The sequence below is a fragment of the Pandoraea eparura genome, assembly GCF_902459725.1.
GTDB lineage: Bacteria > Pseudomonadota > Gammaproteobacteria > Burkholderiales > Burkholderiaceae > Pandoraea > Pandoraea eparura.
Map to the genome: position 1 here is coordinate 1 of NZ_CABPSH010000002.1, position 113,245 is coordinate 113,245.

Here is a 113,245-nt window from a genome sequence, read left to right on the forward strand (position 1 = left end):
CTTTCGCTGCGTCGCCGTCGTTGCGAGAGACGGAATATTAGACACGTTCGACGAACCGCGCAAGCCCTTTGTGAAACATTTTTGAAGGCGGCGACGCGCCTTACTTATTTGCCGGCTTGCCCGGCACACCGCTCGCGGCACGCGCATCGCCAAGGAAAAATGCTTGCGTGTCGTAACGCTCGCCAGTGATCCACAGCGGCGTACGTCATCGTCACCCCTGCCCCCTATATATAGGATCTGCAAGTTGTATAGCTGCGGAAGGTCGCCGGCTAGATTTCCGATGGCTGACGATTTGCCAGGCAGATGCGACACTCGAATCGCGGTGTTGGGCGTTGGGCTTCGCGTGCTGGGTGCTGGGTGCGGGGTGCTGGGTGCTGGGGTGCTGGGGTGCTGGGGTGCTGGGGTGCTGGGGTGCTGGGGTGCTGGGGTGCTGGGGTGCTGGGGTGCTGGGGGGCTGGGGGGCTGGGGCGCTGGGTGTCGGTGCGCCGGGGATCGATGTGTCCGGAAAAGCGGTGTGGAAGTATGACGGTATGCGAACCGCACGCCGTCGATCAGGCCGGCTCGCGTCGATGCCGCCCAATACCGCCGTGGTACAGGGCAGGCGATGTCATGCCCAGCTTGTGCGCCATGATGACCAGATCCGCGAATGAGCGCGCTTCCATCTTGCGCATCGCATTGCCGCGATGGATCTTGACCGTGACTTCGCTGATCCCCAGTTCGTCCGCGATATGTTTGTTCATGCGCCCCGCCGCAACAAGCGCCATCACTTCGCGCTCACGTGGCGAAAGCCGTTGCGCGCGGTCGGCGACGGTCGTACTGACTTTCTCTCTCGCAAGACGCAGGCGATCCTGTGCTAGCGCGACGCCCACGGCATTGAGCAACACGCCCTCTGGAAACGGCCGGGTGAGAAAGTCGACCGCCCCCGCTTTCATGCCCTGGACGCTCGTCGCCACATCCGCGTCATCGGCGATGAAAACCACCGGAATCGGATCCTGAATCGCAACTAGGGCGTCCTGCAATGCCAGGCCGCTGCCGGCCACTTCGAAATCCACGTCCACCACGAGACACGCAGGCCCGGCAGCGCGCTCGCGCGCAAGGAACGACGCCCCACACGCAAAGCCTCGCGCCCGCAGACCGGCGGCCGAGAGCTGCGCGCAAAGCGCGTCTCTGTCCGCCAGATCGCTCTCGACGATATAGACGGTCGCGGTATCGCTGTCAGGAAGCCCGTTCATGCAAGTCGGCGGTGCCATGATTCAGTGCCGACGAGTATACGACAGCCTCCGGACATACCGTTGGACGCCAGAGAAAAGCACAAACGTCCACACCATTTCCCACAAGAATCGGCGGATCGCCTAGTTCAGTCATCGGATTGCGGATGGTAATACGAAGAGACGATGGTCGGCGTCACCGGGACGGCATAGGCTTCAGGATGGCCGCTCGCGATCTCATCGCGGCGCTTGTCAGCATTCGTACCGGAGCCTCTCATGTCGAATCCCAAGCTCGAAGTCCTCACCCCGCAAAACAGCCAGCTCATCTTCATCGATCATCAACCGCAGATGGCCTTCGGCGTTCAGTCGATGGATCGCCAGGCGCTCAAGAACAACGCGGTGGGGCTTGCCAAGGCCGCCAGCATCTTCAAAATTCCGACGACGATCACGACGGTGGAAACCGAATCGTTCTCGGGCTTTACCTACCCGGAACTGCTCGACGTCTTCCCGAACCAGAAGTTGCTCGAGCGCACCTCGATGAATTCGTGGGATGACCAGAAGGTGCGCGACGCCCTCGCGGCCAACGGCCGCAAGAAAGTCATCGTCTCGGGCCTGTGGACCGAAGTCTGCAACACCACCTTCGCGTTGTGCGCGATCCTCGAAGGCGGTTACGAGATTTATATGGTTGCCGACGCGTCGGGCGGCACCTCGAAAGAAGCCCACGACTATGCGATGCAGCGCATGGTGCAGGCGGGAGTCGTGCCGGTGACGTGGCAGCAGGTGCTGCTCGAATGGCAACGCGACTGGGCGCACCGCGACACGTACGATGCCGTGATGAAGCTCGTCAAGGAGCATTCCGGCGCCTACGGCATGGGTGTCGACTACGCCTATACAATGGTCCACAAAGCGGCGCAGCGCACCGCAACCCCGCACGAGGCCATCCCGGCCGTACCCGCTCGCTGACAGGAGGGACGTCATGTCCGCCCCCACGCCCGAACTGATTCTGGTCAACGGCAAGTTCGCCACGCTCGACCGCGCCAACCCGCAGGCGGATGCCGTGGCGATCACCGGCGGGAAGTTCACCGCCGTCGGCACGCGCGACGACGTGATGCGTCTTGCCAGTACCGGCACCGAGGTCATCGACCTGCGGGGCCGCCGCGTCATCCCGGGACTGATCGACAGTCACATGCACATCATCCGGGGCGGTCTGAACTACAACATGGAGCTGCGCTGGGACGGCGTTCGCTCGCTGGCCGACGCCATGCGCATGTTGAAGGCGCAGGTCGATCGCACGCCTGCGCCCCAGTGGGTTCGGGTGGTGGGCGGATTCACCGAGCATCAGTTCGCCGAGAAGCGTCTGCCGACCATCGACGAACTCAATGCCGTCGCCCCCGACACGCCCGTGTTCATCCTGCATCTGTATGACCGCGCGATCCTCAACGGCGCGGCCCTTCGCACCGTGGGCTATACGAAAGACACGCCCAACCCGCCGGGCGGGGAGATCGTGCGCGACGCGTCGGGAAATCCGACCGGGTTGCTGCTGGCCAAACCGAATGCGACCATTTTGTATGCCACACTCGCCAAGGGCCCGAAGCTGCCCCCGGACTATCAGAAGAACTCGACGCGCCACTTCATGCGCGAGGTCAACCGGCTCGGCGTAACGGGCGTGATCGACGCGGGCGGCGGCTTCCAGAACTACCCCGAGGACTACGACATCATCGAAGCGCTGCATCGCGAGGGACAGCTCACGGTGCGCCTTGCCTATAACCTGTTCACACAGAAACCCAAGGCCGAACTCGCGGATTTCAGCCAGTGGGTCAAGCAAGTCAGTCCTGGCCAGGGCGACGATCTCTATCGTCACAACGGGGCGGGCGAGATGCTCGTGTACACGGCCGCCGATTTCGAAGACTTTCGCGTCGAGCGGCCCGAGATGCCACCATCGATGGAAGGTGATCTCGAGCCGGTCGTGCGGCTGCTTGCGGAAAACCGCTGGCCGTGGCGTCTGCATGCGACCTACGACGAGACCATCTCCCGCGCGCTCGACGTCTATGAAAAGGTCGCGAAGGATGTGCCGTTCGACGGCCTGCATTGGTTCTTCGATCATGCCGAGACCATCAGCGATCGAAACATCGATCGCATCGCGGCCCTGGGCGGCGGCATTGCCGTGCAGCACCGGATGGCCTATCAAGGCGAGTACTTCGTGGAGCGCTACGGCGCGCGTGCGGCCGAAGCCACACCGCCGATCCGCCGCATGTTGGAGCGCGGCGTGAAGGTCGGGGCCGGGACGGACGCGACGCGGGTCGCCTCCTACAACCCCTGGGTCTCGCTCTACTGGCTTGTGACGGGCAAGACCGTGGGCGGGCTTCGCATGTCCGCGCCGGGCAACCTGCTCGATCGTGACGACGCGTTGCGCCTGTGGACGGAAGCCAACACGTGGTTCTCGTCCGAGGTCGGCAAGAAGGGGCAGATCAAGGTCGGGCAACTCGCCGATCTGGCGGTGCTCTCCGACGATTACTTCAGCGTGCCGGAAGACGAGATCCAGGACATCACGTCAGTCCTGACGTTGCTGGGCGGTAAGGTCGTCTATGGCGATGGCGACTTCGGTCGCTATGCGCCTGATCTGCCGCCCGCCATGCCGGATTGGTCGCCGGCAAGGCATGGCGTGGGCTACTCGCCGCGCCAGTCGCAGGTGCTTAACGTGAGCGTAAGTTGTGCATGTGCGACGTCGTGCGGTGTACACGGTCATGCGCATGCGAGGGCCTGGTCGTCACACGTGCCCGCGTCGGACGAAAGCGGCTTCTGGGGTGCACTCGGCTGCTCGTGCTGGGCGTTCTGATCGATCGGACGGTTCGGAGAATCCTCATGAAGCTTTATCTCGTCTCACTCGGCGTCGGCGTGCTCGTCGGCATCATTTACGGCGGCCTCGGCGTGCGGTCCCCTGCGCCGCCGGTCGTCGCGCTGATCGGCCTGCTCGGCATGCTGATCGGCGAGCAGGTTGTGCCGCCAGTCAAGCGTCTGCTCGCCGGCGAGCCGGTCAATCTTGTCTGGTTCCATCGCGAATGCATTCCGAAGATCACCGGCCTGCCCGGGCCAGTGGCCCAACCGACGAAGGAAGCTGCCAAGAGCGACTCGCGCAAGGCTTGATCTATCGTGAGAGAGGAATAGGTCGCCTTTTTTGGCCCGGTGGGTAGCGAACCGCGCAACGCGGACGGGGTATCGCTTCCCCCGGGCACGCCGAACGGGGTCGGCGAATTACATGCCGATTTCATACTGGCGAATCAGCTCGCGCACCCGATCCTTGTCCGCTTCGGGGATTCGATCCAGCCCGATGTATTCCCAGAACTCTTCCGCAGCGGCCATGCCCTCCTCGCCATCCGCGAGCAAGCATGCCAGCGCATCCGCTCGGCGATTCGGGGGTAGCACGTCGATACATAACATCAAGGCATCCATCACGCGCTGCTTCCGGCTGCCCTTAAAGAAACGCGCACTGATGTCGTCGACGAATCGGCCCCATGCTTCGGATTGGCTACCGGCGCTCGCCGCTTCTCCCCATTGATTCAGGAGCGTCTCGTTGCGCTTCAAAGGCTCACGGAAAAACGCGAAGTCGACGGCAGGTTCCGGATCTGGCAAGTTCTCCAGGTTACTGACGGACAAAAGCGGCAGAGGGCGTTGCGCGCTGTCATCGCGCAATCGCACCGCTGATGCCGCCATCGGGGAACGTAGACCTCCCGCCGACTGAAGTCCAACCGTCCGGAGGTCTGCACGGAAACGCTCACTCGGGCGATCCAAAGGCGGATGCTCGTTGCCGGACATCATCGGTAGCGTGCTGATCGTTGCGGCGCCTACAGGATTCATCGTCGACCTCCGTCGGTGGTTGGAGATTGCATCCTGCCATTCCCTTGGCGCCGCTCTTTGCGATACGGTCAGCGGTTTTGCAATTCCGGCGAACACGCGGTGTGCCGCTGCGCATGCGCCATCTTGCCGAGCTGTCGTTGATCCTGCCAGGCTTCCCGCACGCGAATCGCATCGTTGGCAAAGCCTGGGGATCGCCGTGTATGTCAAGACGCCAGTTCGATCCCGTGGCGCTGCATCACGGACTTCATTTTTTCCATGTCCGGTGGGCCGCCAGCGCTTACCACAGCGGCCACTTCGCGAAAATAGTCCGGCCCGATGTTGGCGGGTGAAAACACGATGAGTACGCGAGCGGGAACATCGCCGGGATTGGAGAAGTGGTGAATGCTGCCGCGCGGTGAGAATCTATGGTCGCCCACGCCCAGTACACGTACGCAGTTGTCGACGCGGTAAGTCAGCGTTCCCTCCAGGACTCGGATGGTTTCGTCAACGTCGACGTGGCGATGCGGGGGAGGAACTTTGGCGTGCGGCCCGACGACCATTTCCGCCATCGCCATGTGGCCCGACGTGTCCCGACCATCGACCAGGAACTGCATCGACAGTGAGCCAATGGTGATCAGTTCATGATGTGTCGAGTTCATCGCGAAACTCCGTAGGACCGTAGCAAAATAACTTTACTACGTGAAAAGCGGCCGTCAAGTGCCGCTTCAGTTGGAATCTCATGTGGCGGATGTTGGCTAAAACGATCAACGGTCAGTACACAATGGAACTGATTCATCGGCGCGCCCCGCGGAAGGCGGGGCATCCGTCGAACTGGAGCCCCTGGAATGGGGCGGCTGGCCTGGCACAACCATCATCGGGTGATGGAACCGCCCGGCGATATCCCGCCCGCGGAGGCCGAAGCTGACGACTACAGGCAACTCAAATGACTATGCATAACGATACACCCCATAGCCGGACTTTCTGCCCAAACGCCCCGCGGCCACCAACTCGCGCAGTAACGGACAAGCTCGGTATTTGGTGTCGCCAAAATCTTTCGCGAATACGTCCATGACCGACAGGCAGACGTCGAGCCCGACCAGGTCGGCGAGCGCAAGCGGCCCGATTGGATGATTGGCACCGAGTCGCATCCCCGCATCTATTTCCTCTGCGCTTGCAATGCCCTCTGCCAGAAGAAAGAACGCTTCGTTAATCATCGGCACCAGAATCCGGTTAACTACGAAACCAGGAGAGTTTTTGACGCAAATAGGCACTTTGCTTAGCCGAAGTGCCAGCTCTTGCACCGCGCGCCCTGTCTCAGCGCTTGTCTGAACACCATTAATGATCTCGACAAGTGGTAGCAATGGCACAGGGTTGAAGAAATGCATACCGATAAAGCGCGACGGGTTCGATATAGCTGCGCCAAGCGCCGTGATCGAGATCGACGAAGTATTCGACGCAATGATTGCGCTCGGGCGGACAACCGACACAATCTGCGCCAGGATGCGCATCTTGAGTTCGAAATTTTCGGTAGCCGCTTCGATGATGAGATCTACGTCGGCAAGTCGCCGGTAATCTGTCGATGTCTCAACCCTGGAAATTATGACCGATCGCAGTGCCGCATCAAGCGTGCCTTTGGCCACCATTCGGTCAAGGCCGGTGGTCAACGATTCGATGCCCCCTGCAAGTGCGTACTCGTTAATGTCGATCAGGACGGCATTCAGGCCGGCAGTGGCGACGATCTGTGCGATGCCGCTGCCCATCGCACCAGCACCAACGATGCCTACGGATTCAATTGTCATCGGGACTTCCATTTTCGTCGGCTTGTCGAGTTACCCCTGCTGAAGGTTCTCGAACACGGCAGCAATGCCTTGCCCGCCACCGATGCACATCGTGACCAAGGCATAGCGTCCATTGATTCGCTGCAATTCATATAGCGCCTTGACGGTAATGAGTGCGCCAGTGGCGCCAATCGGATGGCCAAGCGAGATACCTGACCCGTTTGGATTCACTTTGGCCGGATCGAGCTGCAGCGCTTGCGTCACCGCGCATGCCTGTGCGGCAAACGCTTCGTTGGCCTCAATGACATCCAGGTCCGCAATTTCCAGCCCTGCGCGCTGAAGCGCAATGCGGGTGGCGGGGACCGGGCCAATCCCCATGTACAGCGGATCAACGCCAGCGTGCGCATAAGACACCAAACGCGCCATTGCCTTTACGCCGCGCTCCTCGGCAGCCTCCCTGGACATCATGAGGACAGCCGCAGCCGCATCGTTGATGCCCGAGGCGTTGCCCGCCGTGACCGTGCCCCCATCCTTCTGGAACACCGGCCGCAGCCCGGAAAGCTCGCTCGGATCAAGCTGTCGACGCACGTGCTCGTCCGTGTCGAACGTGATCATCTGCCCTTTCACTTTGCGGATGATGGGCAGGATCTGCGTCTTGAAACGCCCCTCGTCGATAGCGCGTGCCGCGCGACGGTGCGATTCGACGGCCAGTGCATCTTGTTGCTCACGGTGGATGGTGTACTTCCGAGCAACGTTCTCTGCCGTGACTCCCATTGGAACGCCGTGAAACGGATCGTCTAATGCACCAAGCAACATATCGATCAAACGAGCGTCGCCCATACGTGCACCGAACCGTGCGTCAGGCGTGATGTAGGGGGCGCGGCTCATGTTCTCAGCCCCCCCGCCGATGGCGACGTCGGCGTCGCCGAGCAGGATCGTTTGTGCCGCCGATATGATTGCCTGCAAACCGGAACCACACAGCCGATTGACAGTCAGGGCCGGCGTGGCTGCCGCAACACCGCCATTGACTGCGGCAACGCGCGCCAAATACAGATCCTTGGGCTCGGTGGCAAGAACGTTGCCAAATACGACATGCCCGACGTCTTCCCCAGCAACCGTTGCGCGTGCCAGAACTTCTCGCACGACCAATGCTCCCAATTCGGTAGGGGCCAACTCTTTCAGGCTGCCGCCAAATTTCCCAATTGCCGTTCGTACGCCACTCACCACCACGACTTCTTTTCTCACGTCATGCTCCTCGATTTATCGGCCAAATGAGCCAGCTCGATGGCCTCACACGGCAACTCACATATTTGGATAATTCGGCCCCCCGCCGCCTTCCGGGGGCGTCCAGATAATGTTCTGCGTAGGGTCCTTGATGTCGCAGGTCTTGCAATGCACGCAATTCTGGGCGTTGATCGTCAATCGCTGCGCGCCGTCGTCGTGCTTCGTAAATTCGTACACGCCTGCGGGGCAGTAGCGGCTTTCCGGACCGCCGTAAATGCGCAGGTTGATGCCGACCGGTATGGCGGCGTCTTTCAACCGCAAGTGAGCTGGCTGGTTTTCCTCGTGATTCGTATTGGAAACGAACACGGATGAGAGCCTGTCGAACGTCAACTTGCCGTCCGGCTTCGGATACGATATCGGCTTGCATCGAGCCGCCGGTTTCAGCGTCTCGTGATCGGCGTGCTTATGGTGTAGCGTCCAAGGCATCTTGCCGCCCAGCAGCTTCTGCTCGACGCCAACCATCAGCGCTCCCAGATAGAGACCCTTGCCCATCCATTGCTTGAAATTGCGAGCTCGGCGAAGCTCTGCGTACAGCCACGATTTCCGGAAAGCCTCCGGGTATGCGAACAACTCATCCGATTGGCGACCGCCTTGCACCGCGTCGAAGGCCGCGTCGGCCGCGAGCATGCCGGTCTTGATCGCGGCATGGCTGCCCTTGATGCGTGAGGCGTTGAGGAACCCGGCATCATCGCCGATCAGCGCCCCTCCTGGAAATGTCAGCTTCGGCAATGACACCAAACCGCCCGCCGTGATGGCTCGTGCGCCGTAGGACAAGCGCTTGCCGCCTTCGAGGTATTTTCGGATCGACGGGTGTGTCTTGTAGCGTTGGAACTCGTCGAAAGGAGACAGATACGGGTTCTGATAGCCTAAACCCACCACGAACCCCACCATGACCTGGCGATTGTCCAGATGGTAGAGAAACGATCCGCCGTAGGTGTCGCTTCGCAGCGGCCATCCCGCAGTGTGGATGACGAGACCGGGTCGGTGCACTTCCGGGGCGATCTCCCACAGCTCTTTGATGCCGATGCCGTGAACCTGTGGATCGACGCCGTTACGCAACGCAAAACGATCTTGAAGCTTCCGGCCAAGATGACCGCGCGCTCCTTCGGCGAACAACGTGTACTTGGCATGCAGCGCGATGCCAAGCTGGAAGTTGGCGGTTGGTTCGCCATCCTTGCCGAGTCCCATGTCACCGGTTACCACGCCCTTGACCGCACCGTCGTCGTGATAAATGACATCGGCCGCGGGAAATCCAGGGAACAGCTCGACACCCAGCGCCTCGGCTTGCTGCCCTAGCCACCGCGCGACGCTGGCCAGACTGACGACATAGTTGCCATGATTCTTAAAATTGTCGGGCAATGCCCAGTTGGGCACAGCGTTTGCGGCACCTTCTCTCAAGAATAGGAAGCGATCCTCCGTGACCGGGACATTTAGCGGCGCGCCGCGTGCCTTCCAGTCGGGAATTAGCTCGTCAAGCGCGCGGGGATCCATCACCGCCCCCGAGAGGATGTGGGCGCCAATTTCCGCCCCCTTCTCCAGCACGCACACGCTGATCTCGCGGCCCTGCTCCAGTCCCCGCTTCTTCAACTGAATTGCGGCAGACAAGCCTGCGGGGCCACCGCCAACCACAACCACGTCGTATTGCATTGACTCGCGTGGACCAAATTTGTCAAGCAGGTGCTCAGGAGACATAGGTAGCCGCGGCCTCAAAACTGATCTTCGGACAAGGCGAGCAGCCCTTCGTTTTCCTTGGCGCAGACAATCGCGGCCTCGAGCGCCGACGCTTGCGGCAGGATATGTTCTGCGTAACATTGCGCCGTCGAAATCTTTGCGCCATAGAAGGCGGGGTCTTCGTCGAGCTTGTCGGTCGCGACGAGAAGCGCTCGCGCCATCTGCCAGCCACCGAGGACAATGCCGGCAAGCTTCAGGTAAGCGACGCCGCCCGAATACACCGCGTTCGGACTTTGCTTGGCATTCTCGAGCACGAATGCCACGGCGGCTTCCAACGAGCGAGCACCCTGTTTCAAATAGCGCTGTGTCGAGCGAAACGCTGGACCTTCCCGCTGCTCGATCTGCTCGATCGTTGCTGCAATGTCGCTGAGCACAGCACGCGCCACTGCCCCACCATCGAGCAAGGTCTTCCGGCCGATCAGGTCGTTTGCCTGAATCGCGGTCGTGCCTTCGTAGATGGGCAAAATGCGAGCGTCACGGTAAAGCTGCGCAGCACCTGTTTCTTCGATGTAGCCCATACCACCATGGACTTGTATGCCGAGGCTTGTGACATCGACGGACATCTCGGTGCTCCACCCTTTCACGATCGGCACGAAAAATTCGTAGCGAGCCTTGTGTTGGTTACGTTCAGCTTCGTCTGCGTGCGCATGTGCCATGTCCGAATGCGCTGCCGCGACATAAGCGAGCGCACGCGCGGCTTCGGTCGCCGCTCGCATCGATGCCAGCATGCGGCGCACGTCCGGGTGGTGAACGATCGCCACAGAATTGCGGGCCGAACCGTCGACCGGGCGGCTCTGCACGCGCTCTTTAGCGTAGGCGGCTGCCTGCTGATACGCGCGATCGGACACGCCGATGCCCTGGACGCCTACACCGAAGCGTGCGGCGTTCATCATGACGAACATGTACTCAAGGCCGCGATTCTCCTCACCGACCAGATGGCCAATCGCCCCGCCGTGATCGCCAAATTGCAGCACGGCCGTCGGGCTCGCCTTGATGCCCAGCTTATGCTCGATGGACACGCATTCCACATCGTTGCGCTGACCAAGCGAGCCGTCGGCAGCGACAAGGAACTTCGGCACGACGAACAGCGAGATGCCCTTGATGCCTTCCGGCGCATCCGGTGTGCGTGCAAGGACGAGATGCACGATGTTCCGGGCCATGTCGTGCTCGCCCCACGTAATAAAGATCTTCGTCCCGAACACGCGGTAATTGCCGTCGTCCTGCCGCTCTGCGCGGGTGCGCAACAGCGCAAGATCCGAGCCCGCCTGCGGCTCGGTCAGGTTCATCGTGCCGGTCCACTCGCCTGAGACAAGCTTCGGTACATAAGTTTGCTTCAGCGTGTCGGAACCGGCCGTGAGCAAGGCTTCGATCGCACCGTCGGTCAAGAGAGGACACAGCGCAAACGACAGGTTCGACGCGTTCAGCATCTCCACACAAGGCGTCGAAATCAGCTTGGGCAACCCTTGGCCGTCATAGGCAACCGGGTGTTGCAAACCCTGCCACCCCCCTTCGGCGTACTGGCGGAACGCTTCCGTAAAACCAGGAGATGCGCTCACGCTACCGTCTTTCCATGTACTTGGGTTGTGATCCCCTTGCGCATTCAATGGCGCCAGCACGTCGCTGCACAGCTTTGCCGCCTCTTCCAGCACTGCCTGCGCCGTTTCAAGATTGGCATCCTCGAACCCCGGCAACGTCGCCACGTCGTCGAGTCCGGCAAGCTCCTTCATGACGAACAGCATGTCCTTCAATGGTGCGGCGTAGCTCATCGCGCGTCCTTCCTGTGTGATCTTGACGAAATGGGCTGCCGGAGCACGGGCTTGATCCCGCGGCGACTCGACCCAGATGAGCCATCGTAATGATCTGCAGTTTGAACACCAATGCCAAAAGCCGCCCTTTCATTGACAAAACGTGCCATGTTTCAGACCAGTGGTGGCGTGCGCGGCCCTGTGTTTCGGTATGATTGCGGCGTGCTTCCCGTCCAATGCCGAAATGCCCGGTGAAAGGCGCTGGGATCGTCGAAGCCGATGTCGTAGGCAATGGCGGCAATGGCGTCCGACGAGCGCGTCAAGCGTTGAATCGCAAGATCGCGCCGCAACTCGTCCTTGATGGCCTGGAAGGTGGTACCTTCGGCCGAAAGACGGCGGCATAAGGTGCGTACGGAGAGATGCAGATCCCGCGCCACGATCGCGATATTCGGCACCATCGGCAAACATCCGTTGAGGTATTCGCGAACCCGATGGCACGCCATTGGCTCCGCCGGCGACACGAAGAGCCAGTCCTTTGGCGCATGCGCCAGGAACACTCGTAAATCCGACTTTTGCCGCCGTATCACCATGCCCAGAAAGCCGGCTTCAAAACGCATGAGCGTTCGGGAGCAATCGAATCGAACCGGCCCCGGGAACAGATAGCGATAGTCAATGGCATGCGGCGGACGCGGAAAATCGAAATCTACGCCGAGCAGCGGGATCTGTTGCCCGATCAACCACGACGCCAAGCCGTGAGCGAGCTTGAGTATCAGTTCCCGACCAAGCCAGCGCGAGGTGGAATCGTCGCGCTTGGCGACGAGTTCAATGCTGCAGACATCCCCTTCGCGCCGCGTCTTGACGCTGAACTCGTCGATGAGCAGATGCAGGAACTGGCCAAACCGATGCATCGCAATCTCCAAATTCGGTGCATCGAGCAGGCTCAAGCTGAGGTATTTCAAGGTGCCGTTGCGCAACGGCCGGCTGAAGATGCCCGGCATTTCGTCGTCCAGCGCATGGGCACGGATCCGGTACAGTGTTGCGAATTGCTCTTCCGTCAGACGGGCGCCGGGCTCGCGGAGCAATTCGTAGGAAATGCCCGCGCAGCCGGCCAGATGCGCGATCTCGCTCGAAGCAGCACCGACAAGAATGCTGTTCACAAGCGAGGCGGGAACGGTAGCCGAAAGCGGATTCAATGGCTTTGTGCCAACGCGTTGCTCAATCGTGGCATCTGGCGGATCGCCGCCCCGATTGACTTGCCGCTCGTGCGAACTCCGCTGACGATTCCAGCGAGGCTGTCATTCACGCACTTGAGTGCAACCAATCGATGACTTGTCTCGTCGCGCCCCGACGGCTCCATGTGAGAGACCAGGTCACCCGATGAAACCGTTTCCGCAAGCGGTCGGGAGATGGACCGAATCAACGCCCGGCAGACAAACCCGAAGGCGCCCACAATGCGCAGGGTTTCGATGACGTTTGTCCGCACCACGCACCGACAGGTCGCATCTGCCAGCTCGTAGTCCCGGCGTGCAGCGTCCATCTGAAGTTTGACGAACCAGTCAAGCATGAGCGTCAGTGGTTCAATCGCCGGAGACATGTCACTGGGGACGAATGCTCGCAAGCCGTCCTTGCCGTCGGCGCGCGCCAGCGCCCGTACGCCACGATTGCCAAGGCGATCCAGCAATCCTCGTGATCCCACCTTAAGCGACTTCCAAGCCGTTGGCTGAGTGAGATAGGCTGAGTTCGCCAACGTAAACGCTCTCGCCTAATTCGCACGCGTGCGTAGCCTTCCCACGTGTATGACGAATCTCGACTCTGTAGACACCACTGCCCTTCGCTAACCCGCCGAACAGGAAATCCCCGAAAGCGTCCGACACGGTCTCGGCCACTACGCGATCGCCAATGTACAACGTCGCTGTCGCACCTGCGACGCACTCGACCACCCCGCCAACCTGAGCGCTCACGCTTCCTCCGATGAAACAGGTATCCCAACGCTCCAGGCCGCTGTACCACACGCGGGGCTTCGTCCCGAAGTTGGGCTGAAGCACCCTCAGCCCTTCGCGCCGAGCCTTCATGGCCATTGACTCATCGTCGAGCTTTACCGCCTCGAACACCTCGGTGGGGCACGATTGCTGACAACGCGGGTGAGACCAACCATGATCGAGCAGGTGGGCGTCAAAGATCCAGATCTGAGGCAGTTGCAATTCGTCGTTCCAGACGATCGCCTTGTAGGGGCAAGCCTTTACAATGTCCTTTCGGCCACGCGCCTTCTCCGGATCGATGATGACGATACCGTCGGCGCGCTTGCGAATGGCATCGCCGCCCACTCGCATACAGGGCGCGTCATCGCAGTGGTTGCACATCACTGGTAGGTAGGTGGTTTGGACCATGTGCGAGTCGCCCTGCACCCGGCGCAAAATTCGGATGGGACTTTCGCCGCTGGCGGCCGCCGGCGCAGCGTAGCCGGGAAAGTCGTTGCCAACATGCTCGTCGCGGGAGGCGATGACGCAGTTCTGGCAATTTTCGCAACGTCCGACATGGACGATCAGGTTCCACTTGTTCATTCTGAAGTCCTCACGCTGCGCGACCGAGCAGGAACGCGTCGGCGCCTCGCCACTTTTCGACCTGAACCAGGCATGAATTCGGGCTCATGCTGCTAGTGCCAGCCGTTTGGGTTCGATCTGGAGTCAGCATATTCATGCAACCGCCGATCTCCACTTGCTCGCCGTCGATTTCGACAAGCCGGAATTCGGCGCTCGCCTCGTACGACTTGACCACTCCCGCACACACCAAGGGAGAAACGTCGGCCGCGCAAATAACGGCGCCGCGATCGTTATGAACTTTGACCAGGTCTCGATGGGAGATGCCTCGACTCTCGGCGTCAGTCGGACTAAGGCGCAGCAGCCAGAAGCGGTGCCCGCCAATCAGTGCGCGATGATCGTCAATGCTATTGACCGCCGAATCCTTGCCATCGCAGTGGGTATGGAAGCTGTAGCGGCTGTGGGTGGCGATCAACTGAAGCGGATAGCGCTGGGCCAGGTCCGAACGCAATCCCTCCCACGACGGGATATATCGATTGAGCGGCGGCCGCTCGGGATTGTCTGCGGTGTGTCGCTTGAGCAGTTCCGGCACGAACTCGAGCTTGCCGCTCGGCGTCTGCAGGCCAACGCCGAATTTCTCGGCGAACTGGGACGGCAACGGATGAGGCTCATGCAGATCTTTTCTACGGCCCTCAGCGAACCAACGCATGTCCACCGGATGACGCAGTTCGGGCTTCTCGGGCGGCACGACGAAATAGCCCTTGCGACAGAATTCTCGCCACGATAGGTGATCCGGCAGATCGGACGAGTCGAATACGCGCTTGACCCAGTTGAGTTCGCTACATCCCTCCGTGAATACTCCGCCCAAGCCGAGCCGCGTCAGGATCTCGGTGAAGATATCGTAGTCGGAACGAGACTCGCCCAAAGGTTCGATGCACTTGTGTTGGAGCGTCACCACTCGATGATTGACCGTGCCAAATCCATGGTGCGCATAGCCGCCGGAGTTCGACCACTCGCCAATGTCCCAGCGCTCCAACGCAGTACATGCCGGCAGGATGACGTCAGCGAATTGTGCCTCGCCCTCCATCCAAATCGACTGATTGACCACAAATTCGATGCTGGGGTGACGGTACGCCTCGGTCCAGCGTCCCGAATTTGTCACGGTGCTGAAAGCGGACCCGCCATAACGATAAATCATGTGGATCGGCGAATAACCGGGCATAGGATAGCTGAACGGCGAAAATTGCGCTTCCTGAGACATCCCGTCCCATAGATATCCGATGGCATGGCCATTGATGATGGCATCGGGCAGTTGCTGCCGCGGCACCATTTGCTTGACCGGGTTCATGGTCAAGATGTGGGGCATGCGCTGATAGTTGTTCACCGCATTGGCCGTCCACGCAAGGTCGCCCGAAATGCCGCCATCCGCATACCCCGGGAAGTAGAAATGCAGATCGTGAGGTACGCCGACCTCAAGACAGCCAAAGTTGACGCCTGGTTTGCCCCAACCCTGCATGGCCATCATCATGATCATGCACCGCGCCCATTGAGCACCGGTCGCGCCGCGGCAGGCGCCGCCAAAGCCGGCGCCCGTCATCCCGACAGCCAGGTGGACTTTCTTGTTCCCCCACCGTCGAGCCAATGCGCGAGCGTCCTTGGCAGGCACGCCCGTTTCCGCTTCCTGCCACTCCGGTGTCTTGGCGATACCATCGATTTCGCCCAACAAGTAAGCCCGCCACTCGTCAAACCCCGACGTCCGCGTAGCGACATAATCTTTGTCGTACAGGCCTTCCACGGCCCATACGTACATCACCGCAGTGGCCAACGCGGCATCCGTTTGGGGGCGGATTGGGATCCAGCGGCCGCCCAACAACTGGGCGGTGGGATTGCAATGGGGGTCGATATGGACGAACTCAAGTCCGAGATCTTTCGCCCATAAGCGGCGCGGCGTGCCCTCGAAGCCAGCATAGGCGCCATTCGTACTCTCCGGATCGCACGACCAGAAGACGATCAACTCCGCCTCCTTGAGCGCGTCCTCCACGCCGCCATAGCCGGCGGGCACGCCGATCCGCATCGCATTGCCGAAATGATGCATGGCCCCCCAATACCACCCTTCCCAGCTATCCGGATTGGCCGCAACCCGGGTAAAGCCGATCAGGTTCGCAAAGCGCGTCAACGCGCTCAGGTAGTAACCTACGTTGCCCCACTGGTGGTGAGACGACATTGGGAAGGTGATGGAACCCGGACCGTGCACGCGCTTTTGCCTGTTGATCTCCTTGGCGACGATGTCGAGCGCCTCGTCCCAACTGATGCGCACATAGCCCGACTTGCCCCGGTTCTGCGGGTTGCGTTCGCCATCCGGATCGAAATCGACCCGCTTCATCGGATGAAGAATGCGTTTGTCGGAGTAGACCAGCGATTTGAGCGTCAAGGCGTGAGGCGCCACTAATCCGCGCCGGGGCGGGCTAAAGCGGCGCCCACGTGCCTCGATTACCCAACTGGCCGCATCGGTATCGTCAAATTCGATAGGCGTCACGCGAACGATTCGCTTGTCCTTGACGTAGACGAACAGCGGCCCGCCGTTGGTGCAGGTGGTGTAGCGGCGCGTGCCGTCACGCATGGGCGTGCCCATCGGCAGGCCCACCGTCTGCATCATGGCGAGCGTTTGCATGAGCCAAACCAGCAGTTCGTCTTCACCCTCGGTCACCACCTTGAAATTCTTGGCGGCGTGGATGATCTCGCCCTGGTCCGGATCGGGGGAGAGAAATTTCAAAGCCGTGGCGACGTCCTTGAAGGCCAAGCGCACGTCGGGGCGCGAAGGTTTGCCGGAGTGCGATCGTATGCGGCCGTTCTTGAACTCGATTGTTCGACCGACGCTTTCGTCCATCAAACCGATCCAGGCAACGAGATTGCGCTCTTTGAGGCGATCACGGTAGACGGGAAAGCGACGCGCCGTCAGCGCAAGAACCTTGGGCAACGCGAAGAGAATAGTTTTAAGAGCCTGTCGTTTCATCTTTCATTCCGCGCGCATTCTTTAAAACGTATAGGCGACGTTCAAGAACGCGCTAAGCGGGTTCAGCCGCAGCGTTGATCTCGAAACGATCTGCATTCCCGCCGCGGTCTGGCCGTACAGCGTCAGATTCGTTTTCACGGGGATGTAATTGAGCGTGGCGCCTACAGACCAGTGCTTGCTGATCGAGTAGTTCGCACCGATCTCAAATACGGGGTTCCATGATGCGCTGAGCGTCGCATGCGCAGAACCGCCGGGTCCAAAGCTGTCAGTAATGAACTGGCTGTTGGTCGCCTGAACCTGGGTGAACCACGTGTAATTCACGCCCACTCCGACGAACGGACGAAATTTCGCTGCGGCGGAAAACAAGTGATACCGAAGCACCAAGGCAGGCGGCATAGGTCGAGTAGAGCCGAGGTTGTCGTACTTCTGCAGTGTCCCGTCGCCCACTAAATTCACTTTCAACGGCAAACCGAACAGCGTGGCTACGCCAATATTGTCCGTGACGTAGTACTCAGCGGTAATTCCCACCGTATCGGTTGACGTTGCATGCGCCCCGCTGCCGACAATTTCTTGATTGGCCGCCACCCCGTTAACGCTTTCCACGATCAACGGGGTAGCGTCGCCTTGCGGCGCGACGTGGAGCCAACCTACCGAAAGCGTCATATTACCGGCGGACTGAGCCATTGCATGTTGACTCAGTGCGACGGATCCCATGCACAAGGTCATGCCAAGCGTGCGGGTGAATCCCTTGCAATACGTCATGTCTCCTCTCCTCTTTTTGAATACATAAAATGGTCACGCAGTGACAATTTTTCGTATTCCTAATTTATTTTAGTTGTACGCATCCGCAGACGCTTGGTGCCGGTACGCTACCGTACGCCGTGCTGTCTAGTCTTCTCAGCCGATTAGAAAACTTGCTCGATGCGAACCAGGCGCGCCAGTGCTCATCGGCTACCGCTCGGACAGGAAGGTGCCTCCTGCACCGCGCAGGACGGTTCCGATCCACTTCCGTCCGGCGTGATCTCGTCGCTCGACTCGACCGGGAGAATGGAAAAAGCGAATGGAAACCGGCCGAGCACGGTTCTCGCTGCCGCCTCCTGAGCGAGATCGATCAGTTCGACGCGCAATACGGTGCCACGCGAGGGATCTTGAACGGCGCTCACGAATGCATCCTGTATTCCGGCGTCGGCCAGCGCCGAGCGCAGGGCGTCGACTGTCTCGCGCCGCCTCAACTCGGGCTTGAATATCTTTCCGACCCCGGTGAGCGGCATCGCCTCGATGATCCGGATACGCTTGGGAAATGCGGCCCGCTCGCCGATTTCGCTTCGCACGAATTGCGCCAGATCGCGCTCGGTCGCCATCGTGCCGGGCTTAAGCTGGACGTACGCAATTGGCAATTCGCCGGCGTGGGCGTCCGGCCGTCCGATCGCCGCGGCTATCTGCACTGCCGGATGGCGATGCAGCGGCTCTTCAATCGTCGCGGGATCGATATTGTGGCCACCTCGAATAATCAAGTCCTTCTTGCGGCCGGTGAGCCAGAAGTAGCCATCGGCGTCGCAACGCCCCAGGTCGCCCGTATTGAACCAACGCTTACCGTCACCAAGCTCGATCCATATGCCTTCGTTGTGCTTGGCCTGAGCGTATCCGGCAAAGACATTCGGGCCTGAGATGACGAGCAGACCGACCTCGTCAACGTCGCAGTCACGCAGATAGCGGCTATTCCCATCGAGTACGACAGCCTTCATTTCCTGCCCAGGAATGCGAAGTCCGATCGAGCCCACGCAGCGCTCGCCGAGCGGCGGGTTCACGCTGCTCACGCACGAGCCTTCCGTAAGGCCGTACGCTTCCAGAATTCGAATACCGGTGCGTTCCTGAAATCCGCGGAACACCTCGACAGGCATGGGGGCCGCACCGCACAGCCCGTATTCGAGCGAACTGATGTCGCGCCCGTCCACGGGAATATCGAGTAGCGCCGCATACAGCGTCGGGACGCCGCTGAAAAAATTGATGTGGTGCCGCTCGATGATTTCCCAGAAGCGCGTAATGACACCTTCGCCTCGGTAGCCTTGCGGCGTTCCGAGAACGACATGGGCGCCTTGAGAGAACGGCAGCAATCCGGTCGCCATGACGGCGTTGACATGAAACAGCGGAAGGCCGCAAAAAATGGTTTTGCCGGGCCCCATACTCTCGCCGAAAAATCGGGCGGTGCTCCAAGCGTTGGCCACTTCGTTGCCATGGCGACGCATGGCAACCTTCGGGAGCCCGGTCGTCCCCCCGGTACTGAAGAAAGACGAGAGGTCATCACGAGCAAAGCGACGGTTGCTCAGTAGCGTAGCGCCAGACTCTCGCTCGACAATGCTGGTGAAGTCGTGAAACTGGATGCCAGGGGGGATGGCCGCCCGCAGCCCTCCCTCACCGTGCAATCGGCTCACTTCGTCGTGGCTGAGCGTGCGCGCGGCGACTTTCCTTTGGCCTGGCACGCGATCGGCCAAGTTGACCAACACCAGATGCTCGAGCGTTGGCACACGGCGCAGGACTGGGTGAATCTTTTCCCACAGGTCGGTTCCGGGAAACGGCGCGAGCGTGACCAGCAGGGTGGCCCCTGCCGCATTCAGCAATTCGGCGATTGATTCACCTTCGAGCAGCGGATTCACGGCGCACGTAATGCCCGCCGCTTGCCCGCCCCAAATGACGAAATGCGTCTCCGGCAAATTCGGCAATACATACGCGATCACCGATCTCGATGTCGCCCCCAGTCGCGTGAACGCGTTCGCGGTCCGGGTGATATCACGAACCAATTCGCTGTAGGTCCAGCACTCCGCGTTGCAATGACTGTCGGCAGTCAAAAAGAACGAGAGCGCCGGCGCGGAAGGATCGATCGCAGCACCTCGGCAAATCATCTCGTAGGTGCTGACAGGCAAATCCCCGGGCAACCCTTGCGCCTCTATTGCAAGGACGTCATTTCGGTTCGAGATTCCTTGCATGGTCATGACGCTTCATCTACCACGTGATTGCGTTGCACGCCGAGGTCGATCGATCCATCCCGGCTCGAGATGCGCGACTCCACCATATCGCCTGCGCGCAAATACTCCGGCCTGGCTGCCTGGATTTCCATGAACATCTTCCATTTGGCCTCTTCCGACAGCGCCGCCGCAAGACGCTGTTTCATCGGCGACGGGACGGACAGCGCGCAGCCCGCCGGCGTCCCCGTGGAAAGCAGGTCTCCGATGTATAGGTCATGGACGCCGGAAATCTCGGTCAACGTTTCGGCGGGGCCATAGACCAGGTTGGTCGTCGAGTCTTTTTGCCGGACCGATCCGTTGACTGTAAGCGTCAACTCGAGTTCGCCGAGCTTGGCCATGTCCGACTTTTCGAATAGGCACAGATATGGTCCGATGGGCCCGAACGTGCGGTAGCTCTTGCCCTTGTAAAACTGCATCTGCGGAATCTGAATATCGCGCGCGGAATAATCATTGACGATGACGGCGCCGGCGATGTACTCGTGCAAATCCGCTTCGGTGATTAGACAGCGCGACGTGACGTTCTTCTTGAGCACCAGACCCAATTCAATTTCGTAATCGAGGAACCTCACATGTGCGGGCTTCACAACAGGCGAATCCGCGGCGACGATGCAACTCGTCGCCTTCGTGAACAGCATGTTGAACTTCTTCGCGTCCGGGTCCATCCCCGATTCGATCATATGTTGTCGATAGTTCGCGCCTTGGCAGATGAACTGCTGATTGGCCGTGACGGGCGAGAGCCATTGGACTGCCGACTCCGCGATCGTCGGTCCGTCGAGTTCACGCAGGCGTTCGACCGGATTGCCGACGATGAATTGCGCCGTCGTTGCGAATTCGCCGGGAATGGGCGTGATGGCGCCGTTTCGGATCACACCCCAACGAGCGTGGCCCTCGTGCCGAAAATGCAGAACGTGCAGTGACATGGTGTCGAGTCTCTAAGGTTCGAGAGAAGGAGGTTTCAGGCAAAGATTTTGGCGAGCGTCAGAAGCTTTCTCACCGTGAGATCCGGACTGCGTCGAAGATTACGGAACAGGGCTACCAAGCTGGAAGGCGTGAAGCGTGGCTTGGTGAAACTGCGCGGCATCGCCGGCCCCCATTGGGCCATCGCCTCTCGGCTGACCCCATGCAAGCCCGCCGGCACCTCCGAGGTAAAGAGATCGCCGTCGCAATAGTGTTCATGCTTGTCGCCCCATGGGTCCTGCCAGTAGTCGAATATCTGACTGCCCAGAATGTGACGCCCAATGCCCCACGCATGCATCCAGCCCTTCTCACGCAAGACCCGTTGCCCCATGCCGACTGCATCCGCATCGATCAATTCATACGCGCTATGGCTGTATTTCGGGACAAAGCCTTGAGCTAACGCAAGCGTGTGATGGTCTGCAGGCCGCTCGCCAAGGTCGAGCCGCATGAATGCAACGGCGGGCGAGCCGTCAGGCAGTGTCTGCACATCGCTCGGAATGAATCCGAAGTGCTGCGCATACCAAGCGCACGTTTGTTGGAAGTCAGCCAACTCGAGCACGATGTGCCCCAGCTTGATGACTTCGGGAGCCTGTGCCGGCGGACGCTGCGTCTCGTTGACTCGTACCGCCGAGTCAACGGAATTGAACTGAAGCGCGTCTCGGTGAGGTAACGGATCAGCGTCACGTCGGCCCCAAACCGCATCGACGCGAAAGCCCGAGGGGTCGGTCAACGTCACGCGGTATCCGCCACCAGGCCAATCCGACAACTCGACGCCAGAAGCACCGGGGAGCTTGGCAAATGCATCTAGGTCGGCTCTGCTGTCGATCTGCAACCCAAAACCGACGAACTGCGCCTTCTGCCCTTGGCGCACGACATAGCAGAACGGCGCAGGACCAGTGCCGCGCAGCAACAACAGCCCTTCACTGCGCAACACAGTGCGCAGGCCGAAGTCGTTGAGAAATCGCTCCGCTCGTTCCAGATCGGGGCGGTCGAAGATCAGGTAAGCCAACGCCGACGCTTTCGTCGTTGGATGGGGATGCCGCGACGGCTGTGCAGTCGTCAATTTCATGTCGCCTCCTATCGTCTCTATAGGTCGTTCGTCTGATTTATTGTTCGACCATTTTGTGACATTAAAGTCATCAATGATATTTCTGTCAATAAGCAATATCGCCCCCCCCCCAACTCTTGCGGTGAAACCGCCCCGACGGGGACTTCACTCCAGAGCGCTGGCGTGCATTTTTATGACACACCGTCACAAGTGATGTTATTATCATATATGTGTTATGTATCGCATATGCAGCTGACGTCGATGCGGGGCGGTCGACCGCTACCTCGATAGTCAGCCCCAGCAACCAGGCACGAGTCCCAAGATGTCGACGAACCCACCCGCAACGCATGAACTCCGGCGAGACAATCCACGTCCCCCCCCCTATCAGCGGCAGGCATTGCTCTGGGGGGCATTCGCAATCGGGCTCGGCGCGCTGATGTGGGTACTGCGTCCGGTACTGACGCCGTTCCTGCTCGGCGGGCTGATCGCATATATGCTTCAGCCTGGCGTTGAATGGCTCGTACGCCAGCGTGTTCCACGCTCTCTCGCGGCGATTGTCATGATGTTTTTGTTTGCATCGGTCATCGCGTCACTCGGGCTACTGGTATTCGCCGTGGTCCAAAAGGAGTTGCCGGTGCTCGCCGCGCAGATCCCGGAACTCACCGCTAAAATCAATGGCTGGCTGCAGCCGAAGCTCGACGCCTTCGGCCTCGCAGGCTCGTTCGATTTGTCGAGCCTGCGCACCCTGCTGACGAGCCGGCTCGACGGTGGCGGACAATCGGTTCAACTCGCCGCGTGGCGCTATCTGCGCACCAGCGGCAGCGCATTGGTCGCGGTGGTGGGCAACGTCGTGGTGGTACCGCTCGTGCTGTACTACCTGCTGTACGACAGGGGCATGGTGTTCGCTCGGATTGAAAGCCTCGTGCCGCGACCGTGGCTCGGCAAGACGCGCGCGCTTATGACCGAGATGGATCAGATGCTGTCGCAATACTTGCGCGGGCAACTGCTTGTCATGGTCGCGCTCGCCACGTTTTATCCGATCGCGCTGGGCCTCGCCGGCTTCGGCATCGCATTGCCCGTCGGTTTATTCACCGGGCTTGCCGTCTTCATTCCCTATGTCGGCTTCGCCACGGGACTCGGGCTCGCGCTACTCGCAGCGCTACTCCAGTTCGGCAACTGGTACGGCTTCGGCACAGTGGTTCTTATCTATGGGATTGGGCAGGTGCTCGAGACGGCGTTTCTTACGCCTCGGCTGATCGGCGAGCGAATCGGCCTGCATCCGCTTGCGGTGATTTTCGCGCTGCTGGCGTTCGGCCAATTGTTCGGTTTCTTCGGTGTGTTACTCGCGCTTCCGGTCAGCGCCATCCTGGCGACGGCACTGCGTGAGGTGCGCAGGCGATACCTTGCAAGTGCCCTATATGGGAATTTGCGGGAGGACGCGTCACCGCGCCGCTCGCCCGCAATCTGATGTCGGCCACACACCCGACTCGCCATCATGTAGGCCGGAGCCGTCACTACGGAGCGCGCGATGCAGACGGCAACGGCCGCCGCGCGACGCATTCGGCCTCGTTGCGATCCAAACCCAACGCCTGCAATACCACGACTGCGGCGCGCTCGGCAAACCGCTCTTCCTCGGGATCCCGTTCGGGATGCCGTTCTCCCCCAGAACGGCCGTTGGGGACAAGACTCAGTTCGGCAGCGATCGCCGCAAGCACGATGCCGCTCACCGACACGTGGCACATGAAGGGATCGGCCACGGCAAAGCGCCCAGCGGCGATTCCTGCCTCGCTATCGCGCTTCAGCCGCCGGCCCAGACCATCCTCTAGCGCCCGCTCGGAAAAGCCCTCTTTAATTACGAAGTTCCCCCACATCGGGTCAGAATGCGCGCGTATCAAGGTATGCCGCACGCTCACGGCCACCACCTCCGCGGGATCCGACAGGCCGCTCACCAGCGCATCGAGCTGCTCGCCAAACGCCTCGAATACCCAGTCGAAAAGCGCCGCATGAAGGGCGTCCTTGGACTCGAAGTGGTTGTAAAACGAACCGAATCCGACATCGGCCGATTCCGTGATTTCGTTGATGGCCACGTGCTCGACGCCCTTCGCCGCCACGAGAGCGAGCGCTGCCTCGAGCAGGCGGGTCCGCGTCTCTCGCTTGCGCCGCGTACCACGAGATTCGCGGGGTTTGCCCTGCCCCGAGCTTGTCACGGCTGTCACCTCGGCAGCCTGCACGCCAACCGCTGCTGCGGCCCCTTTCCGGGGCCGACGCGACGCGGCGTGCCCGCTTTTCATCGCCTTCGCTGTTCCCTTTTCATCTTCCATTACTTCGAATGATTTCGTCATAATTGACAATTCTATCATTTTAAACTTTAATATCACCAGCGATCAATTCTCGTTGGTGATAACCCTAGCGGATAAATAGCCCCCCCCCCCCTTTCCTCTTGCTAACCCCTTGCTTTGAAAACATCGTGAAACTCCCCGGTCTAGAAACGCGGTCGTCCTCGCACCCGTCTTCCACTGCTTTTCCCCGTCGGGCAGGGCTTTGCCTCGCCGTGTGCGGCGCGGTCTTGCTAGCGGCTTGCCACACGCGCGAACCCGCCGCACCCGACATGAAGCCCGTCGTCGCCCTTGCTGTGCACGCCGACGGTGCGCCCGACGTCACCTCGTTGCCAGCCCAAGTCGAAGCGCGCTACTCGACGGCGCTTTCGTTCCGCGTCGGCGGCAAAATCGCCGAGCGTCGCGTACATTTGGGCGATACGGTAAAAGCCGGGCAAGTGCTCGCGCTGCTCGACCCCACCGATCTGCGCAACAACGCAGCGAATGCACGCGCTCAGCTCGACGCGGCGGAGCACCAATTCGCCTATCAGAAGCAGCAGCTCGCGCGGGATCAGGCACAGGCACAGGCCAACCTGATCGCGCCGGCGCAACTTGAGCAAACGCAAAACGCCTACGCAACGGCGCTCGCGCAGCGCGATTCGGCGTTGGCGCAGATGGCGCTGGCCAAAGACCACCTGCGCTACACCGCTTTGATCGCGGACCACGACGGCGTGATCAAGTCCGAGGATGCCGATACCGGTCAGAACGTCGAGCAAGGGCAGGCCGTCTATCACCTCGATTGGAGCGGGGACGTCGATGTCGCAAGCGACGCCCCCGAGAGCGCACTGAATTCGCTTGCCGTTGGCCAAACCGCGGAGGTGACGCTGATGGCATTGCCCGGCAAGACATTCGAAGCGCGCGTGCGCGAGGTAGCGCCGAGTGCCGACCCGCAAAGCCGCACCTGGCGCGTCAAGCTGACGCTCATTGCGCCGACCCCCGAGATCCGACTCGGCATGACGGCTCAGGTGCAATTCAATATCGCCCGCGCGAACGCCAGCATTTCCCCCTTCGAGCTGCCCGCAACGGCGCTCTTTCATGATGGCGACAAGCCCGCCGTCTGGGTCGTTCAACCGGGCACCAACAAGCTCGCGCTGCGCCCCGTCACCGTTACACGTTTCGGCGAGCGCACGGTTGAAATCAGCGCGGGCCTGCACGACGGCGAGCACGTCGTCGTGCAGGGCGTCCATACCGTAAGCGCCGGCGAGCATGTGAAAGTCGTTGCCCCGCTGCACCCTGAGGATTTCGCATCATGAGCATGGACGACCACGACAAGGTGGGCGACGCCGCGCGTGCCGCGGCCCCCCAGGCTGACGCAGACGCCAAGGGCGGTTTCAATCTTTCCGAATGGGCACTGCGTCATCAGCAGCTCGTGATCTACTTGATCGGGCTGATGACGCTGTTCGGCGTCATCGGCTTTACCCATCTTTCGCAATCTGAAGATCCGCCATTCACGTTCCGAACGATGGTCATTCAAACGTACTGGCCGGGCGCGAGCGCACGCGAGGTGCAGGAACAGGTCACAGATCGCATCGCGCGGCAGTTGCAGGCTGCCCCATACGTCGACAACATCAAGAGCTATTCGCGCCCAGGCGAGTCGATGATCTTCTTTGCGATGAAGGACTCCGCACCCGTCAAGGAGGTGCCGGAAACCTGGTATCAGGTGCGCAAGAAGGTGAGTGACATCCGGGCAACGCTGCCGCAAGGAATCGTCGGCCCGTTTTTCAACGACGAATTCGGCGATGTCTATACAAACATCTATGCGCTCGAAGGCGACGGCTTTTCCCCCGCACAACTGCATGACTATGCAGACCAAATGCGAACGGTGCTCCTACGCGTACCCGGCGTCGCGAAGGTCGACTACTTCGGCGACCCCGACCAGCACATCTTCATCGAGATTTCCAACGCCAAGCTAACGAAGCTCGCGATCACACCCGCGGAATTGGCACACGCCATCGATGCGCAGAATGCTGTGGCGCCGGTCGGCACGTTCACCACTCCCGACGACCGGGTATTCGTTCGTACGAGCGGTGCGTATAAGGATGTGCATGCCATCGAAGACATGTTGATTTCTGTCAATCGCCGCACGTTCCGCCTTGGCGACATCGCGAAAATCCGCCGCGGCTATGATGACCCGCCCGTCACACAGATGCGGACGAATGGTCACACGGTGCTCGGGATTGGCGTCACGATGCAAACGGGCGGCGATGTGATCCGGCTAGGCAAGGCGCTCGACAGCAAGCGGTCCGAACTGCAAGCGCGCCTGCCAGCGGGACTCAAACTCGTCCAGATCTCGAGTATGCCGGACACCGTGAGGCATTCGGTCGACGACTTCGTCGAAGCCGTGGCAGAGGCTGTCGCGATCGTGCTGGTGGTCAGCCTGGTCTCGCTCGGCCTGCGCACAGGCATGGTCGTCGTGATATCGATCCCGATCGTGCTCGCCGTGACCTCGCTGTGCATGTATTTGTTCGGCATCGGCCTGAACAAGGTGTCGCTCGGCACGCTCGTGCTCGCTCTGGGACTACTCGTGGACGACGCGATCATTGCCGTCGAAATGATGGCCGTAAAGCTCGAGCAAGGTTTCAGCCGTATGCGCTCGGCTGCATTCGCCTATAAGAGCACGGCGTTTCCGATGCTCACGGGTACGCTCGTTACGGTATCAGGCTTTCTCCCCATCGCGCTCGCCAAGTCGAGCACCGGCGAGTACACACGCTCCATCTTCGAGGTGTCGGCCATTGCACTCATCGTTTCGTGGTTTGCCGCCGTCGTGCTCGTGCCATTGCTCGGTTACCACTTGCTCCCCGAACGCAAAGCCGGCGAGCACGGTGGTCATGGCCACGACGATGATATCTACAACACGGGCTTCTACCGCCGTATGGCGGGTTGGGTGTCCTGGTGTATCGAGCATCGCTGGCAAGTGCTGGGCGTGACAGCGATCGCATTCGCCGTCGCAATGGTGGCCTTCACACGCGTGCCCAAGCAGTTCTTCCCGAACTCCGAGCGCCCAGAATTGTTGGTCGATATGCGGTTGCCCGAAGGCGCATCGTTCGCGGCGACGCTGCGTGAGGCGCAACGACTCGAACTACTGCTCCGCGGCCGTCCCGAGATCGATCGGGTCGTCGACTTCGTCGGCACCGGAGCGCCCCGATTCTACCTGCCGCTCGATCAGCAGTTGAAGCAGCCTAACTTCGCGCAATTCGTAATAACGGCCAAGAACGTGGAAGAACGCGAGAAGCTCTCGAAATGGCTCGACGCCACGCTAGAGAAGCAATTACCCGGCGTGCGCACACGGGTAGCGCGGCTTGAGAACGGCCCTCCCGTCGGCTATCCGATCCAATTTCGCGTGAGCGGCGACAACATCGCCACCGTGCGTGATGTGGCGCAGAAGGTTGCCGACAAGGTACGTGCTGACGCGCGCACGCGTAATGTGCAGTTTGATTGGGACGAACCGGGGGAACGCTCGCTTACGTTCGAGATCGACCAGAACAGAGCTCGCCAACTGGGCGTAACCTCGCAAGACGTATCGAACTTCCTCGCGATGACGCTCTCCGGCTACACGGTTACACAGTTCCGTGAACGCGACAAGCTGATCGACGTTGATCTGCGGGCACCGAAGAACGAGCGCGTCGACCCGGCGCACCTCACAAGTCTGGCGATTCCGACGCCTAACGGCCCTGTACCGCTCGGCACGCTCGGCCAAGTGCGCACCGCGCTCGAGTACGGCGTGATCTGGGAACGTGATCGGCAGCCAACCATCACGGTACAGGCCGACGTTCGAGGCAACGCACAAGGTATCGACGTCACGCACGACATCGACCGGCAACTGAATGAGCTTCGGGCGCAACTGCCGATTGGATATCGCATTGTGGTTGGTGGCTCTGTCGAGGAAAGCGCGAAGGGTCAGACATCGATCAATGCAGAAATGCCGATCCTCATTATCGCGGTCCTAACGCTGCTCATGATTCAACTGCAGAGCATTTCGCGCACGCTTATCGTCGTGATGACCGCGCCGCTCGGCTTGATCGGCGTGGTCGCCGCGCTGCTTCTGCTCGGCGAGCCGTTCGGGTTCGTCGCCATGCTAGGCGTGATCGCGATGTTTGGGATCATCATGCGCAACTCCGTGATCCTCGTCGACCAGATCGAGCAAGACATCGCCTCCGGCCAACCGCGCTTCGATGCGATCGTAGGCGCGACCGTGAGGCGCTTCCGGCCAATCATGCTTACCGCCGCCGCCGCAGTGCTGGCCTTGATTCCGCTCCTTCGTTCCGGGTTCTTCGGGCCGATGGCCACCGCGCTCATGGGCGGCATCACGATTGCCACTTTGCTCACGCTGTTCTTCCTGCCGGCCCTTTATGCGACTTCCTTCCGTGTTCGCCGAGACGAGCGCGGACCGCAACAGAGCGTCGTCGAGCATGCGGAGATTTGAATATGCAACTTGCCATTAAGACACCCGTAATCGCCGTGTTAGCGGCACTGACAGCGAGCGCCTGCTCGCTAGGCCCGAGCGGCATGCCACCTGCGATGCCGTCGCCCGCGCATTATGGCGCGCTACCGCAACCGGACCAGACTGTAGCGGCGGGAGGCACGGCGCAGCATTTCGTCGTCGGTGCGCCGCCCGTCCCACAATGGTGGAGGCTGTACCGCTCGGAAGCGCTCGATGCACTCGTCGAAGAAGGGTTGCGCAACAACCCGACGCTCGCTGCCACGCAAAGATCGCTGAACTCCGCACAGGAGGATCTACGGGCTCAGATCGGCGCCTCCACCTTGCCGTCGATCGATGCGGGCGGCCAGGTCGAGCGTACGCGTTCGCCGGTTGCTCCCGGCGTTGGTCCCAGCATCCAACGCTACAACGTCTTCGTCGGTCAGTTGCAAGCGCAGTACAATTTCGATCTGTTCGGCGCTGTACGCGACGGGAACAAGGCCAGCGCGGCGCGCGTCGACGTGCAGGCGTATGAGGTCGAGGCGGCGCACCGCGCCCTCGTCGCGAACATCGTCGGCACCACCATCAATGCCGCAGCGCTCGATCGTCAGATCGCGCTCACCGAACGTCTAGTGACAGCCGCCGCCGATACAGCGCGCGACGATGGGCAGCGTCAAATGCTCGGCGCCGTCTCTCATTCGAAAGTGCTCGCATCCGCGCGGCAGGCCGCCGCGCTTGCCGCTACCCTTCCGCCGCTGCGACAGCAGCGCGCGAGTACCGTTCACGCGCTCGCCGTGCTCTTGGGCAGAACGCCTGACGCTGCGCCCGCTGTTCCGGATTTGGAGAGTCTTTCGTTGCCCGAGCGCCTACCCGTCGCCGTACCCGCGCAGTTGCTTCGCTCGCGTCCAGATATTCAGGCCGCCGAAGCCGCTGTGCGAGCGACCGCATTTGACGTCGGTCAGGCGACAGCACAGCTTTTCCCGAATCTATCGTTGACGGCCTCGATGGGCCGTGCGGGATTCAGTTGGCCTGCTCTGCTTTCCGGCGCCGGCGGCATATGGGCGATCGGGGCGAGCCTTTCGCAACCGATCTTCCATGGTGGCGCCTTGCTGGCGCATCGACGTGCGACAAAGGAGGCTTATGAAGCAGCCTTACTTCACTACAAATCGACGGTCCTCTCCGCTTTCGAGAACGTTGCCGATTCGCTCGCAGCGCTCCAGAACGATGCACAGATGCTCGCATCGACCGACAGCGAGGCTAGCTCGGCGCATGAGCTATTCGATGAAACAACGTCGCGTTATCGGCTTGGGTCATTGCCGATATCGGCGGTTCAATCCAGCGAGCAGCAGTTTCTGACCGCACAGCTCGATGCGGTTCGCGCGCAGAGCAAGCGGCTCTGCGATACCGCCGCACTTTTCCAAGCGATGGGTGAATTGCCGCCCGAGCCGGCGACGTCGGCATCGCGCCGTTGAATCGCGCTTGCTCCATCCATTTTCGATCTGGCGCGGCGGCACGCGAGCCGCCCGCGCCTCGATCTTTCGTTCATGTTTGTCGACTCCCTTCTGTATGAAACATCGCGATCTGATTGCCTGTCACGAATGCGACGTGCTCTTTCGCAAGCCGCCGCGTCTGCGCGGTTTGGTTGCACACTGCTCGTCTTGCGGCGCAAACATCAAAGGCGTCCGTCACGCCGGTCTGACGCTCGAGCGGGTTTGCGCGGTGACAGTCGCCTCGCTCGTCACGTACTTGATCGCGCTAGCGTTCCCTGTTCTGGCGCTTGAAACCAATGGCATCACGTCGCACGCCACACTGTTCGAGGCCGTGCAAGCGCTGTGGCAAGACCACATGCACATCGTTGCAGCGATGGTCTTTTGCACCACGATCTTGTTCCCGTTGCTCGAACTCGTCGCGCTACTCTATCTATTGTTGCCTCTGCGTGCGGGCCGTGTGCCGCGCGCCTTCGACGCGGTTCTCCGCCTCGTACAGTTCGTGCGCCCGTGGGGCATGACCGAGGTTTTCATGCTTGGTGTGCTGATCACGATCATGAAGATGGTGAGCCTCGCGCGAGTCATTCCCGAAACGTCGCTGTTTGCGTTCGGAGCGTTGACGCTAATGTTTTGCGTTATCGCCGCTTGCGATCCGCGCATGCTATGGGAGCTTCGCGACGAAGTCATGAATCGAGGCGGCGCCGAGCCGACCGTTCATCCCGCAACGGCCAACGTCAGCGTCATCCACACCGGATTCGTTGCCTGTCATTGCTGCGGGCTTGTTCACTCGCGCAGTGCTCACGCGTCCGACGCGCGCTGCGCACGATGCCGCTCGCCGCTGCATGAACTCCGCCCCGAAAGCATTACACGGACTTTCGGGCTGCTACTCGCCGCTGCTCTGCTCTATATCCCCGCCAATCTATTGCCGATCATGCATACCTCGTCGCTTGGTCGCACTGAGGACGACACGATCCTCGGCGGCATCGCCTACTTCTGGCGGTCGGGAGATTGGCCGCTCGCGGTCATCGTGTTCGTCGCCAGCGTCATGGTGCCGATGCTCAAGCTCGCCATTCTCACGCTGCAAACCGTGACCGCCCATCGCGGTTCCGATTGGCGGCCGCTCGAGCGGGCCAAGCTCTACCGCATGGTGGAGCGCATCGGGCGCTGGTCGATGCTCGACATATTCGTTGTTTCACTCACCGTGGCACTCGTGCGTTTTGGATCGCTCGCGCAGATCACAGCGGGCCCTGGGGCTTTGGCCTTCGGTTCGGTCGTGGTGCTGACCATGCTTGCCTCGAACGCATTCGATCCGCGCCTGATCTGGAAAAACGTCCGCTGCCGGCCGGCGCGCGCTCCCGCATGATCGTGATTTCCACGTGTCCATCGGCTTCGACAACCCTTCACTCGATGTCTTCCAGCGATGCAAATCCCTGACTTGCCGCATCCGGAGATCAAGCCTCGCAGCCGCTGGCTTCCTTCTCTGGTATGGCTGATTCCCATGCTCTCGGCGCTGATCGGTATCGCGCTTCTCGTAAAATCCATTACCGATGAAGGGCCGACAGTGACTGTTACCTTCAACAACGCCGAAGGGCTAGAGGCGGGCAAGACGAAGGTCAAGTACAAGGACGTCGAGATCGGCACCGTGCGCACTATCGCGCTATCGGACGATCTTCGGCATGTTCGCGTCAGGATCCAACTCGGCAAGGAAGCCGAAAAGTTCGCTACCGAGGGATCGCGATTCTGGGTGGTGCGCCCGCGTATCGGTGCGAGCGGCATATCGGGCCTTGGCACGTTACTGTCCGGCGCGTATATCGGCGCCGATGTTGGCCGTTCAACCCAGCACCAAACAATCTTCAACGGTCTCGAGAACCCACCGATCGTGACCGCCGATCAGCAGGGACATCAATACACGTTGCGAGGCGAATCGCTGGGCTCGCTCGATATCGGTGCGCCCATTTTCTACCGTAGGGTCCAAGTCGGGCAGGTTGCCGGTTTCTCGCTCGACCCCAATGGGTCGGGTGTCATCGTCAACGTGTTCGTCAACGCGCCGTACGACAAGTACGTGGGGACCAACACGCGGTGGTGGCACGCGAGCGGCGTGGATCTGCGTCTCGACTCCGGCGGGCTTAAGCTCAATACCCAATCGCTTGCCACCGTGATCATGGGCGGGCTGGCCTTCGAATCTCCGCCCGGATCTAACGTGGGTCCACGAGCGCCCGAGGGGGCGACGTTCAGGCTTGCGTCCGACGAAACGGACGCTATGCGGGAGCCGGACGGGACCCCGCTTTATGTCGTCATGCATTTCAACCAGTCGCTGCGCGGACTATCGGTCGGCGCACCGGTTGACCTGCGTGGCATCACGCTCGGGCAAGTCACCAAGATCGGTCTCGAATACGACGAGAAGGCCATGAATTTCAGCATGGAAGTGACCATGGCGCTCTATCCCGACAGGCTCAGCCGCCGTTCGAACACTGTGCTGCCCGCCCCGAATACACAGGGCGCAAACGACCTACTGCGGCACCTCGTCATGCGCGGACTGCGCGGCCAGTTGCGAACCGGAAACCTGCTGACAGGTCAGCTTTACGTGGCGCTGGACATGTTCCCACAGGCGCCACGCGCGACAGTCGATCTACGCAACACGCCGATCAAGCTGCCCACTGTGCCGAACACGCTCGACGAACTGCAAGTGCAGATTGCCGAGATCGCCAAGAAGCTCAATCAAGTTCCATTCGACAGAATCGGGGCGAATCTGAACGGCACGCTCGAAAGCGCTAATCGCCTCTTTGGCCAGCTAAACACGGAAGTCGTTCCGCAAGCACGATCCACGCTGGCATCCGCCCAGAAGACGTTCGACGCGGCACAAGCGACCCTAGGTCAAGATTCGCCGATGCAAGCGGACGTTCACGGAGCGATGCAGGAATTGACTCGCACGTTGCAGTCCCTGAACGCGCTCTCGGACTATTTGGAACGCCATCCCGAGGCACTCTTATTTGGTAAGAAAGGGGATCGTCAGTGATGTTTAACCTAGAGCATCGGCGCATTGCCGTCATTCGATCGGTCGCGGCGGCGAGTGCGCTCGCGCTATCCGCCTGCGCTTCGTCACCGTCGAGTCGGTTTTATACGTTGGCGCCGAGTGTGAGGGCCGCATCCGCCTCGAGCCTTACCGGCCCCACTGGCTTGATCGACGTTCAGTCGGTCAGCGTGCCGGCCGAAGTCGAGCGCAATCAACTCGTCTTGAGGGTTAGCGATACCCAGGTTCAAGTGCTTGAACACGAACGCTGGGCATCGCCGCTGAGCGACGAAATACGCACAGCGCTATCGATTGCAGTCACGCAACAGTTGGGCGACTTCGATCTTCACCCGCCAAAGTGGAAACGCGGTGCGCCCGCCTATCGCATTGCCGTCGATGTGCAGCGATTCGAGTCGCGGCTGGGGGCGCGGGTAGTGGTCGATGCGATCTGGAGCATTCGCTCGCCGGAAGACCCCGGTGAAAAGCTGACATGTCGCAGCACGGTCGTCGAGCCTGTGTCCGCCGGCTACGATGCCCTGGCGGACGGTCATCGCCGCGCACTGACGGCCATCGCGGTGCAATTGGTGGCGACCGTTCGTGCCCTCGACTCTCGCGCGACTACGTCATCGATGGCAACGACAAACCATGCATTGACTCCAGCGCCAACAGTACATTGCCCGCCAGCTGCGGCCAACGTCGCCATGCATGGGCTACCGAGCGTCGAGTCGAACGCAGCGCGACCGGGGTTCGCGGAATGAACAAATACCGCTTACCTGCCTGCCATGCCGATCATCCGCTGAACGGCTCGCCATTACGGCTTTCGGTCGGCTTCGACAACCGGCTCCACGATCGGCAAGGGACGCGCCGCGACCTTTTCCGCCTCCGCCCGTTTGAGGCCCAACGTTTGCAGCAAAGCGGTGGCCACGCGCTCGGCGAGGTGCTCAGCGCTAAAACCCAGCGCCTTAAGCGCATCGGCACTCAGCGCCCCGGGAGTGTCGACGCCCACTTCAGCTGTCACCGCGGCGAGCACAGTGCCACCCACGGACAAGAACGCGACGAACGGATCGGCGACGGTGAAACGCTTTGCCACGACGCCTATTTGCACATCGCGCAACAACCGTTTGCCCAAGCCATGGTCGAGCATGCGCGACGAAAAGCCTTCCCTGACCAAGAACTGTCCCCACAGAGGCTCGCGATGCGCGCGTATCAACGTATAGCGCACGGAGACGGCGACCACTTCGGCGGGGTCCGAGAGACCGACCGTGAGACGGTCGAGCCAGTCGGCAAATTCCTCGAACACGGACTCGACCAGGGTGGCGTAGATCGCCTCTTTGGACTCGAAGTGGTTGTAAAACGACCCGAAGCCCACGTCGGCCGCCTCGGTAATTTCGTTGATGGCCACCCCCTCCATACCCTTTTCGGCCATGAGTTTGAGCGCTGCCTCGAGCAAGCGAGCCCGTGTCTCTCTCTTGCGGCGGGCGCCGCGCGGCTCGCGCGCTTCGGCAGACGCCTCGGGGACAGCGCTCGCTTGCGCGGCAGCACGCTTTTGTGTAGGACGATTCGAAGTCTTCGGCATGTCGATTCCGGATTAGATCAGATGCGCAGTATAGATTCGAACGTCGTGACTGACAAAATAATCACTCACAATCCATCCGTCATTTTTCACGGTGGGCCTATCGGCGGTTTGCTCGGATCCAGTCACCACGGATTTGGATTTCCCATGGGCTGCTTGCGGTCGGAAGGTGTCTCTATCCGATGAAACGCAAACGGCTGACCCACGAGGAGCGCAGGCTTCAAACACGCGAGCGACTGCTCGAAGCTGCGCTTGCGCTGTTCCTTGAGCGAGGATTTTTTTCCACAAGCCTGGAAGACATCACCAATGCTGCCGGCTATACGCGCGGCGCGTTCTATTCCAACTTTTGTGACAAGTCAGACTTGCTGATCGAGTCGTTACGCCGGCAACAGGGCAACCTGACTCACCGCTTGCGTCGCACAATTTCCGAACTCAATGAATATCTGCGAAGCAACGATTGCTTTCTCCTCTGGATGGAGGCGACTCTTCTCGCTCGGCGAAACCCGGCGTTTGGCGACCGGCTCGATCCAATCCTGAACGACGAAGAATCCGCGAGTCCCCGGGGGATCGCGCAAAAAGAGTTGTGACGCCGGCTCGCAAGCACGAGCTGGCTCACTTTTTGATCCAGGCTTATCGAGTGAGCATCCGGCGAGCGAGCGCCGCGCTGCAATTGCGTCAGGCCACGTACTTCTATCAACCCCACCCACGTGATGATCGTGCCGAGCGTCAACGCATCTAGGAAATTGTCGAAGCCCGGATACGTTATGGCTTGGAGCGCATCCATGCCCTGCCGCGGCGCGAAGGCTGGCTGATCAACCACAAGACGACGTACCGGATCTACGGCGAGGAAAGGCTGAATCTACGGCGCAAGCGGCCTCGTCGGCAAGTTGCCGCGGTACACCGGACGGAGCGGCCGTACATCCCTACCATCAGCGCGTGCGTTGAAAAGCGCGTGCAACACCTCCCAGCCAGTTCCGCTTTCAATGGGAGAGGCAGCTCACCATAGTAGAGACGAGATCTCGGCAATATGCGCAGGTTTTCATCGCACTTAAAGCACCTTGGAGGTCCAGAGGAAGGTCCGAGCATTATCTACGAGGTCAGTGGCATGGCGCTGCCTCTACGGCCCTGCCCCGTCTTTCGGTATGAGTGCGGCGTGCTTCCGGTCCAATGACGAAACGCCCGGTGAAAGGCGCTCGGATCGTCGAAACCGACGTCGTAGGCGATGGCGGCAATGGCATCTTCCGATCGCGTCAACCGTTGGATCGCAAGATCGCGGCGTAAGTCGTCCTTGACTGACTGGAAGGTGGAGCCTTCGGCGGAAAGACGGCGGCATAGTGTGCGCACGGAGATATGCAGATCCTGCGCTGTGATCTCGATAGTCGGCACCCTCGGCAAACATCCGCTGAGATATTGGCGAACCCTATGGCACATCAGTTGCTCCGCAAACGACTCGAAGAGCCAGTCCTTCGGAGCATGTGCCAGGAACGTCCGTAAGTCGGACTTTTGCCGCCTGATGACCATGTCCAGGTACTTGGCGTCGAAACGCATAAGCGTCTGCGAGCAATTGAACTGAACCGGCCCCGGAAACAGGTAAAGGTAGTCGCCGGCATGGGATGGGCGCGGGAAATCGAGTTCAACCCCGAGCAATGGGATTCTTTGACCAATCAACCATGATGCCAGGCCGTGTGCGAGCTTGAGTATCAGCTCCCGCCCAAGCGGGCGCGAAACGGGGGCGTTGCGCTTGGCGACGAGTAGAACGTCGCAAACGTTTCCGTCGCGCCGTGCCTTGACACTGAACTCGTCGATGAGCAGGTGCAGGAACTGGCCGAACCGATGCATCGCGATCTCCAGGCGCGGCGCATCCAGAAGGCACAACCCGAGGTATTTCAGCGAGCCATTACGCAATGGTCGGCTGAAGATGCACGGCATTTCATCTTCAAGAGAATGGGCTCGCAGCCGGTAGAGTGTTGCGAATTGCTCTTCCGTCAGACGGGCGCCAGGCTCGCGGAGCAGTTCGTGGGAAATGCCCGCGCAGCCTGCCAGATGCTCGACCTCGCTTGGGGCAGCACCGGCAAGGAGACTGTTGACCAGCGAGACGGGGACAGTAGCCGAAAGCGGATTCAATGGCTTTGCGCCAATACGCCGCGCAGGCGTGGAATCTCGTGGTTGCCGCGAAATGGCGTAGCGATTTTCCTGGGCCGAAGCGGGGAAGTCCCATCGCCCAGCCTAAACACCGCCACGGCCGAGATGAGCGTTGTCGCCTGCTGTTCAAGCGACTGAGCGGCTGCCGCCCCCTCTTCGACAAGCGCGGCGTTTTGTTGGGTCACATTGTCCATCTGCGCAATGGCCTGCCCGACCTGCTCGATTCCCCTGCGCTGCTCGTCGGAAGCCGCTGCGATCTCGCCCATAATGTTCTTGACTCTGGAGACGGCCTGATCGATTTCGTGCATGGTACGCCCGGCTTGATTCGCGAGTGTCATACCAGCTGCGACGCGCGCCACCGACGCGTTGATCAACGCCTTGATCTCCTTCGATGCAGTCGTCGTCCGTTGCGCCAGTACCCGGACCTCTCCCGCGACGACAGCAAAGCCGCGCCCGTGCTCGCCAGCTCGCGCGGCTTCCACCGCAGCATTGAGTGCCAGAATGTTCGTTTGAAACGCGATGCTTTCGATCAGGCCAATAATGTCGACGATTCTGGATGCGCTTTCGCTGATCTCGCCCATGGTGTCCACGACGCGGGCCACGGACGCATTTCCGCGATTGGCGATCTCCGCTGCGTTGGCCGCCAGCACGCTCGCCTTGCTGGCGTTTTCAGCGTTATGCTGCACCGTGCCGGTCAACTCGTCCATGGTCGCTGCCGTCTGTTCGAGGGACGCCGCCTGTTGTTCGGTGCGTGAAGACAAGTCGATGTTGCCCGCGGCGATCTGACGCGTCGCCGTACCGACTGACTCACCGCTCGAACGAACGCCGCTGACGATTCCAACAAGGCTGTCGTTCATGCGCTTGAGTGCAACCAACAAGTGACTTGTCTCGTCGCTCCCCGACGGATCGATGTGAGAAGTCAGGTCACCCGCCGAAACCGTTTCCGCAATGCGTACCGCTTCCGCAAGCGGCCGGGAAATGGAGCGAATCAGTGCCCAGCAGACAAACCCGAAAGTGCCGACAATGAGGATGGTTCCGATGACGTTTGTCCACACCACGCGCCGATAGGTCGCATCGGCCTGCTCATACGCCCGGCGCGCAGCGTCCATCTGATGCTTGACCAACAGGTCAAGCATGCGCGTCAGCGGTGCTACCGCCGGAGACATTTCACTGGCGATGAATCCTCGCAGTCCGTCCTTGTCGTCGGCGCGCAACAGCGCCCGTAGACGGATCACCGCCGCGTCGCTCCGATCCCTGAGCGGAGCAGCGTCGTTGACAAGCCGCTTTTCATCCGCAGTCAGTTGGGTCGCCGCGTAATTCGTCCACGCTTTCCCTATCTTCGCTCGCGCGTCATCGATTACCTTGACGGCGTCGGTCGCAGGCATGCGGCCATCCCTTACCTTTCGCGCCGCACCCGCAATGTCCTGCGAATATCCATCCGATACCGCCTTCAGCTCGCCAAGCGACAAGACGCGGTCGTTGTAAATGGACGCGAGCGACGTATTGGCGTTGTGAAGTCGAAGCACGCTCTGGCTGGCGACGAGCAAAAACAAGGCAAGCAATGCAGTCACCAACAGAACCAGACGGGTCTTGATGCTGAAGTTGTTCATCCGGGAAGCGAGGAGTAATTGACTTGTCGGCTGGGGCTCGCGTGCGTCCGGCAAATGCGAGCCCCCACGGCGCGATTAGAAGGAGTGGCGCATACCCAGCATGACCGCCGTTGTCGACATGGCAGGCGCGACCGGCTGACCGTAAGTGATCGTGGTGGTCATCGTGCCTTTGTTGTTCACGTACCCGTACTGTCCATAGACCATGGTCGTCTTGGAAAGGTGGTATTCCGCCCCCGCAGCGAACTCGGTCGAATGGTTGGTCGAGTTGTTTTTGTCCCTCAGGTAATAAACGGCGCTGGTTAGCTGCAACGCTGGCGTTATCCGATAGCCCAGGCCGGCCGAATACATGTCGATATTGACGACACCGGAATTCGATGGGTTCCTGCCGTTGCTGTACGAAGCCGATGCCGAAAGGCCGTTGCTGAACGTGTATTTCGCGCCCAGATAGATAAAGCGGTTGTTGTCGACGCCGGTTGCGGACGCACCGGGCATCGGATTCGTATCGTGCCCGTTGTAATAAACGGCCGACACGGCAAGTCCGTAGTTCGAGTACTTGAGCACGGCCGACTCGCGCGTACCGCCCTGAAAGCTGCCCGGCGAACCGCCAGGCGCATATTCGAGTACGGCGGAGACACCGCCGAACCTTGGTGTTTCATAAACGATCGCGCTACTGTCGTATAGCGCGCCGATCGGCGCGTTGGTGTTGGTGCCTGGCCAACCCGCGGCTTGGTTCATACCTAACCACGCGGTCAAAATACTGCCGAAGTATTGTGCCGAGCGAACGTCCGTTGCCGCCATGGCCCAGGCCATTGGCACAATTTGACGCCCGGCCGTCACACTGCCGAAGGGCCCCGAAATTCCGACGTTGGCCTGCTGATTGAAGATCGCCGTGCCGCCGGTTGTGTCTGCAAGGCCCAACTTTCCGCTGGTGGTATCGAACGTGCCCTGCAGCTTGAAATTGACGTGATAACCGCCACCAATGTCTTCCGTGCCCCTGATGCCCCAATTGCTGGCGTAGATGCCACCATCCTTGGCGCGATACACCTTGCCGAGGTTGGCTGACGCGGGGTTGAACGTCGCCGCGGAGGTACTTTGATACAACATCCCGGTATCGACGTTTCCGTACAGCGTGACTGACGATTGTGCGTAAGCCACATGCCCCGTTGCGGCCAGCGCGGCCACCGCGATCCACTTCAACTTCATGTCTCCTCCAATTTCTCTTTTTGTAGAACTTCAAGTTGCCAATCCAACACACGCCGACGGCATGCTCGCCACCGGCCGATTCACTACCTCAGCAGGTAATCCTGAAATGCCTCTCGCAGGCGGTTCTTCAATACCTTGCCGGTGGCACCGATCGGCAGCGCGTCAATAAACACAACAGCGTCCGGCGTCCACCACTTCGCAATTCTTCCTCGCAGGAATGTCAACACTTCGTCGGCCGTCAGCGACTCACCCGGTCGCTTTACCACGAGGAGAAGCGGTCGTTCGTCCCACTTCGGATGCCTGGCGGCAATGCATGCGGCGCACTCGATCGCGGGGTGCGAAGTGGCGATGTTTTCGATTTCTATCGAACTGATCCATTCGCCGCCCGACTTGATCACGTCCTTGCTGCGGTCGGTGATCTGCATGAAGCCGTCAGTGTCAATCGTTGCAACATCGCCGGTGGGGAACCAACCCCGCCCGGCGCCATCGCGCAGCAATGGGCTCTCGCCCTGGTTGAGGAAGTAGTCGCTGGCAATCCAGGGCCCGCGCACCAGCAAATCGCCCGCCGTCACCCCATCCCACGCTAGCTCGTCTCCGAGACCGTCAACGATTTTCATGTCGACGCCAAATACGGCTCGACCTTGCTTCGCTTGTGTGATGTAACGATCTTCGGGTGACATTGCCCGGTGTCTCGCCTTCATCACGCCGACAGTGCCGATCGGACTCAGCTCGGTCATTCCCCAGGCGTGCACGACGTCGACGCCATAGGTTTCCTGGAAAGTTCGGAGCATGGATGACGGGCATGCCGCTCCGCCAATGAGGGTGCGCTCGAATGTCGAGAATGTCAGATCGCCCTGCGCCACATGGTTCAGCAGGCCCTGCCAAACTGTCGGAACGCCGGCCGCGAACGTGACTTGCTCCGCTTCAATGAGTTCGTACAGCGATTTCCCGTCCAACCCCGGGCCGGGGAAAACCAGCTTTGCGCCAACCATGCACGCGACGTACGGAATGCCCCACGCATTCACGTGAAACATCGGAACCACCGGCAGCAGCACGTCTTTCGCTGAGCAGTTCAGTGCGTCCGGCAACGCAGCCGCGTACGTATGGAGCAACAAGGATCGGTGTGAGTAAAGGACCCCTTTCGGATTGCCGGTGGTGCCCGACGTGTAACACAGCGAGCATGCACTGTTTTCGTCAAATTCGGGCCAGGTATAGCCGGGTGAGCTCTCGTCGATCAGGTCTTCGTAACACAGCAGGTTCGCGATACCGGCGTCTTTCGGCATGTGCTCGCGGTCAGTCATGGCGACAAAGGCCTTGACCGACCCACAGCGATCGGCGATCGCCTCGATCAACGGCAGGAAGCTCAGATCGAAGAAGATATACTGGTCTTGCGCGTGATTGGCGATGTACACGATCTGGTCAACGTGCAATCTCGGGTTAATCGTGTGCATGACCGCGCCCATGCCGGAGATGCCGTAGTACAGCTCCATGTGCCGATAACCGTTCCATGCCAGCGTGCCGACGCGCTCGGATGCGCGTACGCCCAGGCGGGTAAGCGCATTGGCCATCTGGCGCGCGCGGCGGTGGCAATCTCGGTAGGTATAGCGATGGATGTCGCCCTCCACTCGTCGCGACACGATCTCCGTATCGCCGTGGTGACGATCTGCGTGCGCGATCAACGATGAGATCAGCAACTGCTTTTCAAGCATCAATCCGTTCATTTTTGCGTTCCACTCTCTATTGAAGGACCTCAGGTCTCGATGGCGCCACGCTTCTGAACATGTCTGCGGCGCTCGACGCGGCAAACAACTTCCATCTGTTGCGACGCCGACATGCGGTCCCATAACCCAATTTCTACCGCGGTGCGCCCGCACCCTTGACAGAACTTGCCGCTCAGATCCATTCGACAAATGTTGATACACGGATTGGCAACGGGAGGACCGCTGCACGTTGTGTCCGCGCTACCTTTGCGCATGTCGGTCATCGGCAACGCGTCGATCGGCGGCTCCATTGCTTAGCGCGCCGACCGCTCGACGCCAACCATGGTCTGCATGGCGGTCAATAGCGTTTTCGGTTGCTGGGCGCCGGACAACGCCTGACGTCGATCGAAAACGAAGTACGGCACACCGCTGACCGGTGGTATTTCGTACCCCCATTCAGGGTTGGCAAGACTCCCGTGTTCAGTCGAGACATCCAGGTAAGCCTTGGACGCGCCGGTGAAGCCGCATTCGAGTGCGATACGTGCCAACGTCGCCGTATCGCCGATGTTTTCCCCAAGCAAGAAATACCCGACGAACAGACGCTCAACGAGCCTCTCGTGTTGTTTCGGCGTGCCGAAGCGTTGCCCAAAGTTAATCAACCGATGGGCTGCCTGCGTGTTCGGCATCATTTGAATTCGATCGAACGCAAATGAGATGCCAGCAGCATCGCCCGCGCGCCGGACTTGCTCTCGGCGCATCGCAACGGCTTCCGGACTTCCCAGCCGCGCAAGGTAGAACGCCTCATATGGCACGCCCTCGCGCGGCAAGTCGGGCAGCAGGCGGTGCGAGTGCCATTTCACAGACACATCCACTTCGGAATGAAGCAGCGCAAAACGCTCGAGCGCAACGGCTAAATTCCGTTTGCCGATCAAACACCAAGGGCAAATCAGATCAAAGAAAACGTCAATCTTCAGCGCTTGTTCCATACCCCTTTCCGCCTTGGCATCACAACTGTCGAAATCACAATGAACGTCCACGCATTAACGCTCGGCGCCGCTTTCTTTGGAGTGCACACGCGAGTCGTACGCCCCGTTTGCCGCACGCGCAGGGTATGGACGCTACGCCGACGACACGAAATTCAGGACAGTTCGGCAATAAGCTCGGTGGCACGCGGCCACACGCCGTAACCGCCGGCGGGGTTCAAGTGCCCCACTGCACCGAGATCCACCAACCGGCTACCCCATTCTTGCGCCAATTCCGCAACGCGCTCCACCCGTGCGAGCGGATCATTCGTGCTTGCCGCGACGATGCTCGGGAAAGGCAATTTCCGGCGTGGCATCGGGAGCCAGCCCTGTGCGCGAAGGTCGTCCAGACGAGGGTAGCCGTCAGGCATTGGCGTTTCGAGGTCGGGCGGGGTTGCCAGCAGTGCGCCGAGGATGGGTCTGTCGTGGCGCATTGCCCAATGCGCCACAATCATCACGCCCGCGCTGTGGGCAACCAGAATGACCGGCCCCTCGATCGACGCAAGCGTTGCCTCGAGCACGGCAACCCGCGCTGCCAGTGACAACTTGTCATGTTCCAGCGGCGGCACCGCGCGGGCATTGGGCAGTGCGCACTCCAGATGCGTTTGCCAGTGCTCGGCAACGTAATCTCGCAGGCCAGGGACGATCAGGACGGTCGGAGACAAAACCCGGGTGTTCATCGGCAATCTCTGTTGAAGTGGTAGAGCACGGCAGTCAGCATTCACCTTTCGCCGCGCTACGCAGCTCATTGAGGCGACGTAAATCGTTTGCATAGTTCGCCTTGCCTACCGAAAACGCCACTGCAGCAAGCAGCGCCATCAATGGAATCAATTGCAGCGCCCCATGCAGACCTACCTTGTCGGCCACCACACCAGTGAGGAATGGTCCAGGTGCCAGGCCAAGCAGGTTGTTCGCAAGTGTCAAGGTGGCAAATGCCGAAGCGTGAATGGTTGTCGGGGTGAGATTGGCCACCATCGCCCCGGCCGGGCCGGATGTCCCGGCCACGACCAGCATGCCGGCACCGATCAATACGAGCTGCAATGCGCCTGGCTTCACGTGAAAGCCGATCCCCAGCAAGACGAAGGAGATAAGGCAGTAAGCGATTGCGCTCACCCATTTGCGGGACGGCTGCTGGCGACTCACGCGATCGGTGACCATGCCGCACAAGACCATGCCGACCGCGCCGATCATGACGAATGCCGCCGCGGCCGCACCGGCCTTATCGGGCGCCATGCCGTAGTAGCGATTCAGGTAACTTGGCATCCAGACGAACAGCGAGCCGAGAATGAACAACTGCAGGCCACTTCCGATATAGGCGCAGACCACGGAGACGGTAGAAAAGAGTCCATTGATCAGCACGCGCAGACTGGTGCGGATGCCTTGACCATTCGATCGTTGCTGGCGAAGTCCTCGAACGTCGGATCCGATCCGCTTCTCGGTGACGATGAGCCAGAACCCCGCGGTCAGCAAAATGCCCAGGAGCGCCATCGTGCCAAACGACCATCGCCAGCCCAGATGCACAGCGACGGCGCCACCGAGCGACATACCGAGCACGGAGCCGAAAGCGCCCCCCGCCATGAACGCGGCGGTCAGGGTGGAGCGCAGATGGGCGGGAAAGATACTCAGGATCAGGGCAACACCCACGCTGCCGTACGCGGCTTCGCCGAGCCCAACGAACGCGCGCGCGACAAACAGTTCACCGAAGTTCGTCGCAAGTGCGCAGCCCAGCGTCGCAAGGCTCCAGACCAATGCCATGACAACAATGCTTCTGACGCGCCCCAATCGATCGGCAATCACCGATAGCGGGAAGGTCAATAGACCGACGATCAATGCCACGATACCGCTCAGCGAACCTAGCTGGGTATCCGAGAGGCCCCATGCGCTCTTCAGCAATGGGAAAACAGCGTTCAAGACCTGACGCGACATGTAGTCGGACAGCAGCAGGCCAAAGGTCAACGCGAACACGGCCCACGCATACGTACGACCGACGGTGGGAGTCGCGGGAACACCGCTCACGGCGGGGTCAAAGCAATGGACGTCCAAGATCGTCTCCTCCAAATCCCAGCAGCCGGGCTTTCTCGTCTGCACGAGACGTGCAGCGGATCGCTTCCTGTGCGCGCCGGGGGAGTCTTTCAGTCAAGCGGCATTTTGGCCGCACCCGGTACTGTCAAGCTTAGATGGACCGCATCGGCACGCCTTTCACGCCAGGCTTGCGGTTGGGTGACATGCCAAGCTTGACCAACGTTTCATCGGCCGTCTGGTATTGCTCGCCAATCCTGTAGATCTTGCGCGCTTCCTTGCCGTTGGCCACTTCCCGCCCCAACTCGTGTGCAACGCGGACACATTGCTCGATCTGTTGCACGGAGGTCATGCGTTTTCCGTGCTGATCGATGATGGTGTCTTCAATGCCGCACCGCGGATGAAGCCCCATGGCCATTGCCATCATGTTGAACGGCAGCACGTTCTTCAGCAGCGATTCGGCCGTCAGCGTGCAGCCGTCCGGCGCCCGATGCACGAAGTTGAAGAAGTTGAACGGATTCGGCCCGTCGAAGCCGCCGCCGATGCCGATCCACGTCAAATTCAGCGGCCCCTTGTAGACGCCCCTGCGCACCAGGCGCTCGAGTGTCTCGAACGCGTGGATGCCGGTCAGTTGGAAGTGAGGCTGGATGCCCGAGGCCTGAAGACGGCGCAGATGCTCCTCCACCCAGGCCGGTCCTGCGGGCACGGTCATTTCGCTGTAGGCAGCCATCAGCGCAGGGTGGGCCAGCGAGGTTCCTGCCAGGTATTCCGGATACAGGAGCTCCATGATGTTCATCTGCGTGGTGTTGATCGCCACGGTCACCTGATCCGGCTTCGGATCGAGATCGGCCAGCATGTGACGGGTATCGTCGGACAACCACTTCGCGGCCTGCCCGTCGTCTTCTGGCGCAAACGAAATCGATCCACCGACCTGAATGATCATATCTGGCACGGCGGCGCGCACGCCCGCGATCAGTTCGTTGAACTTCGACAGGCGCTTGGAGCCCTTACCATCGAGTTCGCGCACATGCAGATGCAGCACGGTGGCGCCGGCCTCGTAGCAATCGACGGCCTTCTGGATTTGCTCATCCATCGTCACCGGAATATCTTCCGGAAAATCGGCAGGCATCCACTCAGGGCCGTAAGGCGCGACGGTGATGACTACCTTTTCCTGGTTTTCGGGATGCAGGGAATCGTCAAAAAATTGCATGTTCTACTCCTGGTGCTTGCCTGTTCGAAGGTCAGAAAGGAATATCGCCGATGATTCCCGCGCGTTCCATCTTTCGGTGGCTCGGCGGATAGTCCATAACGGCATAGTGCTGCGTACTCCGGTTATCCCAGATCGCGACGCTGTTTGGCTTCCATCGCCAACGCACCTGGAATTCAGGGATGTAGGCTTGGCTGATCAGGTAGCTGAGCAACTGTGCCGCGCCGGGATTGGCGTCCTGGCCGAAGCGGACTCGGGCCGCGGTGTGGTAGTTCGTGAAGTGTGTGGTGAATGCGTTGACGAACAGGATCTTTTCGCCGGTATCCGGATGAATGCGCACCACAGGATGTTCTGCATCCGGAAAACGTGCTTTCAGTTCGAGCCGTTTCTCAATCGGCATGGCGGCGCCGAAACTGGCCTCGATACTGTGACGGGCGCGCAAATCGGCAATTTGGTGCTTGATGTCGTCGGGTAGTTTTTCGTAGGCAAGCACCATGTTCGCCCACATCGTGTCGCCGCCCACGGGTGGGCATTCCACACAGCGCAACACGCAACCGAAGGGCGGCGCGTCCCGCCATGTCGCATCCGTATGCCAAGCATTCTCGTAGCGGTCGTTGGGCTGCTCAGGCGACTTGTAGATCCGTACCAGCCCCGCATGCTCGGGGTCGCTGCCTGCCACGGGGTGATCTTCAAGATCACCAAACCGGCGGGCGAAAGCGACGTGTTCGGCGCGCGTAAAATCCTGATCCCGCAGGAACAGCACGCGATGTTTGACGAGGGCGGCGCGGATTTCGCCAAACAGGCCGTCGTCGTGAACGGCGTCGGCCAGCTTGACGCCGGTCAACTCGGCGCCGATCGAAAACGTCAGTTGCTCAATTTGCATGTTCGCTCATTCCTCGTGGTGAACTCAGATCACGAAGATCGACGAACCGGTGGTGTTGCGCGATTCCAGTTCACGATGCGCGTGCGCCGCGTCTTGAAGCGCGTACTGCTGGTTGACTTCAATCTTGATGCGCCCAGCGCCCACATGATCAAAGAGCTCCTGCGCAAGCGCGGCCTTTTCCACGGGGTCGGAGATATAGTCCGCGAGGGCTGGGCGCGTGAGATAGAGTGAGCCCTTCATGGCCAGTACCTGAGGATTAAGCGGCGCGATCGGACCGGACGCGGTGCCCACGCAGACCATCAACCCGCGGCGCTTGAGGGAATCGAGTGAAGCGTCAAAGGTCGTCTTGCCAACGCTGTCGAACACCACGCTCACGCCGACGCCACCGGTCAGTTCACGAACACGCGTTGCGACATCTTCAAGGCTGTAGTTGATCGTATGATCGCAACCATGGGCACGAGCAATCTCGGCCTTGGCTTCGCTCGATACGGTACCAATCACGGTAAGACCGAGCAGCTTGGCCCACTGCGAGACGATCAGCCCGACGCCGCCGGCGGCAGCGTGCAACAGAATGACGTCCCCTTCCTTGAAGTCGTAGATACGCCGCATCAGGTAGGCCGACGTGAGGCCTCGCATCGTCATCGCCGCTGCGGTCTCGCAGGTGATCGCGTCGGGCAGCTTGATCAGCGGCGCGGCCGAGATGAGACGCTCGGTGCTGTACGCGCCCAAGGTGTTATACGCCCCCGTGTACGTCACGCGATCGCCGACGGCGACGTTCGTCACGTTCTTGCCGACGGATTCGACGATACCTGCCGCCTCGGTTCCGAGTCCTGACGGCAGGGGTGCCGGATAGAGCCCGGTGCGGAAGTAAATGTCCGCAAAGTTCAGGCCAACGGCAACGTGACGCAACCGAACCTCATCCGGCCCCGGATCCCCTATTTCGAGCGCCTCGACTCGCAGAACCTCCGGACCACCGGTTTCGTGAAAGCGAACAATCTGAGCCATGCTGTTTCCTTTGACTATTCCTGGGCCACCGAGCGCACAACCTTTGGCAGCGATTTCTTGCAAGCTTATGTGACCGACGGAAAAGCGTTATACTTTTCGCGCCACTTATTAAACATTTAACGCCACGATCGAGAGATCTCATCTGATCGACGATGGGTCGGGCGACGGAGATTTGTGATGGATTTGCAGATTCGGGCGGCGACGTTCAGTGGCTATCTCGAGGTTGCGCAGGCGCTTCACTTCAGTCCTCATGACCTGCTGCGCAAGGCCGGAATCAATCCTGCCGTCCTGGCGACGCCGGAAGAGCTGATTTCGGCCAAAGCGATGGTCTGGCTGATTGACGAGTCTGCTGCGCAGACGGGGAAACTCAATTTCGGGCTTCGCATGGCGGACCAGCGGAAGGCTTCGGGAATGGGGGTGGTCGGCATGCTCCTTCCGCATCGACGTACCTTGCGCGACGCGATCGAAACGCTGATCGAATATCGGCAATTGCTCAATGGGATGTTGGTTACCGACATTACGGACAATGGCAACGTCGTGTTTATTCGTCAGGAGGTTGTGCCTGTAACGGGGCACTACTCACGTCAGGCGACCGAGCTTGCCATGGGGGTTCTGGTGAACGCGTGCCGATTGCTGCTCGGCGCCAAATGGCGCCCTCTCTCGGTGCACTTTACGCATGCCCCACCTTCGGAACTGCTGTTCCATGAGCGGGTGTTCGGATGTGAATTGGCGTTCAACAGCGAACTCAATGGATTCACGTGTTCGAGTCGCGATCTCGATGGCTTGAATCCGCTCGCTGATCCATTCATGGTCGAACAGCTTGAACGAAGTATTCAGACGCGGCTTGACGTCGACCGCGACTCGGTGACGCTGGCGGTACAGCGAGCGATCGTGCTGTTGCTCCCTGTGGGTCGCGCATCCATCAACCAGGTGGCAGACCATCTTCATATGAGCGTGAGGACCCTGCAACGTCGCCTTGACGATGAGGCGGAGCAATTCTCCGATCTTGTGGACACACTACGACGTGATCTGGCCGCGCAGTACCTGATGAACAAACGGTACTCTGTCGAGCACGTCGCTACGTTGCTTGGCTACACAAGCCAGAGTGCATTTGCGCGCTGGTTCAAGGCCGAATATGGACGCTCGCCAACCCAGTGGCGGGCTTCGCAGACAAGCGCTGGGGCGCGCTCCTGATCAGAGCTGGCACGGCCTACGTCTCGGGCGCCTTCAGGAGAGCGGAACGCCCGTCATGTTGCCGACGAGAGCGAAAAGCACTTGCAGGAGGCCGATCGTCGAATGGACGGATACATCGTTGGAGGGCGCCGACGAAGCCAAGGGCGCAAGGTCAATGCATGTGCTTGGATGCCTCTTCTGTACCCAGGGAAGTGAAGCCTTTCTCAATGAAAGGGTTATGCCGGGCCGGTTCGTGGGAATCGATGTGGCAGGAATTTATGCGGCGGGTGTTGGCAGAAATAAAGGTCGAAGCCCGGTTCACGGAACACGATCTTCGTGCCAAGGGCGCAAGAGATGCCGAGATTTTGATGCACGTGAAAACGCTTCCGGCGCACGCAGGCCGTCGCCGAACTACAGGCGTTTATCGTCGCAAGCCGGGGCGCGTCAAGCTGATTTGCTTGGGCGTTTGAGTTCTGAACACACACAGGGCTTCCACGCGGGAAGCCCTTTGTTTATCTGTGGCGGAGAGAGGGGGATTCGAACCCCCGATAGGCTATTAACCTAGCTATTCGATTAGAATACAGCCTTGAACAAAAAGAGAATTGCGCCATTTCGCCATCCTACTCGACACTGGGCCTGATGCCGCAAGAACTTGATTCTGCCTTGCGTGTGGGCGCTCATTAGGGAATGGGCACGTTCGCTCGGCCATCTCGCGGAGAGAAGGAAGCATGTCGGTCTATGTATCGGATTGCCCTAGGTGCGGAGCGAAGCGAATCACGCACGATGTGAAGGCTTTCACCCAGATCGGTGTGGCGCATGGATGGCAGCATGTGTATGAGATTTTCTGCGTTTGCCGACATTGCCGCCAAGGGACCATTTTCGTCGGCGCCGACGATTCCCCCGAACAAGGAAATACACTGAGCGGAATTGGTTTAATGCACGCCAACATCTCTCTCAATGATTTTCTTCGTCAGGAAGGCTACATCAGCAAGAAGGACGAAAGGCGCGTAGCCGCGCCCGTCCACGTTCCCCAAGAAATTGCCATTGCCTTCGACGAGGGGGCCACTTGCTTCGCAGTCAACTGCTTCAATGCAGCAGGTGCGATGTTCCGACTTTGCGTTGATCTAGCTACGGTTGACCTGCTGCCCGCCGACGGAACTCCGGAGCGCCCGAACCCTCGCGTCTGTCGAGACCTTGGCCTTCGACTGCCATGGCTATTTGATACCAACAAGCTCCCAAACGACTTGCGCGACCTAGCCACTTGCATTCGAGAGGATGGGAACGATGGTGCCCACCGAGGCACCCTCACGAAGGACGAGGCAGCAGATCTCCAAGATTTTTGCGAGATATTCCTAACTCGCGTGTTCACTGACCCCGGAAGGGTTCTCGCCGCCGCAGAACGCAGAGAAGCACGCCGGGCACAATGAACGCTTTGTGAACGGTCGCGTTTTCCGGCCTCTCCTTTTGTTCTCACCTGAATAGCGCTGCTTTGATCCAACAAGATATAAGCCCTGACGTGTCAGGGCTTTGTGAGTTTTGGCACCGAAGATCAAAATCACATATTGATATAAATCAATGTGGCGCACAAATGGTGCACATACGATCAACATAACTTCCCGCGATCCAAGGCATATCAGTCATTTCGTGGTCTTGGTCGGCGTTTTTCGGAACCAGAACCACCAAACTCCGAAAAGCACGCATGCATAGCCGACCAAGGCTGCTAAGAGTCCATTTGATTTTTCCTCAATCCGTACGTTGCCATCCTCTTGAATGACTGTAATCGTCTTCAGCGTAGGCAAAACCGCATACGTCTGTTCACGCCTCTCGTGGGTAATGGCGCCAGAGGCACGGTAGTTGTACGACCAGCCAATCAAGAGAGCATCGCGCGTTGCGCTTGGGCCAAGCGCCGTCTGAGCCACAGACCATGGCGACAGAATTCCAATCGCAATCAAGCACGGGAGCACTGCAACAAGCAGTGGGCACGCATACTTAAGGATCGTGGGCAAGTACTTGAACATGCTAGTGGCTCAAAGTTCTCGGTGTGGGGGAACGTCGCAGTGGCGTGCCCCTCTCGATTGTACGGTTAGTGTCCGAGGGAAATTCCATAATTGCCGATTCCGTTCGCAATCTGATTACTGTCCCAGAGACTGGGCGCCGCAAAGCGGCCTCTCTCGTCAGGCCGCTTATGGCCGAAAACGGTCACGCGCGAGGGGCAGTTTTCGACCCAAAGTGGCCGTACAGATCTCTCGACAACAGGCATTCAAATCCTGACTACACGGGCTGCAGTAGGCAGCTTCTCAGAAGGCAATGTTCGGCGCATCACCGCTGCGCGCGCAAGCTGGCCCACGACCAGGTTTGAACATTAAGCAGCACGGATGCTCCTAATACGGCTTATGGCAGCAGCGGCACTTAGAGCCAACCCAGAAAGTCCATGTGCCACGTGGAGTACGGATGGCGAGCGACTTGCAGTGTGGGCAGGCCAGGACAGCAAGCCCTGTCACACCAAAACAGAGTGCACATACTAAAGCAACTATGCCCGCCAAGGCTTTGGCTGACTCCGGTAAGACGATCGAAAGCAGCGCGGCAACACCAAGTGTTCCCGTTATTGCTGCCAGATAGAAAAACGTGGCCTTTGTGCGCATTCGCATAGCTGGAGGGTTCCTAGTGAAGCTGTAGGAAAAAAGTATGCATACAGGCAGGCGCCACGAAAGAATAGCCCGAATGGCTCTTCATGGCCGAAAACGGTCACGCGCGAGGGGCAGTTTTCGACCCTCAACAGACTGTAAGCGTTGCGAAAAGCAGTCGTTCGATGGAAACCAAACGTCCACGCGCGATTCGGCTAAAGAGTGATTACCCGAAGCTCACCTGCGGTCCGGCGGCAGGTTTTCCTTATTGAGCTTGGTCTGGTACGAGTGTGCCATGCTGGAAAAAAACGCTTCGTTTCGACTGGTCGCGCTGCTAAGCAAGGTTAGAAGTTCGGCTGCACGTGTACGCAATGGAATCCAACATGGGTGATGCATCGCACGTTTATTGACTGCCGCGGTTGTTCCTCCTTCCAACACCGAATCCGGAATTTCGTCCAGTGCAGTGACAATCCCGACAATGCCATCCCGCTGCTGTTTGGTTAGTTCGCCGCTCGAAAGCGTCAATATACATAAGCCTGCCGAGACGTCATCCTTGAGTTCCCACGCCACGTTATAGTTACCCATTAGGTCACACTGCGAGTCTGCGTCCGCAGCCAAGATTTTTAGCGCTTTCACAAAATAGTAGAAGGAGTTCGCAAATTCCTCTTCTGGTGACATTCCGCTGCTTTCCGGTTGACTCGTCATTTTGCCGCCCCAGATGTCGATTTCCGTAAGCCAAGTTTAGTATGCGGGCAAGGTGCCAACCGATACTACTGAGCGCCAAGGGGGAACCGCAAGATGTTGTAGTACGCAAGCGCCCCACCGAACGTCCCTTCCCGGCCGAAAACGGTCACGCGCGAGGGGCAGTTTTCGACCCAAATCCGCCCTTCAACGTTACGCTCCCAACGCCGGAAAGCTGCTTCATAGCGGCCGCTTCCATTACTCCACGCTTTCCGCTGATCGCCACTCACCGACGGTGGGAATCTCGCTTGGATGGAGAGCGGGCGTCATGCAAAATTATCCTTTTGTAGCTGGCAACGGCTCTTCAACATCGGCCGATTCCGTTTTTGCTTTCGACTTGCCAGCGATGTCGATCACTTTCGCCCGGAGTTCGGGCACCAGCTCGACGGCTCTTTCGAATGCCTTGGAATGAACCAACTCGTGCCATGGACTTCCGTGGTTCCTTTCATCCGCAAGCAGACGCAAAGGTGCCTCCTCCATCCGCGACAACGCTGATCCAAACAGGCGATTTTCAAATGCTGGATCAATTCTTACGGCCTCCTTCCGGTAACCTTCGTACGCTTTGGACACCGATGCCTTAAATGCATAGTCCTCAGCCAACCGGAATCGCTGGCCGATCTGCTTTGTTGCCAGCCACGCGAACCAAAAAGGCGCACCGACGCTCACGAGCGATACGCCGAGATGCAGAGCAATAGCTCCCCAAGTCGGTGTGGCGCTTGAGAGAAGCCCGTTTAAAGCGCGAACCCGTTCGTACCCAATGACCGCCGCCGCTGCCAACGTAACGATCAAACTGCCAGTCCACCATCGAATGGAAACGTTAAGCTTGTTTGCTCGATCGTCAAAGGCTCCAGCCAGTCCCTTAGACGTCGCAATACGGTATGCGTCTTCGCATTTCTCAACGACTGCTGCAGCGTCATCCTGATGTTGTCGGATAGCGCGAGCCACTTCCACGATTTCGGCTAGAGCCTTGGTTGCTTCCTGCTGCGATATCCTCGCGTCAGTTTCGGATTGTTTGGTTCTCTCTCTTGCTTCGTGAAGTGCAGCAAGATCGACATCAAGAGACTCCGCCGCGGCATGCGCAGCCAGAATCTGTTCTGCTTTCGTTTCGAGATCGCCTGTTTTGCTCTCGACCGAGTTGACCCGCGTTTCAGCAGCGTTGATCCGACGCTTCAGTTGGGGAGGAATCGCATACAATTCGGGTTGCGTTGGCCACTGAAACGCGTCGGTAAGCAAGGAATTCAGTGTCGCTAACATCAGCAGCAACGCTGGCACTGCTTGGACAGCGTTGCCATTAAACATGTGCGGGACGGTATTCCCCACTGCGTAATTGATGCCTGAGGTCATTCCCTTGATGCGTGTCGCAACGTCTTCAGGGAGCTCGATGTCTGCCTGCTTTCGAATCTTGTTCGAAAGAGAACTAATCAGGGCTACGATATCGTCACGGCTTACCCCGACTACATTCCATCCATATACTGCGTTGAGTTGTCGCTGCTCAGCCGCATTTTTTACTGATGCCGACAGCGCATCGAGCGCGACGCAAAGAGCTAATAAGTTTGGGTCGAGTGTTTTTTCGTCAGCCATTTTTTCCCCGAAATATTCTAGTGCCTTGCTGCTGTAAAGTTTCAAATCATCGCGAGGCGCTATGTTAAATCACCAACGTCGCATATTCTCCGTAACCGACGCAAGCGTTGAGCGCCTTCCATAGTGGCAACTTCTCACTGTTTAGCAGACGTTTGAAACACGAACGCAAAGAGCCGGTCGTGGTTGTGGATTCACTCGCCAAAGCGACTTTGCAGGCCAACACAAATAATTAAACATCAATTACTTACAAATAACGCCACCCCAAAAAAACTCCATAGGTACTTCGCCCATCGTTATCTCTGCCACGACAAAGGAACCAGTTGAAAGCTTTACTCACTGACCAATCGGCCCCACAAGAGCAGTTGCCGAACCTGAAATTTCAATAATCCGACCTGCGACATCGATGCAATTTCGATTCTTGTAGTTCCCACTTGGAACATCGTAGCTCGCTCCGTTCACGATGACCGTCAACGAGTATCCGTCGTTACGACAAACACGATAATCCCTCACCGCCTCACCAGAATAAATCACGTTGGCACGGCTCCCGATGTTGTCTATCAAACGGCATCCGCTGTCACAGTACGGCCCCGCAAAGTCCGTGCTGGCAAATGCCGGACCACCAATCAACGACAACGCGACGAATAATGCTGGTGCGAACGCTTGTTTCATCAGTAACTCCTCGTTTTTGGTATCTCTACTTCGAACGGCATTTACCGGAGAAACTTTAACGCCCCCCCGATCCCGTCGCACCTGCGATGACGGAGAGCACCAAGGCGAGTGCCCGGATGAGTTCACGCAAATCGAAGCAATTATTTTTCCTTGCAAAACTGTAACCCATGGATTACATTTGATCCTATGAGGAAAATTCTCCAACACCCCGAATTCAGCAAGTGGTTCTCCGGCTTGAGGGACCGCAAGGGCGTTGCCGCCATCGCCCAACGGCTCGACCGTCTGGCGCTCGGGAATCCCGGCAACGTTAAGCCGGTCGGCGAGGGTGTTTCGGAATTGAAGGTTGACGTCGGCCCCGGCTATCGCGTGTACTTCGTTCAACGTGGCACGGTGCTGGTCGTCCTGCTGTGCGGCGGCGACAAGTCGACGCAAGCCAAAGACATCAAGCACGCGAAGAAGCTGGCCGACGAATTGGAGGACTGAGAAATGAAACTAAGCGAACTGAGGGAATTTGACGCCGCAGAGGCACTAAAGGACGACGAGACGATTAAGCATTACCTTTCGCTCGCGTTTGAAGGCGGGGATTCTCGCGAAATTCAGCGGGCGCTCGGCACCGTTGCTCGCGCTCGCGGGATGAGCACCCTTGCCCGCGAGTCGGGAATTGCTCGCGAAGCACTGTATCGTGCCCTGTCCGACACGGGCAATCCAGAATTCGCCACCATCATGAAAGTGGTCGGCGCACTTGGCCTGCACCTCACGCTGGCTCCGAATTCCGAATCCCCCAATGCCGTCACTGCTTGAGCATCACGTTCAGCCAAACAATCCGACTGGCTCGGATGCACGATCCCAACTGTAAATGATCACCTCTCTACGGTCGGCCCCTTTGCCGCCGCCGACCGTGTAAGTGATCCCGCACGTATCGATCTCGAACCCATCGAACGCCCGCCGAATGTCCGGGTGATCGTTGAGGCTCACGATGGCCTTGCCCTTGATACGACGCAGCGCTTCCGCCATCCGCTCATACTGCTCAAAAGCAAACGGCACGCCATACCCCTCGGTTTCCCAATAGGGCGGGTCAAGATAGAAGAACGTGTGTTCACGGTCGTACTTTTCGATGCACGCGAGCCAGTCAAGATTCTCGATGTACGCGCTGGCCAGCCGCAAGTGCGCAGCAGACAGCGACTCCTCAAGACGCAACAGATTCAGGCCAGGCGGCGTCGTAGTCGCCGTGCCGAATGTCTGCCCCTCGACCTTCCCCCCAAAGCAGTTGTGCTGCAAATAGTAGAACCGGGCCGCACGCTGAATGTCCGTCAGCGTTTCGGGACGCGTCTCTTTGAGCCACTTAAAAACCTGCCGACTGGACAGCGCCCACTTGAACTGACGCACGAACTCTTCGAGATGATGTTGCACGACGCGGTACAGGTTCACCAGTTCGCCGTTGACATCGTTGATCACCTCCACCTTAGCCGGATGCCGGAGGAAATACAGCGCTGCACCACCGGCAAACACCTCGACGTAGGTCTCGTGCGGCGGGAACATAGGAATGATGGTATCTGCGAGACGGCGCTTTCCGCCGATCCACGGAATGATTGGTGCTGTCATTTTTTGTGAGCGTGTTTTGGTTTTTGTTACAATCCGCCCCGCCTCCTAGGAAGGTGGCAGAGCCTTGGCTTGGCTCACTGGGTACTCAGTGTGTCAGGCGACCGTCGCGGTGCTCTAACACCAAGACGGTCGCTCTGTCTCTACTCAAGCGCCTGCGCGCTACTGCAAGTCGCTACAGTCACGACGGCCACGCGGCCACCGTCTTGCTATGTCGGATTGCGCAGTCAACCAACGCCCCCAACAAGTCACTTTGCACCCACGCCTGCCACACGTCGTAATCGTCGGCGGAAGGCCCGTCGGGAATCATGCAGTCCGCAGCAAGAGCGCTATCGAGTTGCGGCTTGCTTGGCGGCGGCAACGGCTTCGGAGAGACTGCGCACCCGGCCAGCGTCAGGGCGACAATCAGCAGGCAAAGGCTTGTCTTTTGCATAGTTCTTGAGATCCTTCGAAAGTTGATCGAGCTTGCCTGCAATCGCGGCTCGCTCGCTGATGTATGAATCGGCGGCTTCCTTCACTTTGCTCGCGGTCTCGGCAAAGTCCGCAAGCGCGGCAACGGCCGACGCCTGGCCGTCGAGCGCCCGCTCCTTTTGCGCGCCCGCAACTGCGGCACTCATACGCCAACCGTTGATCACCCACCCGGCCGCAGCCCCTGTGAGCAACAGCAGCACGCCCACCACTAGGCACGCGCCGAGCTTCGTCACATCCGACATAACCATTCCTCCACATCGCGACGACGCACTAGGCCGTCGAGCTTTCGCCCGCCAGCCAGCACCCAACGTCGGTACTCGTTGCAGGCGTCGTCCTGACGCCCGAGGTTGACCAACCGCAGTAGCGTGCTTTTGCGCAGATTCGGCTCGCCCAGGTTGAACGCGAAATCACCGAGCGCCGCGCGTTCGGTCTCAGAGATCGGCACGCGCACGTTGCGGTCGACGGCGTCGAGCGCGATCTCGATGTCTTCCACGAGCCACGCGTCGCACTGCGCTTGCGTCGCTGTCATACCTGCGCGAACGCCGCGCGTATGCCCGTAGCAGATCGTCCAGACGCCGACGGAATCCTGATATGCGACGTAGCGCACGCCCTCGAAATGCGGAACGAGCACCATCAAGGCAGCAATGGCACCCGAGCCGAGGACCGCAAGCAACTTTTGCTTGATGTCCATACATCACTCCCCTTTGCGCGATGGCCCAATGAAGTTCTTGTAGACGTAGTGCAAAGCCAGCAGCACCACGTAGACCAACGTCGCCATGCTTGCCCAGTCCGCCACCCCATACCCCATCAGGGTCATGACTGGCACAGGCGTCGCAGGTGACGCCTTGATCACTTCCACCGCCAAATCAGCGTTTGTCACTCCATACCCCGCAAAAAAGCCGCCCCAAAATGGTGGCGGCTGAAATGAAAACGGCCCGCGTTATGCGGGCCGTCGACGAAACGGATTGACTGTGAAGCAAACAGGTATTCGCTCGAACGCCTCCCAATTGGTTGCGTCCCACCCCTTACCGTCCCATCGGTTCCATGCCTTCCAACCGAGCTTGTATTGCCCGAGCGGCCCCTCGTAATAGAAATTGAATCCCCGACCAAACGCTATGAACAGCACCAGGTCGTCACGCTCAACGTATTTGACAACGCGCCATTCAGACGCGTCGAACGTCAGGCCAACCGCGTAATCAAAACCGTACGCCGGGTTGCGATTAAGCCACCATACGCGCGCCCAATACCGCCGCCAGGGAGTCGAACCCCATGACGGATCGAGATATCCATCAAGCCATCCAGCGTCGAGCGTCGCATCGAACGTCTGGAACCATCGCAATCGGCGAGGCAAGTTTCCAGCCTCGTCGGCGAGCAGCGGCACCCACCAATTCACTGCGATCACCGCGATCATCGTTGCCGTCAACGATGCCGTGACACACATGGGATAGAGAAGAATCCACATCACTCCGCCCCAATGACCGGAACAGGGTCCGCCGGATCAGGCACGTTACCCTCTGCCTGCCATCGCTTGAACTCTTCATAGTCGACGTTACCGTCCGCCATCGGAATCGTTGCGCCGTCCGAGAGGCGCGTGACGAAACCCTCGGTGATATAGAGCTGATACATGGTTAGAGCCTCGCAGTGATGACGAATGCGGCGTTGTTATAGGCATTTGCTTGGCCAGCCGACACGGTTCCTGTGGCGGCAAGGCGCATGCAACGCGTCGTGTTGTAAGCGATGGCTGGCGTGTTGCATTGGGTCAGCGCGAACGAAATCGACGGCACCGTGGGGGGGACTCGCATTTCGACCGGGTAGTCAATGCCCGCTGCCCCGACAGGGGCACCTGCCGACCCCGCCCAACCGTTGATGAAGAGCGATCCAATCGGAACGTTGAGCGCGTAACGTTGGCAGGCGGCGAGTTCCGCCTGATACCCTCGGCGCTCTAGCGGCGTAGCGACAGTACCTTCCTCCAACTGCCACTCGGTAAACCAGAAATTCTTCGTCGTGATCGCCCCGCACGCGACCTGCACTTCGATGTTCAACCCCTTCGAGCAATCGCCGAGCGCGATTCCGTTCTGCCAAGGAATGAGTTGCGTTGCTGTCCCTGACGCTACGGCTACAGGAGCACTTGTGGCGATTGCCGTCACGGCCGAAAAATCGTCGGCCGTGTTGGTCGGCTTGCTGAGAAGCACTGTGTAATTCACAGGCGCTCCAACATCGTGTTGCACGACCATCTGGAACATCGCCGTCGCGTTCTTGAGTTTGACAGCCTCGGCCGCCTCCATCCGATACCGCCAAGATATAACCCCGGCACCGGTCAGTGTGCAGCCCGCGAACTTGACCGCATAGCCGGTACGTCCGACTGGCGACGCCGTGTCTTGGATCAGCGTGCCCGCCGTGATGGCGCCGCCCGAGGCCCATCCAGCAATCATTTCCACGGGACCGTACTGGACGGCGCTCGACAGCGTCGGCGTCGCGGTCTGGATGGCCACTTGCGCACCGCTGTTGATGAGTCGATTGCGGGAAGCAGCGGCCCCGGACGAGCCAATTGCGGCCGCAAGAATCCCCCTTGTCACATAGTCGGCCGATACTCGGGTGTCGATGATTTTCTTGATGGCTTCGGCGAGCTGCGTAGGATCCGCCTCATCCGGCACAAGTCCGCCTTCCGCAAGAACGTGCAGAACCTCGTCAGTAATCGCGTTGCCCCACGCCGCCGGGATCAACGACCCCACACGAGGAACGGTTTTATCCTCGTCTACGAACCTGCCATCAACAAGTCCCACTCCGGGAACACTCTTTGGATAATCCATTCATTAGCCTCTTATGTCTCGAAATCGAGCATTACCACCGTATGAGCGTGTGCTTCGCGCCGCACCACACACTCCAGCCCCTCGTTCGGGTTCCCGCCAAACCGCTCGCCCCACACCGTTGCGCCGAATCGCCGCCCTCCGGCCAGCGCACCACCCAGTCGCAGCCCCCAAAAAAATTGTTGAGCCCATGTACCAAAGTGGCTTTTCCCGAAGCGCGCACGGCCGAAGCGCGGGGCGCGATACTCCACCCCTCGCGCGTTCGTGTAGCCGAACGAAACAGCGAGTTGCACGTAGTACTCCATTCGCGCATCGCCGACCTCAAACATGCGGCGAAACACCGCCGCGCGGCGATCATCAAACGATTGCGAAGGACCGAGGCACGGATCGGGCAGCGCCATGACGCGCTCCCAATCTGGCAACAACTCCCGCACCATGCGTGGGTCCATTTCGGCGAGCAGGGCATCACCACGTGCGTCGACTCGCGCAAACTCCGGGGCGAGGCATTGCAGCACCTCATCAACCTCGGCCCCCATCTCCCCAGACCACGCAGGACCAGGCGGCAACAGTGCGCGCAGATGCGACAGGTAATCGTCTGCCGTCATACCCATGTGATCACCCCGAGCGTTGGCAACTCGTTTGCCGCGCATTCAACGTTGCCCGCAGGCACGAGTAACTTGTGATCGTCTTCGCCTTGCGCACCGCTGATTGCCGCGGTCAAGTGAGAGCGAATCAGCGTCATCCCGAGATCGGCTTCGGCACGAAGCACTTCGTCGAGCGCCTGTTGAACGGCCACCCGATTTTCCGGAGTGTCTGGCGTGAGATCGATGGTTAGGGGGACTGGCCGGTTCTTCGGGGCCATCACATAGACCTCGGGGCACGTCGGCCGCTGCGTCTCGATGTAGGCTCCCACCACCTCGGATTGCTCTTCGGACGGGAAAGGATCCGCATCGCCGTCTCGCATGATGTAGACGCCAACCGTGCCGGGGCCGAGGGCGTTGCGCACACACCATGCACGCGAAATACCCGGCACCTCCAGCGCCCAAGTGACGTAATCGTCAGGCTTGCCGCCACGCGGCACGACACGATACGTCCGTACCACACGAGCACGCAGGCTATCAATGCTCTCGATATCGGAGCCGCCGCCGATACCGCCTACGCCCACGTAGGCAGTGTCGGACAAACCCTCGATGGGAGACACGCTGGTCAGCGCAGTCCCTTCGTCGAGATTACGGAGCACGCCCGCGTCGACCGCTGCGAGTGTCACTGTTGCAGCGCTCCCACTGATCGCGCCAGCGATCTTTACGGTATAGCGTCGGCCGTCACGGGTTTGCCATAGCTCGCCCGCTTCAATGCGAGCCGTATCCCGCCCAGAACAGATCAACGGTCCCTGAGCCGACCCCGCAGGCCGTCGCCCGTTGTTTGGCAAACGCATGGCCGCAAGCCGCAGCAACGTCTCCTCGTCGCACGAGTCCGGCAAGATCTGATCCGCGATGTACGCCTGGTGCCCATACAGGCCAGATACCGCGCCGGAGTGCGCACGAGAGATCACCTCGCCATCGCCGCGACGCAGTGCCCCAGTATTGCTGGCGGGGGCAAGATCTCCTCGCACACGCTTGACCAGCTTGGGCAATGTCGGAATGTCAAACGGCATTGATTACCCTCCAAATATCCTCAATATCGAGACTGAGCGGATCGCCGTCGACGAGATCAATCCGCACTCTCATGCGCAATTGATCGTTCCCACGCCGCTCCGCCCGTATGTCAACCGCCGTCGCGTGCTCGTCGTCAACGAGCCACGCAAGCGCCTCCTGTGCGTATGTAATCGCGTCTCGCACCGTGTCGGCCGTCAACGTGCGACGGCGCAGCAACCAGAGACGCGATCCAATTTGATCGCCACTGACGGACGGGAAGGTATCGCCCCACCACCCTTGCAGCTCGTCGTCGTCGACGGGATCGCTATCCAGCGCGCGTCGCCACGAAAATAGACTGATATAGACAGCCCTCGTGAGAACCGCGACGCGCTGATCCTCGGTCAGATCGATCATTGCGGCCCTCCCGTCGGCGGCCCGTCATGCTCTTGGTGCGTATGCCCGACCATGCTCTTCCCGTCTCCGTCACCGAGCACGACGTCGGGAGCGCGGATCGCTGCGGTAGATTCAGCCGTCGCCGCATCCAGCTTGAATGCATCCGTCTTGAGCGAGATCGTCTCGCTGGCCTGTACCTCGTAATGCTTGGCCTTGATGCGATATACATCGCAATCGACATCGATGATCCGGCCACGACGCAGCGTGATGCGCGCCGCCTCATCGGTATAGATCGCGACGTCGCCCGGCTGGAGATCAGTCGGGCGATACCGCTTGTCGTTCGGTGGCAGTGCAACGCCGTGTGATCGGTCACCACCGAAGAACAAGGCAACGCCACCCGCACCGGCCAGCGGCACCGATGAGAAGCCGTATTGCTCCAGATCCTCAACGCCGTCCAACACCTCGCCAGCCAGCACCCGGATCTGTAGCCGCTGCAACTTCCCCTCGGCGTTCGCGAGCACCACCGTGTAACGCGAAAGCACTGTCGAAAGGTCCATCACCTTTTCTCCCAATCGGCGGGCAACAGGTATTCGAAGTTGTCACCCGTCTTGCCCTTCTTCACCTTCATCCGCTTGCGCTTGTCGTTCGGCTCCGGCTCGAAACCATCGGGCGGGGCGACCTTCAGCGTCGCTATCGTCCCGCCGGATCGCCTGCGGCTGTATGTAACTTCGGCGATGAGCATGTCGCGGTCAAACCCGATGATCGGGTCTACCACCGGGACAATCAGATTCGGGATCCACAGTGCACCGTTGCTCTGCCGCCACCCCTGCACCTGATACGTCGCCTCCAGGGCCTTCGAGATGCGATGATCGCGCTCCCAATCCGCTCGCCACTGCGCAAGCTCCTTCGTGACTTGCCCTGACTCATTGATCACTAGACGCCGACGGCGACCGATCCTGTCATCGGCAGAACTGCCTACGACCTCAGCGGCGTCCGCCGATTCGTCGTCATCCTGTTCCGCTCGCTGGCCTTTGGCGACGTACTCGGAGAACACACGCGAGAAGTCAAGCGGCGCATCGCCTTCCAGAATGTTTTCCCCGAGCACCAACCGATCAGCCGCACGGCCTGCGCTCCCTGGCCTCGCCATCACCAAACGACCCTGCCCGTCGTCCGTTGAGAACAAGCGAGAGACCGTTAGCAGCCGGTCGATAGACTCGAAAATCGTCTCTCCGGGCTTCACCGTGTGGTTCGGGATCACCGTCGTATCGCGGCCCTCGTTGACGACCTTGATGCCGTACGGACTGACTAGAGAGCGCACCACCTGCTCGATGCGCTGCCCTTTCCACTGTCCCGGCTTATCGTCGGGGCAGCAGTCAACAAGGTCTGCCGTGAGCGAGCGGCCCGTGATACGCATCGTCGCCTCGGTCTTGCTGTATCGGATCGGCGATGCGCCCACCCATCCTGTTACGACCAGGTCACGACCGATGCGTACCTCGCAACGTGCCCCGTGCCGAACGGGCCGGATCTGCTCGGACGATCCCGGCCAGCGCCACGTAATCGATAGATCGAAGTCACGCGCCTGTCGCTCGACGCCAGCACCGATGCTGACCTCCTTCCAGCCGCCGTAATCCATCCCATCGACGGTCAAAGTCACTTTGTCGTTTGGATCTTCCATTTCACTTCCGTGCAATTTGCAGAGGCACCGCAGGCACGAAGCCTGGATAGATCAACCGGTTACGCGCGACGATCTCATCGGCCCGGCGTGCGTCCCCGTACTTGGCGTACGCAAGCACCAGTGCCGGGACTGTCGCGTTCGGCGAGTACGTCGTCAGGCGCACTCCCGCCCGGGCTACGTTCGATAGATGCGCCTCCAACGCCTGGCGCGCATCGGTCAGAACGGCAAAGTGCTTCGCATCGGATTGGAGCGCCACCACCCAAATCGCCTCGCTTACCGCGTCGCGAGCCCCGATCACATCGTCTGCGACTGGCGTCTCGTTCGCGACCTCGGAGGTTGAGACCTGGACGTCCAGCGCAGGGGCGTCCACACGCTGGGTCGGCGGGGACATCGCCACGGGCATTTCAGCCGCATCGCGCAAAGCGTTTGCGACGGCGACGTCTTGAAATAGGTTCACGACGGCCACTTGAAGGGCAGCGGCATCCGTTCCGGGAGGCGCGGGAATAGACGCGAGCGCTGGCACGGCGCTTGCGCTGCTTTGCACGTCCGCCACCGAACCACCGAAGCTGGAAAATCCACGGGTCATGTCTCGCACCGTGCCGAGCAACATGCCAGACAGATTCCCCGGCGAGTTCATCACCGTGTCGAGCAAACCGCTGGCCGTTCCGAACAGCGAAGTAAACGGGGACATATATCCCTGCACAGCGCCGAAGAATCCGGAGACGCCAGACGTCAGCGAATTCGCCTTGACGCGAGCCATGTCGACGACCGCCAACGCACCTTGGAAGCGAGCGAGCGCCGAACTCTCGACCGACTCCGCAGCAGATTTCAACTGCTGCCCGGTGTTCGCAACCGGCCTCGGGTTTTCCAGCCTCCCCGAATCGACAAACACCAGCTCGAAGCGAACTACGCCCCCTTCGTCCATTCGGTGCGAAACTGAACACTCGTTCGTCGCCGTGACAGTCTTGCGCCCATACCACGGGTGCACCAGCTCGCCGGAGCCAGGCTCATCGAGCGCCTTGAGAAGCGCGTCGCGCTCCTCGAAGCACTTCGCCCCCACGACGTATGCGGTAAAGCGATACGTCCGCGTACGACGCCCCATGTCTTCGACATAGGGGTCGTCTTTTTTCGGGTACTCGTGGATTTGGACGTCCCTGCCGACCGGCCCAGATTCGTCGTTGACACGAAACGGCACGCCCCGGAATGAGGCGGGTTGCATCTTCTCTTTCCAAGTCAATTCGTGTCTCCCAAACTACGACGTCCAACACGGCTCGTGACCGTAAGGCCGGACTGATTCGTCTTGGCGTCGTCAACGCGTGTTCCGGGCGGGGCGTTGTCGAACTTCACAGTCAACTCACCGTTTAGACGCGCTCCCCCAGCACCTGCGCCCACAATCGATTGCTGCTGCCATGCAACGGCACCTGCGAGACCTCGCCCGCCACCAGAAGGGAGCGGCACGAGGCCAGACGCGTCCGGTGTTGCGTTGCGCGCGGGGCCACCGTCGAGCAAACCGCCTATCTTGTTGCCTACCCACTTCGTTGCATCAATGATCGGCTCGACGTACGGTCGAATGCGCTCCCACATCCGCTTAAACCAATCGACGATAGGCTCCCAGTTCGCCACAACCATGCCCAACGCCGAGTAAGACCAGATCGTCTTGATCAGCTCCCACCCGGCCGCGAAATACGGCTGGATCTTTCCCCACATGTCCTTGAACCACGGAGCCACCGCACTCCAGTTGGCGATGAGGAAGCCCGCACCGAGCGCAAGTGCCCGCACTGCGATGCCGATGGGAGAGAGGTTCGAAACGGCGAGAAACAGCTTCGTAGCGACCGTCGCACCCCACACGGCCAGACGCAACGCACCGAATCCCAGTGCAGCACCAAGCAGTCCTTTGACGAGCCAAGGATTGGCTGCGGTCAGGCCGGCGATCTGATCCGTCATCGGGCCGATCACGCCGAGGAATGAGTTGATCGACGGAAGCAGGATGTTGCCCATGCTCACGCCCAACCCGACCACCCGGTTGGTGAACAACTGAATGTTGTTCGCGGTCGTGGCCGCTCGCGCTGCATATTCCTGCTGCATCGACCCGCCGTACTGCTGCTCTTCCGCGACCTTTTGCAGATTGCCGCGCAACAACTCCATGTTGGTCAGCAACGGCGCAATAGCCTCGATGGACTCTTTCCCGAACAACTGCTGCAAGACGGACGCCTGTTTGGACTTATCGACCTTGCCAACAGCCGTCAGGACACGCAAAAGCGTGCCCTGTGCATCTTTTTGCATGCCAACCGCAAGTTGCTTTGCATCGAGCCGCAGCGACTTGAATGCGTTCTGTTGCTGCTTCGTGGCAGACGAACCTGACGTCAGCGCCAGCATGAAGTTTTTCATGCCCGTGGCGGCGACTTCCTCCTGAATACCCATTCCGGCAAGCGTCGCGCCCATCGCCGCGATCTGGCCAGACGCCAGCCCCGCCACCTGTCCGAGCGGACCGATACGGGTCACGATGGACGAGATCTGCTTCGCCGTAGCAGGGCCGTTGTTACCCAGATAGTTGATCTTGTCGGCCAGCTCGACGACTTGATCCTGTCCCATCTTGAACGAGGTACGCCACTTCGCCATCATCGTGCCGGACTCGTCGGCCGACTGGTCGAACGCCACCCCCATCTTTACGGCGTCTTCGGCAAAGCGTGCCAACTCGCTCTTGTCGAAACCAGCTTGCCCCCCCGCCGCGACGATGGCAGCAATGTCCTTCGCCGCCATCGGCAGACGCCGGGACAGGTTCAGCACGTCGTCGCCCATCTGCTTGAACTGCTCGGGCGTGTCGAAGTTGACGACCTTCTTCACGTCGGCCATCGCCGACTCGAAATCGATAGCCGCCTTCGCCCCAAGCATGAACGGGGCCGCGATGGCCCCGCCCTTCATCACCTCGCCAAACGAGATCTTGTCGCCGAGGCTGGACGTCTTGAGTTGCTTGCGAAACTGCGCGACGTTCTTGCGCATGCCCGCAAGCATTGGCGAGAGTTTATCGACGCCTGTAATCAGCGCCTTGAGTTGGAACTTGTCAGCCATCGCTATCTCTCCGCGCCTGAGTCTGCCGCCATGCGTGGGCGTGGTGCTCGAAGACCAAACCAAGCGGTCGCGCCTTGACGATCTCCGGGTCTAGCCTCCAATAGCCAGCGACGTCGTAGATCAGCGTCGTCAGCTCGTCGACGCTTCCGACGTCCCACCGTAAAAAAAACTGATCACCTGCAGCGAAAGACGTGCGATAGCAGCAGGCGAAAGCGCGTCAACCTGATCTTTCGTCATGCCGCCCAGAAGCTCGATGTAGCGCATTGCCGCAGCGGTGTTCACGTAGAACGTTTCTGCGTCCACGCTGACCATGTGCGGCATTTCCCCCACGGCCGCAGTCTCCTTCCCCGTGACTTCGGCGAGCGTCGGCAGGTCATCCGCCTCACCGACGAACATCCCCATAACCGCTTCATTCACGGCCATGACGTCGGGTCCGCAGAGCTTCGACAGCGACGACGGGGGAACCTCAGCGCACGTAGCCGCGTACTTCAGAATCGTTCGCGGGTCGGGCACGAAAGCGCCGTCGACACCGCGCACGAGGAAGGGCAGACGACGCGTGGCCCGGATCTCGTCGCCGGTCGGCTCGCGCAACGAGAGCACCGAAACGGTTTCGCCATGCGCCGGGATCGGCTTCTTCAACGTGATATCGATCACATCCATTCCCCTTTAATGCCGTTGAATTCGAGCGAGATCTTGCCGTCGTCACCCGCCGATGAGGGCTCGCCGACGAGGTACGCGCCCGACAGGACGTACGTCTTGCCGTTCTTGAACTCGCACGTCACCGTCATGTTTTCTCCCTTGGCAAGCTTGTCGAGCGGGAAGCCAGGCGTATGGACGGCGTCGACCTTGACGTACGGCGTCCGATCCTTCTCCGAGAAGTAGCCCTTCACGACGGTCTCGCGCACGACCTCAGTTACAGGCGCTTCGCAACCACCCGTGACCGTGAGCGCTACGCCATCGGCCTTGACGTAGCAAGTGCCCGCAGTTTTCTGTCCCATCTGGAACTCCAATGAAAACGGCCCGGTGGATGCCGGGCCGCAGGTTTTTCAGAATCGCCGCGTTATGCAGCTTCCGGGTATTGCAGGCGGAACTGGTTCACCAACGCGAAGATGCGCAACTGGTTCACATAGTCGGGCGGATACAGAACGTTGATACGGTTCGGATTGTTCGCATCGCGCTCGACGATCAGATACTTCGCGAAAAGGTCCGCATTCTCGACAATGCCCTCGCGCTCCATCGCCCGATACTCGGCGATCAGCTCCGCGCGAATGGTCTTGGGCGTGACAATGGCCGCGCCCTCGCCGAACTGCGTACCGTCGTCGGCCAGCTTGTGACGCCCGTATTTGCTCGTGATCACCGAGCGCAGGCGTCGCATCGTGTAACCGATCTGATGCATCGTCTCGCTGTCGAGATACGAATCGTCTGGCTGCCCGTAAGCATTGCGCTGGTACGTAGTGATCGCACGCTCGATACGCACCGAACCGCCCTCGTACGTCTGCGTCGCGATCCCGTTCATGAGCAGCGATTGCCGCTCGTTGAAGATGAATCGCTTCCCGGCCGGGGCGGGCTTAATGCCATTCTGCTCGCCCGTCTGAGTCGGCCGACCGATATCGGCGCTCGTGAACACGGCGGTTCTCGCGGCGAACGTCGCGGCCCACAGCCACACCGGATCCGGCGAATCCGGCTCGAAGCCCTGGATACAGATATGCTCGTCGTTGCGCGAACGCCCGAACGGCACCAATTCACCAATCGTGCCGCGACGTGCGCTGTACACGTGACCATAGAGTTGCTGGGCGTACGACCAACGGCCGATAGTGCCGCTCATCCAGTCGCGCAGATCGTCCAACGTCGTGACGTCGGTATACGGGTGCCCGATGAACTCGAACGGCTCATCGCCCACCAGCGCCAGAGTCGCGGCAATATCCGGCGAACCAGCACCGCCGGTCGGCTGCACGATATCGACGACCAATCCGGCGGGGGTTCGCTCGTTCGCTGCGGCCCCCTGCTGATTGACGCTCAGGCGCATATCGTTGCCGGTGTCGCCCTTCCAACGGCACGTGAACGTCACGGTTCCGTCGAGTGCGGCAGCCGTTGCGGGCAGGCCAGATGCTGCCGACACTGCTGCTGCCAGCGCCGTAGCAGTGTCGGCGGCGGTCTGGCCAATACCGACGGCAACGCGAATGTGCGCCGAGCCGATGTAGGCGTTGATCAGACCAGCCTCGGTCGCGGTGCCCGTGAACTTGAGCGCCCCCTTTGCAGCCTGCCCCGTCTCCACCTTGACCGGCACAACCCAGATTTCGCCCATCTGGTCGATCTGCCGCCACTTCGCGTACATCGCCGCCAGCATGGAGCCGTCACCGCCAAGCGTTACTGCTTCGGATGCGCGGGACACAATCGTCAGTTCGCTAACCGGGAGGTCAATATCGTCGTTCACCTGCGCGATCAGCAGACGGCGATACGACTGGGCACCGCTGTTCGCCATCGAGTTGTCCACCTCGCCGTAGAAGAGCGGAACGCGAGCATCATTGGGGATTGTAGGAAATGCGACGGTCATTGCGTGTCACCCGTATGCATAGCGGCGGCCGTGGTCGGCTTGCCTTCCTTCAGGTCGCCTGCGTTGATGGCCCGCAGCCAGTAGGCCGAGCGGGGAACTTCACGGCCAACGGCCGGAACATCGTCGCCGCGCTCCGGGTCGGGCACGATTCGCCCTTCCACCGGCGTAACGAAAACAGTGCGTTTTTTCATGGTTTGAATTCCTCTTTCAGGATGGCTTCGATGCGCCCGTCCGGGCCGGGGTACTTCAGGTTTCTGTCTGCGGCGGGATCGATGACGTCGACATTGACCGTGATGCCTTCAAGAATCGGCAGGCCGTCTAGCACTTGCTCCTGCCACGTCTCCGGCGGATCGGTAGGAAGAGCGCGCCCCAAGCACCACTCAGCGAAGAACGTGTAGCGATAGACCATTCGCGCCCGGTTAGCGAACAGCAATTCGCCCCCCACGTATTGCGCCATGTCGTAGAACGACTCCGGGCGCCAACCAACGAGGGATAAGAGCAATTGCCGACGCGCGGCATCGACTGCATCAATCGCGGTTGCCGTTCGGTCATCCGGGGCGGGCAGAACTACAAACACGTGGAACGTGTCCGTAACGTTCTGATTCACTACATTTGTGGTTTCGCTCGGGTCTGCGTCGTCGTCGCCGACGACGACATATGCCGCCGGAACGGGCAACTTTCCGGCCTCCTCCAGCAGATCCCAATCGACACCACCGAAGACTCGCCGCTCAAACAAGGGGCAGTAACTGCGCAATTGCGCGATGATTGGAGATAGCTTCATGGCATAAAAAAACCCGCCGAAGCGGGGTTGTATAGAGGCTGCAAAGTTACTTTATGCGCAACGAACTCTCGAACGCTGCGCTCAGCAGTACTTTGATCTGCGCGGCGTTTTCATCGAGAGCGGCAATGACGTAGTTCCCGCGCGGATCGATACGCATAGCGGAGCTTCCCGCTGATCGCTTATCGCGTCGTGCACCAGGCTTACGCTTGACGCCGTAACCTAGATACGCGGGATAGAAGCTCTTCATACCCGGGATCTTGGTCGGCGCAATCCGAACAAGGAAGCCGGAGCGCGACACCTTCACGCCAATCGACTTGCTCAACAGTCCTTTCCGACGGGCCGGAAACTCGCCCGGCTTCGATCCTCCGCTTCTAGCGACATGCTTTCGGGCACCACGCTGGACGAGACGACCAGCGGCGCGCATGGCCCGTCGGATCAACTTCCGGTCGAAGTCAATCGACTTATCAAACCCCTCGTAGCCACTCAGGTGGAGATAGAACGCAGGATCAGACATCGCCCAGCTCCTCTACCTCTAAGACCGTAAAGCGCTTTGCGCCCTTCAGGTCAGAGACACGACGAACTCGGTACACGCTTTGCCCGTCATCGACCTCAACATTGGCGTCGATCCCGTGCTCATATCGAATCCAGATGCGATGCGTGACCTTCACCTCGGTCTGAGCGTTCCCGAAGTAGACCGCGCTGCCGACCGGCTCTATCTTTGCCCAGCGATCACGCCGCCCTGAATAGTCCGATGCGATATCGGTTTCAAGCACCGGATAGTCCGAACGGGTCGAGATCTTGATGCGCTGGTTCAGCTCACCGATTGTGGGGAACTCCATAACACCTCCGTCAACCGACGTTGAACCAGCGATACGGCCCGATCAGCGCGTCAAACGCCAGGGGCACAGTGGCGGATGTCGTCGTCGATGCGGACTGAACAGCCGCTTCACGGTGCTCGTGCCAGTGCGCTACCAGCATGAGGATTGCGAGCCGAAGATCATCGTCAATCACAAGCGCTCCCTCGGGAGCGCCGTCCGGCAGCGACTCGCCTGCGGGATAGAGCTTGCGGCCCGTATGGTTCTCGACGAACCGCTGCGCAGCCACCGCCAGCAAGCGGATCGGTTGATCATCGGCACCATCAGCAGGCGGGTCACCCGCAAGCCGACAGTGCCACCAAATTTCCGCGTAAGTCACAAGCATGGCACTCAGGGCCGCATAAGCGGCCCTCCCCGTGGTTAGGCTGCGGGCTTGCCTTGCAGAGCCTTGACCGCAGCGGTGTCCTGAAGCACACAGCCGAAGCGATGGAAGGCAAGGAAACCGGTTTGGTCAAACTCGGCGTAACGCTCGACCAAGCGCTTGAGCACCATGTACTTGACACGTCGCACGACGAACTGCGAGAAGTCGCCCGCGAACATGAAGCTGGCGCCAGCGCCCACATCAGCAATCGCCTGGTCGACGACGTACTGGTACTTAAGAATGCGTGCCGGAGCGCTCGCATCGAGACCCGGAATCCAGAGCGGGCGATTCTGGCCGTCCACCATTTCCTCGAACATTTGCAGCGTCGCATCGTTGAACGCCAGGCGGAACTGCGGAGCAGCGCGATATGCCGGATCAACCGAGTGGATCAGACCATTGGCCTCCTGCCACGTGAACTTCGCGGCACTGGCAGTCACCTTGCCGATGGCGGCCGATGCTGCGAGACCCTTCGGCTGCGCCGGGGTGTTGTTCGTCGCTGCGGCACCAGTACCCTGGACCAGATACTTGGCTTCGCCGCGGCCGATGCGCGAGGCAATGCGCCCAGAGAGGTACGCTTCCATGTCGATGCCCGTGTCGTTGAGCAACTCATTCGACACGCGGATGACCTTCGACGAGAGGCGGTGCGCACCCAGTTCGCCGAAACCGAATTCGACGTCACCTTCGGCCGTCTCGGTGTTCTCGCCGAGCAGCTCGCCGATATCGTTCGTCCCGTCGCTGGTTGCCCAACCGATGGGTGCCCCGTTGTCCGTCACGATGATCTGCGAGACGGATGCGATCCCGCCGTATGCGGCCATGCTTTCCTGAACGCGCGTGAGGAACGTGGTCGGCACGGTGTAGCCACCACGATCCGGCGTCGCTGCGCCCTGCGCACGGCTTTCGTTGAGCAGTTGACGCTCTTCCGCCGACATTTCACCCAAGCCGACGCGAACGAAGCGGTCGAATACCTGCGAGCGGCGCTCCTCGTCCGTCTGCTCGCCATTCTGGCGGCGGGCTTGCGCTGCCGTTGCCGATGCATTCTGCTCGACGTAGCGCTGCTCGGTCTCACGCAGTTCGGTTTCACGCTGGATCATTTCGTCGAGCGACTTCAAGTCCGCTTTCATTCCGTCCCACTTCGAGCGCTGCTCGTCGCCCCACACGGCGTCGCCTTGCTTATCGTGGAAGCTGCGCATTTCGGATGCGATCTGCGCACGCTTTTGTTGCATTTCTGCGAGAGTCATATGTACTCCGGTTAAACGTTGTAGGTAATCAAGTCGAGCAAGCGCTCGCGTGCGCGACGCTCATTAATGGCCCGGACGTGCAGGTTGTCGTCACGGGCCTCCTTCCACGCCTTCAGCGAGCGCTGAGACGCGTTGCTGTCGTCGTATGCCGGATACGTCACCGGCGATACGTCGATCAGGTTTGCGAAGCGACGAATCGTGCGCACGACGATTTGCCCCTCTTCGCGCCATTCGTCGCCGTCCTGCGCCACGCGGAACTGAAAGCTCGATCCCGTGACGTCGCCGCGCGTCATCGGCGCGAGCACGAGGTCGCGCACGGTCTGCGTGTCGGGCGGCGTGATCGTGTAGGCCAAGCCGCGCTGATCGACGTTGATCCGCAACGTTCCGCTGCGGGTCCGGCCGAGAACGAAGTTCGGGTCGTGATTGAACAGGGCGCGTACGTCGTCGTTCATGACATCGTCGAATGCCCCCGGAGCGATCTCCTCGACGAACATCCCGAACATCAGGGCGCTTCGCGAGTTGAATACCGCGCCGTAACCGACGATGGTGACGGGATCTCCGCTTTCGCCAGACGAGCGCAGTTCGCACGGCTGCTCGGGCAGCGTGCGCTTTTCGATGTAATCCATGCTGATTTCCTCGGCGTTAGCCTTCGGCTGGTGCGGCGTCGACCGCCGCATCTGATGGTCTAGCGTTGACACTGATGAGCATGTCGGACAGCCCCTCGCGCGGGTTCATGTCTTCGAATGCGCGGACTTCGTTGCGATCCATCCACCCATCGGTGATTCCGTAGTGGTAGAACTCCGCGCGCTCTTTCGGTGTGCCGCGCAGCAGACCGGCCAAGTTCGCTTTCACGTAATAGCCAGCACGCCGCTCGGCAGCGGTAAAGATCTTCCGGTTTAGCTCCTGCTCCCAGTTCACCACCCACGGCATCATCGTGTGACGCACAAACTGAATCCCCTGCTCGCTGATGTTCGAGAAAGTTGCTTTTTCTAGGTCATTGATCATGTGGGCAGGCACGTTGAAGATGCTCGCGATCTCTGACCGATTCATCTTCCGCGTCTCGATAAACTGCGCATCTTCAGGGGCGATAGTTAGCGCCTTGTAGTCGAGATCAGCCGGTAGCAGCAGCGTCTTGTTCTTCGACTCACGCAGCTTCGTGGCCGTCTTATTCCACAGCGAGGTAAGGCGGTCCCATCCATCCTTCTGTAACGGCGTGCCCTTCAGGGTGATCAGGCCCGTAGGACGCCCGCCCCCATCGAAGAAATCCTTCCCATACTGCTGCGCGGCAAGACCCAAACCAAGCAGCTCCGCGTGCTGACGGATAGGACTGATCCCTTCGCGTCCGTTCGTGCCGAGTGCGCGAATGTGAATCATGTCCTCCGGCGCAATCGAGATCGGCGCCCCATCGTCGTCGAGCGACGCATACGTCCAGCGCCCCCCAACCTTGACGAGCGTGGTGTCGGCTGGCGTGCAACGCCCAAGCTCATAGATCTCCCCCTTCCTCGTGCGACGAATGGGGGTGTATGCATTGCCCCACCCGCACACGTGGCTCTGCCGCGTCTCGCGCCACTTGTAGCTCGTCTCCCATTCGTTCGGGGAGTCGTGCAGCAGGTAGTACGCGGGATGGTCCGTGGCAAGCTCGCGGGTATCGCCCTTGCGCCGCAACACAGCGAGGGGCAACTGCCCCCAAGAACTCGCCAGCACGTAGATACACGAGTACACCGCTGACAGGCGCATTGCTGTCGCCGCAGTGACCACGTGCCCCTCGCCGTGCAAGATCTCGGCGAGATTGCGGCCGGTGATCGGCACGTCCGGGTTCTCCAGACTTCGACGGCCCAGCAATGAGTCGATGAATTTCATGTTCACATGACGAGAATGTCGTCTTCTTCAAGGGTTTCGAGAATCGAACGTTCACCGCCAGCACTCGCACGCGCCAACGCCATGACCGTCGCGACAGCCGGGTCAATGCGTCCGCGCCCAAGTGACTTTTTCTTGTCCGGTCGGAAGTTGCCGTTGCTGTCGAACAGCAACGAGACGTTCAACGTGGCCCAGCGCATCAGCGCATTACCGCCGTGCATCAGCCGGTTGTCGTACACCAGCTCTTCGAACTTCTTAGCGCCGGGATACATACCTGTCGTCAATTGCGGAACCTCGACCATGAAAACGCCCTCGGCCATCAGTTCGTTAGCCAGGTGCGTAGCGTTCCACTTATCAAACGCCAGCTCGACCAGTTCGTAGGTCGTGCGCACGTGGTCGAGAATGAAGGCTTTCAGCGGCGCATAGTCCGTCACATTGCCTTCCGTCACGGTCAACCACCCGTCGCGCTCCCATTTGGCGTAGTCGGCACGATCCTCGCTGGCCTGCTCCGCCACCTTCGCTCGCGGGCAGTACGTGTACACCAACAGATACCATTCGCCGGACGGATCGTCGTCGAGCGGCGGGAACACCAACGCGAGCGCCGTGAGATCTCGCGTCGACGACAGGTCAAGACCGCCGAAGCACCGACGCCCGGCCAGAATCGCGGGATCGAAACGGCGGCCCGCCTTGTCCCACACCTTCGCGTCGATCCAGCCATCCGCGCCATTGACCCACTGATTCAGATCCTTGGTGAGGAAGTTCGCCATCGCCGAGGGCAGTGCTCGCGCCTTACGCGCCATCGAGCGCATGTACGCCCATGTCTTTGACCGTCCCAATCCGGGGTTCGCCTTGATCCACATGCGCTCATCGAGCGGATCGTCATCGGTGTCCAGGGTGTAGATGTAGCCGAAGAACGAATCGTCATCGCGCTCACACCGCAGTATCTCGACCAGGTATCGGCGAATGTCCGTGCAAATGCCATCGAGAATGAAGCCCGCAGTCGTAATCGCGGACAGCATCGGCTGCGAGCGGGCACCAAGTGCCGACTCCATCACGTCCCACACTTCCGGCGTCTTCTGCGCGTGCAGTTCGTCGAACAGAATCGCGCTCGGGTTCAGACCGTCGAGCGAATCGGCGTTCGCTGGCAGCGGTTTGAATACCGCACTGTCAAAAGCAACTTTTTCCTGATTTGTTCCCTCGTGGATCGTGAACGAGCGTTTCACACCACGTGAGCGACGCGCCCAACGCTTGATGTTGTCGAACGCTGGCTTGAACACCGACATCGCCTGCTCGCGCGTCGTGGCAACGGCATACACCTCGGCACCGACTTCCATGTCGGCCATGAACAGATAGGCACCCTGCGGCCCCTTCCAGGTGCTCTTGCCGTTCTTGCGAGCAACCTCTTCATACCCTCTAGTGAAGCGCCGGTTTCCTTCGGGACCAAGCCAGCCATACTGAACCGCCGTCCAGAACTTTTGCCACGGATCGAGTAGCATCAGCTTGCCAGCCAGCGGCCCTTTGATGTGGACGAAGAAGCGCTCGATGAAGCGAATGATCTTCCAGGCACGCTCAGGGCTGAAGCTCAAACCCCGCTTTTCCCCGTCGCGCAGATCGCGGTAGTGACGCTCGACTGCGAGAAAGACCAACTCGCCAACTACAACCTCGCCACGCAGCACGGGCAGGCCATACGTCACATCCCACTCGTTCAGTACAGCGGGCGTCAGTGCGTTGATCTGTCGCTTGGTGCGTCGAGCGCGTGCGCCAGCAGGTCGCCGAATAGATCGTCCTGCACGCCCGCATCGCCCATCTTCGCGCGTGCCATCACCGACGACGGCAGCGTCAGGCAGCTTTCCGGTAGCCATTTCAGAAGGTCAGTTTTTAGCGATTGGGTTGCGTAGAACAACTGATGCGGTTGCTCGTGGCCGTTCGGGGTCTTGATGAAGTAGCTGCCGCCGTTCTTCTCTTCAAATTGCGCCAGCAGAACCTCGGTCGTGACGTACCGCACGAACGACTTGCACACCACCGCTATCGCCAGACCTGCGGTGATGTGCGGTAGCCCTTCTTCGCGCAGCACGGCGCAGATGTAGTCCCACACTTTCCGCTCGCGCTGCGACAACTGCGTGCCGGGCGGCGGACGGGGAGATCTCGATTGCTTTCCAACGCTCGCCGAGGCACTGTTGCCTTCCTCGCCGGGCAAGGTCAACGTATCGTCAAAATCCGGTTCCATACGGGGCTCCAAGTGACCGGAGACGGCGACGCGAACAAATCAACCGTCGCAGCCGGTCTATGGGGCGGATTTTTCGACCCCCCCCTCTCCAAAATCATTGCTCGATAAAATTTAGCTGGGCGCTCGGTCCCCGGCGACGGTTCGCTAGAAAATTGCCCACCCCCTCCCCCGGTCGGCCTCCTTCACCGACCGGGACGCCTATTTTTTAGGCATCACAGCAGCATCGCCGGACCGACGACGGTTTTTGTCACGGTTCGTCTTCGCGCGCTCGCATGACCGGCACAACGTCTCCAGGTTGTCATCATCATCGGTACCACCCTCGGCCTTCGGCTTGATGTGGTCGACCCACGCGCTGTAAGGCTTATCACCCACAGGTGTGAGCACACCATCGCGCCAACATTGCTGGCACAGGTACTTATCGCGAACCATGATCCGCACACGCCGCTTGTCCCAGTCGGATCCGTAGCCACGCTCCTGGCGCGAACCACGGGACCGGTCGGCAAACGAACCATCGGCCGGGCGCTTGTGCGCTTCGCAGTAGTTCGAGCCATCTCGAACGAGTGCGCCGCACGCCGGTACACGGCACGGTCTGGGAGCAGAGACGGGCATAGGCGATTGATAGGTGCTCGCCGCACGCCCATAGCGGTGGGCAACGGCGAGCGGTCCCGGTCATGGGAGACAGCACGACCGGAAAGCCAAAACAAAAAGCCCCGAGGGCTTTCGCGCTCAGGGCTTCACTGTGTTCTTTACGATTTGATTGGGCGGATCTTCCCCAACCCCACCTAACAGGCTCCACTTGTTATTTTTATGTCCCGATAGGTTTGCACGACTAACGCGCGGTGCCAGCGATATCCAAGTTGGATGAACCGAATTCTATTCCAAGATATTTCGGAATGCAATATTACTTCCATCGCATCTGCTCCCTCACCACGTGCCCGGTGTCCGCGTCAATTTGATCCAGTACGGCGAGTGTCCAGGCGAACAATCGAGACCAATGCCGCCGATATACATGCAACTCAACACCGATTGCACGCGCTCGTGCGGCCTCATCTTCGATAGGCTTCCCAGCTCCGGCACACGTCGGACATTGCAAGGGCACGGCACCGGCTACGCGCGGCGTCGAAGCGCGAGGGATCCAACGGCGACCGTGGCATGTAGGACACAGGTCCGCAACCCACTCAGTGATAATCCTAACGGCGAAGCGCTCGATGATATCCGCGCTCGCGCGCTCCACATCAGCACCGAGCCGTGCATTGCGCTTGTCCGATGTGGAGAACCCCGTGAACTTCGAGCGCTTGAACTTGCCCGCCGAGCGCACACGACTCGCGAGCAACAACGTCGCACGCCTAAGTCCGGCCCGTTTAACGTCCTGTCCGTACTTCATGTGCCACAGGATCGCGCCCAACTCGTCTGCAAACGCAAGGGCACCCAAAGTAACTTGGCGATCCGATACCGCGTCGGCAAGTTGAGTGCGTGCATTCATTGCAATCCCGGCCTGCTCTTTGTAGTCGATCCGCATCTACCGTTCCCCCGTCCCAGTGTCCCAACGTCTCTGTAAAAAAATGAAAGTTCGTGGGTGTGCGCCTGCGACGCGGGCGACATGCGCGCCCTCACCTGCACGTCGCACACGTCGCACACATCACGCGCACGGAATCGCGGTGGCGCTTGGGACGTCGGGACATGGGACGGCGACTTAGCGCGCCGTTGTCCGCTGTCGCGCGCGCCATACCCCGCGATTCGGCGCGCGATTGCGCGATCAAAGCGCCACATCGTCGTGATCCTCGTAATAGGTCTGTACAGGCGCCGCCACCGCTGGCGCGGGAGGCGCAGGCGGGCGCTCGTAATACCACTCACGCGCCCCGCTGCTCTTACGCTTACGCACCCATCCAATTGACTTGAGCGCCTTGCCGACGCGACGCTGCTCAGCAGGCGTCCACTTCGAGATTTCAAGCTTGAGCACGTCGCCCAAAATCTCCTCCATCCGGATCTCATCGGCACGCCGGTCGTTTAGGTGCCGCGCGATCATGGTTTCGTACACGTCGCCTTCGTACCGGGCCTCCTGCTCCACCGCAAACATCGGCTTTTCGTCGTGCAGCACCTGCCACGGCGTCGGCAACGTGCCGCCCGACTCGTCGTTCGCCCGCTCCCATTCCAAGTATTCCGTGTACGCTTCCGCCCACAACTGGTCGCGATCACGAGCCAGCCCGAGCAGATCGAGAACGTCAGCCGCTTTGACAGGCCAATAGCGCCGGTTGCCCGATTCGTCTTTCAGGTAGGCATCAAAGTTGACCGTTCCGCACGCCACCCACTGCCGAGGCACATCGATAGCTCGACGGCCATACGGCGGACGGAAGGTGTCAACGGCCGTCGTGAAGAATTTCTTTGCGAGCGACGAGTCGGCCTTGTTCAGTGCGTCCAGCTCAGCCAGCTCGATCACCCACTTGCCCTGCATAACGACGTACGTATCCTTGTCGCCGATGGTGATGTGCGCATCGGTGAACCACTGTTGCCCAAACAGGGTCGCGAACGTCTTCGACTTACCTGCATCCTGCTTGCCTTCCAGAATCAGGATGTTGTCCATCTTGCAGCCGGGGCGCATGACGCGACCAATCGCACCGAGCAGCCATTTGAAGCCGACCAGGCGCGCGTATTCCGTGTCTTCGACATAGAGGTAGTCGACAAGCCATGTGTGCAGACGGCGCTTGCGATCCCACCTTGTCCTGACCGACTCCAGATAGTCACGAACAACGTGATACGGGTGACGCTCGGCGACCAAGAATGCCGCCTCCATCGTGATATCAGGCTTGGGACTGAATCCGTAGCGCTGGCCGAGCCAGAGCACGCAACGGGAGTCGTCCCGATCCGTCCATTCGCCTTCCACGCCGCCCTCGTCGAATGGGGGCGGCTTGAGTTTCATGACGCGCCCGGAGAACTGCTCGAAACCCAAAACGCCTTCCCACGCCGGATCGTTCAGCAGGATCGAGAACACGTTGTCAAGCGCGGGCAGTACTGCGCCAGATTTCTCAGCCTTCCGCAGTCGCGCCCGCCAATAATCTTCCTCGCTAACCTCGCCCGCCGCCCCACCCGCAGCGCCAGCCGACGAAGGGGTAGACGACATTCCGACGACCTTGCGCCGGCCGTGCGCATCCGCGCCCGTGACAATGCTCCGCTCCTCCATGACTTCGAGAAGCCGGGCCGCTCGCGCGTACGAGATCGACAGAATCTTTTGCAGGTGCCCTACCGTCGCCCGCCCGTGCTTCTTCACGGCCTCGACGGCGCTACCATAGTGCGGATCCTCTGGCACCTCGACGGCTTGCAGGTGTGCGTGCGGCCCAACCTTGAGCGGATCAGCTCCCATGGCGGCGAGAACCGCAGCGCTCGCTTGCTGCTTCACCACATGCAAGCCTTCCTCGACGTGCAAGTCATTGAAGTCCGTAAGCTTTCGCTCGCCGCGCGCAGCAAACACCGGGTAGACAACGCTGGCGTTCCCCACTTCGGCTGCCGCCTCGTGGGCCGACTTTCGCCCTGCATTCAGGAACATCTTTACGCGTGGCTTTGCTTCCGTGCCCTGCGTCGTGATCTCCGCGCGGATGCAGTCCACACCGTATCGATCAGAATTGCGCTCGACCTTCACGCGCACAGACGTATCGCGATGCGTAACGGCAAGGGGTTCCCCGTTGATCTGCAGATCACCGTCGTACGCGAAGTCTTCCGACAGCCAATCACGCACGCGCTGCTCGATCTTCCAGTCGTCATCCGCGAAGAAGAGCAGATGGGCCTCGGGGTATTGCTTACGCAGCCGCTTTGCACAGGCCAGCAAGCTACCCGCGTCGAACGCGATGACGGTCGGTATGGCGCCATCGAGCGCCATGCGAATCGAGCGCCCCGTCGCGTAACCCTCGGCGATGCCGATTACCTTGTCGTCATCGCCTATCGCGCCCAGCTCGCAGGACGCGCCCGCTTTATCCATGTCGCTGGTAAATCGCTTCACGCCATCGGGTGTGATCTTTTGAAGTCCGGCAAGGTGCTGCGTCTCGCCGTAGACGACCATCGGCACGAGAATGTTGCCATCGGTGTCGACGCGCACACACTCGGGCGTGATCTGCTTACGGTCGAAGTATGCGGACGCAATCAGGACGTCGGCCGCCGCATCCCATTGCGCGTTCGCTCGATTGGACGCGTTGCGGGCCTTCGTGGCCTTCTTTACCGCTTCGGAACGCTCGACGGCTTCCTGTCGGCGCTTGACCGCCGCCAGATCCTCCGACGTCACGGTTTCGCCGGACCATTCGAACTTCGCTGCGCCATTGTCGTTACCCGACCAGCAGCCGTAAGCCCCGATGTAGCCAAGCACGCGCCCCTCGCGCACAACCTCGTGTAGCGCGTACCAGAATTTCTTCCCCTTCCCGTACCGATGGTGTTTGTCGTCGGCAATCGGATGCCCCGGCGGCAACTCCGGGTGTCCAGCCACAAGCAACTGGTTGCAGATATCGTCAAGACTCGCCATCGTTACGCGGCCTCGATCTGCGCAATACGAACGGCCTTGCGCCACCGCGCACGACCGGCAACGAATGCGCACGACACAACGGCACCAGCGCAACGGAGCATGGGGCGCTTACGCCCCCGGGATTTGAGTCGCAAAGTCACTTTGTCCTCTGTCAGACTTTGCCGCGCAGACGTGCCCATTCGGCGGAGTGGAGCGCTTTGAAATGCTCCGACTGCTCGACGTTCAGGTAGCCAGCGAGGAAATTGAAGAAGGCACGGCGCTCGTCGAGCGCACGATATGTTGCGCAATGACTCGCTGCCGCAGCGATGAACGTGTCGACGTATCCGCCCTGACGAGCCTGCACAAACAGCACGTCAGGCGGAAACACCGGGAACAGCGTGGTCAGGAATGCGTGCAGACGGTCCGGTGCGTGCTTCGCGAGCCGTGCGCTCTCAAGCGCTGCACATTCGAGCTGCGCGTCGAGATCGCAACAAAGCCCCGCCTTTGCGCGGTAGCGGTTACAACACACCATGCCGTGACCGAACTGCATCGGTTACGGGTTGCCTTTGTTGGCGAGGTGACGCGCCCGGGCAAGAAGCCCGTCAAGCGTGCCTTGCGTCTCGCGCACTACTCGCGTGATAGCGTCCAGCTCGTCGAGCGAAATGCGGTTGTCGTCGATTGCCTCGATCACTTCCGCCGCCACTGCCCCCGAGTGCTGCCCGAGCGATAGGGCGTCACGAGCCAAGCCCGAAACGCATTGCTCCCCGGAGATCTGCGCCATTGGAGTAGCACGCATGCCGTGTTGCGAGGCGAACGCCGAGATTGCGTCGCGCGCATCCGGCCGTCCGCGCTCCTCAAGCCACTCGACGAGCAAATCGAACATCTCAAACGAAAGCCGGTTGTCACCCTCATTTCGCAGGCGAAGGCGCAGCGACTCGGGCGAAATCTGGCGACTGCGACGGGCAGACAGGTAGTTCGCAGCGTCTACGACGCCACCAGGCGTGCCGCGAACAGCGTTGTAGAGGACGTCGAGAGGGTCGGTTTCGCGATACTTGTAAGTCATGATGTCCCGGTTCTTTGTTGCGCTTGCGTTTCATCGTGTTAACCGCCGCTGAACATCCGTACAGTTCAGGGCGTGACCCAACTTGGGGAGAGGGAAATGCGGAAACAGAGATCAGTTCGCCGAGGTCGCGTCGCCGGGCATCGGATGCTCGCTCGTGCGACGCGCGAAGTAATCGTGCAGGGCCTGAACCGTCGACACGCGCGGATCAGTCACTCGGCCACTGGCCACCTTGACGACGGTGTGGTACGGCACACCGGAATCCCGAGCGATGGCGGGCCATTCACGCTTGTGTTTCTGCAAGTTGGCTCGCACGGCGTCGATCCAATGCGGTTGGTTTGGCTCCATTTCCGTGACCTTTCGTTTGAATAACCGAAAGAATAACCATTGATGGCTATTTTTACAAGCGACAATTGGTCACAAAAGGCTATCCATCATTGGCAACATGGGTTCATGGCTACCGACAATCCAACCCAACCCACGAAGCTCCAAGCGCTGCTTGCAAAGAACGTGCGCGAGCAAATGAGCCTGCGTCCACACCTGAATACCCAGGTCAAGTTATCGACCAAGGCAGGCGTAACACAGAGCACCGTTGGGAGAATTCTTCGAGGGGAAGTGTCACCGCTACTTAGCAACGTAGAGGCGGTGGCGGATGCACTAGGGGTGAGCGTCACAAGCCTGCTCGTGGAACCGCACGAGCGCGACGAGATCCAGTACGACCGAGAAGCGTACGCGCGCCTTCCAGAGTCAGAGAAAGAGAAGATTCAGTCGTATATAGCGTTCGTCATCGCGACGAATAAGGGACTGACATTTTCCGAAGTAACGCCAGCAGACCCGGCACAAGCCGACATGCTTGCCGCAGCGTCCAGCAGACCATTAGATCACAGGACGCTGACGCATAATGAAACGACCAGTTCACCCAAAAAACGAGCAGTCAAACGTAGTTAGCCTTAGTGACGCCCGCTTCGAGCGCGCAAAACAATCCGACACTCCTGCCCCCCACCACATCGAGGTTAGACAGCAGGCCATTTTGAAAGCAACGCTGCGGACTTTCGAGTCGACGGCTCGCGCTCCTGTGGCCGCAGCACAGGTCTTTGTCCGCTCCGATGGCACCATTGAGACAGCCATAAACAACGTGGAGCCGGAACACGTCGGCCCCATCGTATCCGCACTCCGGCGCATCCAAGAAATCCTCCTCGGCACGGGTACACGAGCGCTAAGACCCTCCCCCAGAGAACGAGGAGCAATCGACGCGTTCCTCCCCCTCTGCGCAATTCAGATCGCCGCGTTTGCCGCCGCCGCATATGTCAACACAATTCCGTGGCTTGACGTATTGCTGACCACCGGCGGTGAACTGCTAGCCATTGCTACATGCAGGTACACCTCCAGCAAGCCATAACCATACTTGGCAGTTTTGCAATGATTGGTTAGAGGAAAATCCACGATCACACGAATAAATAACCATTTATGGCTTGACCAAAATAGCCATTAATGGTTATTCTCCGCTCCAGTTGCCACGAGAAGCGGAGACAGTCATGCACCCCCTGTTTGACCAGTACACCGAGCAGCGCCAAGCCAACCTGCGCGCCATGCAAGGCTTGCCGAGCGCAGTCCAGAACAGCTATGCGGCTGGGCGAAAAAGTGACTTTGCTCGACCGCGCCGCGCTCTCCATCTCTGTTTGTTGGCCCTCGCCGCAGCGATTGTCTACCTGAGCAGCCTGCCCGCCGTGCAGACCGATCCCGCTCCTGTACGTAAGCCGAGCATCTATCGCGCCGTCTGCGACGTTGAGTGCCAGCGAGTCGCGCGCCCCAGCGACCTATACGGCGAAGGGGCCCGCTAGTGACCCGCCCCGAAATCACTGACGCGGATCTCTTACGCGAATTCCGTCTCCTGCGCTGCATAGGCCCGCCATCCATTGCACTAACCCACCCCGGAATTCGCAGATGCCTCGCGAACTGCGCGGAGATCCGCCAGCGACGCGAAACGCCAAGAGCAACCTCACCGGATCTCAAGCGACGCGCTGCCGGTGACAACGACGAGTGACCAGCCATGACGAAACCCTACATCCTCTCAGGCCCCGACCGCGACCATCGCGCGGGCACGATCAGTCTGATGAGCACCATCAGCTACGACCCGATGGCACCGCGCCCGACATCGCCGCTGCTAATCGGGAAGTACGTCGTTCATCGGAAGCCCCTCGCACGCACGCCGATGATGGTCTACATGATCATGCTCGGCAACGTGGTAGTCGGAACGCAAATTTCGATCCCGAGCATCGCCGATTGTGACGCCGCGTCGAAACGCGAGCGCGCCCGCCTGGCAGCTGTCGCGGAAGCACAGACCGCGCGCGACGCGAAGGTCGCTGCCTGCGACATGAAATCCCGTGCAACCAGATCGAAGCACAAGGCAGCGAACGCCGCTCGCGCAAAGGAGGCCGCATGATCGACGAGCGGCAAACCGATCTCGTGGCTGAGCCGATCATCACCGGCAACACTAAGGCCGCAGTGAAGGCGATTGGAGGCGGTTCGTCAGATCTGTGGATGGTGGATCCACGCAAACTTCACTACGACTCGCGCGATAACGTACGCCCCCTCATTCAAGAGCGCGTGGAGCACTTCAAACGCCTGATGCTGGCGAACGGCTTCCAGAAGGACGCGCCGCTCGGCTGCTTCGTTCGGAAGGAAGGCGACGCGGATAAGATTTACGTCCAAGCTGGGCAGCACCGCTACCACGCAGCACTCGCGGCAATTGCCTGCGGCGAGTGGGCAAGCAAGGAGGTCAAGTTTGACCGCGTGCCCATCGTCATTCGAGACGCCCGCACCGTCGACCGCAAGACGCTACTCATCACGGGCGTGACAAGCAATGACAGCGAGAAGCTCACGCCACTCGAATTGGCAGGGGTCATCGCCGAACTGCAACGCGAGGGTATGACGCAGGCAGAGATCTGCCGCGCACTCAACATTACGGGACAGACGGTGCGCGACGTCATGCTGTTGCTCGACGCACCACCCGAGTTACACGACATGATTCGCGAGAAGGCAATCACTTCGACGCTCGCCATCAAGACAATCCGTGACGTCGGCGCGGATAAGGCGTTCAGCGTTCTGAAGACTGCCCTGACTGTCGCGATCAAAGACGGCCGCACGAAAGTCACTCAGAAGAACCTCGCGCCCGCAAAGCCCAAGCAGACGATCAAGTCGACGCAGACACCTCCCGACGAGATCTCGCACGCGCAGGCAAAGCAGCTTTTGCAGGCGTTGCAGACGGTCATGCACGACCCGCTATTCGATCAGCTCGGCCAGCCCGCCATCGATGCCGTGCACAGAAGCATGCGCGAGGCGAACGCACACCTACATTTGTCCGCGTGGCCCAATCGATTGCCCAAGGGGGCGATCTGATGTCCCGCCCGGCCATTTCCACCCCATGTCCGCTGCCGCGACAGCGGGACGAGGGGGCAGACGACAAGTCGCCCCCAACCAATCCCACATCGAGCCTCGGCGGGGATGTGCGTACGTCCGGGGAATCTATTCAGATGGACAATGCGCCGCTCACGCGGCGCGAATTCGAGATTAACGAAGGCGGGGCGCTTACGCACCCCGCCGAGCCGGAGACCGCCACAATGTCCAAGCAGCCCCCCGCCCGCTTCCAGCGCGTGCTAGACGAACTGGATGCCATCGGCGCTGACACCCGCCCTGATCTCGCACGGCTCTCGAAGGCGATCCGCGCATTTGGCAACGCTCAATACGATCCGTTATGGATGGGGACGGATTTCGCGCGCGCTCCAGACGCCCGAGGGGCACGTTCGCTGCACCACGAGCACGTCGACGTCGCGGCGGCTGAAACGTTCGTCGCCGCGATGAAGAGCAAGCTCGCCGTCAGCCACGCCAAGGGACGCTACGGCTCGCAGTACATCGACGCCGCAACATTGAGTCGCGCGCTCCGCGAGCACGTGGAAAAGGGCGATCCGGTCGACGTAGCGAACTGCTGCATGTTCCTTTGGATGCTTGGCTCTTCAATTTGCAGCAGCCACGATTGCGCGGCGGACGCCGCCCGGGCATTCCACCAGCCGGGGACGAAATGAGCAGCACTTTCCTTTCGAGCGACGAAGTGCACGAACTAACCGGCCGTCGCCAACACGCGGCGCAGGTTCGAACGCTACGTACGATGGGGATAGAACATCGAGTCCGGCCGGACGGCTCAGTCGTCGTCTTGCGCGCACACGTCGAGGCCCTGATGGGCGTGACCGCTAGCCGCCGAGTCGCGGAATGGCAACCGAATTGGAGCGCAGCATAATGCCCCGTCCAAGAAGCAAAGAGAACAAGGGCCTCCCGACACGCTGGCGTCAGCGCAGCGGAGCCTACTACTACCAGGTGCCTCGCGGCCTTGAAGCGATGTGGGACGGGAAAACGGAATTCCGACTCGGCTCGTCATTACCAGAGGCATACCGCGTTTGGGCCGAGCGCCTTGGCAAGATGGAGGAGACTCGTACCGTCGCAGAACTACTCGACCGCTACTCGTTGCAAGTCGTCCCCACGAAGCAGCCCACGACACGCGCGCAAAATCAAGTCGCCATCAAGCGATTGCGCAACGTCCTTGGCGCCGCTCCGATCACCGCGATTCGGCCGCAGCTTATCTATCAGTATGTCGAGCGGCGCGAGGCAAAGGTGGCCGCACGCCGCGAGATCGAGATCCTGTCGCATGCGTTCACTAAGGCTGTCGAGTGGGGCATTCTGGACAGGCATCCATTCAAGGGCGAAGTACGCCTATCCGGCGAGAAGGCTCGCACGCGCTACATCGCCAATTGGGAGATCGAGGAATGCATGACGCTGGAGCCGAGGCGAAAAAAAGGCAGCGTGCTGGCGTTGCAGGCGTACATTCGCATTAAGTTAATGACGGGCATGGCACGCAGCGACCTTTTGCGCTTGCAGCCAGATCGCGACTTCGACGACGTCGGCATCCACATCCAACGCCACAAGACGGAAGGCAGCAGCGGCAAACGCACTATTTACGAGTGGACGGACAAGCTGCGTGCAGCAGTTGCCGACGCAATCCGCGCTCGGCCAGTTCGCACGTCGCCGTGGCTCTTTTGCACGCTTGAGGGGGATGGCTACATCGATGAGGAAACCGGCCGCGCTGGCGGATTCGATTCGATGTGGCGCGGGTTCATGGACCGGGTTCTTTCCGAAACCAAGGTGAAGGAGCGGTTCACAGAGCACGATCTACGCGCCAAGGTCTCAAGCGATGCCGAGTCCATCGAACATGCAAGAGCACTACTCTCTCATACGACAACGCAGACCACTCAGCGCTCCTACCGCCGCAAAGCTGAGAAAGTTAAACCGCTGGACTAATTCCAGCAACTCCGTCTAGCAAAAGTTGCCTAGGTACTCACAGCCTGTTCAGGTCGACTGCGTAACCGGCTGCGCGGAGTTCTTTCGCCAAGTCGAGGTGCCATCGATCTCGCTCGTCCAGCTCAACGTAGCCAAATCCTGCTAAATCTGATGGCACATCGACCCCCGGCTCCACTAGGGTACAAACACGTTCTCGACCGAGCTTGCCAATGAAGAATCCACATTCAAAGATAACGTTTTGACGTGCACGGGGTTTGTCCTCAGACTCAGTCTTGAGGCGGCCCACATCGTCGCCGGTCCACAATATCACCGCAAATCCGGCGTTAGCGTGAGCTTCTAGCTTCTCAATCACCGTTGCACCGGCGTTCGCTTGTTCGTGCAAAATTACTGCGGTGAAACCCAATCGCTCGATGAATCGAGCAACAGACTGCTTGCGTTCACCATCACGACCATGAACGATGAAAACGCGAGTGGCATCAAGCGCCGCTCCCTCAACAGTTACTTTGCTTGTGTTAGCTGGAGGCACATACAGTTCGATTGTCTGGTCCAAGTGTTCCAAGTTGGATATCGCCCGCTTCGTGTGCTTTACGTACTTTTCACTTTCCTCGTGCGCAGTTGGGGTGTGAAAGACCATTTCCCATGGCCCGGTGTTACGGTACTCATCCGCAAAACGGTCGGTCGTGAACATTTGCTCGACCATCTTGCCGTTGTAGTCATGCCACTTGCGGAACTTTGTGCGCGCGTCGTCCCCTTCCTGAGGACGCACGTGAATGACTTGAAGCTCCTTAATCAACTCCCTTCCCAAGTCGATCCTCTCAGCGACCTTTCCACGAGCTGACGCCACGTCCATCGTGAGTTCGGGCCGCAGCGAGCCATCGCTTGCTGGCTCAGTCTTTTTATGTTTCGTAGCCATACCTGTTCCGTTGGATTATGCGGAATTCGACAGATTGCGCCGTCGTTGAACAGCTGGGAATTGCGTGGTGTTGGGTATTCTATGCCAACATGCGGCGACAAATCGGTCTCGCCGAACGGGCGAAACGCACCTGCTGCTAGGAAGCGGAATAGGTCAAGGCAACGAGCTGACGCACTCCGAATAGGAAAGCCCCGTCCGAATAGGGAACGGGGCTTTCTCGAAAAGGCCCGGAAGCCTTATAGAATGCGGTGGCGGAGAGAGGGGGATTCGAACCCCCGATAGGCTATTAACCTATACACGCTTTCCAGGCGTGCGACTTAAACCGCTCATCCATCTCTCCTGAAGGTCGCGAATTATAGCAGATCATCGGCAACATCCCATACCCTTTCGTGCGAATCCTGCCAAAATCGCTTCCAACCCGCGTCCTCACGGGCGGCGAAGATGATCCACCAGATGCCGGTCACGCTCGCTCGGATGCCCACCCAGCAAGCTGAATACGATCGCCACCGCAAATCCCACCGGCACCCCAAACGCCCCCGCCGAAATCGGATCCACCCCCCACCAGCGCGCCCCAACATAGCCCGTCAAACGCGTAAAGAACGGGTACGTCGTCACAATGTAATACACACACACCAACAACCCGCTCACCATCCCCGCCGTCGCGCCCAACCGCGTCGTGCGCTTCCAAAACACCCCCAACACCAACGCCGGGAACAAACACGACGCCGCCAACGAAAACGCCGCCCCCACCAGGAACAATATGTTCCCCAGGTTCAGCGACGTCACATACGACGCAAACATCGCCACGCATAACAACAATATCTTCGACGTCGTCACCCGCTTCTGGCTCGACGCATTGCGATCCACCATGTGAAAGTAGACGTCGTGCGACAGCGCATTCGCAATCGTCAGCAGCAACCCGTCCGCCGTCGACAACACCGCGGCCAACGCCCCAGCCGCCACCAGCCCCGAAATGACGTACGGTAACCCCGCGATCTCCGGTCCCGCCAACACCAGCATGTCCGGCTGCATCCAGATCTCCCCCCACTGCACCACCCCGTCGCGGTACACGTCGGAAATATCGATCTGCACCGGCGTCGCATGCCGCCACTGCGTCACCCACCCCGGCAGATTCTCGTAACGCGCCCCCACCAGATGCAGCAGCACGTCGTACTTGAGCATCACCGCCAACGCCGGCGCACTCACATACAGCAGTGCCACGAAGAACAGCGTCCACCCCACGGAACTGCGCGCACCCTGCACCGTCGCCGTCGTGCCATAGCGCGTCAAGATGTGCGGCAAACTCGCCGTGCCAATCATCAGGCACGCCATCAGCAACAGAAAGTTCAATCGCTGCGCGCTGCGTGTCGTGTCATCGTGCGCCGGGAACGGCTCCGTCATCGCGTGCTGTGGCGCACTGCGTTCGACGTACTGATTGCGCATCTCCAGCCACCGATTCTGTGCATCGCCGACATCGCGCGGAAACGCGTCGAGCTTAGCCTCGAGCACCTTCACGTCGCGCAACGGCCCATTGCGACGCTTCGTATCCAGCAACTGTCGCTCCAGCTCCGTACGCTCGCTGTAAAAGCTGTCCGGCAAGCCGTCCAACCGACGCTGCATCTGCTCCGCCTGCTCACGGTAGTAGTCGCGCACCTCGCGCTCAGGCACCGACTGCTGTATCTCGCGCTCCAGCGCCTCGACCTTCGCCAACGCCGTGCCATAACTGAACTGCGGAAACCACCCATTACCCGTCTGATGACCAATCATGGCCGTCGGCACCAGGAACGCTGTGATCATGATGATGTACTGCGCCACCTGCGTCCACGTCACGGCGCGCATCCCCCCGAGGAACGAGCACACCAGAATGCCCGCCAACCCGAAGAAAATGCCAATGGTGAATTCCACACCGATGAATCTCGACGCAATCAGCCCCACGCCCTGAATCTGTGCCACGAGATAAACGAACGAACACAGAATCGTCGAGAAGACGCCTAACGCCCGCACCACATTGCTGTCGTAACGCGTGCCGAGAAAGTCGGGCACCGTGTAGCGCCCCATCTTGCGCAGGTACGGCGCGAGCAGGAACGCCACCAGACAGTAACCGCCCGTCCACCCCATGACGTATGCCAGACCATCGTAGCCCGACACGTACAGCGATCCCGCCAACCCCATGAACGACGCCGCGCTCATCCAGTCCGCCGCACACGCCATGCCATTGAAGACCGGCGGAACACGACGCCCCGCCACGTAGTACTCGGCAGCGTCCGACGTCCGGGAGATCAGGCCAATCACCGCGTATACGGCAATCGTCACGAACAGGAAGGCATAACCAATCCACACGCCCGGGCCATTGACCCGCTCGAGCAACCCCATCATCAGCACGAACGAGAGGAAGCCCGCCGTGTAGTACACGTAGTAGCGCAGCATCCTGCGCGTGAAACTCATCGGGAGTTCGGCGCCGAGACGACGCGAGAGGAAGTGCTGGAGGCGGTGGAGGCGGTGGAGGCGGTGGAGGCGGTGGAGGCGGTGGAGGCGGTGGAGGCGGTAGAGACGCTTAAGGCGCTTGAGGTGCCGGACGACACGCTTGGCGATGTCGCGCGCGCCGCCGGGGTGCGTGTGCCGCCGCTATCCGGGTCGAGGCTGTCGCGATGGGCTGCGCGCAACGCATGCAATTCACGATGGTAGCGCGCATCGTTACGTCGTTGCAGCCACGCGTAGACGACGATCAAGCCGATGTCGATCAGAATCGTCCCCTGGGCGCCCATGTAGAACGGCAGCGGCCACCCGGCAAATCGCATCGTGTCCCATTCCCGCGCCCAGAATTGCGGCACGAAGGTCACCACGAAGCCAATCGCCATGAGCACCGCCACCAACCGCAAGGTTCGCCGCCAGTGACGCACCGCAATGCCGGCCGCCGCCCCATGCCAGTCGACATCGGGCAGCGCCCCGCCGGCAGCAGAACCCGACGGCCCGCTGACGCCCGCCGGGTCGGCCTTGCCGGCCGAGCCGGCGTACGAGCGATTTGCCATAGCCGCCCTGGAAACCCGCGCTTACTGCGCCTGCTTGAGCTGCTCCAGGATGGCCGGATTCTCAAGCGTGGACGTGTCCTGCGTAATCTCCTCGCCCTTGGCAATCACGCGGAGCAAACGACGCATGATCTTGCCCGAGCGGGTCTTCGGCAGGTTGTCCCCGAAGCGGATGTCCTTCGGCTTGGCAATCGGCCCGATCTCCTTGCCCACCCAGTTACGCAGTTCGATTGCCAGTTGCTTGGCTTCGTCGCCGGTCGGGCGCGAACGCTTGAGCACCACGAACGCAACGATGGCCTCGCCCGTCGTGTCGTCAGGGCGACCCACGACCGCCGCTTCGGCCACCAGCGGATTGGCGACGAGCGCCGACTCGATTTCCATCGTGCCCATGCGGTGACCCGAGACGTTCAGCACGTCGTCGATGCGACCCATGATGGTGAAGTAGCCGGTCTTGGCGTCGCGAATCGACCCATCCCCCGCCAGATAAATCTTGCCACCCAGTTCCGACGGGAAGTAGCTCGACTTGTAACGCTCCGGATCGCCCCAGATCGTGCGAATCATCGACGGCCACGCACGCTTGATCACCAACATGCCGCCCTGGCCGTTGGGCACGTCCTGCCCGGTTTCGTCGACGATGGCCACCGCAACGCCCGGCAGGCCCAACGTGCACGACCCCGGTACCAGCGGCGTGGCGCCCGGCAGCGGCGTAATGACATGACCGCCTGTCTCCGTCTGCCACCACGTGTCGACGATCGGGCAACGCCCGCCGCCAACGTTTTCGTAGTACCACATCCACGCTTCCGGATTGATCGGTTCGCCAACCGACCCGAGAATGCGCAGCGACGACAGGTCGTACTGCCTGGGGTGCACCGCCGGCGTCTGCTCGGCCGCCTTGATCAGCGAACGAATCGCCGTCGGCGCGGTGTAGAACACCGACACCTTGTGACGCCCGATCATCTCCCAGAACCGACCCGCGTTCGGGTACGTCGGCACGCCTTCGAACACAATCTGCGTCGCCCCCACGGCCAACGGGCCGTAGGCGATGTAAGTGTGGCCTGTGATCCAGCCGATGTCGGCCGTGCACCAGAAGACGTCGTCGGGTTTGATGTCGAAGGTCCACTGCATGGTGAGCGACGCCCACAGCAGGTAGCCGCCCGTGCTGTGCTGCACGCCTTTCGGCTTGCCCGTCGAGCCCGACGTATACAGGATGAAAAGCGGGTGCTCCGCGCCAACCCACTCCGGTTCGCATTGATCCGATTGACCGGCAACGAGGTCCTGCAGCACCTCGTCTCGGCCGGCCTGCATCGCGACATTCCCGCCCGTGCGACGGTAGACGATCACGGACTTCACATGTTCGCACCCGCCCATCGCGAGCGCCTCGTCAACGATGGCCTTCAACGGCAGTGCCTTGCCGCCCCGCATCTGCTCGTCGGCGGTGACGATGACCACCGCCCCGGCATCGATCACGCGCTCGTTGAGCGACTTGGCGGAGAAGCCGCCGAACACGACCGAATGCGTCGCACCAATACGCGCGCACGCCTGCATGGCGACCACACCTTCGATCGACATCGGCATATAAATGACCACGCGGTCGCCCTTCTTCACGCCCTTGGCCTTGAGCGCGTTCGCAAAACGGTTCACGCGCGCGAGCAGCTCACGGTAGGTGACGGGGGTCACCGTGCCGTCGTCGGCCTCGAACAGCATCGCGTTCTTTTCGCCAAGGCCGGCTTCGATCTGGCGATCCAGGCAGTTATACGACGCGTTGATCAGGCCGTCTTCGAACCACGTGTAGAACGGGGCGTTGGTCTCGTCGAGGACTTTCGTGAACGGCTTGTGCCAGGCGAGATTCTCACGCGCCTGACGCGCCCAGAATCCCTCGTAATCCTTGTCGGCCTCGGCGCACAGCGCCTCATAGGCGGGCATACCGGAGATCTTCGCTTTGGCGACCAGCGCCTGCGGCGGCGCGAAGACGCGCTGCTCCTGCAATACCGATTCGATTGCTGCCATGAGTTGTCCCCTCTTATAGATATGCAAATACCATTGCAATCAAGCCAAAATAAACCGCTAACGCCACATTAAGACGAGCGACTTACTAACGCCTTACACTGGCACACGACGCGACGTACGCCCCTCGCGCGCGGGGCTCGCGCAACCGTGCCGCCGCATGGCATCCGACTGTGGCGAATTCGCTACAATCCTACCCGCATCCCCTCTGACTCGCCACCCCGAACTCGCACGGAGCGCCCGTGAATTCGACATCTCCGTCTCAACCGCCCACCGCGCGCCCCCCGACGGCATCGGCCACCGACCGCCTGTTTGCGCGCTTTCCGAGTTTCGCGCTGGCCCTGGCAATGACCTTCGTGGGTACCAACGTCGGCATCGGCAAAACCATGGTCGCCGTCATGCCGGTGGCCGCCTTCGCGCTGTGGCGCTTCGTGATCGCCATCGTCGCCCTCGCGCCCCGCTACCGGCCGTCCGCCATGCGACGCGTCACCGGCCCTCAATGGCGCAATCTCTTTGTTCAGACGTTTTTCGGCACGTTCCTCTTCACCTTGCTCATGCTCTCGGGCGTGCGAATGACGACGGCCACCGCCGCCGGGGTCATCACCGCGACGCTGCCGGCCTGCGTCGCTCTGCTGTCGTGGGCGGTCCTGCGCGAACACCCGTCGCGACGCACGCTTGTGAGCATCGGGCTGGCGATTGCCGGCGTGGCCCTGCTCAACCTGTCGCGCGCCGACACGCACGGCACTGGCGCCTCGGCCGCGACCGGCAATGCCTGGTTGGGAAACGCGCTAGTCCTCGGCGCCGTGGTCTGCGAAGCCATCTACGTGATCGTCTCGAAACGGCTTGCGGCCGAACTCGCCGCCATCGATATCTGCGCGTACACCCACCTGATCGGCGGCGCCATGATGCTGCCCTTCGGCGTGGTGGGCCTGATGGCAGTGGATTACGCGGCGCTGACACCCGGGCATTGGGCACTCATCGTCTGGTACGGCCTCGCCGCCAGTGTCTTCTCGTTTTTCCTGTGGATGCGCGGCATTCGGCACGTCAGCGCTCAGCTCGCGGGGGTTTTCACGGCGATGGTACCCGTGGCGGCCACCGCCTACGGTGTGATCTTTCTGGGCGAACGACTGGCCCCCGCCCAGGGCGCTGCACTGGCCCTGACGGTGGCCGGCATTGTCCTCGCGGCATTGCCGCGCGCCGGTTCGCGCAAGACGCTATTGCCCGCCCGCGACTGAATCGAACACGGCGCCCGCAGCAAGACGTTGTAAAATGCCCGCCAAGCGGCATATCGCGACGCGATATCCGTGACGGGCAAGCGCTCGCCGGAAAGCCGGCGGTAGGGCCCGATGACTTCCTGTTTGATTTGCGTAACCGATAGATAACTACGGGCTGCCGCGGCAAGCGCGGGCCCATGTCACCACTTCGTCAAAACCGCCATGTCGACTCCCGGCCGCCCGTCCGACGCGCCGATGCGCCCCCTGCCCCGCATCATCTTCTTCAGTCGCTGGCTCCAGCTGCCGCTGTATCTAGGGCTGATCGCCGCGCAAGGCGTCTATGTCTACAAGTTCCTGGCCGAACTCTGGCACCTGATCTCACACGCCACGACGTTCGACGAAACACAGATCATGCTCGTCGTGCTCGGCCTGATCGACGTGGTGATGATCTCGAACCTGCTCATCATGGTCATCATCGGCGGCTATGAGACGTTCGTCTCGCGCCTCGGCGTCGAGGGCCATCCGGACGAGCCGGAGTGGCTCGATCACGTCAACGCCGGCGTGCTCAAGGTGAAGCTGTCGATGGCGCTCATCAGCATCTCGTCGATCCATCTGCTCAAGACGTTTATCGATGCCGCCCAGCAAACACCGCACACCATCATGTGGCAAGTGATCATTCACTGTGTCTTCCTGCTTTCCGCCGTGGTCATGGCCGTCGTCAACAAGATGACGAACGAGAGCCACGCCCCGGCGTACGCAACCCAGCAACTCATTACCCCCACCCGTCCCCACTAAGTCGAGAGCCGTTTCATGTCTACCGTCATTAAAGAAGACGACGTCATTCAGAGCGTCGCCGGTGCCCTGCAGTACATCAGCTACTACCATCCGGACGATTACATCCAGGCGCTCGGCCGGGCGTACGAGGCCGAGCAAAGCCCCGCCGCGCGCGACGCGATCGCGCAGATCCTGACCAACAGCCGCATGTGCGCCGAAGGCCGCCGTCCGCTGTGCCAGGACACCGGCATCGTGACCGTGTTCGTGAAGGTCGGCATGAACGTACGCTGGGACGCCAAGCGCAGCCTCACCGACATGATCAACGAAGGCGTGCGTCAGGCGTATATGCACCCGGACAACGTGCTGCGCGCGTCGATCGTGGCTCCGCCCGAAGCCGGCCGCAAGAACACGAAGGACAACACGCCCGCCGTCATCCACTACGAAATCGTGGAGGGCGACAAGGTCGACATCACGGTCGCAGCCAAGGGCGGTGGCTCGGAGAACAAGTCGAAGTTCGTGATGCTCAACCCGTCCGATTCGATCGTCGACTGGGTCGTGAAGACCGTGCCGACGATGGGCGCCGGCTGGTGCCCGCCGGGCATGCTCGGCATCGGTATCGGCGGCACGGCTGAAAAAGCCATGGTGCTTGCCAAGGAATCGCTCATGGATCCGATCGATATTCATGACGTAATCCAGCGTGGCCCGCAGAACTGGAACGAAGAGCTGCGTATCGAGCTGTTCGAGAAGGTCAACGCTCTTGGTATCGGCGCGCAAGGCCTGGGCGGCCTGGCCACCGTGCTCGACGTGAAGATCCTCGACTACCCGACGCACGCGGCGTCCAAGCCGGTCGCCATGATCCCGAACTGCGCCGCCACGCGTCACGCACACTTCACGCTGGATGGCTCGGGCCCGTCGTTCCTCGCCGCACCGTCGCTCGACGCATGGCCAAACGTGCACTGGGCACCGAATACCGAGACGAGCAAGCGCGTCGATCTGGACACGCTCACGCCGGAAGAAGTCGCCAGCTGGACGCCGGGCCAGACCTTGCTGCTCTCGGGCAAGATGCTCACCGGTCGCGACGCGGCGCACAAGCGCATTGCCGACATGATCGGTCGCGGCGAGCCGCTGCCGGTCGACTTCAACGGCCGTGCGATCTACTACGTCGGCCCGGTCGATCCGGTGCGTGACGAAGTCGTCGGCCCGGCAGGCCCGACCACGTCCACCCGCATGGACAAGTTCACCGACATGATGCTGTCGAAGACGGGCCTCGCCGTCATGATCGGCAAGTCGGAGCGTGGCCCCGCCGCCATCGAGGCGATCAAGAAGCACAAGGCTGCGTACCTGATGGCCGTTGGCGGTGCCGCTTATCTCGTGTCCAAGGCCATTCGTGCGGCGCGCGTGCTTGCGTTCGAAGACCTCGGCATGGAAGCCATCTACGAGTTCGACGTCGAGGACATGCCCGTGACGGTCGCCGTCGATTCGACCGGCGTTTCCGTGCACCAGACCGGTCCGAAGGAATGGCAAGCCAAGATCGGCAAGATCCCGGTCGCTGCGGAGTAATGTGCCGTAAAGCGACGTAGCGCGATGTCGCGCGCCACGACGCGATACCCGGTTGCCCCCCGGCCGCAGACGGCCGGGTCAGCGCCTGCTGGACCGAGCCCGGCCTTCGCCGGGCTTTTTTTGTGCGCTCGTCGCCGATCTGCACCAGACCGATCTCACAAGAGGGAACGCGAATGGATCGCATTTCCATTTGCACCTTGGTTCACGAAAAGCCCGGCAAGGCTTGGCTTCCCGGTCTTTTCAGGCTACGCTTCAACCGCTCGCAAACCGAACAAGGCAGGGATTCCAAATGAAAGGCGACAAGAAAGTTCTCGAACTTCTCAACGCGCAGCTCACGAACGAGCTGACGGCGATCAACCAGTACTTTCTGCACGCCCGGATGTACAACCACTGGGGCCTCGCAAAGCTCGGCAAGCACGAGTACGACGAGTCCATCGGCGAGATGAAGCACGCCGACAAGCTGATCGAACGCATCTTCATGCTCGACGGCCTGCCCAACCTGCAAGATCTGCACAAGCTGCTCATCGGTGAGAACACCGAAGAAATCCTGAAGTGCGATCTGAAGCTCGAATACCTCTCGCAAAAGACTTGCAAGGAAGGGATCGCCCATTGCGAAAGCGTGAAGGACTTCGTCTCGCGCGAAATTTTCAACGAGATCCTGCACGACACGGAAGAACATATCGACTGGCTGGAAACGCAGATCGATCTGATCGGCAAGGTCGGCCTGCAGAACTACCAGCAGTCAGGCATGGCGTCGTTCGACGAGTAAGGTCGATACGCCCGCCGCAACACGCGGACTCACCGCGCATCGCCGCACCGATATCGGTTCGCGGCCTTTGCGCTAGAATTCCGGGGCCGGCCATTTGCCGGCCCTTTTTCGTTTCCCATGCCCTCCAACGCGCCGATTGGCGTTTTCGATTCCGGTCTCGGCGGCCTGTCGGTGCTTCAGGCCGTACGCGCCCTGCTCCCGCAAGAGTCCCTGCTCTACGTGGCCGACTCCCGCTTCGCGCCGTATGGTGAGCGTCCCGATGCCTTCATCGAAGCGCGCAGTGTGGCGATCGGTCGGTGGCTGCGCGAGCGCGGCGCCAAGGCGCTCGTCGTCGCCTGCAACACCGCGACGGCACACGGCGTGGCCGCGCTGCGCGCGGATGCGCCGTGGCCGGTCGTCGGCGTCGAGCCCGGCATCAAGCCCGCGGCGGCGGTGTCGACACATGGCGTGATCGGGGTGCTCGCCACGGCGGCGACGCTGCGCAGCGCGCGCTTCGCCGATCTCCTGGCGCGTCACACGGCGCAGGGGCAACGCTTCCTTTGCCAGCCAGGCCACGGACTCGTCGAGCGTATCGAAGCCGGTGACGTCGACTCCCCCGAGGTCATGGCGCTGCTCGAACGGTTCGTCGATCCGATGGTCGCGCAAGGCGCCGATACGCTCGTGCTCGGCTGCACCCACTACCCCTTCCTGATACCAGCCATTCAGCGGCGCTTCGGCACCTCGCTCGCCCTCATCGACACCGGTGCGGCCATCGCTCGTCAGCTTCAACGGCGTCTCGACGCCGATGACCTGAGCGCCGCCCGCTTGCCCGACGCGCGTGGCGACCTCCAACTGTTCACCACCGCCAATGCGAGCGCGCTGCAGACGATGGCCGACCGGCTCCTGCCCAACGCCCCGCGCGTTCAGATGGCCGAAATCGACGAGAGCAACGAGATCCGCGAAAGCGACGCAACAATCGCGTCGAGCGGCCCGGCCAGCGGCCATCCGCCGCCAGACCTTCCCACCATCTCCAGCTGACGCCGCAACTCCAAACCCCTGCTCACGCCATGGAATAGGCCGGCGACACTTGCAAAACGTCATCAATTGAATAATAATTATTCTCATTAGTGTTACATTTTGACGTTTTCATCATGATCGTCTGCGTCTGCAAATCCGTCTCCGAGCGCCAGATCAAGGCTTGTATCGACGCCGGTGCCACCTCGATGGAAGATCTTCAGATCGACCTCGGTGTTGCGCTGTGCTGCGGCAAGTGCGGTCCTTATGTCCAGGAAATGGTGTCGGGTGCCTCGCCGTGCTGCGGCCGCTTGTGCGGCGGTTGCTGCCAGTCGGCGCAAGGGACGGCCCCCTCGGAAGTCGTTGTCGCGCCGGCCCTGGCGCTGGCCGCCTGAGGCGGTTCGCGCCGTCGCGCCCACCGCCCCCTGATTACCCCGACCGTCTCGGCATCGATGTTGCCGAGCGTTCTGCTTCGCGTTTTTCGATTCCCCTGTGCGGCCAAGTGCCGCATCGGCCTCGAAGCCAGCCAGAGGATGCCCATGCGACAATCCACGTGGGTCGCCCAGCGCCAGCCAGTGACTTGTTACCCTCTGGAGGTGTCGGATGGAACTCCTGATTGGCTTTGTTTCGACGTTATGCTTGTCGTTTTTCCTGTTTCGAAGGTGAGTTTGCGCACAGCGCCTGCCTCCCGGTGTTCGCCGACCGCGCCGCTAGGCGCGGTTTTCCTTTGATCTTACGTCCGGCCCGTCCCGAGCCCCGAGTCTTCGCGCACCGCGCGGCGCTCACCGTTCATCGCCGCTATTTAGCGTACCCTAGCCGTTACCATGTCGACCGTGCCCCCTTCTGGCCTCACGCTCATGCCGAGCCGCGATCCGCTGATGTCGCCGCGAGCCGTTGCGATTGCGGCAGCGATCGTCGTCGTTCACCTTGCCGCGCTGGTGGGGCTGTCGCACCTGCGCAATGCCCCGGAGCCGGCCACGATAGTGCCGACGGTCTTCACCGCCACCATCGTTCCACCGCAGCCGACGCCGGCGCCGCCGCACGCCTCCCCACCCAAGCCGGCGCCCGAGCCGCCGAAGCCGAAGGTCGCACCGCCGCCGCCAAAGCCACGCGTACCGTCGCCCAAGGCGATCACGCAGAAGACCGAACCGGTGGCGCCGCCGCAACCCACCGCCGAGCCCGTGAAAGACACGGCCCCGGTCGCGCCCCCTGCACCGCCCGCCCCGGCCGCCGCGCCGCCGGGGCGCGTCGAAGGGCTGAAACTCGAATGCCCCGACCCGCCGCTGATCTATCCGACGCAGTCGCGTCGGCTTGGCGAGGAAGGCGTCGCCACGGTGCGCATGGTCATCAACCCGCAAGGCCGGGTGTCGGGGGCCGACATCGTCAAGTCGAGCGGGTACCCGAGACTGGATAGGGCCGCCCTCGAATCGGCCTACAAGATGCGCTGCGCCGCCCCGATGAAAGACGGTCGCGCGGTGGAAACCACGGCGACGAAGCCGTTCCGATTCAACTTAGACAACTAACACAACCCTTCACGAACGGGATCTCCCGAGGAAAGCAAAATGCAAGAGTATGGTTTGAGCCACGTCTGGGCGCAGGGCGATTTCGTTACCCGAGCCATCGCGATCGTGTTGTTGGTGATGTCGGTGCTGTCGTGGACGGTCATCCTCATCAAGGGCACGCAAGTCTTTCGCCTGAGCCGCCTGACGCGCACCGCCGAGCCTGATTTCTGGCACTCGGAAAACTTCTCCGCCGGCCTGCAGAAGCTGGGCGAATCCGGGCAGAACAACCCGTTCCTGGCGCTGGCCCTCGCCGGCCAGGACGCCGCCGAGCATCACCGCCAGAGCCAGCCGCATCTGCACGACAAGATGGATGTGAGCGACTGGATCACGCGCGCTCTGAAGAACTCGGTGGACGACACGGTGTCTCGCCTGCAAAGCGGCCTGGCCATGTTGGCGTCGATCGGCTCGACCGCGCCGTTCGTCGGTCTGTTCGGCACGGTGTGGGGTATCTATCACGCCCTGCTGGCCATCGGCGCGTCGGGCCAGACGACGATCGACAAAGTGGCCGGCCCCGTGGGCGAGGCGCTCATCATGACCGCGTTCGGTCTGTTCGTCGCCATTCCGGCCGTGCTCGGCTTCAACGCCCTGACGCGCGCCAACAAGGGCATCGTGTCGAAGCTCAACCGCTTTGCCCACAGCCTGCACGCCTACTTCCTGACCGGCGCCAGCCTGCACTCGACGCAGTTCGCGAACAACGTCTCGCCGGTGCGCAAGTCCACGCCGGCCAGCGCCAGCTAAGCCGCCGAGCACGACAAGGAGTTCGCCATGGCCATGGGTTCATACAGCAGCGACGACAGTGCCGACGACGCCATGATGAGCGAGATCAACATGACGCCCCTCGTCGACGTCATGCTGGTGCTGCTGATCATCTTCATCGTGACGCTGCCGGTGCTCAATCAATCGGTCAAGCTCGACCTGCCGCAGGCGAGCAGCCAGCCGGAAGACACCAAGCCAGCCAAGATCGATCTGTCGATCCAGGCCGACGGCACCGTCTTCTGGGACAAACAGGTGGTCGACGAGACCGCGCTCAAGGCGCGTCTCGCGCAGGCAGCCGAAGCTCAGCCGCAGCCGGAACTGCACCTGTTCGCCGACAAGAACGTGCGCTACGAGAGCGTCGCGCGCGTGCTGGCGGACGCCCAGACGGCGGGCATCACCAAGCTCGGCTTCGTGACCGCGCCCGACACCAAGTAAGGTCGGCGCCTTCAGGAATCGCAGAAGCGCAAGCGCGGTGCTCGTCACCGCGCTTTTTTTGTCCGTCGGATTCGCAAACCGATCGGCTCGGCCGCTTTTCGCCGATATTGTTCCAATCGGGTAACAATCCTTCCTGCGTTACGGGCTACTCTCGGGGCCATGCGCACCGATATAGTTGGGGCACGACTTTGGACGCACAACGCCACCGTGGCATGCGTCCCCACAGGAGATCTCCCCATGAGCACCCCGTACGCCCGCCCGGTCGCCCGCGTCTTCACGGCAGCGCAAACACAGGAAGGCGCCGGTTTTCACGTCAACCGCCCGTTCCCGACGCGCATGATGATGGACTTCGATCCGTTCCTCCTGCTCGATGAGATGGGTCCGATGCAAGTCGCCCCCGGTGACGCCAAAGGCGCGCCCGATCACCCACACCGCGGCTTCGAGACCGTGACGTACCTGCTGGCCGGCGAGATGGAACATCGTGACTCGCAGGGCCACGCGGGCAAGCTCACGCCGGGCGATGTGCAATGGATGACGGCGGGCGCCGGCGTCATCCACTCCGAGATGCCCTCGCAGGCCTTCCAGCAGCGCGGCGGCGTGATGCACGGCTTCCAGCTCTGGGTGAACCTGCCGCGCACGGACAAGATGATGACGCCGCGCTACCAGGAACTGCCGGCAGCCGGTATCCCGAGCGCGACCAGCGAAGACGGCAAGGTGTCGGTGCGCGTGATCGCGGGCGAGGCGCTCGGCACGCGCGCTGCCATCGAAACCCGCACGCCGATCCTGTACCAGCACTTCACGCTGCAACCGCAGGGAGCGCTCGATCACTCGGTGCCCGCGGACTTCAACGTGTTCGCCTACGTGATCGACGGCGAGGGGCAATTCGGTGCCGACGCCACCCCGGCCAAGACGCATCAGATGGTCGTGTTTGGCGAGGCTGGCGAGGCCGGCGAGCGCGTTACGGTGCGCAACGATAGCGACAAGCCGTTGTCGTTCCTGCTGATCGGCGGCAAGCCGCTGGGTGAGCCGGTGGCCCGCTACGGTCCGTTCGTGATGAACACCGAAAGCGAGATTCGTCAGGCGATTCTCGACTTCCAGGCGGGTCGCATGGGACGGATTCCGGCGTCCGGCACCACCGACTGACGCGGCACCATCGGGGAGATCCCTGCCGTTCGCACCCGCCCGGTGAAATTGGGTCACAATGACACGCAGAGTGCGTTGTGGCCCGACGACATCGCCGGGCCGTTCATTCATCTCTCGACACGTTCCATGACGTTCTCCATGAACGTCATGGCGCCCCTACAGGAGTTGCCATGGCTGCAGAAGCGATTGTCACCGCCCATTTGGGCGCCGCGGGTTTTACCACCCCACTCTCGGACGGCAAGCATGAATGGCTGGCCGACGAGCCCGCGACGCTCGGAGGCGGCGACCTCGGCCCCGCCCCCGCAGCGTTGCTGCTCTCCAGTCTCGGCGCCTGCACCTCGATCACGTTGCAGATGTATGCACGGCGCAAGGAATGGCCACTCAAGGAGGTGAAGGTGACGCTAGCGATGAATCCGGACGGCAAACCGCCTGCCGGGACCACGCAGATCACACGCAAGATCGAATTGGCGGGCGATTTGTCCGACGAGCAGCGTCAGCGCCTCTTGGAAATTGCCAATGCGTGCCCAATTCACAAGGTGTTATCGGGCACCATTGCCATCGACAGTACATTGGTCGAGTAATATGCAGCGCGACGCTGGCATGCGGTGACCGCATGCGGCCCCGCACCGACGGAAGGAGAGACATTCTTGCAGTACGAACACCTGATCGAGGTCAACGACCTCCTGAATCCGCTGGCCTTCGCGCTCACGCGCGACCAACTGTGGCGCGGCCTCGTGCTGCGCGCCGAGCAGCCGGAAACTTTCGTGCTCGGACTCGACCAGTGCATCGTGCACGAACGCACCGACGACTCGCTCACGCGCGAGTTGCGTTTCGGTGAGGCCGTCGTGCACGACCGGGTCGTCTTCGACGCGGGACAGTCGGTTCGCTACGAGACGGCGGCCACCGATCAGCACGCTGGCGGCACCCTCACGATGCGGATCGAAGAGCCAACGCCGACGCACTACTTCGTGCGCTTCACCTACAGCACCACGCTGAAGGAAGACGCGGCCACGGCCGACACACGCTACAGCGAGTTCGTGAAGTCCGCTTACCGCGAGGCCGACATCGACACCGTCGCGCAAATCCGAGTGCTCGCCGAGCAAGGTGCGCTCGGCTGAGCGGCCGTCGATCCACGCATTGCCTGCCGGACGTGGCATGCCACTGTCCGGCAACCTCTCGATTAGCCTGGCACTATTCCAAAAAGTATCCCGATAGCAATATTCAAATGCAAATAGAAATGATTCTCATTTAATATTCATCTCACAGTCAGCCACACGGATGAGCGAGATGACCGCAAGCCACACCCCAGCCCGTCAGACCCCGCCTGCCACGGCATTGCGTCGCACCTTGTCGGCGTCACGTGCGCAAGCGGCCAGCCCGGCGAAGCCGGCCAGCCAAACCACGGGGCGCGCGCTCACCAGCGATCACCTGCTGCAAGGCGCGCAGTGCGTGAACATCCTGCACAACGGACAGACGTATCAGTTGCGCGCCACGCGATACGGCAAGTTGATCCTGACGAAGTAAGACGACGTCGGTTCCGTCATGAATTCTGGCGGCGGCACGACCACGACCGTGCCGCCTCCTTTACCGAGTTTTGTGGGGACCACCTCGCCTAAGAGGTGTTTGGCAGTAGCCAGCGAACGCAACGCAATCCCATGTAGTTACGGCAAGCCCCTCTCTACCCGCGTTGCGCGCCAGCCAAGCCACTTTTTTTGTCCGCCCGCTTACGCGCCCTTCACGGTCGCGATCCCGGCACGCGCAATCTGGGCATCCTGCGCCGACTTCACGCCCGACACGCCGACGGCACCAATCACGTTGCCGTCCACGACGATGGGCACGCCGCCTTCGAGCATCGCAGTATTCGGCGCGCTCAGGAACGCAAAGCGACCGCCATTGATCATTTCTTCGAACGCACCGCTCTCGCGACGGCCGACCGCCGAGGTCTGGGCCTTGCCCAGCGACATCATGGCGGTGCTGGGCGCCGCACCATCCATGCGATGCAGCGACAGGGCGTGACCGCCGTCGTCCACGATCGTAATGCACACGTTCCAGCCATTCGCAGTGGCTTCGGCCACGGCGGCGGCGTTGATCTTCTGTACGTCTTCAACGGTCAGGACAGCTTTCGTCTTCATACGTCTCTCTCGTTTGAGGTTGGCAATTCAAGGAGCTCGCGCCGATGCGCGGCTCCGCTTCGTTCATCGTCCTGCCCGAGACTCCGGTGCGGCGTGGCGTCTCGACGTGGCGGAACGCATCAATGTCCCACGGCCAGGGCCATCCATTCGCGCAGCGCCTGATGTGTGGTGCGCAAGCCGCCAACAGTGGGCCACCAGCCAGGAATGACGTCCGGCTCGAACGCGTTTGCATTGCAGCACGGTGCGGGTACCACCGTAAGACCGGCACGTTCGAACTGATCGCGGGCGCGGCGCATATGCCAGGCACTCGTGACCAGGTACACGCGCGACACGCCGGCGTTCGCCAGCATACGCGCGCTGAAGGTGGCGTTTTGCGCCGTATTCAACGATTGCCCTTCGATCCAGCGCACCGGGACACCGAATTCATCGGTTGCGACTTGCGCCATCATGCGCGCCTCGACGACTTCACCGGTCGGGCTGCCGCCCGAGACGAGCACCGGCAATTGCGTGCGACGCGCGAGCAGCGCGCCGTAACGCACGCGGGCCAAAGTGGGGTCCTTCACATCGGCACCGCCTTCACGACCGAATTCGGGTGCGTGACGGGTCGCGCCGCCGCCGAGGATCACCACCGCCTGCGGCAGCGTCGCCGCCGCGGCGGGCAACCCGCGCGCGGTGTCGAGCGACTTGAGGTCGACCGGGGTTCCGGCTTCCAGCGGACGGGCCAGTTGCCGGGCGAACCAAGGCATCGCCTGAACCCATAGCGCCAGTATCGCGACGACCGCCAACGTTTTGCCGACACGCGGGCACCGCCGCGCGATGGCGAGGGCGAAACCCGCGAGCACCAGGACGTTGACTGGTGGCAGAAACAGGCTGACGAGGAGCGTGCGGACGAGCCAATCGAAAGGCATCCGGCCAGTGTACTGGACTGCACTGCGGAGCGCACCTCCTGTCTATGACATTTCACGCTCGATAGCGGTGAAAGCCTGACTGCGCGAGGCACGCCGGATCGCCCGCATGGACGGCGGCGGACGCGACGCGACGCAAAAACAAAAACGCCCGCGCGAACGCACGGGCGTCTGAAACCGCTGAAGCGTCTGGAGCGGCTGCGGCTCAGGCCAGCAAGCTACGCAGCATCCACGCGTTCTTTTCGTGCAGCTGCATACGTTGCGTGAGCAGGTCGGCGGTCGGCTCGTCAGATGCAGCGTCCACCGTCGGGAAAATACCGCGCGCGGTGCGCGTCACCGCTTCCTGCCCTTCGACCAATTGACGAATCATCTCTTCGGCTGCCGGTACACCCTCGGCTTCGGGAATCGACGACAGCTTCGCGAACTCCTTGTAGGTCCCGGGGGCCGGGTAGCCCAGCGCACGAATACGCTCGGCAATCTGGTCGACGGCCAGCGCGAGTTCGTTGTACTGACCTTCGAACATCAGATGCAGCGTGTTGAACATCGGGCCGGTCACGTTCCAATGGAAGTTGTGCGTCTTCAGGTAAAGGGTGTAAGTGTCGGCCAGCAGATGGCTCAATCCGTCGACGATACGCTTGCGATCCTTTTCGCTGATGCCGATGTTCACGCTAGCCACATTATTCTTCTTTGCCATGGTCTGACTCCGTTGGTTATGGCGCCCCCTTCGTATGGCGGGGGCACACTTCACTGCAATGAAAATGCCGGCGCCGGCCAATAAAGCCCGGCTTTCGCTGGCATCGATCGAGTCTATCGGGATCGTGTGACGATACCCGTCACACCTGGGTGGGATACCTCCCTCGCGCCGATGTTCCGCGCGAGCGATCTCCGTACTTTCCTCGAGACGGGCGCGCCGCCATTCCGGGTACACTGCGCGCATGTCCGCCGACCCCGCAGATCCCGACTACCATCTGTCGATGCCCGAGCACCGCGCCACGCAAGACGCCTCGAGCCCCGCCACGCCTCCGGCGCAGACGCCGCTGCCCCCTCTGCCGCGCCAACTCCTGGTGACGCCCGACGTCGCGTCGCGCACGCAGATCGCGGGGTTCGCGTCGCAGCTAGCGCAAGCGCTCGCCCGAGGTATCCGGCTCGTACAGCTTCGCAATCGTTCGCTCGATGCCGACGGCTACCGGGCCTTGGCCGAGAGCGCCCTGGCGTTGACGCACGCGGCCGGCGCGAAACTTATCCTTAACCCGCCGCCAAGCGTTGCGGATCTCTGGCTCGACGCGCCGAACGGGGTGCATGCCAGCACCGTTCCGCAGGCCGACGGCTGGCATCTGACGAGCGCTCGGCTCATGACGTGCCAGAGTCGCCCAGCGGGCTGGAAGCTCGTGAGCGCCGCCTGTCACGACGCCGCACAGGTCGAACGCGCCACGCGTCTGGGCCTCGACTTCATTACCCTCTCGCCCGTGCTCGTCACCGCGACCCATCCCGATGCCAAGCCGCTTGGCTGGCCCGCGTTCACCGCGCTCGCCGCGCAGACGTCTTTGCCGGTGTTTGCCCTCGGCGGTATGCGAGCCGACGCCCTCACCAGCGCGCGCAACGCCGGCGCTTACGGCATTGCCGCAATACGGGCCCTCTGGCCGTAGTCGAACCGGTTGAACTGGCCGTACCCGAACCCGTTGAATAGTGCACGCAGCCTCGAATCGTAGTCGTCCTCGCGCGGCTGCGGCTCAGCCCCCCCCAACGCCTCGCCTGTCGTCGACGCCACTGCCTAATGCACGTCACAGGCACCGGCATCGGCACCGCCACAGACACCGGCACCGGCACCAACATCCGCATCGGCACAGGCACAGGTATTGGCATTGGCATTGGCATTGGCATTGGCATCAACTGGAAGCCTGACTCCCCGCAAAGCCGCTGCCACAGTAGATTAATTCTCTTTATCAAAACGGTCGAATGAATCGTTTTTATGCATTTCATAGCCAACAGCAATACGCCGCAGCGCGATGCTACGGCGTATGACCATTACGTGGGCGACACGGATTAGGCGAAGTTAGGCGGTAACCGGCGTGGCTACCCCTCGTGTCAATTCGATGTTGCCGGCAGATCGAGCGGAATCACGCCCGGCAGATGGCATCTGGCGATGGCTTGCGCCACGGCTTCGATGGCCGGCAGCCGCGTGAAGCTCTTGCGCCACGCCAGCACGACACGACGGTCGGGCACCGGCGCCGAGAACGGCACATAACGCAGCAGACTGTCAGGCACCTGCGTTTCGGGCACAGACGTCTTCGGCAGCACAGTGATGCCGACGCCGCTCGCGACCATGTGGCGAATCGTCTCCAGCGAGGAGCCTTCGAACGTCTTCTGGATCCCGTCGGCATTTTGCGAGAAGCGCATCAGTTCAGGACACACGCCCAACACGTGATCGCGGAAACAATGCCCGCTGCCCAGCAGCAGCATCGTCTCCTGCTTGAGATCGCCCGCGTCGATGTGCGCACGCTCGGCCCAGGGGTGCGACCGCGGGAGCGCCACGACGAACGGTTCGTCGTAAAGCGGGCGCACCATCAGGCCGCTCTCCGGGAACGGCAGCGCCATGACCGCCGCATCGATTTCGCCCTGCTTGAGCAGTTCGATGAGCTTGAGCGTGTAGTTCTCCTGCAGCATGAGCGGCATCTGCGGCGTCGTCTCGATCATCTGCTTGACGAGGGACGGCAACAAATACGGCCCGATCGTGTAAATCACGCCCAGACGCAGCGGCCCGGCAAGCGGATCGCGTCCCTGCTTGGCGATTTCCTTGATGGCGATGGTCTGCTCGAGCACGCGCTGCGCCTGCGCAACGATCTGCTCGCCGAGCGGCGTCACGCTCACTTCGGCGGCGCCACGCTCGAAAATCTGTACGTTCAGCTCGTCTTCGAGCTTCTTGATGGCCACCGAGAGCGTCGGCTGGCTGACGAAACAGGCTTCCGCGGCGCGACCGAAATGGCGTTCGCGCGCCACCGCCACGATGTACTTGAGTTCCGTGAGGGTCATGTCGTCTTAACCTGTGTAAATTAATCGAGTTACCGCAATCGATAGATTTTGTTTTTTATAGCACAATCGAGCGGCAATTGCCCGTTTTCGGTCGACGTCCGCGTTGATGCGTGCGTTGATGCGTGTGTTGAAGTCACCGCTGGTGCCCTGCCCCCTGACGGTCGCGCCAACACCGGGAATCATGCCTTCAGAAAGTCTTCTCGTGCGCCCAGCCAACGCTCCAGGTGCGCCGCCACAGCACCAGGATGCGACGCGAGCAGCTCGTCGGCGGCTTCCTGCGCGCCCGGGATCAGCCAGCCATCCTCGTTCAGGTCGACAAAGCGCAACATCGCCGCGCCCGACTGCCGCGCGCCGAGAAATTCGCCCGGGCCGCGGATTTCCAGATCGCGTCGCGCGATGACGAAGCCGTCTGTGGTCTCGCGCATGGTCTGCAAACGTGCCTTCGCGCCCATCGATAACGGCGACGCGTACATCAGCAGGCACACCGATTCCGCAGAACCACGTCCGACGCGTCCACGCAACTGGTGAAGCTGCGCAAGCCCGAAACGCTCCGCGTGTTCGATCACCATCAGCGAGGCGTTGGGCACGTCCACGCCCACTTCGATGACCGTGGTCGCCACCAGCAGATGGGTGTCGCCGCGCGTGAAGTCGTCCATCACGGCGGCCTTCTCCGCCGGCGAGAGCCGCCCGTGCACCAGGCCCACGCGCAGGTCGGGCAGCGCCGCGACCAGTTGCGCGTGCGTGTCGACGGCCGTCTGCAATTGCAGGGCCTCGCTCTCCTCGATCAGCGGGCAAACCCAGTACACCTGACGACCGGCCAGCGCCGCCGCCCGAACACGCTCGATCACTTCCGGACGCCGCGTATCGCTGATCAGCTTGGTGACGACGGGGCTGCGGCCGGGCGGCAACTCGTCGATCACGGAAACATCCAGATCGGCGTAGTACGTCATCGCGAGCGTGCGCGGGATGGGCGTCGCGCTCATCATCAATTGATGCGGCATGGCGTTGGCGCCCATACCGGCGGTTTGCATCTTGCTGCGCAGCGCCAGACGCTGCGCCACGCCGAACCGGTGCTGCTCGTCGACGACCGCCATGCCCAGCCGGGCAAACGTGACGGTGTCCTGAATGATGGCGTGCGTGCCGATGACGAGCTGTGCGTCACCGCTCGCCACGCGCGCAAGGGCCTCGCGCTTTTCCTTTGCCTTCATGCTGCCCGCCAGCCACGCCACCTCGACGCCCAATGGCGCGAGCCAGCCAGAGAGTTTGCGCAGATGCTGCTCCGCGAGGATCTCGGTCGGCGCCATGATCGCCGCCTGATACCCCGCGTCGATGGCCTGGGCGGCGGCCAGCGCCGCAATGATCGTCTTGCCGCTGCCCACGTCGCCCTGCAAGAGGCGCTGCATTGGATGGGGTTCGGCAAGATCGGCGCGGATCTCGGCCCACACACGTTGCTGGGCGCCGGTCAGACGGAATGGCAGTGCCGCCTCGAAGCGTTCAAGCAAACCGCCCCGCACCCGCGCGCCGAGGGCAGGGGCCGCGAGCCGCCGACGCGCCGCCTGCGCGCGTTTGAGCGAGAGTTGCTGCGCGAGCAATTCCTCGCACTTGATGCGCAGCCATGCCGGATGCGAGCGCTCGACAAGCGCTGTCTCGGACACATTGGGCGGAGGCGCGTGCAGCAGATGCACGGCGTCGGCCAGCGCCGGGAGCGGATGGTCGGGCCCCAGAACACGCTGGAGCAGCCCTGGCGGCAACAACTCCGGTAGCGGCGTGCGCGCCATCGCGTTGTGGATCGCCTTGCGCAGATACGCTTGCGACAGGCCCGCCGCACTCGGATACACCGGCGTCAGGGATTCCGGCAGCGGCGCCGCGGCGTCCTGCACCACGCGATAGGCGGGGTGCACCATCTCCAATCCGAAGAAGCCGCCACGCACTTCGCCTCGCACGCGCACACGCGTGCCGACGGCGAGCTGCTTCTGCTGGCTGCCGTAGAAATTCAGAAAACGCAGCACGAGCTCGTGGCCTTCGTCCGCAATACGTACGACCCATTGACGGCGCGGCCGGTAGGCCACTTCGCTCGACGTGACGACACCTTCCACCTGCGCCAGTTCGCTCGGCAGCACCTCGCCGATCTTGCGCAGCGTGGTTTCGTCCTCGTAGCGCATCGGCAGATGCAGAATCAGGTCGATGTCGCGCTTCAGACCTAGCTTGACGAGCTTGTCGGCAGTGCCCGAGCCGGTCGTCTTGCGTACAGCGGTCTTCGCGGTGTTCGAGGATTTGCCGGACTTGACGGACGCCGTCTCGTCGGCCCCCGTGGGTGCGGTATCTGACGCAGCCGACGTGGCCGGGCGCCGCGCGCGCTTCGCCGCGGGACGTGGCGCGACGCCGACCTGTGCGTCATCGGCATCGGCAAGATCCACGAGGTCAGCAGGGGCGTCGTCAGGCGCGGTGGCGGGCATTCTGCGTTCGGTCATGCAGTCGCGAGTCGGGGACGTTCGGCCGCGAGGCGCACACCGTGCCGGCAGGCCTTCGGACGAACCAAGTAAAATGTCGGTTGCTACGCATTGTAAACGCTGATGTATACCCTTTCCGATTTCGATTTCGACCTGCCACCCGAACTGATCGCGCAGACGGCCCTCACCGAGCGCACCGCCAGCCGCCTGCTGGAGGTCGACGGCAGTGTCACGCCGCCGCATCTGTACGACCGGCGCTTCGCCGATCTGCCTGGCCTGCTCGCGCCCGGCGACCTGCTCGTATTCAACGACACCCGTGTCATCAAGGCACGCCTGTTCGGCCAGAAGGCGAGCGGTGGCAGGATCGAAGTGCTCGTCGAGCGCGTGATCGACAACCGCACCGTGCTCGCGCAGATCCGCGCGAGCAAGAGCCCGGCGCCGGGCACCGTCCTGCACCTGGCCGACGCGTTCGATGTGACCGTCGGCGAGCGCGTCGAACCGTTCTACACGCTGCATTTCCCGGACGACTGCTATACGCTGCTGGAGACCTACGGCCGCCTGCCGCTGCCACCGTACATCGCCCACGACGCCGACGCCGCCGACGAAACGCGCTACCAGACCGTCTATGCCCGCAACCCGGGCGCGGTGGCCGCGCCGACCGCCGGGCTGCATTTCGACGACGCCCTCTTCGCCCGCCTCGACGCGCTGGGCGTGCATCGTGCCACGCTCACACTGCACGTTGGCGCGGGCACGTTCCAGCCGGTGCGTGTGGAGAACATCGGCGAGCACAAGATGCACTCGGAGTGGTACGAGATCACCCCGTCGCTGGTCGATGCCATTGCCGCCACGCGCGCGCGCGGCGGCCGCGTGGTGGCGGTCGGCACGACGTCGATGCGCGCCCTGGAGTCGGCCGCACAAGCCACGCTGGCCGCGGGCGGCACGCCGGGCACGCTGCGCGCCGGGAGTGCCGAGACGGACATCTTCATCACGCCCGGCTACCGTTTCCAATTGGTCGACCGGCTCATCACCAACTTCCACCTGCCCAAATCGACGCTGCTCATGCTGGTGTCGGCGTTCTCGGGAATGGAGACGATCCGCGCGGCCTACCGGCACGCCATCGAGCAGCGCTACCGCTTCTTCAGCTATGGCGACGCGATGATCCTCTCGCGCGTGGCACCTCACGACGCACCGAAAGCCGCCGCCTGAGCGCCATCTGAGCGATTCCGCCCGACGCCGCACGGCCGTGCGACCCGGTACAATACTGCCTTGGCCGCGCATGGGGCGCTGGCCGCTTTTTTGACGTCCCGTGCGGGCGCCGGCTTGTGTTGCCGGTGGTGCCGGGGCGCACGACACATGCTCAAGTTCGAACTCATCACCACCGACGGGCAAGCCCGCCGGGGGCGCGTCACGCTCAACCACGGCGTGGTCGAGACGCCCATCTTCATGCCGGTCGGCACCTACGGCTCGGTCAAGGCGATGTCGCCGGCCGAACTCGTCGAGAACAACGCCCAGATCATCCTCGGCAACACCTTCCACCTCTGGCTGCGCCCGGGGCTGGAGACGATTGCCGCCCACGGCGGCCTGCACCGCTTCATGGGCTGGGATCGTCCGATTCTCACCGATTCCGGCGGCTTTCAGGTGTTCAGCCTCGGTGAGCTGCGCAAGATCAGCGAAGAGGGGGTGAAGTTCGCGTCGCCCGTGAATGGCGACCGTCTCTTCCTCTCGCCCGAAATCTCGATGCAGATCCAGCATGTGCTCAATTCGGACATCGTCATGCAGTTTGACGAATGCACACCGTACGAGATCGATGGTCGCCCGGCCACGGAAGTCGAGGCCGGTCAGTCGATGCGCATGTCGATGCGCTGGGCCAAGCGCTCCATCGACGAATTCAACCGTCTCGAGAATCCGAATGCGCTGTTCGGGATCGTGCAGGGCGGCATGTACGAACATTTGCGCGACGAATCGCTCGCCGGGTTGTCGGAACTGGACTTCCACGGCTATGCGATCGGCGGATTGTCGGTCGGCGAGCCGAAGGAAGACATGATGCGCGTGCTAGAGCACGTGGCGCCGCGGCTGCCGGCGAACAAGCCGCATTACCTGATGGGGGTCGGCACGCCCGAGGACCTGGTCGCGGGCGTGGCCGCGGGCGTCGACATGTTCGACTGCGTGATGCCCACGCGTAACGCCCGAAATGGCTGGATCTTCACCCGATTCGGCGATCTGAAGATCCGCAACGCTTCGCACAAGACCGATACACGTCCGCTGGACGAAACTTGCGGCTGTTACGCCTGTCGAAACTTCTCGCGCGCCTACCTGCACCATTTGCAGCGCGCCGGGGAGATTCTGGGCGCGCGGCTCAACACCATCCACAACCTGCATTACTATCTCACGCTGATGCAGGAAATCCGGGATGCCATCGAAGCCCACCGTTTCGACGCGTTTGTCGCCCAGTTCCGGGCCGATCGCGCGCGCGGCGTGCATTGACGGCCGGCACGCGCAAGCGGGCGCCGAAACCCCGGGGGCCGGGGTTGGGCAGTGGTAAAATGT

The 113,245-nt window shown here is 61.0% G+C and carries 113 protein-coding genes, 1 tRNA gene and 1 pseudogene; 40 read left to right on the top strand and 75 right to left on the bottom strand.

Translation table 11 applies throughout. From position 1 onward, the window contains the following. Positions 1–551: 551 nt before the first annotated feature. On the bottom strand, positions 552–1,232 hold the full coding sequence (locus PEP31012_RS04010; RefSeq protein WP_246171140.1) for a response regulator transcription factor: 681 nt from the start codon (positions 1,230–1,232) through the stop codon (positions 552–554). 252 nt (positions 1,233–1,484) lie between these two features. Here PEP31012_RS04010 and PEP31012_RS04015 point away from each other — a divergent pair, with 252 nt between their 5' ends. Genes PEP31012_RS04015 through PEP31012_RS04025 form a run of 3 tightly spaced genes read left to right on the top strand, consistent with a single transcriptional unit; the run spans position 1,485 to position 4,352 of the window. Then, positions 1,485–2,171 carry a hydrolase gene (locus PEP31012_RS04015; RefSeq protein WP_150588084.1) on the top strand — a complete coding sequence of 229 codons (687 nt, stop codon included), beginning with the start codon at positions 1,485–1,487 and terminating at the stop codon, positions 2,169–2,171. 13 nt (positions 2,172–2,184) lie between these two features. Further along, positions 2,185–4,044, top strand: coding sequence for an amidohydrolase (locus tag PEP31012_RS04020; RefSeq protein WP_150588085.1), 1,860 nt, complete (start codon positions 2,185–2,187; stop codon positions 4,042–4,044). A 26-nt stretch (positions 4,045–4,070) separates the two neighbouring features. Further along, positions 4,071–4,352 (top strand): XapX domain-containing protein, encoded by a 282-nt coding sequence (locus tag PEP31012_RS04025; RefSeq protein ID WP_150588086.1) that lies wholly within the window; start codon positions 4,071–4,073, stop codon positions 4,350–4,352. A 108-nt stretch (positions 4,353–4,460) separates the two neighbouring features. Here the strand turns inward: PEP31012_RS04025 and PEP31012_RS04030 are convergent, their stop codons facing one another. Beyond that, on the bottom strand, positions 4,461–5,063 hold the full coding sequence (locus tag PEP31012_RS04030; protein WP_150588087.1) for a hypothetical protein: 603 nt from the start codon (positions 5,061–5,063) through the stop codon (positions 4,461–4,463). A gap of 203 nt (positions 5,064–5,266) precedes the next feature. Next, entirely contained in the window at positions 5,267–5,701 is a 435-nt protein-coding gene (locus tag PEP31012_RS04035) for a cupin domain-containing protein (RefSeq protein WP_150588088.1), read from the bottom strand. Between the two features lie 92 nt (positions 5,702–5,793). Here PEP31012_RS04035 and PEP31012_RS04040 point away from each other — a divergent pair. Further along, positions 5,794–5,989: pseudogene (locus PEP31012_RS04040) on the top strand (IS3 family transposase); the annotation flags it as partial. On the opposite strand, the gene PEP31012_RS04045 reads toward PEP31012_RS04040, so the two are convergent. The 12 genes from PEP31012_RS04045 to PEP31012_RS04100 form a co-directional block, all read right to left on the bottom strand. Continuing rightward, positions 5,990–6,841 carry a 3-hydroxybutyryl-CoA dehydrogenase gene (locus tag PEP31012_RS04045; RefSeq protein ID WP_150588089.1) on the bottom strand — a complete coding sequence of 284 codons (852 nt, stop codon included), beginning with the start codon at positions 6,839–6,841 and terminating at the stop codon, positions 5,990–5,992. A 30-nt stretch (positions 6,842–6,871) separates the two neighbouring features. Continuing rightward, entirely contained in the window at positions 6,872–8,065 is a 1,194-nt protein-coding gene (gene bktB, locus PEP31012_RS04050) for a beta-ketothiolase BktB (protein ID WP_150588090.1), read from the bottom strand. 57 nt (positions 8,066–8,122) lie between these two features. Next, positions 8,123–9,796: an electron transfer flavoprotein-ubiquinone oxidoreductase gene (locus tag PEP31012_RS04055; protein WP_150588091.1), complete on the bottom strand. Its 1,674-nt coding sequence runs from the start codon at positions 9,794–9,796 to the stop codon at positions 8,123–8,125. A 14-nt stretch (positions 9,797–9,810) separates the two neighbouring features. Next, the gene (locus tag PEP31012_RS04060; RefSeq protein ID WP_150588092.1) at positions 9,811–11,601 is read right to left on the bottom strand and encodes an acyl-CoA dehydrogenase; all 1,791 of its coding nucleotides are present in this window, start codon (positions 11,599–11,601) and stop codon (positions 9,811–9,813) included. A gap of 152 nt (positions 11,602–11,753) precedes the next feature. Then, the gene (locus tag PEP31012_RS04065) at positions 11,754–12,773 is read right to left on the bottom strand and encodes an AraC family transcriptional regulator (RefSeq protein ID WP_174978110.1); all 1,020 of its coding nucleotides are present in this window, start codon (positions 12,771–12,773) and stop codon (positions 11,754–11,756) included. Next, positions 12,770–13,261, bottom strand: coding sequence for a methyl-accepting chemotaxis protein (locus tag PEP31012_RS04070; RefSeq protein ID WP_150588093.1), 492 nt, complete (start codon positions 13,259–13,261; stop codon positions 12,770–12,772). The genes PEP31012_RS04065 and PEP31012_RS04070 overlap by 4 nt, the downstream gene beginning before the upstream one ends. A 16-nt stretch (positions 13,262–13,277) precedes the next feature. Next, a complete protein-coding gene (locus tag PEP31012_RS04075) occupies positions 13,278–14,141 on the bottom strand; it encodes a 4Fe-4S dicluster domain-containing protein (RefSeq protein WP_150588094.1) in 864 nt (287 codons plus the stop codon). Positions 14,142–14,151: 10 nt separating this feature from the next. Then, complete coding sequence (locus PEP31012_RS04080) at positions 14,152–17,130, bottom strand: molybdopterin-dependent oxidoreductase (protein ID WP_150588095.1); 2,979 nt, start codon at positions 17,128–17,130, stop codon at positions 14,152–14,154. Positions 17,131–17,151: 21 nt separating this feature from the next. Next, positions 17,152–17,892 (bottom strand): OmpW/AlkL family protein, encoded by a 741-nt coding sequence (locus PEP31012_RS04085; protein ID WP_150588096.1) that lies wholly within the window; start codon positions 17,890–17,892, stop codon positions 17,152–17,154. A gap of 182 nt (positions 17,893–18,074) precedes the next feature. Then, on the bottom strand, positions 18,075–20,114 hold the full coding sequence (locus tag PEP31012_RS04090; RefSeq protein WP_150588779.1) for an acyl-CoA synthetase: 2,040 nt from the start codon (positions 20,112–20,114) through the stop codon (positions 18,075–18,077). A 2-nt stretch (positions 20,115–20,116) separates the two neighbouring features. Then, positions 20,117–21,073, bottom strand: a complete 957-nt coding sequence (locus tag PEP31012_RS04095) for a fumarylacetoacetate hydrolase family protein (protein WP_150588097.1) — start codon at positions 21,071–21,073, stop codon at positions 20,117–20,119. A 35-nt stretch (positions 21,074–21,108) separates the two neighbouring features. Then, a complete protein-coding gene (locus PEP31012_RS04100; protein WP_150588780.1) occupies positions 21,109–22,179 on the bottom strand; it encodes a VOC family protein in 1,071 nt (356 codons plus the stop codon). A 301-nt stretch (positions 22,180–22,480) separates the two neighbouring features. On the opposite strand from PEP31012_RS04100, the gene PEP31012_RS04105 reads away from it, so the two are divergent. Then, complete coding sequence (locus PEP31012_RS04105) at positions 22,481–23,626, top strand: AI-2E family transporter (protein ID WP_150588098.1); 1,146 nt, start codon at positions 22,481–22,483, stop codon at positions 23,624–23,626. A gap of 46 nt (positions 23,627–23,672) precedes the next feature. Here PEP31012_RS04105 and PEP31012_RS04110 read toward each other — a convergent pair whose 3' ends face one another. Next, positions 23,673–24,449 (bottom strand): TetR/AcrR family transcriptional regulator, encoded by a 777-nt coding sequence (locus PEP31012_RS04110; protein WP_150588781.1) that lies wholly within the window; start codon positions 24,447–24,449, stop codon positions 23,673–23,675. A 317-nt stretch (positions 24,450–24,766) separates the two neighbouring features. Here PEP31012_RS04110 and PEP31012_RS04115 point away from each other — a divergent pair, with 317 nt between their 5' ends. The 6 genes from PEP31012_RS04115 to PEP31012_RS04140 all read left to right on the top strand — a co-directional run bounded on the left by PEP31012_RS04115 (position 24,767) and on the right by PEP31012_RS04140 (position 34,205). Then, entirely contained in the window at positions 24,767–25,786 is a 1,020-nt protein-coding gene (locus tag PEP31012_RS04115) for an efflux RND transporter periplasmic adaptor subunit (RefSeq protein ID WP_425494921.1), read from the top strand. Beyond that, entirely contained in the window at positions 25,783–28,956 is a 3,174-nt protein-coding gene (locus tag PEP31012_RS04120) for an efflux RND transporter permease subunit (RefSeq protein WP_150588100.1), read from the top strand. The genes PEP31012_RS04115 and PEP31012_RS04120 overlap by 4 nt, the downstream gene beginning before the upstream one ends. Before the next feature lie 2 nt (positions 28,957–28,958). Further along, positions 28,959–30,422, top strand: a complete 1,464-nt coding sequence (locus PEP31012_RS04125) for an efflux transporter outer membrane subunit (protein WP_150588101.1) — start codon at positions 28,959–28,961, stop codon at positions 30,420–30,422. 94 nt (positions 30,423–30,516) lie between these two features. Further along, a complete protein-coding gene (locus tag PEP31012_RS04130; RefSeq protein WP_150588782.1) occupies positions 30,517–31,800 on the top strand; it encodes a paraquat-inducible protein A in 1,284 nt (427 codons plus the stop codon). Positions 31,801–31,857: 57 nt separating this feature from the next. After that, complete coding sequence (locus PEP31012_RS04135) at positions 31,858–33,453, top strand: PqiB family protein (protein ID WP_150588102.1); 1,596 nt, start codon at positions 31,858–31,860, stop codon at positions 33,451–33,453. Then, positions 33,453–34,205 carry a PqiC family protein gene (locus PEP31012_RS04140; RefSeq protein WP_281355411.1) on the top strand — a complete coding sequence of 251 codons (753 nt, stop codon included), beginning with the start codon at positions 33,453–33,455 and terminating at the stop codon, positions 34,203–34,205. Before PEP31012_RS04135 ends, PEP31012_RS04140 begins: the two co-directional genes overlap by 1 nt. Before the next feature lie 53 nt (positions 34,206–34,258). Here PEP31012_RS04140 and PEP31012_RS04145 read toward each other — a convergent pair whose 3' ends face one another. Next, on the bottom strand, positions 34,259–35,023 hold the full coding sequence (locus tag PEP31012_RS04145) for a TetR/AcrR family transcriptional regulator (protein ID WP_150588104.1): 765 nt from the start codon (positions 35,021–35,023) through the stop codon (positions 34,259–34,261). A 179-nt stretch (positions 35,024–35,202) separates the two neighbouring features. Between PEP31012_RS04145 and PEP31012_RS04150 the strand changes: the two genes are divergently transcribed. Further along, positions 35,203–35,607: a TetR family transcriptional regulator gene (locus PEP31012_RS04150; protein ID WP_150588105.1), complete on the top strand. Its 405-nt coding sequence runs from the start codon at positions 35,203–35,205 to the stop codon at positions 35,605–35,607. Positions 35,608–36,109: 502 nt separating this feature from the next. Here PEP31012_RS04150 and PEP31012_RS04160 read toward each other — a convergent pair. The 11 genes from PEP31012_RS04160 to PEP31012_RS04210 all read right to left on the bottom strand — a co-directional run bounded on the left by PEP31012_RS04160 (position 36,110) and on the right by PEP31012_RS04210 (position 47,811). Next, a complete protein-coding gene (locus tag PEP31012_RS04160; RefSeq protein WP_246171182.1) occupies positions 36,110–37,159 on the bottom strand; it encodes an AraC family transcriptional regulator in 1,050 nt (349 codons plus the stop codon). Continuing rightward, entirely contained in the window at positions 37,141–38,772 is a 1,632-nt protein-coding gene (locus PEP31012_RS24130) for a methyl-accepting chemotaxis protein (protein WP_150588107.1), read from the bottom strand. The genes PEP31012_RS04160 and PEP31012_RS24130 overlap by 19 nt, the downstream gene beginning before the upstream one ends. 75 nt (positions 38,773–38,847) lie before the next feature. Next, positions 38,848–39,975 carry a porin gene (locus tag PEP31012_RS04170; RefSeq protein WP_150588108.1) on the bottom strand — a complete coding sequence of 376 codons (1,128 nt, stop codon included), beginning with the start codon at positions 39,973–39,975 and terminating at the stop codon, positions 38,848–38,850. 83 nt (positions 39,976–40,058) lie between these two features. Next, positions 40,059–41,696, bottom strand: a complete 1,638-nt coding sequence (locus tag PEP31012_RS04175; RefSeq protein ID WP_150588109.1) for a 3-(methylthio)propionyl-CoA ligase — start codon at positions 41,694–41,696, stop codon at positions 40,059–40,061. A gap of 29 nt (positions 41,697–41,725) precedes the next feature. Further along, a complete protein-coding gene (locus tag PEP31012_RS04180) occupies positions 41,726–41,986 on the bottom strand; it encodes a DUF1289 domain-containing protein (RefSeq protein WP_343039883.1) in 261 nt (86 codons plus the stop codon). Between the two features lie 3 nt (positions 41,987–41,989). Then, positions 41,990–42,661, bottom strand: a complete 672-nt coding sequence (locus PEP31012_RS04185) for a DsbA family oxidoreductase (RefSeq protein ID WP_150588110.1) — start codon at positions 42,659–42,661, stop codon at positions 41,990–41,992. A gap of 152 nt (positions 42,662–42,813) precedes the next feature. Further along, positions 42,814–43,377 carry an RBBP9/YdeN family alpha/beta hydrolase gene (locus tag PEP31012_RS04190; protein WP_150588111.1) on the bottom strand — a complete coding sequence of 188 codons (564 nt, stop codon included), beginning with the start codon at positions 43,375–43,377 and terminating at the stop codon, positions 42,814–42,816. A gap of 34 nt (positions 43,378–43,411) precedes the next feature. Then, positions 43,412–44,740 (bottom strand): MFS transporter, encoded by a 1,329-nt coding sequence (locus PEP31012_RS04195; protein ID WP_150588112.1) that lies wholly within the window; start codon positions 44,738–44,740, stop codon positions 43,412–43,414. Positions 44,741–44,870: 130 nt separating this feature from the next. Next, positions 44,871–45,926, bottom strand: coding sequence for a beta-keto acid cleavage family enzyme (locus PEP31012_RS04200; RefSeq protein WP_150588113.1), 1,056 nt, complete (start codon positions 45,924–45,926; stop codon positions 44,871–44,873). 31 nt (positions 45,927–45,957) lie between these two features. Continuing rightward, positions 45,958–46,806 (bottom strand): TauD/TfdA dioxygenase family protein, encoded by an 849-nt coding sequence (locus PEP31012_RS04205; RefSeq protein WP_150588114.1) that lies wholly within the window; start codon positions 46,804–46,806, stop codon positions 45,958–45,960. A 24-nt stretch (positions 46,807–46,830) separates the two neighbouring features. Further along, positions 46,831–47,811, bottom strand: coding sequence for a quinone oxidoreductase family protein (locus tag PEP31012_RS04210; protein ID WP_150588785.1), 981 nt, complete (start codon positions 47,809–47,811; stop codon positions 46,831–46,833). Between the two features lie 177 nt (positions 47,812–47,988). Here PEP31012_RS04210 and PEP31012_RS04215 point away from each other — a divergent pair, with 177 nt between their 5' ends. Both PEP31012_RS04215 and PEP31012_RS04220 read left to right on the top strand, forming a co-directional pair. Beyond that, a complete protein-coding gene (locus PEP31012_RS04215) occupies positions 47,989–49,005 on the top strand; it encodes an AraC family transcriptional regulator (protein WP_150588115.1) in 1,017 nt (338 codons plus the stop codon). Between the two features lie 707 nt (positions 49,006–49,712). Continuing rightward, positions 49,713–50,411 carry a DUF4145 domain-containing protein gene (locus tag PEP31012_RS04220; RefSeq protein WP_150588116.1) on the top strand — a complete coding sequence of 233 codons (699 nt, stop codon included), beginning with the start codon at positions 49,713–49,715 and terminating at the stop codon, positions 50,409–50,411. A gap of 210 nt (positions 50,412–50,621) precedes the next feature. Here the strand turns inward: PEP31012_RS04220 and PEP31012_RS04225 are convergent, their stop codons facing one another. From PEP31012_RS04225 to PEP31012_RS04240, 4 genes are all read right to left on the bottom strand, one after another. After that, complete coding sequence (locus PEP31012_RS04225) at positions 50,622–51,002, bottom strand: hypothetical protein (protein WP_150588117.1); 381 nt, start codon at positions 51,000–51,002, stop codon at positions 50,622–50,624. Positions 51,003–51,845: 843 nt separating this feature from the next. Continuing rightward, entirely contained in the window at positions 51,846–52,286 is a 441-nt protein-coding gene (locus PEP31012_RS04230) for a hypothetical protein (protein ID WP_150588118.1), read from the bottom strand. Between the two features lie 339 nt (positions 52,287–52,625). Beyond that, positions 52,626–53,930, bottom strand: coding sequence for an AAA family ATPase (locus tag PEP31012_RS04235; protein ID WP_150588119.1), 1,305 nt, complete (start codon positions 53,928–53,930; stop codon positions 52,626–52,628). A 333-nt stretch (positions 53,931–54,263) separates the two neighbouring features. After that, the gene (locus PEP31012_RS04240) at positions 54,264–54,599 is read right to left on the bottom strand and encodes a hypothetical protein (protein WP_150588120.1); all 336 of its coding nucleotides are present in this window, start codon (positions 54,597–54,599) and stop codon (positions 54,264–54,266) included. Between the two features lie 186 nt (positions 54,600–54,785). Here PEP31012_RS04240 and PEP31012_RS04245 point away from each other — a divergent pair, with 186 nt between their 5' ends. After that, positions 54,786–55,082 (top strand): type II toxin-antitoxin system RelE/ParE family toxin, encoded by a 297-nt coding sequence (locus tag PEP31012_RS04245; RefSeq protein WP_150588121.1) that lies wholly within the window; start codon positions 54,786–54,788, stop codon positions 55,080–55,082. Between the two features lie 3 nt (positions 55,083–55,085). Beyond that, positions 55,086–55,400 carry an addiction module antidote protein gene (locus tag PEP31012_RS04250; RefSeq protein WP_150588122.1) on the top strand — a complete coding sequence of 105 codons (315 nt, stop codon included), beginning with the start codon at positions 55,086–55,088 and terminating at the stop codon, positions 55,398–55,400. Positions 55,401–55,409: 9 nt separating this feature from the next. Here PEP31012_RS04250 and PEP31012_RS04255 read toward each other — a convergent pair whose 3' ends face one another. From PEP31012_RS04255 to PEP31012_RS04410, 33 genes are all read right to left on the bottom strand, one after another. After that, entirely contained in the window at positions 55,410–56,201 is a 792-nt protein-coding gene (locus tag PEP31012_RS04255) for a DNA adenine methylase (RefSeq protein WP_150588123.1), read from the bottom strand. A gap of 326 nt (positions 56,202–56,527) precedes the next feature. Then, positions 56,528–56,911 carry a hypothetical protein gene (locus tag PEP31012_RS04260; protein WP_150588124.1) on the bottom strand — a complete coding sequence of 128 codons (384 nt, stop codon included), beginning with the start codon at positions 56,909–56,911 and terminating at the stop codon, positions 56,528–56,530. Further along, positions 56,899–57,360, bottom strand: coding sequence for a lysozyme (locus PEP31012_RS04265; RefSeq protein WP_150588125.1), 462 nt, complete (start codon positions 57,358–57,360; stop codon positions 56,899–56,901). The genes PEP31012_RS04260 and PEP31012_RS04265 overlap by 13 nt, the downstream gene beginning before the upstream one ends. 3 nt (positions 57,361–57,363) lie before the next feature. Next, on the bottom strand, positions 57,364–57,549 hold the full coding sequence (locus PEP31012_RS04270; RefSeq protein WP_150588126.1) for a hypothetical protein: 186 nt from the start codon (positions 57,547–57,549) through the stop codon (positions 57,364–57,366). 60 nt (positions 57,550–57,609) lie between these two features. Next, complete coding sequence (locus tag PEP31012_RS04275) at positions 57,610–58,131, bottom strand: DUF7338 family protein (RefSeq protein WP_150588127.1); 522 nt, start codon at positions 58,129–58,131, stop codon at positions 57,610–57,612. Next, positions 58,131–58,295: a hypothetical protein gene (locus PEP31012_RS23560; RefSeq protein WP_174978113.1), complete on the bottom strand. Its 165-nt coding sequence runs from the start codon at positions 58,293–58,295 to the stop codon at positions 58,131–58,133. The genes PEP31012_RS04275 and PEP31012_RS23560 overlap by 1 nt, the downstream gene beginning before the upstream one ends. Positions 58,296–58,297: 2 nt before the next feature. Continuing rightward, on the bottom strand, positions 58,298–59,479 hold the full coding sequence (locus PEP31012_RS04280; RefSeq protein WP_150588128.1) for a hypothetical protein: 1,182 nt from the start codon (positions 59,477–59,479) through the stop codon (positions 58,298–58,300). 11 nt (positions 59,480–59,490) lie between these two features. Then, positions 59,491–60,081 (bottom strand): YmfQ family protein, encoded by a 591-nt coding sequence (locus PEP31012_RS04285; RefSeq protein ID WP_246171144.1) that lies wholly within the window; start codon positions 60,079–60,081, stop codon positions 59,491–59,493. Beyond that, positions 60,078–61,130: a baseplate J/gp47 family protein gene (locus PEP31012_RS04290; RefSeq protein WP_150588130.1), complete on the bottom strand. Its 1,053-nt coding sequence runs from the start codon at positions 61,128–61,130 to the stop codon at positions 60,078–60,080. Before PEP31012_RS04290 ends, PEP31012_RS04285 begins: the two co-directional genes overlap by 4 nt. Continuing rightward, on the bottom strand, positions 61,120–61,524 hold the full coding sequence (locus tag PEP31012_RS04295) for a phage GP46 family protein (RefSeq protein WP_150588131.1): 405 nt from the start codon (positions 61,522–61,524) through the stop codon (positions 61,120–61,122). Before PEP31012_RS04295 ends, PEP31012_RS04290 begins: the two co-directional genes overlap by 11 nt. Further along, entirely contained in the window at positions 61,521–62,060 is a 540-nt protein-coding gene (locus PEP31012_RS04300) for a phage baseplate assembly protein V (RefSeq protein ID WP_150588132.1), read from the bottom strand. Before PEP31012_RS04300 ends, PEP31012_RS04295 begins: the two co-directional genes overlap by 4 nt. Beyond that, the gene (locus PEP31012_RS04305) at positions 62,060–63,178 is read right to left on the bottom strand and encodes a phage baseplate assembly protein (RefSeq protein ID WP_150588133.1); all 1,119 of its coding nucleotides are present in this window, start codon (positions 63,176–63,178) and stop codon (positions 62,060–62,062) included. Before PEP31012_RS04305 ends, PEP31012_RS04300 begins: the two co-directional genes overlap by 1 nt. Before the next feature lies 1 nt (position 63,179). Continuing rightward, complete coding sequence (locus PEP31012_RS04310) at positions 63,180–64,397, bottom strand: DNA circularization protein (protein ID WP_150588134.1); 1,218 nt, start codon at positions 64,395–64,397, stop codon at positions 63,180–63,182. A gap of 14 nt (positions 64,398–64,411) precedes the next feature. Next, complete coding sequence (locus PEP31012_RS04315) at positions 64,412–66,247, bottom strand: phage tail tape measure protein (protein WP_150588135.1); 1,836 nt, start codon at positions 66,245–66,247, stop codon at positions 64,412–64,414. A gap of 129 nt (positions 66,248–66,376) precedes the next feature. Further along, positions 66,377–66,907: a phage tail assembly protein gene (locus PEP31012_RS04320; protein WP_150588136.1), complete on the bottom strand. Its 531-nt coding sequence runs from the start codon at positions 66,905–66,907 to the stop codon at positions 66,377–66,379. Further along, entirely contained in the window at positions 66,898–67,245 is a 348-nt protein-coding gene (locus tag PEP31012_RS04325) for a phage tail tube protein (protein ID WP_150588137.1), read from the bottom strand. The genes PEP31012_RS04320 and PEP31012_RS04325 overlap by 10 nt, the downstream gene beginning before the upstream one ends. 62 nt (positions 67,246–67,307) lie before the next feature. Further along, positions 67,308–68,801 carry a phage tail sheath subtilisin-like domain-containing protein gene (locus PEP31012_RS04330; protein WP_150588138.1) on the bottom strand — a complete coding sequence of 498 codons (1,494 nt, stop codon included), beginning with the start codon at positions 68,799–68,801 and terminating at the stop codon, positions 67,308–67,310. After that, positions 68,798–68,992, bottom strand: coding sequence for a DUF2635 domain-containing protein (locus PEP31012_RS04335; protein ID WP_150588139.1), 195 nt, complete (start codon positions 68,990–68,992; stop codon positions 68,798–68,800). Before PEP31012_RS04335 ends, PEP31012_RS04330 begins: the two co-directional genes overlap by 4 nt. Continuing rightward, on the bottom strand, positions 68,989–69,582 hold the full coding sequence (locus PEP31012_RS04340) for a phage tail terminator protein (RefSeq protein ID WP_150588140.1): 594 nt from the start codon (positions 69,580–69,582) through the stop codon (positions 68,989–68,991). The genes PEP31012_RS04335 and PEP31012_RS04340 overlap by 4 nt, the downstream gene beginning before the upstream one ends. Positions 69,583–69,628: 46 nt before the next feature. Continuing rightward, positions 69,629–70,096: a hypothetical protein gene (locus tag PEP31012_RS04345; RefSeq protein ID WP_150588141.1), complete on the bottom strand. Its 468-nt coding sequence runs from the start codon at positions 70,094–70,096 to the stop codon at positions 69,629–69,631. Next, positions 70,089–70,421: a phage head closure protein gene (locus PEP31012_RS04350; protein ID WP_150588142.1), complete on the bottom strand. Its 333-nt coding sequence runs from the start codon at positions 70,419–70,421 to the stop codon at positions 70,089–70,091. Before PEP31012_RS04350 ends, PEP31012_RS04345 begins: the two co-directional genes overlap by 8 nt. Positions 70,422–70,431: 10 nt before the next feature. Beyond that, complete coding sequence (locus PEP31012_RS04355) at positions 70,432–70,782, bottom strand: head-tail connector protein (protein ID WP_150588143.1); 351 nt, start codon at positions 70,780–70,782, stop codon at positions 70,432–70,434. 35 nt (positions 70,783–70,817) lie between these two features. After that, positions 70,818–72,056, bottom strand: coding sequence for a phage major capsid protein (locus PEP31012_RS04360; RefSeq protein WP_150588144.1), 1,239 nt, complete (start codon positions 72,054–72,056; stop codon positions 70,818–70,820). Positions 72,057–72,067: 11 nt separating this feature from the next. Next, positions 72,068–72,682 (bottom strand): HK97 family phage prohead protease, encoded by a 615-nt coding sequence (locus PEP31012_RS04365; RefSeq protein ID WP_150588145.1) that lies wholly within the window; start codon positions 72,680–72,682, stop codon positions 72,068–72,070. A gap of 16 nt (positions 72,683–72,698) precedes the next feature. After that, the gene (locus PEP31012_RS04370) at positions 72,699–73,865 is read right to left on the bottom strand and encodes a phage portal protein (protein WP_246171145.1); all 1,167 of its coding nucleotides are present in this window, start codon (positions 73,863–73,865) and stop codon (positions 72,699–72,701) included. A 53-nt stretch (positions 73,866–73,918) separates the two neighbouring features. Next, positions 73,919–75,607: a terminase large subunit gene (locus tag PEP31012_RS04375; RefSeq protein WP_246171146.1), complete on the bottom strand. Its 1,689-nt coding sequence runs from the start codon at positions 75,605–75,607 to the stop codon at positions 73,919–73,921. Between the two features lie 26 nt (positions 75,608–75,633). Further along, positions 75,634–76,140: a P27 family phage terminase small subunit gene (locus PEP31012_RS23900; protein ID WP_246171147.1), complete on the bottom strand. Its 507-nt coding sequence runs from the start codon at positions 76,138–76,140 to the stop codon at positions 75,634–75,636. A gap of 198 nt (positions 76,141–76,338) precedes the next feature. Then, complete coding sequence (locus tag PEP31012_RS24190) at positions 76,339–76,749, bottom strand: HNH endonuclease (protein ID WP_150588147.1); 411 nt, start codon at positions 76,747–76,749, stop codon at positions 76,339–76,341. Between the two features lie 292 nt (positions 76,750–77,041). After that, positions 77,042–77,659, bottom strand: a complete 618-nt coding sequence (locus PEP31012_RS04390) for a hypothetical protein (RefSeq protein ID WP_150588148.1) — start codon at positions 77,657–77,659, stop codon at positions 77,042–77,044. A gap of 237 nt (positions 77,660–77,896) precedes the next feature. Next, positions 77,897–80,644 (bottom strand): VapE domain-containing protein, encoded by a 2,748-nt coding sequence (locus PEP31012_RS04395; protein ID WP_150588149.1) that lies wholly within the window; start codon positions 80,642–80,644, stop codon positions 77,897–77,899. 151 nt (positions 80,645–80,795) lie between these two features. Beyond that, positions 80,796–81,173 carry a hypothetical protein gene (locus PEP31012_RS04400; protein WP_150588150.1) on the bottom strand — a complete coding sequence of 126 codons (378 nt, stop codon included), beginning with the start codon at positions 81,171–81,173 and terminating at the stop codon, positions 80,796–80,798. Positions 81,174–81,176: 3 nt separating this feature from the next. Beyond that, entirely contained in the window at positions 81,177–81,686 is a 510-nt protein-coding gene (locus PEP31012_RS04405; RefSeq protein ID WP_150588151.1) for a phage regulatory CII family protein, read from the bottom strand. Between the two features lie 111 nt (positions 81,687–81,797). Next, entirely contained in the window at positions 81,798–82,031 is a 234-nt protein-coding gene (locus PEP31012_RS04410; RefSeq protein WP_174978115.1) for a hypothetical protein, read from the bottom strand. A gap of 42 nt (positions 82,032–82,073) precedes the next feature. On the opposite strand from PEP31012_RS04410, the gene PEP31012_RS04415 reads away from it, so the two are divergent. From PEP31012_RS04415 to PEP31012_RS04445, 7 genes are all read left to right on the top strand, one after another. Then, a complete protein-coding gene (locus PEP31012_RS04415) occupies positions 82,074–82,631 on the top strand; it encodes a helix-turn-helix domain-containing protein (RefSeq protein ID WP_150588152.1) in 558 nt (185 codons plus the stop codon). Between the two features lie 587 nt (positions 82,632–83,218). Then, positions 83,219–83,524 carry a hypothetical protein gene (locus tag PEP31012_RS04420; protein ID WP_150588153.1) on the top strand — a complete coding sequence of 102 codons (306 nt, stop codon included), beginning with the start codon at positions 83,219–83,221 and terminating at the stop codon, positions 83,522–83,524. Between the two features lie 209 nt (positions 83,525–83,733). After that, positions 83,734–84,126, top strand: a complete 393-nt coding sequence (locus PEP31012_RS04425) for a beta-hexosaminidase (protein ID WP_150588154.1) — start codon at positions 83,734–83,736, stop codon at positions 84,124–84,126. Then, on the top strand, positions 84,123–85,082 hold the full coding sequence (locus PEP31012_RS04430; protein WP_150588155.1) for a ParB/RepB/Spo0J family partition protein: 960 nt from the start codon (positions 84,123–84,125) through the stop codon (positions 85,080–85,082). The genes PEP31012_RS04425 and PEP31012_RS04430 overlap by 4 nt, the downstream gene beginning before the upstream one ends. A gap of 134 nt (positions 85,083–85,216) precedes the next feature. Next, positions 85,217–85,765: a hypothetical protein gene (locus PEP31012_RS23565; protein ID WP_174978116.1), complete on the top strand. Its 549-nt coding sequence runs from the start codon at positions 85,217–85,219 to the stop codon at positions 85,763–85,765. Then, the gene (locus tag PEP31012_RS04440; RefSeq protein ID WP_150588156.1) at positions 85,762–85,977 is read left to right on the top strand and encodes a DUF4224 domain-containing protein; all 216 of its coding nucleotides are present in this window, start codon (positions 85,762–85,764) and stop codon (positions 85,975–85,977) included. The genes PEP31012_RS23565 and PEP31012_RS04440 overlap by 4 nt, the downstream gene beginning before the upstream one ends. Continuing rightward, positions 85,950–87,032, top strand: coding sequence for a site-specific integrase (locus tag PEP31012_RS04445; protein ID WP_246171149.1), 1,083 nt, complete (start codon positions 85,950–85,952; stop codon positions 87,030–87,032). The genes PEP31012_RS04440 and PEP31012_RS04445 overlap by 28 nt, the downstream gene beginning before the upstream one ends. Positions 87,033–87,069: 37 nt before the next feature. Here the strand turns inward: PEP31012_RS04445 and PEP31012_RS04450 are convergent, their stop codons facing one another. From PEP31012_RS04450 to acs, 5 genes are all read right to left on the bottom strand, one after another. Then, positions 87,070–87,945: a TIR domain-containing protein gene (locus PEP31012_RS04450; RefSeq protein ID WP_150588157.1), complete on the bottom strand. Its 876-nt coding sequence runs from the start codon at positions 87,943–87,945 to the stop codon at positions 87,070–87,072. Positions 87,946–88,194: 249 nt separating this feature from the next. Further along, positions 88,195–88,285 (bottom strand) — tRNA-Ser (locus PEP31012_RS04455). 86 nt (positions 88,286–88,371) lie between these two features. Continuing rightward, positions 88,372–90,390, bottom strand: a complete 2,019-nt coding sequence (locus PEP31012_RS04460; RefSeq protein ID WP_174978117.1) for a sodium:solute symporter family protein — start codon at positions 90,388–90,390, stop codon at positions 88,372–88,374. Then, positions 90,387–90,974: a DUF4212 domain-containing protein gene (locus tag PEP31012_RS23805; RefSeq protein ID WP_217427110.1), complete on the bottom strand. Its 588-nt coding sequence runs from the start codon at positions 90,972–90,974 to the stop codon at positions 90,387–90,389. The genes PEP31012_RS04460 and PEP31012_RS23805 overlap by 4 nt, the downstream gene beginning before the upstream one ends. Positions 90,975–90,995: 21 nt before the next feature. Continuing rightward, positions 90,996–92,978, bottom strand: a complete 1,983-nt coding sequence (gene acs, locus PEP31012_RS04470) for an acetate--CoA ligase (protein WP_150588158.1) — start codon at positions 92,976–92,978, stop codon at positions 90,996–90,998. A gap of 305 nt (positions 92,979–93,283) precedes the next feature. On the opposite strand from acs, the gene PEP31012_RS04475 reads away from it, so the two are divergent. From PEP31012_RS04475 to hemP, 13 genes are all read left to right on the top strand, one after another. Continuing rightward, a complete protein-coding gene (locus tag PEP31012_RS04475) occupies positions 93,284–94,210 on the top strand; it encodes a DMT family transporter (protein ID WP_281355420.1) in 927 nt (308 codons plus the stop codon). A 201-nt stretch (positions 94,211–94,411) separates the two neighbouring features. Beyond that, the gene (locus PEP31012_RS04480; RefSeq protein WP_150588159.1) at positions 94,412–94,984 is read left to right on the top strand and encodes a TIGR00645 family protein; all 573 of its coding nucleotides are present in this window, start codon (positions 94,412–94,414) and stop codon (positions 94,982–94,984) included. A gap of 15 nt (positions 94,985–94,999) precedes the next feature. Beyond that, on the top strand, positions 95,000–96,523 hold the full coding sequence (locus PEP31012_RS04485; protein ID WP_150588160.1) for a fumarate hydratase: 1,524 nt from the start codon (positions 95,000–95,002) through the stop codon (positions 96,521–96,523). Between the two features lie 289 nt (positions 96,524–96,812). Then, the gene (gene bfr / locus PEP31012_RS04490) at positions 96,813–97,292 is read left to right on the top strand and encodes a bacterioferritin (RefSeq protein WP_150588161.1); all 480 of its coding nucleotides are present in this window, start codon (positions 96,813–96,815) and stop codon (positions 97,290–97,292) included. A gap of 117 nt (positions 97,293–97,409) precedes the next feature. Continuing rightward, positions 97,410–98,309 (top strand): glutamate racemase, encoded by a 900-nt coding sequence (murI, locus tag PEP31012_RS04495; RefSeq protein WP_150588162.1) that lies wholly within the window; start codon positions 97,410–97,412, stop codon positions 98,307–98,309. 113 nt (positions 98,310–98,422) lie between these two features. After that, a complete protein-coding gene (locus tag PEP31012_RS04500; RefSeq protein WP_150588163.1) occupies positions 98,423–98,680 on the top strand; it encodes a (2Fe-2S)-binding protein in 258 nt (85 codons plus the stop codon). A 429-nt stretch (positions 98,681–99,109) separates the two neighbouring features. Continuing rightward, a complete protein-coding gene (locus PEP31012_RS04505; protein ID WP_150588164.1) occupies positions 99,110–99,808 on the top strand; it encodes an energy transducer TonB in 699 nt (232 codons plus the stop codon). A gap of 39 nt (positions 99,809–99,847) precedes the next feature. Next, positions 99,848–100,585, top strand: a complete 738-nt coding sequence (locus tag PEP31012_RS04510) for a MotA/TolQ/ExbB proton channel family protein (RefSeq protein ID WP_150588165.1) — start codon at positions 99,848–99,850, stop codon at positions 100,583–100,585. Positions 100,586–100,612: 27 nt separating this feature from the next. Beyond that, positions 100,613–101,038: an ExbD/TolR family protein gene (locus tag PEP31012_RS04515; protein ID WP_150588166.1), complete on the top strand. Its 426-nt coding sequence runs from the start codon at positions 100,613–100,615 to the stop codon at positions 101,036–101,038. A 237-nt stretch (positions 101,039–101,275) separates the two neighbouring features. Next, positions 101,276–102,181 carry a pirin family protein gene (locus PEP31012_RS04520; RefSeq protein WP_150588167.1) on the top strand — a complete coding sequence of 302 codons (906 nt, stop codon included), beginning with the start codon at positions 101,276–101,278 and terminating at the stop codon, positions 102,179–102,181. A gap of 170 nt (positions 102,182–102,351) precedes the next feature. Beyond that, positions 102,352–102,762, top strand: a complete 411-nt coding sequence (locus PEP31012_RS04525) for an OsmC family protein (protein WP_150588168.1) — start codon at positions 102,352–102,354, stop codon at positions 102,760–102,762. A 66-nt stretch (positions 102,763–102,828) separates the two neighbouring features. After that, positions 102,829–103,299 (top strand): SRPBCC family protein, encoded by a 471-nt coding sequence (locus PEP31012_RS04530; protein WP_150588169.1) that lies wholly within the window; start codon positions 102,829–102,831, stop codon positions 103,297–103,299. 169 nt (positions 103,300–103,468) lie between these two features. Beyond that, positions 103,469–103,705: a hemin uptake protein HemP gene (gene hemP, locus PEP31012_RS04535; RefSeq protein WP_425494922.1), complete on the top strand. Its 237-nt coding sequence runs from the start codon at positions 103,469–103,471 to the stop codon at positions 103,703–103,705. Positions 103,706–103,905: 200 nt separating this feature from the next. On the opposite strand, the gene PEP31012_RS04540 is transcribed toward hemP, so the two are convergent. From PEP31012_RS04540 to PEP31012_RS04550, 3 genes are all read right to left on the bottom strand, one after another. Continuing rightward, a complete protein-coding gene (locus PEP31012_RS04540; protein ID WP_150588171.1) occupies positions 103,906–104,313 on the bottom strand; it encodes a GlcG/HbpS family heme-binding protein in 408 nt (135 codons plus the stop codon). Positions 104,314–104,432: 119 nt separating this feature from the next. After that, positions 104,433–105,221 carry a YdcF family protein gene (locus tag PEP31012_RS04545; RefSeq protein ID WP_150588172.1) on the bottom strand — a complete coding sequence of 263 codons (789 nt, stop codon included), beginning with the start codon at positions 105,219–105,221 and terminating at the stop codon, positions 104,433–104,435. A gap of 202 nt (positions 105,222–105,423) precedes the next feature. After that, entirely contained in the window at positions 105,424–105,912 is a 489-nt protein-coding gene (locus PEP31012_RS04550) for a Dps family protein (protein ID WP_150588173.1), read from the bottom strand. A gap of 352 nt (positions 105,913–106,264) precedes the next feature. On the opposite strand from PEP31012_RS04550, the gene PEP31012_RS04555 reads away from it, so the two are divergent. Then, complete coding sequence (locus PEP31012_RS04555; RefSeq protein ID WP_174978153.1) at positions 106,265–106,864, top strand: thiamine phosphate synthase; 600 nt, start codon at positions 106,265–106,267, stop codon at positions 106,862–106,864. A 128-nt stretch (positions 106,865–106,992) separates the two neighbouring features. Then, complete coding sequence (locus PEP31012_RS23575; protein ID WP_174978118.1) at positions 106,993–107,178, top strand: hypothetical protein; 186 nt, start codon at positions 106,993–106,995, stop codon at positions 107,176–107,178. Between the two features lie 125 nt (positions 107,179–107,303). On the opposite strand, the gene PEP31012_RS04565 is transcribed toward PEP31012_RS23575, so the two are convergent. After that, on the bottom strand, positions 107,304–108,248 hold the full coding sequence (locus tag PEP31012_RS04565; protein ID WP_150588174.1) for a LysR substrate-binding domain-containing protein: 945 nt from the start codon (positions 108,246–108,248) through the stop codon (positions 107,304–107,306). Between the two features lie 179 nt (positions 108,249–108,427). Then, positions 108,428–110,719, bottom strand: coding sequence for an ATP-dependent DNA helicase RecG (gene recG, locus PEP31012_RS04570; RefSeq protein ID WP_150588175.1), 2,292 nt, complete (start codon positions 110,717–110,719; stop codon positions 108,428–108,430). Between the two features lie 102 nt (positions 110,720–110,821). Between recG and queA the strand changes: the two genes are divergently transcribed. Together queA and tgt are read left to right on the top strand one after the other, a co-directional pair. Then, entirely contained in the window at positions 110,822–111,904 is a 1,083-nt protein-coding gene (queA, locus tag PEP31012_RS04575; protein WP_150588176.1) for a tRNA preQ1(34) S-adenosylmethionine ribosyltransferase-isomerase QueA, read from the top strand. A 147-nt stretch (positions 111,905–112,051) separates the two neighbouring features. Beyond that, entirely contained in the window at positions 112,052–113,182 is a 1,131-nt protein-coding gene (gene tgt / locus PEP31012_RS04580) for a tRNA guanosine(34) transglycosylase Tgt (protein ID WP_150588177.1), read from the top strand. Positions 113,183–113,245: the final 63 nt, after the last annotated feature.

What these genes read in the sequence shown, in the direction of transcription:
- PEP31012_RS23805 (WP_217427110.1), bottom strand. Translation starts at nt 90,974, where the DNA reads ATGGCAAATCGCTCGTACGCCGGCTCGGCCGGCAAGGCCGACCCGGCG.
- PEP31012_RS04345 (WP_150588141.1), bottom strand. Translation starts at nt 70,096, where the DNA reads ATGTCTGATCCTGCGTTCTATCTCCACCTGAGTGGCTACGAGGGGTTT.
- PEP31012_RS04335 (WP_150588139.1), bottom strand. Translation starts at nt 68,992, where the DNA reads ATGAAAAAACGCACTGTTTTCGTTACGCCGGTGGAAGGGCGAATCGTG.
- PEP31012_RS04275 (WP_150588127.1), bottom strand. Translation starts at nt 58,131, where the DNA reads ATGTGGATTCTTCTCTATCCCATGTGTGTCACGGCATCGTTGACGGCA.
- murI (WP_150588162.1), top strand. Translation starts at nt 97,410, where the DNA reads ATGCCCTCCAACGCGCCGATTGGCGTTTTCGATTCCGGTCTCGGCGGC.
- PEP31012_RS04180 (WP_343039883.1), bottom strand. Translation starts at nt 41,986, where the DNA reads ATGGAGCCGCCGATCGACGCGTTGCCGATGACCGACATGCGCAAAGGT.
- hemP (WP_425494922.1), top strand. Translation starts at nt 103,469, where the DNA reads ATGACCGCAAGCCACACCCCAGCCCGTCAGACCCCGCCTGCCACGGCA.
- PEP31012_RS04365 (WP_150588145.1), bottom strand. Translation starts at nt 72,682, where the DNA reads ATGGATTACATCGAAAAGCGCACGCTGCCCGAGCAGCCGTGCGAACTG.
- PEP31012_RS04060 (WP_150588092.1), bottom strand. Translation starts at nt 11,601, where the DNA reads ATGAGCTACGCCGCACCATTGAAGGACATGCTGTTCGTCATGAAGGAG.
- PEP31012_RS04090 (WP_150588779.1), bottom strand. Translation starts at nt 20,114, where the DNA reads ATGCAAGGAATCTCGAACCGAAATGACGTCCTTGCAATAGAGGCGCAA.
- PEP31012_RS04355 (WP_150588143.1), bottom strand. Translation starts at nt 70,782, where the DNA reads ATGCTTGTGACTTACGCGGAAATTTGGTGGCACTGTCGGCTTGCGGGT.
- PEP31012_RS04240 (WP_150588120.1), bottom strand. Translation starts at nt 54,599, where the DNA reads ATGAAACAAGCGTTCGCACCAGCATTATTCGTCGCGTTGTCGTTGATT.
- PEP31012_RS04085 (WP_150588096.1), bottom strand. Translation starts at nt 17,892, where the DNA reads ATGACGTATTGCAAGGGATTCACCCGCACGCTTGGCATGACCTTGTGC.
- PEP31012_RS04120 (WP_150588100.1), top strand. Translation starts at nt 25,783, where the DNA reads ATGAGCATGGACGACCACGACAAGGTGGGCGACGCCGCGCGTGCCGCG.
- PEP31012_RS04505 (WP_150588164.1), top strand. Translation starts at nt 99,110, where the DNA reads ATGTCGACCGTGCCCCCTTCTGGCCTCACGCTCATGCCGAGCCGCGAT.
- PEP31012_RS04480 (WP_150588159.1), top strand. Translation starts at nt 94,412, where the DNA reads ATGTCGACTCCCGGCCGCCCGTCCGACGCGCCGATGCGCCCCCTGCCC.
- PEP31012_RS04145 (WP_150588104.1), bottom strand. Translation starts at nt 35,023, where the DNA reads ATGCCGAAGACTTCGAATCGTCCTACACAAAAGCGTGCTGCCGCGCAA.
- PEP31012_RS24130 (WP_150588107.1), bottom strand. Translation starts at nt 38,772, where the DNA reads ATGAACAACTTCAGCATCAAGACCCGTCTGGTTCTGTTGGTGACTGCA.
- PEP31012_RS04170 (WP_150588108.1), bottom strand. Translation starts at nt 39,975, where the DNA reads ATGAAGTTGAAGTGGATCGCGGTGGCCGCGCTGGCCGCAACGGGGCAT.
- PEP31012_RS04220 (WP_150588116.1), top strand. Translation starts at nt 49,713, where the DNA reads ATGTCGGTCTATGTATCGGATTGCCCTAGGTGCGGAGCGAAGCGAATC.
- PEP31012_RS04080 (WP_150588095.1), bottom strand. Translation starts at nt 17,130, where the DNA reads ATGAAACGACAGGCTCTTAAAACTATTCTCTTCGCGTTGCCCAAGGTT.
- PEP31012_RS04030 (WP_150588087.1), bottom strand. Translation starts at nt 5,063, where the DNA reads ATGAATCCTGTAGGCGCCGCAACGATCAGCACGCTACCGATGATGTCC.
- PEP31012_RS04520 (WP_150588167.1), top strand. Translation starts at nt 101,276, where the DNA reads ATGAGCACCCCGTACGCCCGCCCGGTCGCCCGCGTCTTCACGGCAGCG.
- PEP31012_RS04395 (WP_150588149.1), bottom strand. Translation starts at nt 80,644, where the DNA reads ATGGCGAGTCTTGACGATATCTGCAACCAGTTGCTTGTGGCTGGACAC.
- acs (WP_150588158.1), bottom strand. Translation starts at nt 92,978, where the DNA reads ATGGCAGCAATCGAATCGGTATTGCAGGAGCAGCGCGTCTTCGCGCCG.
- PEP31012_RS23565 (WP_174978116.1), top strand. Translation starts at nt 85,217, where the DNA reads ATGGACAATGCGCCGCTCACGCGGCGCGAATTCGAGATTAACGAAGGC.
- PEP31012_RS04185 (WP_150588110.1), bottom strand. Translation starts at nt 42,661, where the DNA reads ATGGAACAAGCGCTGAAGATTGACGTTTTCTTTGATCTGATTTGCCCT.
- PEP31012_RS04150 (WP_150588105.1), top strand. Translation starts at nt 35,203, where the DNA reads ATGAAACGCAAACGGCTGACCCACGAGGAGCGCAGGCTTCAAACACGC.
- PEP31012_RS04215 (WP_150588115.1), top strand. Translation starts at nt 47,989, where the DNA reads ATGGATTTGCAGATTCGGGCGGCGACGTTCAGTGGCTATCTCGAGGTT.
- PEP31012_RS04035 (WP_150588088.1), bottom strand. Translation starts at nt 5,701, where the DNA reads ATGAACTCGACACATCATGAACTGATCACCATTGGCTCACTGTCGATG.
- PEP31012_RS04250 (WP_150588122.1), top strand. Translation starts at nt 55,086, where the DNA reads ATGAAACTAAGCGAACTGAGGGAATTTGACGCCGCAGAGGCACTAAAG.
- PEP31012_RS04190 (WP_150588111.1), bottom strand. Translation starts at nt 43,377, where the DNA reads ATGAACACCCGGGTTTTGTCTCCGACCGTCCTGATCGTCCCTGGCCTG.
- PEP31012_RS04130 (WP_150588782.1), top strand. Translation starts at nt 30,517, where the DNA reads ATGAAACATCGCGATCTGATTGCCTGTCACGAATGCGACGTGCTCTTT.
- PEP31012_RS04265 (WP_150588125.1), bottom strand. Translation starts at nt 57,360, where the DNA reads ATGGACATCAAGCAAAAGTTGCTTGCGGTCCTCGGCTCGGGTGCCATT.
- PEP31012_RS04320 (WP_150588136.1), bottom strand. Translation starts at nt 66,907, where the DNA reads ATGGATGTGATCGATATCACGTTGAAGAAGCCGATCCCGGCGCATGGC.
- PEP31012_RS04565 (WP_150588174.1), bottom strand. Translation starts at nt 108,248, where the DNA reads ATGACCCTCACGGAACTCAAGTACATCGTGGCGGTGGCGCGCGAACGC.
- PEP31012_RS04110 (WP_150588781.1), bottom strand. Translation starts at nt 24,449, where the DNA reads ATGAAAAGCGGGCACGCCGCGTCGCGTCGGCCCCGGAAAGGGGCCGCA.
- bfr (WP_150588161.1), top strand. Translation starts at nt 96,813, where the DNA reads ATGAAAGGCGACAAGAAAGTTCTCGAACTTCTCAACGCGCAGCTCACG.
- PEP31012_RS04225 (WP_150588117.1), bottom strand. Translation starts at nt 51,002, where the DNA reads ATGTTCAAGTACTTGCCCACGATCCTTAAGTATGCGTGCCCACTGCTT.
- PEP31012_RS04295 (WP_150588131.1), bottom strand. Translation starts at nt 61,524, where the DNA reads ATGATCGATCTGACCGAGGATCAGCGCGTCGCGGTTCTCACGAGGGCT.
- PEP31012_RS23560 (WP_174978113.1), bottom strand. Translation starts at nt 58,295, where the DNA reads ATGTATCAGCTCTATATCACCGAGGGTTTCGTCACGCGCCTCTCGGAC.
- PEP31012_RS04420 (WP_150588153.1), top strand. Translation starts at nt 83,219, where the DNA reads ATGCACCCCCTGTTTGACCAGTACACCGAGCAGCGCCAAGCCAACCTG.
- PEP31012_RS04045 (WP_150588089.1), bottom strand. Translation starts at nt 6,841, where the DNA reads ATGACAATTGAATCCGTAGGCATCGTTGGTGCTGGTGCGATGGGCAGC.
- PEP31012_RS04460 (WP_174978117.1), bottom strand. Translation starts at nt 90,390, where the DNA reads ATGAGTTTCACGCGCAGGATGCTGCGCTACTACGTGTACTACACGGCG.
- PEP31012_RS04115 (WP_425494921.1), top strand. Translation starts at nt 24,767, where the DNA reads ATGAAGCCCGTCGTCGCCCTTGCTGTGCACGCCGACGGTGCGCCCGAC.
- PEP31012_RS04290 (WP_150588130.1), bottom strand. Translation starts at nt 61,130, where the DNA reads ATGCCGTTTGACATTCCGACATTGCCCAAGCTGGTCAAGCGTGTGCGA.
- PEP31012_RS04330 (WP_150588138.1), bottom strand. Translation starts at nt 68,801, where the DNA reads ATGACCGTCGCATTTCCTACAATCCCCAATGATGCTCGCGTTCCGCTC.
- PEP31012_RS04300 (WP_150588132.1), bottom strand. Translation starts at nt 62,060, where the DNA reads ATGGACCTTTCGACAGTGCTTTCGCGTTACACGGTGGTGCTCGCGAAC.
- PEP31012_RS04010 (WP_246171140.1), bottom strand. Translation starts at nt 1,232, where the DNA reads ATGAACGGGCTTCCTGACAGCGATACCGCGACCGTCTATATCGTCGAG.
- PEP31012_RS04405 (WP_150588151.1), bottom strand. Translation starts at nt 81,686, where the DNA reads ATGACTTACAAGTATCGCGAAACCGACCCTCTCGACGTCCTCTACAAC.
- PEP31012_RS04550 (WP_150588173.1), bottom strand. Translation starts at nt 105,912, where the DNA reads ATGGCAAAGAAGAATAATGTGGCTAGCGTGAACATCGGCATCAGCGAA.
- queA (WP_150588176.1), top strand. Translation starts at nt 110,822, where the DNA reads ATGTATACCCTTTCCGATTTCGATTTCGACCTGCCACCCGAACTGATC.
- PEP31012_RS04325 (WP_150588137.1), bottom strand. Translation starts at nt 67,245, where the DNA reads ATGGGACAGAAAACTGCGGGCACTTGCTACGTCAAGGCCGATGGCGTA.
- PEP31012_RS04545 (WP_150588172.1), bottom strand. Translation starts at nt 105,221, where the DNA reads ATGCCTTTCGATTGGCTCGTCCGCACGCTCCTCGTCAGCCTGTTTCTG.
- PEP31012_RS04205 (WP_150588114.1), bottom strand. Translation starts at nt 46,806, where the DNA reads ATGCAAATTGAGCAACTGACGTTTTCGATCGGCGCCGAGTTGACCGGC.
- PEP31012_RS04360 (WP_150588144.1), bottom strand. Translation starts at nt 72,056, where the DNA reads ATGACTCTCGCAGAAATGCAACAAAAGCGTGCGCAGATCGCATCCGAA.
- PEP31012_RS04105 (WP_150588098.1), top strand. Translation starts at nt 22,481, where the DNA reads ATGTCGACGAACCCACCCGCAACGCATGAACTCCGGCGAGACAATCCA.
- PEP31012_RS04140 (WP_281355411.1), top strand. Translation starts at nt 33,453, where the DNA reads ATGTTTAACCTAGAGCATCGGCGCATTGCCGTCATTCGATCGGTCGCG.
- PEP31012_RS04245 (WP_150588121.1), top strand. Translation starts at nt 54,786, where the DNA reads ATGAGGAAAATTCTCCAACACCCCGAATTCAGCAAGTGGTTCTCCGGC.
- PEP31012_RS04210 (WP_150588785.1), bottom strand. Translation starts at nt 47,811, where the DNA reads ATGGCTCAGATTGTTCGCTTTCACGAAACCGGTGGTCCGGAGGTTCTG.
- PEP31012_RS04280 (WP_150588128.1), bottom strand. Translation starts at nt 59,479, where the DNA reads ATGGATTATCCAAAGAGTGTTCCCGGAGTGGGACTTGTTGATGGCAGG.
- PEP31012_RS04450 (WP_150588157.1), bottom strand. Translation starts at nt 87,945, where the DNA reads ATGGCTACGAAACATAAAAAGACTGAGCCAGCAAGCGATGGCTCGCTG.
- PEP31012_RS04175 (WP_150588109.1), bottom strand. Translation starts at nt 41,696, where the DNA reads ATGAACGGATTGATGCTTGAAAAGCAGTTGCTGATCTCATCGTTGATC.
- PEP31012_RS04305 (WP_150588133.1), bottom strand. Translation starts at nt 63,178, where the DNA reads ATGGAAGATCCAAACGACAAAGTGACTTTGACCGTCGATGGGATGGAT.
- PEP31012_RS04075 (WP_150588094.1), bottom strand. Translation starts at nt 14,141, where the DNA reads ATGAACAAGTGGAACCTGATCGTCCATGTCGGACGTTGCGAAAATTGC.
- PEP31012_RS04100 (WP_150588780.1), bottom strand. Translation starts at nt 22,179, where the DNA reads ATGAAATTGACGACTGCACAGCCGTCGCGGCATCCCCATCCAACGACG.
- PEP31012_RS04315 (WP_150588135.1), bottom strand. Translation starts at nt 66,247, where the DNA reads ATGGCTGACAAGTTCCAACTCAAGGCGCTGATTACAGGCGTCGATAAA.
- PEP31012_RS04510 (WP_150588165.1), top strand. Translation starts at nt 99,848, where the DNA reads ATGCAAGAGTATGGTTTGAGCCACGTCTGGGCGCAGGGCGATTTCGTT.
- PEP31012_RS04415 (WP_150588152.1), top strand. Translation starts at nt 82,074, where the DNA reads ATGGCTATTTTTACAAGCGACAATTGGTCACAAAAGGCTATCCATCAT.
- PEP31012_RS04025 (WP_150588086.1), top strand. Translation starts at nt 4,071, where the DNA reads ATGAAGCTTTATCTCGTCTCACTCGGCGTCGGCGTGCTCGTCGGCATC.
- PEP31012_RS04515 (WP_150588166.1), top strand. Translation starts at nt 100,613, where the DNA reads ATGGCCATGGGTTCATACAGCAGCGACGACAGTGCCGACGACGCCATG.
- recG (WP_150588175.1), bottom strand. Translation starts at nt 110,719, where the DNA reads ATGACCGAACGCAGAATGCCCGCCACCGCGCCTGACGACGCCCCTGCT.
- PEP31012_RS04400 (WP_150588150.1), bottom strand. Translation starts at nt 81,173, where the DNA reads ATGCAGTTCGGTCACGGCATGGTGTGTTGTAACCGCTACCGCGCAAAG.
- PEP31012_RS04135 (WP_150588102.1), top strand. Translation starts at nt 31,858, where the DNA reads ATGCAAATCCCTGACTTGCCGCATCCGGAGATCAAGCCTCGCAGCCGC.
- PEP31012_RS04525 (WP_150588168.1), top strand. Translation starts at nt 102,352, where the DNA reads ATGGCTGCAGAAGCGATTGTCACCGCCCATTTGGGCGCCGCGGGTTTT.
- PEP31012_RS04255 (WP_150588123.1), bottom strand. Translation starts at nt 56,201, where the DNA reads ATGACAGCACCAATCATTCCGTGGATCGGCGGAAAGCGCCGTCTCGCA.
- PEP31012_RS04540 (WP_150588171.1), bottom strand. Translation starts at nt 104,313, where the DNA reads ATGAAGACGAAAGCTGTCCTGACCGTTGAAGACGTACAGAAGATCAAC.
- PEP31012_RS04015 (WP_150588084.1), top strand. Translation starts at nt 1,485, where the DNA reads ATGTCGAATCCCAAGCTCGAAGTCCTCACCCCGCAAAACAGCCAGCTC.
- PEP31012_RS04430 (WP_150588155.1), top strand. Translation starts at nt 84,123, where the DNA reads ATGATCGACGAGCGGCAAACCGATCTCGTGGCTGAGCCGATCATCACC.
- PEP31012_RS04200 (WP_150588113.1), bottom strand. Translation starts at nt 45,926, where the DNA reads ATGCAATTTTTTGACGATTCCCTGCATCCCGAAAACCAGGAAAAGGTA.
- PEP31012_RS04485 (WP_150588160.1), top strand. Translation starts at nt 95,000, where the DNA reads ATGTCTACCGTCATTAAAGAAGACGACGTCATTCAGAGCGTCGCCGGT.
- PEP31012_RS04440 (WP_150588156.1), top strand. Translation starts at nt 85,762, where the DNA reads ATGAGCAGCACTTTCCTTTCGAGCGACGAAGTGCACGAACTAACCGGC.
- tgt (WP_150588177.1), top strand. Translation starts at nt 112,052, where the DNA reads ATGCTCAAGTTCGAACTCATCACCACCGACGGGCAAGCCCGCCGGGGG.
- PEP31012_RS04095 (WP_150588097.1), bottom strand. Translation starts at nt 21,073, where the DNA reads ATGTCACTGCACGTTCTGCATTTTCGGCACGAGGGCCACGCTCGTTGG.
- PEP31012_RS04500 (WP_150588163.1), top strand. Translation starts at nt 98,423, where the DNA reads ATGATCGTCTGCGTCTGCAAATCCGTCTCCGAGCGCCAGATCAAGGCT.
- PEP31012_RS04020 (WP_150588085.1), top strand. Translation starts at nt 2,185, where the DNA reads ATGTCCGCCCCCACGCCCGAACTGATTCTGGTCAACGGCAAGTTCGCC.
- PEP31012_RS23900 (WP_246171147.1), bottom strand. Translation starts at nt 76,140, where the DNA reads ATGGAACCGGATTTTGACGATACGTTGACCTTGCCCGGCGAGGAAGGC.
- PEP31012_RS04260 (WP_150588124.1), bottom strand. Translation starts at nt 56,911, where the DNA reads ATGTCGGATGTGACGAAGCTCGGCGCGTGCCTAGTGGTGGGCGTGCTG.
- PEP31012_RS04125 (WP_150588101.1), top strand. Translation starts at nt 28,959, where the DNA reads ATGCAACTTGCCATTAAGACACCCGTAATCGCCGTGTTAGCGGCACTG.
- PEP31012_RS04340 (WP_150588140.1), bottom strand. Translation starts at nt 69,582, where the DNA reads ATGAAGCTATCTCCAATCATCGCGCAATTGCGCAGTTACTGCCCCTTG.
- PEP31012_RS04285 (WP_246171144.1), bottom strand. Translation starts at nt 60,081, where the DNA reads ATGACGGCAGACGATTACCTGTCGCATCTGCGCGCACTGTTGCCGCCT.
- PEP31012_RS04445 (WP_246171149.1), top strand. Translation starts at nt 85,950, where the DNA reads ATGGCAACCGAATTGGAGCGCAGCATAATGCCCCGTCCAAGAAGCAAA.
- PEP31012_RS04425 (WP_150588154.1), top strand. Translation starts at nt 83,734, where the DNA reads ATGACGAAACCCTACATCCTCTCAGGCCCCGACCGCGACCATCGCGCG.
- PEP31012_RS04410 (WP_174978115.1), bottom strand. Translation starts at nt 82,031, where the DNA reads ATGGAGCCAAACCAACCGCATTGGATCGACGCCGTGCGAGCCAACTTG.
- PEP31012_RS04350 (WP_150588142.1), bottom strand. Translation starts at nt 70,421, where the DNA reads ATGGAGTTCCCCACAATCGGTGAGCTGAACCAGCGCATCAAGATCTCG.
- PEP31012_RS23575 (WP_174978118.1), top strand. Translation starts at nt 106,993, where the DNA reads ATGCACGTCACAGGCACCGGCATCGGCACCGCCACAGACACCGGCACC.
- PEP31012_RS04310 (WP_150588134.1), bottom strand. Translation starts at nt 64,397, where the DNA reads ATGCAACCCGCCTCATTCCGGGGCGTGCCGTTTCGTGTCAACGACGAA.
- PEP31012_RS04235 (WP_150588119.1), bottom strand. Translation starts at nt 53,930, where the DNA reads ATGGCTGACGAAAAAACACTCGACCCAAACTTATTAGCTCTTTGCGTC.
- PEP31012_RS24190 (WP_150588147.1), bottom strand. Translation starts at nt 76,749, where the DNA reads ATGCCCGTCTCTGCTCCCAGACCGTGCCGTGTACCGGCGTGCGGCGCA.
- PEP31012_RS04055 (WP_150588091.1), bottom strand. Translation starts at nt 9,796, where the DNA reads ATGTCTCCTGAGCACCTGCTTGACAAATTTGGTCCACGCGAGTCAATG.
- PEP31012_RS04230 (WP_150588118.1), bottom strand. Translation starts at nt 52,286, where the DNA reads ATGTCACCAGAAGAGGAATTTGCGAACTCCTTCTACTATTTTGTGAAA.
- PEP31012_RS04390 (WP_150588148.1), bottom strand. Translation starts at nt 77,659, where the DNA reads ATGCGGATCGACTACAAAGAGCAGGCCGGGATTGCAATGAATGCACGC.